Here is a 115,343-nt window from a genome sequence, read left to right on the forward strand (position 1 = left end):
ATGTCCCGACTCAATCCCCGGCAGCAAGAAGCCGTGAACTACGTCGGCGGCCCTCTATTGGTGCTCGCCGGTGCTGGCTCCGGCAAGACCAGCGTGATCACGCGCAAAATCGCGCACCTGATCCAGAACTGCGGCATCCGCGCCCAGTACATCGTCGCCATGACCTTTACCAACAAGGCCGCGCGCGAGATGAAAGAGCGGGTCGGCACCCTGCTGCGCGCCGGCGAAGGCCGCGGCCTGACCGTCTGCACCTTCCACAACCTCGGTCTGAACATCATCCGCAAGGAACACGTGCGGCTGGGCTACAAACCCGGTTTCTCGATCTTCGACGAGACCGACGTCAAGTCCCTGATGACCGACATCATGCAGAAGGAATACGCGGGCGAAGACGGCGTCGACGAGATCAAGAACATGATCGGCGCCTGGAAAAACGACCTGATCCTGCCGCCTCAGGCGCTGGAGAATGCGCGTAATCCCAAGGAACAGACCGCCGCCATCGTCTACACCCACTATCAGCGCACGCTGAAAGCGTTCAACGCAGTGGACTTCGACGACCTGATCCTGCTGCCGGTAAAACTCTTCGAAGAACACGCCGACATCCTCGAAAAGTGGCAGAACAAGGTGCGCTACCTGCTGGTCGACGAATACCAGGACACCAACGCCAGCCAATACCTGCTGGTAAAAATGCTCATCGGCAAGCGCAACCAGTTCACCGTGGTAGGCGACGACGACCAGTCGATCTACGCCTGGCGCGGCGCGCGGCCGGAAAACCTGATGCTGCTCAAGGACGACTATCCATCGCTGAAAGTGGTGATGCTCGAGCAGAACTACCGCTCGACGAGTCGCATCCTGCGCTGCGCCAACGTGCTGATTTCGAACAACCCGCACGAATTCGAAAAGCAGCTGTGGAGTGAGATGGGCCACGGCGACGAGATCCGCGTGATCCGCTGCCGCAACGAGGACGCCGAAGCCGAGCGCGTGGCCATGGAAATCCTCAGCCTGCACTTGCGCACCGACCGCCCGTACAGCGATTTCGCGATCCTCTATCGCGGTAACTATCAGGCCAAACTGATCGAGCTGAAGTTGCAGCACCACCAGGTGCCGTACCGTCTGAGCGGCGGCAACAGCTTCTTCGGACGTCAGGAAGTGAAAGACCTGATGGCCTACTTCCGCCTGATCGTGAACCCGGATGATGACAACGCCTTCCTGCGCGTGATCAACGTGCCGCGCCGTGAAATCGGCTCGACCACCCTGGAAAAACTCGGCAACTACGCCACCGAGCGCAAGATCTCGATGTACGCCGCCACCGACGAAATCGGTCTGGGCGAACATCTGGACAGCCGCTTCACCGATCGCCTGTCGCGCTTCAAGCGTTTCATGGACAAAGTCCGCGAGCAGTGCGCCGGGGAAGACCCGATCTCGGCGCTGCGCAGCATGGTCATGGACATCGACTACGAGAACTGGCTGCGCACCAACAGCTCCAGCGACAAGGCTGCCGACTACCGGATGAGCAACGTCTGGTTCCTGATCGAGGCGTTGAAAAACACCCTCGAGAAGGACGAAGAAGGCGAAATGACCGTCGAGGACGCCATCGGCAAACTGGTCCTGCGCGACATGCTCGAACGTCAGCAGGAAGAAGAGGACGGCGCCGAAGGCGTGCAGATGATGACCTTGCACGCCTCCAAAGGTCTGGAATTCCCCTACGTGTTCATCATGGGCATGGAAGAGGAAATCCTCCCGCACCGCTCCAGCATCGAAGCCGACACCATCGAAGAAGAACGCCGCCTGGCCTACGTGGGCATCACCCGCGCCCGTCAGACCCTGGCGTTCACCTTCGCCGCCAAGCGCAAGCAGTACGGCGAGATCATCGACTGCGCGCCGAGTCGCTTCCTCGATGAGCTGCCGCCGGACGATCTGGCCTGGGAAGGCAACGACGACACCCCGACCGAAGTCAAAGTCGTGCGCGGCAACAGCGCATTGGCTGATATACGCGCGATGTTAAAGCGCTAGAATTGACCACTTTTTTTACTAGACCTTCGGCGCACCAAGCGCCAAAAGAGGACAGCTTCATGGAAGCATTGCACCAGAAAATCCGCGAACAAGGCATTGTGCTTTCCGACCAGGTCCTGAAGGTCGACGCCTTCCTGAACCACCAGATCGACCCGGCCCTGATGAAGCTGATCGGCGACGAATTCGCCGCGCTGTTCAAGGATTCGGGCATCACCAAGATCGTCACCATCGAAGCCTCGGGCATCGCCCCGGCGATCATGACCGGTCTGAACCTCGGCGTGCCGGTGATCTTCGCCCGCAAGCAACAGTCCCTGACCCTGACGGAAAACCTGCTGTCGGCGACCGTTTACTCGTTCACCAAAAAGACCGAAAGCACCGTGGCCATTTCCCCGCGCCACCTGACCAGCAGCGACCGCGTGCTGATCATCGACGACTTCCTGGCCAACGGTAAGGCCTCGCAAGCGCTGATCTCGATCATCAAACAGGCCGGCGCCACCGTTGCCGGTCTCGGCATCGTCATCGAGAAGTCGTTCCAGGGCGGCCGCGCCGAGCTGGATTCGCAGGGCTATCGCGTTGAATCGCTGGCCCGCGTGAAATCGCTGACAGGTGGCGTGGTCACCTTCATCGAATAAAGCCACACCACAGCGCCCCTGTAGGAGTGAGCCTGCTCGCGATAGCGTAGTGTCAGTCGATAAATTCGTCAGCTGAAACACCGCCATCCCGAGCAGGCTCACTCCTACAGTTGTTTTGGGTCCGGCAGTTATTGGGTGGTGGCTTTGAGGCCGGTGAGGAGCAGGCGTTGGAAGAGGTCTTCTTTCAGGCCTTCCGGATTTGTGAGTTGCATGCGTTCGAGGTGTTCGGGATATAGCGATGCTTCGGGGGCGTCGAGGGCTGCTTTGCCGAGTTCAAGGATTTCGGTGAGTTTGAATTTGCTTTTTAACCAGTTCAGCGCCCGCAATAAATCCCGTTCGATCGCGGTGAAATCACAGCCCAGCGGGTACTCCGGAAACAGGTTTGGATGCCGTGCGGCGATCGCTTGCAAACGCTGTGGTGTGTTGTCGGCGAAGCGTGGATCGAGGCGGAAATCCTTTGGCAGTTTGCCGACCTTTTGCGCTTGCTCGATCAGCCCCTGCTGGAAGCGCGAGTCGCTGATGTTCAGCAGCGACTCGATCACCACTGCGTCGGATTTACCGCGCAGATCGGCGATGCCGTATTCGGTCACGACGATGTCGCGCAAATGCCTTGGGATCGTGCAGTGGCCGTATTCCCAGACGATGTTGGAGCTGACGTCGCCACCGGATTCACGCCAGCTGCGCAGGATCAGAATCGAGCGCGCATCGTGCAATGCGTGACCCTGCGCCACGAAGTTGTACTGCCCGCCGACACCGCTGAGCACCCGTCCGTCTTCCAGTTGATCCGCCACGCCAGCGCCAAGCAGGGTCATGGTGAACACGGTGTTGATGAACCGCGCATGAAGGCGCTGCAGACGCTTGAGCTCTTCCTGCCCATACAACTCGTTGATGTAGCTGATGCGGGTCATGTTGAATTCGAGGCGTTTGCTCTGCGGCAACTCACGCAGGCGCTCGTAGAAACTGCGCGGGCCGAGGAAGAAACCGCCGTGCACCGAGATGCCGTCAGTTTGCGCCGCCTCGTCGAGGGTGCCGGCGTTGGCCTGTTCCTGAGTCTGTATGTCTGGATAGACCTTGCGACGGATTATCCCGGCATCTGCCAGCACCAGCAGACCGTTGACGAACATTTCGCTGCAGCCATACAGGCCCTTGGCAAACGGCGCGGTGCCCCCTTCGCGTTCGATCAACTGCGTCCATTGGCTGAGGTTGATGTCGTCGAGCAACGCTTGATAACCGGCATTATCGGCTTGGCGTGCGAGTAGCGCGGCAGTCAGTGCATCGCCCATCGAACCGATGCCGATCTGCAACGTACCGCCGTCGCGCACCAGCGTACTCGCGTGCAAGCCAATGAAATGATCCTGAAATCCCACCGGCATGTTCGGCGTGGAGAACAGCGTGCTGCTGTCCTTCGCGTCGATCAGCAGGTCGAAGGTGTCGATATCGACTTCGGCGTCGCCGGGCATGTACGGCAGATCGGTGTGCACCTGGCCGACCAGCAAAATAGTCTCCCCGGCTTCGCGACGTTTGGCGATCATCGGCAACAGGTCGAGGGTGATGTCGGGATTGCAACTCAGGCTCAGGCGATCCGGGTGTTCGCTGCTGCTGGCCAGTAATTGCGCCACCAGATTGAGCCCGGCGGCGTTGATGTCGCGGGCGGCGTGGCTGTAATTGCTGCTGACGTAATCCTGCTGGGCCGGCGCGCTGTTGAGCAGGCTGCCGGGTTGCATGAAGAACTGTTCGATGCGGATGTTGGCGGGCAGGCTGTCGCGGTGCAGGTCGGCGAGGAAATCGAATTCCGGATAGTCACCGAAGACGCGCTCGACGAAAGGTTCGATAAAGCGCTTCTGCAAACCATCGCCCAACGCCGGGCGGCCGAGGCACAGGGCGGTGTAGATCGTCAGTTGCCGCTCGGGCAGGTCTTTGATCCGTCGGTACAGCGCGTTGACGAAGTGATTGGGTTTGCCCAGGCCCAGCGGCATGCCCATGTGGATATGCGCCGGCAAGCGCGCCAGCACGTCGTCCACTGCCTGTTCGATCGAACACAACTGCACCATCTGAAGCCTCCTGCCCGTTCCGTGAATAGGGGTAGACCGAGCTTGCCTTGAGTTTGCTGCAAAGGACAGCCCAAAGTCCTGGACGATTGTCGGCCACAGGAGTTTTTTATGGCTGGAGATCGCTTGCCCTCACCCTAGCCCTCTCCCAGAGGTAGAGGGGACAGATTGGGGGATATTGGGGAGATACGCCGACTTGAAATAGCTTTGCTGAATCCATAATCGCTAAGGTCTTTCAGGTCGATGGATAGCGAAAGACACCTCGGTCGGCTCCCTCTCCCTCTGGGAGAGGGCTGGGGTGAGGGCTCTTGAATCACAGGCACAAAAAAACCGTCCGAAGACGGTTTTTTTCATCAGAAGCGCGCCTTATTTCAGGCCGGACATCTTCTGGATCGCGCCCTTCAACTCATCATCCGAGCAATCGGCGCAGGTGCCTTTCGGCGGCATCGAATTGATACCGGTGATGGCTTTGGCGAGGATGCCATCAAGACCACCCTGATGATCAGCACGCTCTTTCCACGCTGCGGTGTCACCGATCTTCGGCGCGCCCAACAACCCGGTACCGTGGCAAGCGTTGCAGTGCTTGGCAATCACTTCATCCGGGGTTTTCGCCCCGCCACCGCCGCCTGCGGAAGCGGCAACTTCCATCCCCTTGCACTCCTTGCCTTGAACACACACCTGGCCGACTGGCTCGAGGCGTTTGGCAATGTCGTCATTCGTCGCAGCTTGAGCGCTGACAGCCCAGAGGGCCAATACAGTTGCTGGTGCAGCCAGCATTTTCATAATTAGATTCACGCGTTCACCCTCAATGGTGGCTATTCACGCCTGCGGCCACGGTTCGCAGGCGGGCGGAAGTATAGCGGGTAGCCCGTCACACTGAAACAACCCCATAGTCGAAGGGGTTATACCGCACGGTAGAAAAACGGTCCGGATGCCTTTGCCATCATGGCTTGGCACCTCTTTGTTAAAAATTCGCCGGCGTGGCTGCGCTGATTAGTCGCGCAGGCGCGTCGAACGGATTACGGAAACGATGCGGCTTGGTACTTTCAAAGTAGTAGCTGTCGCCGGCTTCGAGAATAAAAGTTTCCAGACCCACCACCAGTTCCAGACGACCTTCCACCAGAATCCCGGTTTCCTCGCCTTCATGGGTGAGCATTTCTTCGCCGGTATCGGCGCCCGGCGGGTAGATTTCATTGAGGAAGGCGATGGCGCGGCTGGGGTGCGCGCGGCCGACCAGTTTCATGGTCACGGCGCCGTCGGAAATGTCGATCAGCTCGTTGGCCTTGTAGACAATCTGGGTCGGGACTTCCTGCAGGATTTCTTCGGAAAAGAACTCGACCATCGACATGGGAATGCCGCCCAACACCTTTCTCAGCGAACTGATCGAAGGGCTGACGCTGTTCTTTTCGATCATCGAAATGGTGCTGTTGGTGACACCCGCGCGTTTGGCGAGTTCACGCTGGGAAAGCCCTTTGAGCTTGCGGATCGATTGCAGTCGTTCACCGACGTCCAAGGCGCGAGCCTCCTGATGTTGTAAGAATATTGAGCGTTATCATGGCGACAGCGTTCAGTATTTACAACACTTGGCCCCCGCAGTGGCGTCAACCCTCGGAATAGAGCCTTGGCACTCGACGCAGGTTGCAGAAGATCTGGTACGGAATGGTGTCCGCCCACTGCGCCACCTCGCTGGCGAGGATGTTTTTGCCCCACAGTTCGACGCTCGAACCGAGGCCTGATTCCGGCACATCGGTGAGATCGATGCAGAGCATGTCCATCGACACGCGACCGAGAATGCGACTGCGTTTACCCGCCACCAAAACCGGCGTACCGGTCGGCGCCTGACGCGGGTAGCCGTCGGCGTAACCCATGGCGACCACGCCGATGCGCATTGGCTTGTCAGTGACGAATTTGGCGCCGTAGCCGATCGGCTCGCCAGCGGGCAGCTCACGGACGCAGATGACTCTCGATTCCAGGGTCATCACCGGTTGCAGGCGATCAGCCACGGCGTTGGCTTCTTCGAACGGCGTGGCGCCGTAGAGCATGATGCCCGGACGCACCCAGTCGCTGTGAATCTGCGGCCAACCGAGCACCGCCGGCGAGTTACGCAGGCTGACTTCCGCCGCCAAGCCCTGACGCGCCGCTTCAAACACCGCGACCTGCTCGGTGCTGCTCTGCGCGTGCAACTCATCGGCGCGGGCGAAATGGCTCATCAAGACGATCTTTGCCACTTTGCCGCTGGCCAGCAGACGCTGGTAAGCCGCCGGATAATCCTTTGGATGCAAACCGACGCGGTGCATGCCGGAATCGAGCTTCAGCCACACGGTAATCGGTTTGCTCAGTGTTGCCTGCTCGATCGCTTCGAGCTGCCACAGCGAATGCACCACCGTCCAGAAATCATGCTCGACGATCAGCGCCAGCTCATCGGCCTCGAAAATCCCTTCCAGCAACAACACCGGCGCACGAATGCCAGCGGCGCGCAGCTCCAGCGCCTCCTCGATGCAGGCCACGGCAAAACCGTCAGCCTCGGCCTCCAGCGCTTGGGCGCAACGCACCGCGCCATGCCCATAGGCATCGGCCTTGATCACCGCAAGCGCCTTGGCGCCGGTGACCTCGCGGGCAATTCGGTAGTTGTGGCGCAGGGCTTCTAGGTCGATCAGGGCACGGGCAGGACGCATGGCGGCAGACTTCTAGGCGGTCATGGGAAGAAAAACCGGCGCCGACTGACGACGTGAACCGCCAACAGCGCCGGGAGAGGGATCTTTAAAACAGTTACGGCAGCGCGGCGACGATGGAGATCTCCACCAGAATGCTCGGCTTGGCCATCTTCGCCTCGACGGTGGCGCGGGCCGGGGCAGCACCTTTTGGCAGCCACTGGTCCCACACCGAGTTCATTCCGGCAAAATGCGCCTCGATGTCGTTCAGGTAAATCGTCGCCGACAACAGGTGCTGTTTGTCAGTCCCGGCCAGATCAAGCAAACGCTCGATATTGGCCAGTACGTCGCGGGTCTGCTGTTCAATTCCGGCGTCGAAGTCGTCGCCGACCTGCCCGGCCAGATACACGGTGCCGTTGTGGCTGACGATCTGACTCATGCGCTCATTGGTGAGCTGGCGCTGGATTGACATGTTTTGCGGACTCCTGGGTTTTGTTGCCGTAACGGGAAATATCGAGGCCTTCGGCGCTGATCTGTGGCTTTTTCTTCGCCATCAGGTCGGCCAGCAAACGACCGGAACCGCACGCCATGGTCCAACCGAGCGTGCCGTGACCGGTGTTGAGGAACAGGTTCTTGAACGGCGTGGCGCCTACGATTGGCGTGCCGTCCGGGGTGGTCGGACGCAGACCGGTCCAGAAACTCGCCTCGGCCAGATTGCCGCCCTGAGGATAAAGGTCGTTGACGATCATCTCCAGGGTTTCGCGGCGGCGCGGGTTCAGCGACAAGTCAAAACCGGCGATCTCGGCCATGCCGCCGACGCGGATGCGGTTGTCGAAACGGGTGATCGCGACCTTGTACGTCTCGTCGAGAATAGTCGAGGTTGGGGCCATGGCCGGATTGGTGATCGGCACAGTCAGCGAGTAACCCTTGAGCGGATACACCGGGGCTTTGATGCCCAGTGGCTTGAGCAGTTGCGGCGAATAACTGCCGAGGGCCAGCACGTAACGGTCGGCGGTTTCCAGCTTGCCATCGATCCATACGCCGTTGATGCGATCACCGGCGTAGTCGAGTTTCTGGATGTCCTGGCCGAAGCGGAATTCGACACCGAGCTTCACGGCCATTTCGGCGAGGCGCGTGGTGAACATCTGACAGTCGCCAGTCTGGTCGTTCGGCAGGCGCAGGGCACCGGCGAGGATGTCAGTCACGCCCGCCAGCGCCGGTTCAACCCGGGCAATGCCGGCGCGGTCGAGGACTTCAAACGGCACGCCGGATTCTTTCAGCACGGCGATGTCTTTGGCGGCGCCATCGAGTTGCGCCTGGGTGCGGAACAGCTGAGTGGTGCCGAGGCTGCGGCCTTCATAGGCAATGCCGGTTTCGGCACGCAGTTCATCGAGGCAGTCGCGGCTGTACTCGGACAGACGCACCATGCGCTCTTTGTTGACCGCGTAACGGTTGGCAGTGCAGTTGCGCAGCATCTGCGCCATCCACAGGTACTGGTCGATGTCGGCGGTGGCTTTGATCGCGAGAGGGGCGTGGCGCTGCAGCAGCCACTTGATCGCCTTGAGCGGCACGCCCGGCGCGGCCCACGGCGAAGCGTAGCCCGGCGACACCTGGCCGGCGTTGGCGAAACTGGTCTCCATGGCCGCAGCGGGCTGCCGGTCGACCACCACCACTTCAAACCCGGCACGGGCCAGATAGTAAGCACTGGCGGTACCGATGACGCCGCTACCCAAGACCATTACGCGCATTTTTGTATCCCTCATCGCGGCAGGGCCGCGTACGTCTGTTGTTAGAGCAATGATGCGCGCAGTGTAAAAAAGAAATGCCAGTGCTTTTCACTATATAAGCGCCTATATTTGGCGACAATTCTCGGCAAAAACCCTTTTCACGGAGGCGCATCCCCTATGCGTACCAACACTCAGACCAAACGTGAGCTGGACAAGATCGACCGCAACATCTTGCGGATCCTGCAGGCGGACGGACGGATTTCATTTACCGAACTCGGCGAAAAGGTTGGGCTCTCGACCACGCCGTGCACCGAGCGCGTGCGGCGTCTGGAGCGCGAAGGAATCATCATGGGCTACAACGCCCGGCTGAATCCGCAGCACTTGAAGGGTAGCTTGCTGGTGTTCGTCGAGATCAGTCTCGACTACAAATCCGGCGACACGTTCGAGGAGTTCCGCCGCGCGGTGCTGAAGTTGCCGCACGTGCTGGAGTGTCATCTGGTGTCGGGGGATTTCGACTATCTGGTGAAGGCGCGGATTTCCGAGATGGCCTCATACCGCAAGCTGCTGGGCGACATTCTGTTGAAACTGCCGCATGTGCGCGAGTCGAAGAGTTATATCGTGATGGAAGAGGTGAAGGAGAGCTTGAGCCTGCCGATTCCAGACTGAAGATTGCCGGGCCTGACCCGGCCCTATCGCGAGCAGGCTCACTCCTACATTTGGAATGCGTTTCCCTGTAGGAGTGAGCCTGCTCGCGATGGCGTCGCTTCGGTCCGGAGTGAACGCAACGGCTTAAACCAACACCTGCCGATTCGCCGCCATGTACTCGAATATCTGCTTCTCGACACGTGGATGAATCAGCTCCACCGGCCGCCGCTCATTCGGGCAAGGCAAGGTTTTGGTCGTGCCGAACAACCGGCAAATCAGCGGCCGCTCTTCATACACCGTGCAGCCATTCGGCCCTAGATGCACACAGTTCAGTTCTTCCATTGCCGCATCTTGCTCGGCGCGGGTCTTGCGCGGCAGGCGGGACATTTCTTCCGGCGAAGTGGTCACCGGCCCGCAGCAGTCGTGGCAGCCAGGCACGCACTCGAACGAGGGGATCTGCTGACGCAAGGTGCGGACTGTCTGGCTGTTGCAGCTCATCGAAACGGTAACCAAGGTGGAATAGACGGCAATTGTGCCGCAAAAGCCGTGATCCAGACACCGCAGGCCGACCAGTGTTGCCCACGTTCAGGCGTGCGGCTTATGCTCCGTCAAATTTTCTCGACACTTAGCCGTTGGATGACGCCCATGACTGCCCGCGCCTTCACCTCCGCGAGCCAACCCCACGTTGCCTCTTACTACGCCGCCGGCAGCCTGCCGCAACCCGACCATCCTGCTCTGCAAGGTGAAGTCGTGGCCGATGTCTGCGTGGTTGGTGGCGGTTTTTCCGGGTTGAACACGGCACTGGAACTGGCTGAACGCGGCCTCAGTGTGGTGTTGCTCGAGGCGCACAAGATCGGCTGGGGCGCCAGCGGCCGCAACGGCGGGCAGTTGATTCGCGGCGTCGGTCACGGTCTCGATCAGTTCACCAATGTCATCGGCAGCGACGGCGTGCGCGAGATGAAACTCATGGGCCTGGAAGCGGTGGAAATCGTTCGCCAGCGGGTCGAGCGCTTTCAGATTGCCTGCGACCTGACCTGGGGCTACTGCGATCTCGCCAACAAGCCCGCCGACCTCGAAGGTTTTGCCGAAGACGCCGAAGAACTGCGCAGCCTCGGCTATCGCTACGAAACCCGTCTGCTGCAAGCCAACGAAATGCACACGGTGGTCGGCTCCAAGCGCTATGTCGGCGGTTTGATCGACATGGGTTCAGGACATCTGCATCCGCTGAATCTCGCGCTGGGTGAAGCCGAAGCGGCGCAGCAGTTGGGCGTCAAACTGTTTGAACACTCCGCAGCGACGCGTATCGCTTACGGCCCCGAAGTCAAAGTCCATACAGCCCAAGGTTCGGTGCGCGCCAAAACGCTAGTGCTTGGCTGCAACGCTTATCTGAATGATCTGAATCCGCAACTCAGCGGCAAGGTTCTGCCCGCCGGCAGCTACATCATTGCCACCGAACCGTTGAGCGAAGAACAGGCGCACAACCTGCTGCCGCAGAACATGGCGGTCTGCGACCAGCGTGTCGCGCTGGATTACTACCGGCTCTCGGCGGATCGTCGTTTGCTGTTCGGCGGTGCCTGCCATTATTCGGGGCGCGATCCGAAGGATATCGCCGCGTACATGCAGCCGAAGATGCTCGAGGTATTTCCGCAACTGGCCGGGGTGAAGATCGATTATCAGTGGGGCGGCATGATCGGCATCGGCGCGAACCGCTTGCCGCAGATCGGCCGGCTCAATGATCAGCCGAATGTGTATTACGCCCAGGCCTATTCAGGCCACGGGGTGAACGCCACGCACCTGGCGGGCAGGCTGCTCGCCGAAGCGATCAGCGGGCAGCACAGCGGTGGCTTTGATCTGTTTGCCAAGGTGCCGCACATCACCTTCCCGGGCGGCAAGCATTTGCGCTCGCCGTTGTTGGCGCTGGGGATGTTGTGGCATCGCCTCAAAGAGTTGGTCTGACAACTTTTCAGCGACCCTACGAACGCCTTCGCGAGCAAGCTCGCTCCCACATTAATCTTCAGTGGACACAAGTTTCCCATCCACCATAGATCCCCTGTGGGAGCGAGCTTGCTCGCGAAAGGGCCGGCAAGAACAATACAGATCTCAGATCTGCCAAAACGGCTTCAACCCCTCCTCCTGCGCCTGCTCACGCGTCAACCCGATGTCCTTGAGCTGATCCGCCGTCAGTGCCAGCAACGCCCTGCGCGTGTGCAGACGATGCCAGAACAGGTCCCAGCGGCTCAGGCCGGACGGCGCATTACGCAGGGTTTCATTGCGCGCACGATCCTTCTGCCCTGCCTCCAGTTCCTGACTGTGTAACGTCAGCCGCACATCGCTCAAGCCGTTCATTTTCATTGCTCCTGTTTACTTGGGTAGCCAGAGATTCCATGATGCGCGGGTGAGCAAAACCATTACAGATTCAAAGTATCTGTATTAACTCCATACAGATTTGCCGCTTTGAGGACTGAATTGTCGATTTCCGCCGTATCTGTACTGGTTTATCGAATCATTTGCACCGAGGCAGCGCCATGACCCTTTACGTAAACCTCGCCGAACTGCTCGGCACGCGCATAGAGCAAGGCTTCTATCGCCCCGGCGATCGGCTGCCGTCGGTGCGCGCCTTGAGCGTCGAGCACGGGGTCAGCCTGAGCACAGTGCAGCAGGCCTATCGCATGCTCGAAGACAGCGGCCTGGCCACGCCGAAACCCAAGTCCGGCTACTTCGTGCCGGTCGGCCGCGAGTTGCCGGAGCTGCCCGCCGTCGGCCGTCCGGCGCAACGGCCGGTGGAAATTTCGCAGTGGGATCAGGTGCTGGAGTTGATTCGCGCGGTGCCGCGCAAGGATGTCGTGCAACTGGGTCGCGGGATGCCGGACATCAGCTCGCCGACGATGAAGCCACTGCTGCGTGGATTGGCGCAGATCAGCCGCCGCCAGGATATGCCCGGCCTCTATTACGACAACATCCACGGTACCCTCGAACTGCGCGAGCAGATCGCCCGGTTGATGCTCGACTCCGGCTGCCAGTTGAGCGCCAGCGATCTGGTGATCACCACCGGCTGCCACGAAGCGCTGTCCACCAGCATTCACGCAATCTGCGAGCCGGGCGACATCGTCGCGGTGGATTCGCCGAGCTTCCACGGCGCCATGCAAACGCTCAAAGGCCTCGGCATGAAAGCCCTGGAAATTCCCACAGACCCACTTACCGGCATCAGCCTTGAAGCGCTGGAACTGGCACTGGAACAATGGCCGATCAAGGTCATCCAGCTCACGCCCAACTGCAATAACCCGCTCGGTTACATCATGCCGGAGGCACGAAAACGCGCCCTGCTCAACCTTGCGCAGCGCTTCGACGTGGCGATCATCGAGGACGATGTGTATGGCGAGCTGGCCTACACCTACCCGCGCCCACGCACGATCAAATCCTTCGACGAAGATGGCCGCGTGTTGCTCTGCAGTTCGTTTTCCAAGACCCTGGCGCCGGGACTGCGCATTGGCTGGGTCGCGCCGGGTCGATATCTGGAGCGGCTGCTGCACATGAAATACATCAGCACCGGATCCACAGCACCGCAGCCGCAGATTGCCATCGCCGAATTTCTCAAGGCCGGCCATTTCGAACCGCATTTGCGACGGATGCGCACGCAATACCAGCGCAATCGCGACATGATGATCGACTGGGTTGCACGCTATTTTCCGGCCGGAACTCGTGCCAGCCGTCCGCAGGGCAGTTTCCTGCTGTGGGTCGAACTGCCGGAGGGTTTCGATACCCTGAAACTCAATCGTGAGCTGCACGAGCAAGGCGTACAGATTGCCGTCGGCAGCATCTTTTCCGCCTCGGGCAAGTACCGCAATTGCCTGCGAATGAACTACGCTGCCAAACCGACACCGCAGATCGAAGAGGCGGTGCGCAAGGTCGGTGCCACGGCCATCAAACTGCTCGCCGAAGCCGACTGACCTTTTTCCAGAGACCAGCGTCCATATGCCGACCCCTGCCGCCAACCGGAACGATCCTACGTGAGCTTCAGACAGCCCCTACTCGCTTTGCTGTTACTCGCCTCGTTCCTGAGCGGTTGTGCCAGTTTCGATGTGCCGCGCGAGCCAAGTCAGGCCTTGCCAGCGGCCGATTCCAGCTTCGGCCGTTCGATTCAGGCGCAAGCGGCGCCCTATCAAGGCCGCTCGGGGTTTCGCCTGCTGTCCAACAGCAGCGAGGCGTTCACCGCCCGCGCCGAGCTGATCCGTAACGCCCAGACCAGTCTCGATCTGCAGTACTACATCGTCCATGACGGTATCAGCACGCGAATGCTGGTGGAGGAACTGCTCAAGGCTGCCGACCGCGGCGTGCGCGTGCGCATTCTGCTCGACGACACCACCAGCGACGGTCTGGACCAGATCATCGCCACACTCGCAGCGCATCCGCAGATTCAGATTCGCCTGTTCAACCCGCTGCATCTGGGGCGCAGCACCGGCGTAACGCGCGCAGCCGGACGCCTGTTCAACCTGTCGCTGCAGCATCGACGCATGCATAACAAGCTCTGGCTGGCGGACAACAGTGCGGCCATCGTCGGCGGACGAAATCTGGGCGATGAATATTTCGACGCCGAGCCAAACCTGAATTTCACCGACATCGACATGCTCAGTGTCGGGCCGGTGGCCGAGCAGCTCGGGCACAGTTTCGACCAATACTGGAACAGCGCGCTGAGCAAACCGATCGACGAATTCCTTACCAGCCAACCGACCGCCAAGGACCTGGAGAACACCCGCACACGCCTGGAAGAATCGCTGGAAGAAACGCGCAAACAGAATCACGCGCTGTATCAGCAGCTGATGACGTTCAAGACCGAGCCGCGCATGGACATCTGGCGCAAAGAGCTGATCTGGGCGTGGAATCAGGCATTGTGGGACGCGCCGAGCAAGGTCTTGGCCAAGGGTGAGCCGGATCCGCAATTGCTGCTGACCACGCAACTGGCACCCGAGCTCAGAGGCGTGAGCAAAGAGCTGATCATGATTTCGGCGTACTTCGTGCCGGGCCAGCCAGGGCTGGTGTACCTGACCGGTCGCGCCGATGCCGGCGTCTCGGTGAGCCTGCTGACCAACGCGCTGGAGGCCACCGATGTACCGGCGGTGCATGGCGGCTATGCACCGTATCGCAAGGCGTTGCTGGAGCATGGCGTGAAGTTGTATGAACTGCGCCGTCAGCCTGGGGATAACTATGGCAGCGGCCCGCATGTGTTTTACAGCAAGTCGTTTCGTGGTTCGGACTCAAGCCTGCACAGCAAGGCGATGATCTTCGATCGGCAGAAGTCGTTTATCGGCTCGTTCAACTTCGACCCGCGCTCGGTGCTGTGGAATACCGAAGTCGGGGTGTTGGTCGACAGCCCCGAACTGGCCGAACATGTTCGCGAACTGGCCTTGCAGGGCATGGCGCCAGCACTGAGCTATGAGGCGAAATTGCAGGATGGCCAGATTGTCTGGGTCACCGAAGACAACGGCCAGATGCATACCCTGACCAAGGAACCGGGGAGTTGGTGGCGACGCTTCAATGCGTGGTTCAGCACCACTGTCGGTCTGGAACGCATGCTTTAAAAAGCAAAAGATCGCAGCCTTCGGCAGCTCCTACAGTTGAAATGCATTCCTCCTGTAGGAGCTGCCGAAGGCTGCGATCTTTTGACTTCAAGCCGTCTGAGCTGTGCCAAACGCCCCTTGGCGCAAGAGCAGAATCACCAAACCAAAGGCCCCAATCGCCATCAACAAAGGCAACGCATGGCCGCTGATCCACTGGCTGCCCGCCCCGGCCGCAAGCGGCCCGACCAGACAACCTACACCCCACAACTGCGCAATGTGCGCGTTCGCCCGCACAAGCGCATCGTCACGATAACGCTCGCCAATCAGAATCAGCGACAGGGTGAACAGTCCGCCAGCACTCGCCCCGAACAATACCCAAAGCGGCCAGATCAGCAGCGTATCGAGCAACAGCGGAATCGCCAGACTCGACACCATCAACACCACCGCACAGCCGGCAAACAACGTACGCCGCGACAGGTAGTCAGCCAACGCGCCGATCGGCAATTGCAGCAGCGCATCACCGACCACCACGGTGCTGACCATCGCCAGGGCGATCTCAGCGGTGAAGCCCTGTTGCAGGCAATACACCGGCAGCAACGTCAGGATCATTGCCTCGAACGCGGCAAACAACGACACCGCCCAGGCAATTGCCGGCAGCTCGCGCGCGAATCCCCAAAGATCGCGGAACGTCACGCTGCTGGCCTCACTGCTCGGCGCGCCGCTGCGACCGAGTAACAGCAACGGTGAAACCAGCAGCAAACCGACACCGACCCAAAAGCCGTAATCATGCTCGGTGCCCAGCGCGCCCAACAGCAACGGCCCCGACAGCTGGCTCAACGCATAGCTGCTGCCATACAGCGCCACCAGGCGACCGCGCCAGTGTTCTACCACCAGTTGATTGATCCAGCTCTCACCGAGGATGAACACGATGGTCAGGATCACCCCGATCATCAGGCGCAGCACCAACCAGATCGGGTAACTCGGCAACAGCGCCAGCAAGCCGATCGACAGCGCCCCGGCCCACAAGCACAGACGCATCAGATTAGCGGTGCCGAAGCGTGCCGCCAGATGACTGGAAATCTTCGCGCCCAACAACACGCCTATCGCCGGCATCGCCGCCATCACACCGATGGCGAAAGAGCCGTAACCCCAGCCTTCCAAGCGCAACGACACCAACGGCATGCTGACCCCCAGGGCCAGACCGACACTCAAGACAGACGCCAACACGGCGAAATACGTCGCCCAACGCATGTTCCACGCTCCTGTGGATTATTTTTATGTGCACCACAAAACCACTGTGGGAGCGAGCTTGCTCGCGAATACGGTTTCACATTCAGCAGATTTGCTGACTGATACACCGCATTCGCGAGCAAGCTCGCTCCCACAGGGGATCTCTGTCTGGTTTGGGAGCCTGATTGAATCAGGCTCCCCTCAGCGGCTTACAGCTTGATCCACGTCGCCTTCAGCTCGGTGTACTTGTCGAACGCGTGCAGCGACTTGTCGCGGCCGTTGCCCGACTGCTTGAAGCCGCCGAACGGTGCGGTCATGTCACCACCATCGTACTGGTTGACCCACACGCTACCGGCACGCAGAGCCTTGGCGGTCAGGTGCGCCTTGGAGATGTCCTGGGTCCAGACCGCAGCGGCCAAACCGTAAGGCGTGTCGTTTGCAATCTGGATCGCTTCTTCAGCGGTATCGAAAGCGATGACCGACAGCACCGGGCCGAAGATCTCTTCCTGAGCGATCTTCATCGCGTTGCTCACGCCGTCGAAAATCGTTGGCTCAACGTAGGTGCCACCGGTTTCCTGCAAAATGCGTTTGCCGCCGGCGACCAGTTTGGCGCCATCGGTATGACCGGATTCGATGTACGACAGCACGGTGTTCATCTGCTGCGTGTCGACCAGCGCACCGACGTTGGTCGCCGGGTCCAGCGGATTGCCCGGTTTCCAGGTTTTCAGCGCCTCGATCACCATCGGCAGGAATGTGTCCTTGATCGAACGCTCGACCAGCAGACGCGAACCGGCGGTGCAGACTTCGCCCTGATTGAAGGCGATAGCGCTGGCGGCGGATTCGGCAGCCGCTTGCAGGTCCGGCGCATCGGCAAAGACGATGTTCGGGCTCTTGCCGCCGGCTTCCAGCCAGACGCGCTTCATGTTCGATTCGCCGGAGTAGATCATCAGTTGCTTGGCGATCTTGGTCGAACCGGTGAACACCAGCGTGTCGACATCGTTGTGCAGGGCCAACGCCTTGCCGACGGTGTGACCGTAGCCGGGCAGCACGTTGAGCACGCCTTTCGGGATCCCGGCTTCAACCGCCAGCGCGGCGATGCGGATGGCGGTCAGCGGGGATTTTTCCGATGGTTTGAGGATCACCGAGTTACCGGTCGACAGCGCCGGGCCGAGTTTCCAGCAGGCCATCATCAGCGGGAAATTCCACGGCACGATGGCGCCGACCACGCCTACCGGCTCGCGGGTCACCAGACCGAGCTGGTCGTGCGGAGTCGCCGCCACTTCGTCGTAAATCTTGTCGATCGCTTCACCGCTCCAGCTCAGCGCTTGCGCCGCGCCCGGAACGTCGATGTACAGCGAATCGCTGATCGGCTTGCCCATGTCGAGGGTTTCGAGCAGGGCCAACTCTTCGGCGTGCTGTTTCAGCAGGCCGGCGAAACGGATCATGGTGGCTTTGCGCTTGGTCGGTGCCAGGCGCGACCAGACGCCGGAATTGAAAGTAGCGCGGGCGTTTTCCACAGCGCGCTGGGCATCGGCGGCGTCACAGCTGGCAATCTTGCCGAGCAGACGGCCATCGACCGGGCTGATGCACTCGAAGGTTTCGCCGGAGACGGCGTCGGTGTATTCGCCATTAAGGTAAGCGCGGCCTTCGATTTTCAGGTCGCGGGCGCGTTGTTCCCAGTCGGCACGAGTCAGGGTGGTCATTTCGAGTGTCCTCCGCTTGTTGAATACGAGCGCCGCGCGATCTTCGCCAGCGTCCTCAAGAATTCTGCCCGGCCGGCCGTTTTTTCGGCCAGAGGCACCCGCCACCCTAAACCAGCGGCCGGGGTTGTTTCAATATATTTGACATAAGGCGGCCATACGGCCTTGCGGTGTTGATTTTAATCAACATAGACTTTGGCCCTTTCCAGCCAATCGCGCCGTATTCACGGGGGATAACAACAATGAACATCCAGAACGTCGTCGACATCAGCCTGACCAGCAGCGAAGCCGAACGCTATCGTCCGGATCCAGCGAAAGTGCTCAAGGGTGACCCGGAGCAAGCCGTGTTCCATCAATACGACAGTCCGTGTGGGCAAATGGGCGTTGGCGTGTGGGAAGGTGCGGTTGGGCAATGGACAGTGAATTACACCGAGCATGAGTACTGCGAGATTTTGCAGGGCGTTTCGGTGCTGCGTGATGGTGAGGGCAATGCCAAGACGTTGCGCGTTGGTGACCGGTTTGTGATTCCGGCGGGGTTTCGTGGCACTTGGGAAGTGCTGGAGGCTTGCCGCAAGGTCTATGTGATCTTTGAACAGAAAAGCTGATCCGACACACACGGTGACGAGCAGGGTAAGGCATATCCAGCAGATTTGAGTGAAACTTCGGCTGGGCGCTTAGGAATCGAGAAAAGATCAGTCAAACCAGGAGGTTAGTCTGATTCGATGAATAGGGGCCTTAACTCAAACCAAAGCAAGGAGGCACAATGTCCAGCCAATGCAATCTCTACAACGCGCAATTTTTCCTCGGTGATGTTGCTACTACTGACAATCTGCTCGCTGTGCGCAACGCAGCCGGAGTAACAAAGCATCGCCTCGAAGTGCCGGACGGCATGTACAACCTGCACACTGATGCGGACCGCATCAGAGTCCTGGTCAACGAGAAAAACGAGATCATTGAACTGATCTGTGGTTGATCGATCAGGCTTCAAGGCAACAAAAAAGGCCCGCATCGTGAGATACGGGCCTTTTTCGTAAGTCGGGAAAAATCAATTACTTGATTTTGCCTTCCTTGTAGATCACGTGCTTGCGAACAACCGGATCAAATTTCTTGATCTCGATTTTGTCCGGGGTAGTACGCTTGTTCTTGTCGGTAGTGTAGAAGTGACCAGTACCGGCGCTCGAGATCAAACGAATCAATTCACGCATGATTAGCTCCCTTAAATCTTGCCATCGCGGCGAAGTTCGGCGAGCACGACAGTGATGCCACGCTTGTCGATGATACGCATGCCTTTGGCAGATACGCGCAGACGCACAAAACGTTTCTCTTCTTCAACCCAGAAGCGGTGATGCTGCAGGTTCGGCAGGAAACGACGACGGGTTTTGTTGTTTGCGTGGGAAATGTTATTCCCAGTCACCGGACCCTTACCGGTAACTTGACATACTCTCGACATGCCTCAGCCCTCTAAAACCACATGCCCAACCCGGCATGGGTTGGCCGCTTAATCTCTCAGTCATTTGGCGCCAGGCGCCGCGTTTCTTTAGAGGTCTTACCGGCTACACCTACAGTGAAGGAACCGGGCCCCTAGAAAAGAGCGCTGCTTTATACCAGAAAGACTGGGGTGCAACAACATTCGGTGTGCAATCAATCCACAAAAAGGCGCTTTTTTGGCCTGCGGACGCCTTGGATAAAGGCTGGCAGCGGATTTTACCACTCGTCGCAGAAAACCATCCTTGCGTGCGATTCAGACTTCAAGCTGCGCCACGTGGTCTGAAAAACCGCCATCACTGTGCCCCGAAAATACAAAAAGGGGATAGTCATTTGTAATCCAGCCCTCTAGGGTAGGCCTTTTCCAGACTGCACTTGCAGATGGGCCTTCGATCTGTAAAAGGAAACCGACCATGCGCCTCGCTGCCCTACCCCTGTTGCTCGCCCCGCTCCTGCTGAGCCCTCTGGCCCAGGCCGCCGCGCTGAGCGTCTGTACCGAGGCCAGCCCGGAAGGGTTCGACGTGGTGCAATACAACTCGCTGACCACCACCAACGCCTCGGCCGATGTGCTGATGAATCGCCTGGTGGATTTCGACACCGCCAGTGGCAAGGTCGTGCCGAGCCTGGCCGACAGTTGGGAAGTCAGTACCGATGGCCTGACGTATGTGTTCAAGCTTCATCCGCAAGTGAAGTTTCATACGACCGACTACTTCAAGCCGAGCCGCGAGCTGACTGCCGAAGACGTCAAATTCAGCTTCGACCGCATGCTCGACCCGGCCAACCCGTGGCACAAGGTCGCGCAGAGCGGCTTCCCCCATGCCCAGTCGATGCAGTTGCCCGCGCTGATCAAGAAGATTGACGCACTCGATCCGCTGACCGTGCGCTTCACCCTCGATCACCCGGACTCTACGTTCCTGGCGACCTTGAGCATGGGCTTCGCCTCGATCTACTCCGCCGAATACGCCGACAAACTGATGAAGGCCGGGGCGACGGACAAGCTCAACAGCCAGCCGATCGGCACCGGCCCGTTCGTGTTCAACCGTTTCCAGAAAGACGCGGCGATCCGCTACAAGGCCAACCCGGACTACTTCGGCGGCAAGCCTGCGGTCGATCCGTTGATCTTCGCCATCACGCCGGACGCCAACGTGCGCCTGCAAAAGCTACGGCGCAACGAATGCCAGATCGCCCTCTCGCCGAAACCACTCGACGTACAGGCCGCGCTGAAGGAGCCGACGCTAAAAGTCGAAAAAACTGACGCGTTCATGACCGCTTTCGTTGGCATCAACAGCCAGCATCCGCCGCTGGACAAGCCGGAAGTGCGTCAGGCGATCAACCTCGCCTTCGACAAGGCCAACTACATCAAAGCAGTGTTTGAAGGCACCGCCGAAGCGGCCAATGGCCCTTACCCACCGAACACCTGGAGCTACGCGAAAAATCTGCCGGGGTATCCTCACGATGTCGCCAAAGCCAAGGCGCTGTTGGCCAAGGCCGGACTGAAGGACGGCTTCCAGACCACCATCTGGACGCGTCCGTCGGGCAGCCTGCTCAACCCGAATCCAAGCCTCGGTGCGCAGATGCTTCAGTCGGATCTGGCGGAAATCGGTATTCAGGCGGAAATCCGCGTGATCGAGTGGGGTGAATTGATTCGCCGCGCCAAGGCCGGCGAGCATGATCTGCTGTTCATGGGCTGGGCCGGCGATAACGGCGACCCGGACAACTTCCTCACGCCGCAGTTTTCCTGCGCCGCGGTCAAGTCGGGCACCAACTTCGCCCGTTACTGCAATGCCGATCTGGACAAGCTGATCAGCGCCGGCAAGACCACCAGCGAACAAGGTGTGCGCACCAAGTTGTACGAGCAGGCGCAAGCGCAGATTCAGCAGCAGGCGTTGTGGCTGCCGCTGGCGCACCCGACGGCGTATGCGCTTACGCGTAAGGATGTGCAGGGTTACTCCGTGAGCCCGTTCGGCCGGCAGGACTATTCCAAGGTCAACCTCAAATAAACTGCCCAGCACATCACCTGGGGATGCAATCAAACCTGTGGGAGCGAGCTTGCTCGCGAAAGCGGTCTGTCAGTAAAAAAGATGCTGACTGACACTGCGCCTTCGCGAGCAAGCTCGCTCCCACAGGGGACTTGCATTGCCCCTGAGAACTACATCCAGCCACACTCCGCCATCGACAGCGGCTCACCATCGCCGACGATGAAGTGATCCAGAACCCGCACATCAATCAGCTCCAGCGCCTTCTGCAGACGCTTGGTCAGCAGCCGATCTGCCTGACTGGGGTCGGTATTCCCCGATGGATGGTTGTGGCACAGGATCAACGCCGCCGCGTTATTGGCCAAACATCGCTTCACAACCTCGCGTGGATGCACGCTGGTGTTGTCGATGGAGCCGCGAAACAGTATCTCGAAGGTCAATACCTGATGTTTGGAGTCGAGAAACAGGCAACCAAACACCTCATGCGGCTCGTGACGCAGCATCGATTTCAGATAATCGCGAACAACCTGAGGGTTTTCCAGGGCGGGTTTCTGCCGTGATTTCTCAGCCAGATGCCGCCTGTTCATTTCCTGAGCGGCTTGCAGTTGCGCAAACTTCGCCGGCCCGAGCCCCAATTGTTTGCTGAATGCGTCCTGATCGGCCTCAAGCAGCAAACGCAGGCTGCCGAATTGAGTCAACAGATTGCGCGCCAGGTCCACGGCGCTGATTCCGGGCAATCCGGTGCGCAGAAAAATGGCCAATAACTCAGCGTCCGAAAGGCTCGCTGCCCCGTGCTCCAATAACCTTTCCCGCGGGCGTTCCGCCGCAGGCCAATCGCGAATACTCATACACATTCCCTGTCTGTGGGCGCCGCTGTTCCGTAGCGGTCGCTGTGATATCGTAGCCCATCTTTTTTGCGGGCGAATTCACCCTGGGGAGGGGGTTTCGCCACGTATGTCACCCACGAAATGAAAGGCAGACCTATGCAGCGGCTGTATCGGAAACGCATCGTTCTGGGCGTCGGCGGCGGTATCGCTGCCTACAAGAGCGCCGATCTGGTTCGTCGCCTGATCGACCAGGGCGCCGAAGTGCGCGTGGTCATGACCCATGGCGGCGCCGAGTTCATCACCCCGCTGACCATGCAGGCCTTGTCCGGGCACCCGGTGCACCTCGACTTGCTCGACCCGGCCGCAGAAGCCGCGATGGGCCACATCGAGCTGGCGAAATGGGCCGATCTGGTGCTGATCGCCCCGGCCACCGCCGACCTGATCGCGCGTCTGGCGCAAGGCATTGCCAACGATTTGCTGACCACGCTGGTGCTGGCCACCGACGCTGTTGTCGCTGTCGCGCCGGCGATGAATCAGGCGATGTGGCGCGATCCGGCGACCCAGGCCAACCTGCAACTCCTGGAAAGCCGTGGCCTGAAGACCTTCGGCCCGGCGTCTGGCAGTCAGGCCTGCGGCGACGTTGGCATGGGCCGGATGATGGAAGCCACCGACCTCGCACAATGCGCGGCGGACTGCTTTCAGCGTCAGGCATTGACCGGCAAGCACGTGGTGATCACCGCCGGTCCGACCCAGGAAAACATCGACCCGGTGCGCTACATCACCAACCACAGCTCCGGCAAAATGGGCTTTGCCCTCGCCGAAGCTGCGGTTGAGGCCGGCGCCCGCGTGACCCTGATCAGCGGCCCGGTGCACCTGCCAACGCCAGATCGCGTCACGCGCATCGACGTAGTCAGTGCCCGCGACATGCTCGCGGCTTGCGAATCGGCGATCCCGTGCGACGTGTTCATCGCCTCGGCAGCCGTAGCGGACTACCGCCCGGAAGTCGTTGCCCCGCAGAAATTGAAGAAAGACCCTACGAGCGGCGACGGCTTCGTCCTGCAAATGGTGCGCAACCCGGACATCCTGGCCACCATCGCGACCCGTCCCGACCGTCCGTTCAGTGTCGGCTTCGCCGCCGAGACCGAACATCTGCTCGACTACGCTGCACGCAAGCTGAAGGACAAGAATCTCGATTTGATCGTCGCCAACGACGTCGCCAATCCGAGCATCGGTTTCAACAGCGAAGAAAACGCCTGCAGCGTGATTGACCGTGCGCTGCACGCCACGGTTTTCGCCCAGACCAGCAAGAGCAAGATCGCTCGCCAACTGGTCACTTTTATCGCCGAACGTCTGAACCAGGTTTAATTTACATGCACGCTTTGCAAGCCAAGATCCTCGACCCACGCATCGGTACCGAATTCCCGCTGCCGCAATACGCCACCCCGGGCTCCGCCGGCCTCGACCTGCGCGCCATGCTGGAACAGGACATCGTGATCAAACCGGGTGAAACCGTGCTGATCCCCACCGGTCTGTCGGTCTACATCGGCGACCCGAACCTTGCCGCGCTGATCCTGCCACGCTCGGGCATGGGCCATAAGCACGGCATCGTGCTGGGCAATCTCGTCGGCCTGATCGACTCCGATTACCAGGGCCCACTGATGGTGTCGTGCTGGAACCGTGGCCAGACCGATTTCACCATGACCGTCGGCGAACGCCTGGCGCAACTGGTGCTGGTACCGGTGGTGCAGGCGCACTTCGAAATGGTTGAAGAGTTCGTCGAAACCGAACGCGGCACCGGCGGCTTTGGCCACACCGGCACCAAGTAACCGCTGTCATCTCCTGCAGGAGCTGCCGCAGGCTGCTTCTACAGGGGAAAATTTCAGACAGATCAGCTGAAAGGTTTAACACCGTAAATCAAGGTTTTGCCGGCCCAGAGCCACGCCAGCCGAGGTGTCATGGCCCTTTCACACCACGAACTCTCTGTGAAAAACGCCGTCATACCCTTCAGTTTGAGCCTGCCGTCGAACGATTCGTCGGTCTGTCCCGCCCCTTTCTAGATGGAGCATTTGTGCAGATGAGCACCCCAGCCAAGATTGCCCCGAAGCTGCCCGACAGCATTTTCCGCGCCTATGACATTCGCGGCACCGTGCCGGAATTCCTCAATGCCGAGACCGCTTACTGGATCGGCCGTGCCATCGGTTCGCAGAGCCTGGCCCAAGGCGAGCCGAATGTGTCCGTCGGTCGCGACGGTCGCCTGTCCGGCCCGGAGCTGGTTGCAGAACTGATTCGCGGTATCGCCGAGAGCGGCTGCCACGTCAGCGATGTCGGCCTGGTGCCGACGCCGGCGCTGTACTACGCCACCAACGTGCTGGCCGGTAAATCCGGCGTAATGCTCACCGGTAGCCACAACCCGTCGAACTACAACGGTTTCAAGATCGTCATCGCCGGCGACACCCTCGCCAACGAACAGATTCAGGCCCTGCATGAACGCCTCAAGACCAACAACTTGAGCAGCGGCACGGGCAGTGTCACCCAGGTCGAAATCCTCGACCGCTACAACACCGAAATCGTCCAGGACATCAAACTGGCCCGACGCATGAAAGTCGTGGTTGACTGCGGCAATGGCGCGGCCGGCGTGATCGCCCCGCAATTGATCGAGGCGCTGAACTGCGAAGTCATCCCGCTGTTCTGCGAAGTCGACGGTAACTTCCCGAACCACCACCCGGATCCGGGCAAGCCTGAAAACCTCGTTGACCTGATCGCCAAGGTCAAGGAAACCAACGCCGACATCGGTTTGGCCTTCGATGGCGACGGCGACCGCGTCGGTGTGGTGACCAACACCGGCAGCATCGTCTACCCGGATCGTCTGCTGATGCTGTTTGCCCGTGACGTAGTCGCACGCAACCCGGACGCGGAAATCATCTTCGACGTCAAATGCACCCGTCGTCTGGTGCCGCTGATCAAGGAATACGGTGGTCGGCCGCTAATGTGGAAGACGGGCCATTCGTTGATCAAAAAGAAAATGAAACAATCCGGCGCGCTGTTGGCCGGTGAAATGAGCGGGCACATCTTCTTCAAGGAGCGCTGGTTCGGTTTCGACGACGGCATCTACAGCGCCGCACGTCTGCTGGAGATCCTCAGCAAGGAAAAATCCACCGCGGAAGAGCTGTTTGCGACCTTCCCGAACGATATTTCTACGCCGGAAATCAATATCCATGTGACCGAAGAGAGCAAATTCAGCATCATTGATGCACTGCACGACGCACAGTGGGGCGCAGGCGCTGACCTGACCACCATCGACGGCGTGCGAGTCGATTACGCCAAAGGCTGGGGCCTGGTGCGCGCGTCCAACACCACTCCGGTGCTGGTGCTGCGCTTCGAGGCCGATGACGAGGCTGAACTACAGCGCATCAAGGACGTGTTCCACGCCCAATTGAAACGCGTTGCCCCTGATCTCCAACTACCGTTCTGATCCACCCGGAGCCCTGAATGACCCTCGAACGCGATGCCGCCGCCAACACTGCCAAGGTCCTGTCCGAAGCGCTGCCTTACATCCGACGCTATGTCGGCAAGACTCTGGTGATCAAATACGGCGGCAACGCGATGGAAAGCGAGGAGCTGAAAACCGGCTTCGCCCGCGACATCGTGCTGATGAAAGCCGTGGGCATCAACCCGGTGGTCGTGCACGGCGGCGGCCCGCAGATCGGTGATCTGCTCAAGCGCCTGTCGATCGAAAGCCACTTCGTCGATGGCATGCGCGTCACGGACGCGGCGACCATGGACGTGGTGGAAATGGTCTTGGGCGGTCAGGTCAACAAAAGCATTGTCAACCTGATCAACCGTCACGGTGGCAGTGCCATCGGCCTGACCGGTAAAGATGCCGGGCTGATTCGCGCGAAGAAGCTCACCGTCACCCGTCAGACCCCGGAGATGACTCAGCCGGAAATCATCGACATCGGTCATGTCGGCGAAGTGGTCGGCATCAACACCGAGTTGCTGAACCTGCTGGTCAAAGGCAACTTCATCCCGGTGATTGCACCGATCGGCGTGGGTGAGAACGGCGAGTCGTACAACATCAACGCCGATCTGGTGGCCGGTAAAGTCGCCGAGGCGCTGAAAGCCGAGAAGCTGATGCTGCTGACCAACATTGCCGGCCTGATGGACAAGTCGGGCACCGTGCTGACTGGCCTGAGCACGCAGCAGGTCGATGATCTGATCGCCGACGGCACTATTTACGGCGGCATGCTGCCGAAGATCCGTTGCGCACTGGAAGCGGTTCAGGGCGGCGTAGGTAGCTCGTTGATCATCGATGGTCGCGTACCGAATGCGATCCTGCTGGAAATCTTCACCGACACGGGTGTGGGCACGCTGATCAGCAATCGCAAGCGTCCGTAAGCTTTAGCGCAAACAAAAAGACCCCGCTCAGCCTGGCTGAGCGGGGTCTTTTTTTTGCACTGCAATCCCTGTGGGAGCGAGCTTGCTCGCGAAAGCGGTCTCTGCATCACATCAATATTGAATGTGAAGGCCTCTTCGCGAGCAGGCTCGCTCCCACTCCGTGCTCCGCCGCTAGACGCCGAACTGCGCGCGATAAGCTTCCACGGCTGGCAGGTGTTGCTTGAGCTGCGGATCATCGGCGAGGAATTCCAGCACCTGATTCAGCGACACAATGCTGATCACCGGGATGCCAAAGTCGCGCTCGACTTCCTGGATCGCCGACAACTCACCGTTGCCACGCTCCTGACGGTTCAGGGCAATCAGCACGCCCGCAGCCTTGGCGCCATCCTGAGATGCGATGATTTGCATCACTTCGCGGATTGCCGTACCAGCGGTGATCACGTCGTCGATGATCAACACGTCGCCAGTCAACGGAGCACCGACCAGACTACCGCCCTCGCCGTGGGCCTTGGCTTCCTTGCGGTTGAAGCACCACGGCAGATCGCGGTCGTGATGTTCGGCCAGCGCGACAGCAGTAGTCGCCGCCAACGGAATGCCTTTGTAGGCCGGGCCAAACAGAACGTCGAAGGGAATGCCGCTCTCGGCAATGGCTGCAGCGTAGAAACGCCCCAACTGCGCCAGGGCCGAACCCGAGTTGAACAGGCCGGCGTTGAAGAAGTAAGGACTGGTGCGCCCGGACTTCAGGGTGAACTCACCGAAGCGCAAAACGCCGCGATCGATGGCAAAACGAATGAAATCGCGCTGATACGCTTGCATGAAAAAAACCCCAAATACCACGGATTTAGCTAATTAGCTTGACGCCGTGTATCATACACGCACGCGATTTTTGGGGCCATTTATGCGGATCATCAGTGTGAACGTCAATGGTATTCAGGCGGCAGTCGAGCGTGGTTTGCTCAGTTGGCTGCAAGCACAGAATGCCGACGTCATCTGCCTGCAGGACACCCGTGCCTCCGCCTTTGAACTGGATGACCCAGCCTTCCAACTGGATGGCTACTTCCTTTATGCCTGCGATGCTGAAGTCCCTGCCCAAGGCGGCGTGGCTTTGTATTCGCGGTTGCAACCGAAGGCTGTCATCAGCGGTCTCGGTTTCGAGACGGCCGACCGCTACGGGCGCTACCTGCAAGCAGATTTCGACAAAGTCAGTATTGCCACCTTGCTGCTCCCTTCGGGGATGAACGGCGATGAGGACTTGAACCAGAAGTTCAAGCTCATGGACGACTTCGGCAAGTACCTGGACAAACAGCGGCGCAAACGTCGCGAGTACATTTATTGTGGCTCGCTGTACGTGGCGCAGCAGAAGCTCGACATCAAGAACTGGCGCGACAGCCAGCAATCCCCGGGCTTCCTGGCGCCAGAACGCGCCTGGATGGACGAGATTGTCGGCAACATGGGCTATGTCGATGCCCTGCGCGAAGTCAGCCGTGAAGGCGACCAGTACAGCTGGTGGCCGGATAACGAACAGGCCGAGATGCTCAATCTGGGCTGGCGCTTCGACTATCAGATCCTGACCCCAGGGCTGCGGCGCTTCGTGCGCAGCGCACGCCTGCCGCGTCAGCCACGGTTCTCGCAACACGCGCCGCTGATCGTCGACTACGATTGGACGCTGACCATCTAAGCGTTGGTTCGAAGTTGAAAAAATGCCCGTATCGCAAGATACGGGCATTTTTTTGCGCATCCGTTCGAGTCAGGTTCAAACAGCGGCGAAGAACGGCAAGGCCAGGTAGAGCTTGATCACGATGACATTAATAATGTCGATGAAGAACGCGCCAACCATCGGCACCACCAGAAACGCGATCTGCGAGGGACCGTAGCGCTGCGTGACCGCTTGCATATTGGCAATCGCGGTCGGCGTGGCGCCCAGGCCAAAACCGCAATGCCCCGCCGCCAACACTGCCGCATCGTAATTGCGGCCCATCACCCGGAACGTCACGAAGATCGCGAACAGCGCCATGACCAGCGCCTGCACCGCCAGGATGATGAAAATCGGCAACGCCAGTGCAGCCAGATCCCACAACTTGAGCGACATCAGGGCGATCGCCAGAAACAGCGACAGGCTGACATTGCCCAGTACCGAGACTTCCCGCTCAAACACCTGATACAAGCCCAGCGCTGAAAGACCATTGCGCAGCACCACGCCTACAAACAGCACACAAACGAACGTCGGCAATTCGAGCGCAGTCCCTTGCAGCCAACCATTGATCAGGTTACCGGCCAACAGGCTGATGGCGATCAGTGCCAGGGTCTCGATAAACGAGAAGGGCGTGATTGAGCGCTCCTTGTTCGGCTGTTCAAAACCCTTTGGCAGTCGCGGCGCTTCCTGCTGATTGCAGCCAGGGACCTCCACACGCTTGATGAGCAGGCGCGCAACCGGTCCACCAATCAGGCCGCCCAGCACCAGACCAAACGTCGCGGAGGCTATTGCCAGCTCGGAAGCGGAGGCCAGACCGTACTTCTCGCTAAATACCGTACCCCACGCAGCACCCGTGCCATGGCCGCCCGCCAAGGTAATGGATCCTGTCAGCAGCCCCATCAACGGGTCGAGCCCGAGTATTTTTGCCAGCCCGATCCCCATCGCATTCTGCACCACCAACAGCCCAGTGACCGCCAGCAGAAATATCCCGACGATCCGGCCACCTTTCTTCAGACTGGCAAAGTCTGCGCTCAGACCGATGGTGGCAAAAAAGGCCAGCATCAGCGGTGTCTGCAGAGAAGTATCAAAACGAACTTCAATATCGAATGTTCGCAGCAGCAATAAAGTCAGGGCAACTACCAGGCCGCCCGCTACAGGCTCAGGAATATTATAACTGCGCATGAAACCAACACGCCTGACTAGCCCGCGCCCTAGTAGAAGCACTAGAGAAGCGGCCACAAGTGTTCCGTAAAAATCGAGCTGAATCATTGGAATTATTCTTGATTATATATTCAGAGGCGAACTTTTTACCTGTGCTCGCCTCATGAACCGGCTGATTGTCTCAACACTGATTACTGTGAAATTCAAGAGCCTTCGATGGCTTGAATATATCTTAATATTTCAGGAGAAATATTAGCCCGGCAACTTTAACAATCGCCATCTGTGATTCCAAGGATATGAACCAGAACCAAGGCACTACAGTTGTGACCAAAAGTGTAATTACGCCATTGATATAAAATATTACTTGCCACTCATCGCAACAAGATTATTCCTACACACCAAAGAGATTACTTTAGTTGCGCAAATAAAAATGCCCTGACATGTCAGGGCATTTTTAAACTGGGCGAGCTTTTATTTGATCAACCGCCAGGTAAACGGATATCGGTACGGGAAGCCTTCATTAGCCTTCACCCCCGCAATGATCGTCAAAACCAGTGCGCCGATAGCCAGTATTCCCAGCAGAAAGAACCCGATGATCAGCACCATCAGCAGGAAGCAGATCAACGATGCGATGGCGACGGTGATCTGAAAATTCAGCGCCTCTTTACCTTGAGCATCGATGAACGGGTCCGTTTCGCGCTTCATCTGCCAGAGGATCAACGGTCCGATCAGATTGCCGAACGGAATCCAGATCCCCAGCAAGGCGGACAAGTGACAAAACATCGCCCATTGGCGAACCTCCTGGCTCGGTTTGGGCAGCAGCTCTTGCTCATCACTCATCGCGTCCTCCTTGCGGTTATCAACCTGCTCAGTCGGCCAATGCAGCCTTTTGCAGTTCGAAGATTTCGTTCATGCCCTGCTTGGCCAACTCCAGCATGGCGTTCAAGTCTTCAGGCTGGAACGGCGCGCCTTCAGCGGTGCCCTGTACTTCGATGAAGCCACCGGTGCTGGTCATCACGACGTTGAGGTCGGTCTCGGCAGCGGAATCTTCAAGATAGTCCAGATCCAGCACGGCCTCGCCCTGATACATACCGACCGACACGGCACCAATCATCTGCTTGAGCGGATCGCCACCCTTCAGGCCACCACGCTTCTTGATCACTTTCAGCGCATCAACCAGCGCAACCATGGCACCGGTGATCGAAGCCGTGCGAGTACCACCGTCGGCCTGGATCACGTCGCAGTCGACGTACAGGGTCACGTCGCCCAGCTTGGACATGTCCAGCGCAGCGCGCAGGGAACGGCCGATCAGACGCTGGATTTCCAGGGTGCGACCGCCCTGCTTGCCACGGCTCGCTTCACGCTGGTTACGCTCACCGGTGGCGCGCGGCAGCATGCCGTATTCGGCAGTCAACCAACCCTGCCCCTGGCCCTTGAGGAAACGCGGCACGCCGTTTTCGACGCTGACGGTGCAGATGACTTTGGTATCACCGAATTCGACCAGTACGGATCCCTCGGCGTGTTTGGTGTAGTTGCGGGTAATGCGGATCGAGCGGAGCTGATCGGCAGCGCGACCACTTGGACGTTTCATAGGGAATACCTGTACTGGGGACGGAAAACTGCCGAGCATTATAGAGCCCTGCACCGCGACTGGGCACTCGTTAAAAACCCGGGCGACGACCGAAGGCCCTGAAACACCCATTACCGACGGGCTGCAGCCCTTTGTCACACCGTGTGTTTGGGCGCATTCGCCGCACTGCGCTACAATCCTGCGCCTTTGTTGCCAGTCGGCTTAAATTCATTCATATCGCGCTCGCGAAATTCACGTTTCGCGCCGATCTGCATTGCGAGGTCACCGCCATGGTGCACAGCATGACCGCCTTCGCCCGCGTCGAAAAAGCCGGCGCACAGGGCACCCTGAGCTGGGAGCTGCGCTCGGTCAACAGCCGCTATCTGGAGCCCCACCTGCGCCTGCCGGAGTCGTTTCGCGACCTCGAAGGCGCGGTACGTGAAGCGCTGCGTCAGGGCCTGTCGCGAGGCAAACTCGAATGCACCCTGCGTTTCACCGAAGAAAGCACCGGCAAAACACTGCAAATCGATCGCGAGCGCGCCGCGCAGTTGGTCGCCGCCGCTGAGACGGTCGCTGGTCTGATCAAGAATCCTGCCGCATTGAATCCGCTGGAAGTGCTGGCCTGGCCCGGCGTGCTGGTAGGCGATGCGACCGACCCGCAGGCGCTGAATGCCGACGCGCTGACCCTGTTCAATCAAGGCCTGAAAGAGCTGAAGGCTGGCCGCGAGCGCGAAGGCGCGGAGCTGGCACGCCTGATCAACGAACGCCTGACCTCCATTGAAGAAGACGTGGTGACCCTGCGTGAACTGGTGCCGCAAATGCTTGCGACCCAGCGCCAGAAAGTCCTCGATCGCTTCGCCGACATGAAGGCCGAACTGGATCCGCAGCGGCTCGAACAGGAAATGGTCATCCTCGCGCAAAAGAGCGACGTGGCCGAAGAACTGGATCGCTTGAGCACCCACATCATCGAAGTGCGCCGGGTGCTCAAAACCGGTGGTGCCGCCGGTCGGCGCCTGGACTTCCTGATGCAGGAACTCAACCGCGAAGCCAACACACTGGGCTCCAAGGCCTTCGACCCGCGCAGCACCCAAGCCGCCGTCAACCTCAAGGTGTTGATCGAGCAGATGCGCGAACAAGTGCAGAATATTGAGTAAGGCTACCCCGACATGACCCACAGCACCGGCACCCTGTACATCATTTCCGCGCCATCGGGCGCGGGCAAGAGCAGCCTGGTCAAGGCCTTGACCGACGCCATACCGGAAATTCGCGTTTCGGTTTCCCACACCACCCGCGCCATGCGCCCGGGTGAAGTGGACGGCGTGAACTATCACTTCGTGACCCGCGAAGAGTTCGTGAAGATGGGCGAGCATGGCGACTTCCTCGAACGCGCCGAAGTCTTCGGCAACTTCTACGGCACCTCGCAAAGCCGCCTGCAGCAGACGCTGGACGAAGGTCACGACCTGATTCTGGAAATCGACTGGCAAGGCGCCGAGCAAGTACGCAAGCTGATGCCGCAAGCACGCTCGATCTTTATCCTGCCGCCGTCGCTTCAGGCCCTGCACCAGCGCCTGACCAACCGCGGCCAGGACAGCGATGAGATCATCGACGGCCGGATGCGCGAAGCGGTCAGCGAGATGAGTCACTATGTCGAGTACGACTACCTGATCATCAACGACGATTTTGCTCACGCACTGGACGATCTGAAGGCTATTTTCCGCGCCAATCAACTCCAGCAGAAACGCCAGCAGGTACGTTTCGGCAAATTGCTGGCCGAATTGCTCGGTTAATCAGCACTTCCCAAAACCGCTGCAAGCGCTTTACATTGGTACTTGCAGCGCGTCGAAGGGTCTGGTCAAAAAATCAGCGCTTCCCTAATCGCTGGTGATTTTTTAAACTGCTCAGTCCGCTCGCCCACCCGGGCAGCGCGCATATTGCATTCGCTCCGAGGAATACCATGGCCCGCGTAACCGTTGAAGACTGCCTGAACCACGTGGAAAACCGTTTTGAACTGGTCATGCTGTCCACCAAGCGTGCCCGTCAACTGGCCACCGGCGGCAAAGAGCCACTGGTCCAGTGGGAAAACGACAAGCCGACTGTTGTCGCCCTGCGTGAAATCGCTGAAGGCCTGATGAGCTACGAGTTCATCGCCGAGCAGGAAATCGTCCAGGATGAGCCGCTGTTCGCAGCGTTCGAGGACGAGTCCAACGAGGCCGTCTAAGCCTATGCCTGGTCGACGTAGCACGGCGCAGGATCACAGCTTACGGCAGGAGTCATCATGCCGAGCATAGACGCCCTCGCCGATCGCTTATCGACCTACCTCGGCAATGACCAGGTCAACCTGGTCCGCCGAGCGTATTTCTACGCCGAACAAGCCCATGACGGTCAACGCCGTCGCAGTGGCGAGGCGTACGTCACGCATCCTCTTGCCGTGGCCAATATTCTTGCCGACATGCACATGGACCATCAGAGCCTGATGGCCGCGATGCTGCATGACGTGATCGAAGACACCGGTATCGCCAAAGAAGCGCTGCAAGCGCAGTTCGGTGAAACCGTGGCCGAACTGGTCGACGGGGTCAGCAAACTGACCCAGATGAATTTCGAGACCAAGGCCGAAGCCCAGGCTGAAAACTTCCAGAAAATGGCCATGGCCATGGCGCGCGACATTCGTGTGATCCTGGTCAAGCTTGCCGACCGCCTGCACAACATGCGCACGCTGGAAGTGCTGTCCGGCGAAAAACGCCGCCGGATCGCCAAGGAAACCCTCGAAATCTACGCGCCCATCGCCAACCGGCTGGGCATGCATGCGATCCGCATCGAATTCGAAGACCTCGGCTTCAAGGCCATGCACCCGATGCGTTCCGCGCGGATCTACCAGGCGGTCAAGCGCGCCCGGGGCAACCGCAAGGAAATCGTCAACAAGATCGAAGAATCCCTTGGCCATTGCCTCGCTATCGACGGCATCCAGGGCGAAGTCAGCGGCCGCCAGAAACACCTCTACGGCATCTACAAGAAAATGCGCGGCAAGCGTCGGGCCTTTAACGAGATCATGGACGTCTATGCGTTCCGGATCATCGTCGACAAGGTCGATACCTGCTACCGCGTACTGGGTGCTGTACATAATTTGTACAAACCGTTGCCGGGACGCTTCAAGGATTACATCGCGATCCCCAAGGCCAACGGCTATCAGTCGCTGCACACCACGCTGTTCGGCATGCACGGCGTACCGATCGAGATCCAGATCCGCACCCGCGAAATGGAAGAGATGGCCAACAACGGCATCGCCGCCCATTGGCTGTACAAATCCAGCGGTGACGAGCAGCCGAAAGGCACTCACGCCCGTGCCCGCCAGTGGGTCAAAGGCGTGCTGGAAATGCAGCAGCGTGCCGGCAACTCGCTGGAATTCATCGAAAGCGTGAAGATCGACCTGTTCCCGGACGAGGTCTACGTGTTCACGCCCAAAGGCCGGATCATGGAGCTGCCGAAAGGCTCTACGGCGGTCGACTTTGCCTACGCGGTGCACACCGACGTCGGCAACAGCTGCATCGCCTGCCGGATCAACCGTCGTCTCGCGCCGCTGTCCGAACCGCTGCAAAGCGGCTCCACGGTCGAAATCGTCAGCGCTCCGGGCGCACGACCGAATCCGGCATGGCTTAATTTCGTGGTCACCGGCAAGGCGCGCACGCACATCCGCCACGCGCTGAAACTGCAACGCCGCTCCGAATCCATCAGCCTCGGCGAACGCCTGCTGAACAAAGTCCTCAACGGTTTCGACAGTTCGCTGGAGAAGATCCCGGCTGAACGCGTCAAAGCAATGCTCACCGAGTACCGCCTCGAACTGATCGAAGATTTGCTCGAAGACATTGGCCTCGGCAACCGCATGGCTTACGTCGTTGCCCGCCGCCTGCTCGGCGAAGGCGAACAACTGCCAAGCCCGGAAGGCCCTCTGGCGATTCGCGGCACCGAAGGTCTGGTGCTGAGCTACGCCAAATGCTGCACGCCGATCCCGGGCGACCCGATCGTCGGGCACCTGTCGGCGGGCAAAGGCATGGTCGTGCACCTCGACAACTGCCGCAACATCAGCGAAATCCGGCACAACCCGGAAAAATGCATCCAGCTCTCGTGGGCCAAGGATGTCACCGGCGAATTCAACGTCGAACTGCGCGTCGAGCTGGAACACCAGCGCGGCCTGATCGCCCTGCTGGCCAGCAGCGTCAACGCAGCCGACGGCAATATCGAAAAAATCAGCATGGACGAACGCGATGGTCGCATCAGCGTGGTCCAGTTGGTGGTCAGCGTCCACGATCGTGTGCACCTGGCCCGCGTGATCAAGAAGCTGCGCGCCCTGACCGGGGTGATCCGCATCACCCGCATGCGTGCATAACTCAACCATTACAAGGAGTCATACATGACCAAGACTGTTATCACCAGCGACAAGGCCCCGGCCGCCATCGGTACTTACTCCCAGGCGATCAAGGCCGGCAACACCGTTTACATGTCGGGCCAGATTCCTCTGGACCCAAAAACCATGGAACTGGTTGAAGGCTTCGAAGCCCAGACCGTCCAGGTGTTCGAGAACCTCAAAGCCGTGGCCGAAGCCGCTGGCGGTTCGTTCAAGGACATCGTCAAACTGAACATCTTCCTCACCGACCTGAGCCACTTCGCCAAGGTCAACGAGATCATGGGCAAGTACTTCGACCAGCCATACCCGGCCCGCGCCGCCATCGGCGTAGCTGCCCTGCCGAAGGGTTCGCAGGTTGAAATGGATGCCATTCTGGTCATCGAGTGATGCGCACGGCGCGGCCTTCAAACGCCGCGCCGACTGCTGCAAGAAAAGGTTTTGAAAGGATTCCACCATGCGCAAAGCGCTAGCTCTCCCGCTGCTCGCCATTTTCCTCGGCGGCTGCGCCAGCAACCCTGCCGACCGTGACATCAGCGGCACCTGGATCAACCAGGTGGCGATCGATGCCGCAGCCAAGGGCGGCCCCCTGCGCGAAGCGCTTCAGGCTTACGGCCCGAACCTTGAGTGGGACGTCAACACCAAGGCCAGCCAGGCCCGCTACACCAACGGTTTTGAGAACGTCGAAGGGCGGCTGCTGGGTGAAAAATCCGGCGCCTGGAAAGTCGACTTCTATGGCAGCTCCGCCAGTGAGCTGAAACGCGACGGCGGGCAACTGCAGCAAGCCGCCAGCGACAACGAACCCGAGCAGGTGTTCGACCGCGCACAGATTCCGGTGCCGGAAGGCGCGCCGATCGGCGCCAGTTTCGAACGCGCGCTGTATTCCGCCTACATGGGCGGTAGCTGGACAATCGCCAGCGGTCAGGGCGAAGGCAGCACCGTGCAGTTCCAGGCTGATGGCCAGGTTTCCGGTTTGCCGGGGGCCGACCGTTATGCCCTGTGCCTGGCGGGCGATTGCGCGTCGATGAGCAACGGTAACGACAGCATGTGGTTGCAGCAGAACGGCCAGGGCAATAACTGGATCTTTGTGCGCAAGGGCAAAGAGCTGGAAATCCTGCAAGCAGTGAACTCCGCTCAAGCGGACGAACAACCGCAGTTCACCGCAGGTGAGCGCAAGTGGTTGCTGGAAAAACAGTAACCCGCTTCTGAAACCGCTGAAGATCAAATGTGGGAGCGAGCTTGCTCGCGAATGCGGTGCAACAGCCAACAGAGATGTTGGATGTTAAGCCCTCTTCGCGAGCAAGCTCGCTCCCACATTCGTTTTGTGGTGTTTGGAAGTCAGCAGCGCCCTTCTAAAATGGCGGCATAACCTTCGCGGTAACTTGGGTACGTCGGCGTCCAGCCCAAGGCTTTCGCCCGCGCATTGCTGCAACGCTTGCTGCCGGTTCGCCGAACGCTGGCGTCGTCCGCCCACTCGGTAACGCCCAGATACTCGCGTAACCAGCCCACGACTTCCGCCAATGGCGCCGGTGCATCGTCGACACCGATGTAGAAATCCTCAAGCTTCACGCCCTGCCGAGCCTTCTCCAACAGGAATGCCAACAACCCTGCTGCGTCATCGGCATGAATCCGGTTGCCGTACAACGGAGGTTCGACCGCCACGCGATAACCGCGACGCACTTGGGTCAGCAGCCATTCGCGGCCCGGCCCGTAGATCCCGGTCAAACGCAGGATGCTCGCAGGAATACCACTCTTAAGCGCGACCTGCTCAGCCTCAAGCATCAATCGCCCGGAGTAACCGGCAGCGATGGTCTCTGAGCTCTCATCGACCCACTCACCCTCCTGCTGTCCATACACACTGCTGCTGGAAACGAAGATCAGTCGCTCAGGCACCTGCCCATAGTCATCCAGCCAACTCAACACATTCTGCAAACCCTGCACATAAGCCGCGCGATAACCGGCTTCGTCGTGATCGGTGGCCGCAGCGCAATACACCAGATAGTCCACCGCCCCCACCGGCCAAGTGGCCGGGCAGTCCTCATTGAACAGGTCACCGGCGACGCCGATCACGCCGTCAGGCAGCTTCGAAACGTCCCGGCGCAGGCCATGAACTTCCCAGCCAGCCGCCAGCAATTGCTTGGCCAGACGACTGCCGACATCACCACAACCGGCAATCAAAACAGAAGGCGCGGACATCAAAAACTCCTATCGGAAAGACACAGACTAGCCTCGGGACAGGACGAGCGGCTAGCAATGCAGGAAAAAAAGATACTCTATTACTTTTGTTAACAAGAATTACTTGCAATAATGCACGTCACTTTTGTTCTCGGCCTCACGAGGCCTGGTAGAGCATCACCGTTTTTCTATCTCAGGTCCGGCCAGCATGACACGTAATCAAATCCCCGCTTCGCCAACCAATCGACCTCGCGCCTGGAGCGCAGTGGCGGCTCTGCTGCTCAGCCTGATGCTGGCGCCGACTGCCGCTTTCGCCGACGCCCAGGCACCTGCAACGCCAGCCACCACCGAGCAAAGCGCACCAGCCGCTGCTACGGCTGCCCCGGCCGCTACCGATCCGGTGCAAGCGGTTGACGCTGCCGACGTCCCTGAAGTTCTTGAAGCCGACAACAGCCTGGGCATGGCTCACGACCTGTCGCCGTGGGGCATGTACCAGAACGCCGACATCATCGTGAAAATCGTGATGATCGGTCTGGCCATCGCTTCGATCATCACCTGGACAATCTGGATCGCCAAAGGCTTCGAGCTGATGGGCGCCAAGCGTCGCCTGCGTGGCGAGATCGCCGCCCTGAAGAAAGCCACCACCCTTAAAGAAGCCAGCACCACTGCCGGCAAGGAAGGCACCCTCGCCAACCTGCTGGTGCACGACGCCCTCGAAGAGATGCGCCTGTCGGTCAACAGCCGCGAGAAGGAAGGCATCAAGGAACGCGTCAGCTTCCGCCTCGAGCGTCTGGTAGCAGCCTGCGGTCGCAACATGAGCAGCGGCACCGGCGTCCTCGCCACCATCGGTTCCACCGCGCCGTTCGTGGGCCTGTTCGGTACCGTGTGGGGCATCATGAACTCCTTTATCGGCATCGCCAAAACCCAGACCACCAACCTTGCTGTCGTAGCGCCCGGTATTGCTGAAGCACTGCTGGCTACCGCACTGGGTCTGGTTGCCGCGATCCCGGCCGTAGTGATCTACAACGTCTTCGCCCGCTCCATCGCCGGTTATAAGGCGCAGGTTTCCGATGCGTCGGCAGAAGTGCTGCTGCTGGTCAGCCGCGACCTCGACCACCAGCCTGAGCGCAGCTCGCAGCCGCACATGGTCAAAGTGGGGTAATCGGCCATGGGCCTGCATTTGAAAGAAGGCGCAGACGACGATCTGGCCGAGAACCACGAAATCAACGTCACGCCGTTCATCGACGTGATGCTGGTGCTGTTGATCATCTTCATGGTGGCCGCTCCGTTGGCCACCGTGGACATCAAAGTCGACCTGCCTGCCTCGACCGCCAAACCGGCGCCGCGGCCAGAGAAACCGGTGTTCCTCAGCGTAAAGGCCGACCAACGCCTGTTCCTCGGTGAAGACGAAGTGAAGCCCGAAGCACTGGGCGCAACCCTCGACGCCAGAACCAAGGGCAAGAAAGACACCACCATCTTCTTCCAGGCCGATAAAGGCGTGGATTACGGCGATCTCATGAGCGTGATGGATAACCTGCGCTCTGCCGGTTACCTGAAGGTCGGTCTGGTCGGACTTGAGACGGCAGCCAAGAAATGATCACGACGCGCCATAAGCTGACGCGTTACAGCGGTAGCCTGGCCGTGGTGCTGGGCGTTCATGCGCTGGCCATCGCGCTGGCGCTGAACTGGACCGCCCGCCCGCCCATCGAATTGCCGCCTCAGGCAATGATGGTCGAGCTGGCACCGGTTCCGGCCCCGCCACCGCCTGCTCCGCCGAAAGTCGTCACACCGCCGCAGCCACCGGCTCCGGTTGAAGAGTTGCCGATTCCGAAGCTGGCCGAAGCACCGAAAGCTGAAATCGCGGTGCAGAAACCCAAGCCGAAGCCCAAGCCTAAACCGCCGAAGCCGGTCGAGAAGAAGCTGCCCGATCCACCGAAGGAAAAACCTTCCGAGGAGAAGCCGGCCGATACACCACCGACCCCGGCACCGACGGAGAAATCCGCTGCACCGGCGCCCGGCCCGTCGCCGGCACAGTTGGCCGCCAAGGCCAGTTGGCAGGGCACCCTGCTTGCGCATTTGGCCAAGTACAAAAAGTACCCGGCCAGTGCTCAGGCACGGGGCAAGGAAGGCTTGAACCGTCTGCGTTTCGTGGTGGATGCCGAAGGTAATGTGCTGTCGTTCGAACTGGTGGGCCGCTCTGGCAACGCTGATCTGGACCGGGCCACCCTGGAAATGATCCGCCGCGCACAACCGTTGCCCAAGCCACCGGCCGACATGTTGACCAACGGCTCGATCGAAATTGTTGCGCCGTTTGTTTACTCGCTGGAACGCCGCCGCTAAGGCAACGCAAAACCTGTAGGAGTGAGCCTGCTCGCGATAGCGTTGTGTCAGACGATGATTTTCTGACTGACACCCCGCAATCGCGAGCAGGCTCACTCCTACAAGGGCTCTCCGTTAGCTGGAAGATCCAGCCAAAAAGGCACCGAAAGGTGCCTTTTGCGTATCTGCGCGCGGCAAACCGACATTGCCCGGTGTCGCATTCCACACTCAGTCTGATAACGTGCGTCTATCGATTGCAGCCGGTATGCTTGGCCCGCATCTTCATGGACGCTTGCTATGACCCTCACAGAATTACGCTACATCGTTACCCTCGCCCAAGAGCAGCATTTCGGCCACGCCGCCGAACGTTGCCACGTCAGCCAGCCGACCCTGTCGGTGGGCGTGAAAAAGCTTGAAGACGAACTCGGTGTGCTGATTTTCGAGCGCAGCAAAAGCGCCGTGCGCCTGACCCCGGTCGGCGAAGGCATCGTCGCCCAGGCGCAGAAAGTCCTTGAGCAGGCCCAAGGCATCCGCGAACTGGCCCAGGCCGGCAAGAACCAGCTGACTGCGCCGCTGAAAGTCGGCGCGATCTACACCGTCGGCCCGTACCTGTTCCCGCACCTGATTCCGCAACTGCACCGGGTCGCCCCGCAGATGCCGTTGTACATCGAAGAAAACTTCACCCACGTGCTGCGCGACAAACTGCGCAACGGCGAGCTCGACGCGATCATCATCGCCCTGCCGTTCAACGAAGCCGACGTGCTGACCCTGCCGCTGTACGACGAGCCGTTCTACGTGCTCATGCCGGCCCAGCACCCGTGGACGCAAAAAGAAACCATCGACGCCGGCCTGCTCAACGACAAGAGCCTGCTGCTGCTCGGTGAGGGCCACTGCTTCCGCGATCAAGTGCTGGAAGCCTGCCCGACCCTGACCAAGGGCAACGACGGCGCCAAGCACACCACGGTCGAATCCAGCTCGCTGGAAACCATCCGCCACATGGTCGCCTCCGGTCTGGGCATCTCGATCCTGCCGTTGTCGGCGGTCGACAGCCATCACTACGCCCCGGGCGTGATCGAAGTGCGCCCACTGTCGCCGCCGGTGCCGTTCCGCACCGTGGCCATTGCCTGGCGCGCGAGCTTCCCACGGCCGAAAGCCATCGAGATCCTCGCCGACTCCATTCGCCTGTGTTCGGTGGCCAAGCCAGCGGCACCGGTTACAGCCGGTTAAGCGAGCGTCATGACTGAGCTGTCGCAAGTGTCGGTGACGGCACTCAAGGGTGTCGGCGAAGCCATGGCCGAGAAACTGGCCAAGGTCGGTCTTGAGAACCTTCAGGACGTGCTGTTTCACCTGCCGCTGCGCTATCAGGATCGCACCCGTGTGGTGCCGATCGGCGCGTTGCGACCGGGACAGGACGCCGTGGTCGAAGGCACCGTCAGCGGTGCCGACGTGGTCATGGGCCGTCGTCGCAGCCTCGTTGTGCGTTTGCAGGACGGCACCGGTGGTCTCAGCCTGCGCTTCTACCATTTCAGCAACGCGCAGAAAGAAGGCCTCAAGCGCGGCACGCGGGTTCGCTGCTACGGCGAAGCCCGGCCCGGTGCGTCCGGCCTGGAAATCTACCACCCGGAATACCGCGCCATCACCGGTGACGAACCGCCGCCAGTCGATGAAACCCTGACCCCGGTCTATCCGCTCACCGAAGGCCTGACCCAAGCGCGTCTGCGCCAGCTGTGTCTGCAAACACTGACCATGCTCAAGCCAGACACCCTGCCCGACTGGCTGCCGACCGAACTGGCCCGCGACTACCAACTGGCGCCACTGGCCGATGCGATTCGCTACCTGCACAACCCGCCCGCCGATGCCGACGTCGATGAACTCGCCCTCGGTCATCACTGGGCCCAGCATCGCCTCGCCTTCGAAGAGCTGCTGACCCATCAACTGTCGCAACAGCGTCTGCGCGAAAGCATGCGCTCCTTACGCGCGCCGGCGATGCCGAAAGCGACGAAGCTGCCGCCGAAATACCTGGCCAACCTTGGCTTTAACCCTACCGGTGCCCAGCAGCGCGTCGGCAACGAAATCGCCTACGACCTCAGCCAGCACGAACCGATGCTGCGCCTGATTCAAGGCGACGTGGGCGCGGGCAAAACCGTGGTCGCCGCCCTCGCTGCGCTGCAAGCATTAGAGGCTGGCTATCAAGTCGCGCTGATGGCGCCAACCGAGATTCTCGCCGAACAACACTTCATCACCTTCAAGCGCTGGCTCGAGCCGCTGGGCATTGAAGTCGCATGGCTGGCCGGCAAGCTCAAGGGCAAGAACCGCGTTACCGCGCTGGAACAGATCGCCAGCGGCGCGCCGATGGTGGTCGGCACCCACGCGCTGTTCCAGGACGAAGTGCAGTTCAAGAACCTCGCGCTGGTGATCATCGACGAACAGCATCGTTTCGGTGTGCAGCAGCGTCTGGCGCTGCGGCAGAAAGGCGTCGGCGGACGCATGTGCCCGCACCAGCTGATCATGACCGCCACGCCGATTCCACGGACATTGGCGATGAGTGCCTACGCCGACCTCGACACCTCGATCCTCGACGAACTGCCACCCGGACGAACGCCGGTTAACACCGTGCTGGTCACCGACTCCCGCCGCGTCGAAGTCATCGAACGCGTGCGTGGTGCCTGCGCCGAGGGCCGTCAGGCCTATTGGGTGTGCACGCTGATTGAAGAATCCGAAGAGCTGACCTGCCAGGCCGCCGAAACCACCTTCGAAGACCTCACTCTTGCCCTCGGCGAATTGAAAGTCGGGCTGATTCACGGGCGCATGAAGCCCGTCGAGAAGGCCGCCGTCATGGCCGAATTCAAGGCCGGCAACCTGCAACTGCTGGTCGCGACCACGGTGATCGAAGTCGGCGTCGACGTGCCCAACGCCAGCCTGATGATCATCGAAAACCCCGAGCGCCTCGGTCTCGCGCAATTGCACCAGTTGCGCGGCCGCGTTGGCCGGGGCAGCGCCGCCAGCCATTGCGTGCTGCTCTACCATCCGCCACTGTCGCAGATCGGTCGCCAGCGCCTGGGCATCATGCGCGAGACCAACGACGGTTTCGTCATCGCCGAAAAAGACCTCGAACTGCGCGGCCCCGGCGAAATGCTCGGCACTCGCCAGACCGGCCTGCTGCAATTCAAAGTCGCCGACCTGATGCGCGACGCCGACCTGCTGCCCGCCGTCCGCGACGCGGCCCAAGCCCTGCTGGAACGCTGGCCAACCCACGTCAGCCCATTACTCGATCGCTGGTTGCGCCACGGGCAGCAATACGGCCAAGTGTGAGCACCGTCGCAGTTTCTGACAGATCGTTCCGACCAAGCTGGTTATACTCCTGCCATTGTTTCAAAAACGGATACAGACCATGACCGAAGCCGCTCTCGCCCCCGAATCCCCGCACGCGCCGTCTGTCATTCGGCTGCTGCTAGGCAAGTTGGGCATCGCCTACGAAGAAGTGCTCGACCACCACGGCCTCAATGCATCGCGCAAGGTACAAGCCGTGTTGCTGGACGACGCCGTCGGCGCGCTGATGGTGCTGTTTCCGCAGAGCCAATTGCTCGACCTCAACCGCCTCGCCGAACTGACTGGCCGGCGCCTCACCGCCGTGTCCACCGAGCGCCTGGAAAAGATGCTCGGCAAACACAGCCTGAGCCTGCTGCCAGGCCTGCCGGCGCTGACCAGCTCGCCGTGCCTCTACGAAGAAAGCCTGCTGCGTGAACCGAAGCTGCTGATCAACTCCGGCGAGCCGGGCCTGCTGCTGGAAATCGCCAGCGAAGACTTCAAGACCATGCTGACCAAGGCCAGCGCCGCCAACTTCGGCGAAGCCCTGAGCAGCATCCGCCCGAACCTCGACCGCCCGGACGATGACCGCGAGGAAATCACCCAGGCCGTGCAAGCGTTCACCGCGCGGCGCATTCAGCAGCGTCTGGAAGCGACCATCGAGATTCCGCCGCTGGCCGAAACCGCGCAAAAAATCATCAAGCTGCGTGTTGACCCCAACGCCACCATCGACGACATCACCGGCGTGGTTGAAACCGACCCGGCACTGGCCGCACAAGTGGTGAGCTGGGCGGCGTCGCCGTACTACGCCTCGCCGGGCAAGATCCGTTCGGTGGAAGACGCGATCGTTCGCGTGCTCGGCTTCGATCTGGTGATCAACCTCGCGCTGGGCCTTGCTCTCGGCAAGACCCTGAGCCTGCCCAAAGACCACCCGCAACACACCACGCCGTACTGGCAGCAGTCGATCTACACCGCCGCCGTCATCGAAGGCCTGACCCGCGCCATGCCGCGCGCCCAGCGCCCGGAAGCCGGCCTGACCTACTTGGCTGGCTTGCTGCACAACTTCGGTTACCTGCTGCTGGCCCACGTGTTCCCGCCGCACTTCTCGCTGATCTGCCGCCACCTGGAGGTCAACCCGCACCTGTGCCACAGCTACATCGAGCAACACCTGCTCGGTATCAGCCGCGAACAGATCGGCTCGTGGCTGATGCGCTACTGGGACATGCCGGATGAGCTGGCCACCGCCCTGCGCTTCCAGCACGACCCAAGCTACGACGGCGCTTATGCCGAATACCCGAACCTCGTCTGCCTGGCCGTGCGCCTGCTGCGTAGCCGCGGGATCGGCTCTGGGCCGGATGAAGATATTCCGGATGCGTTGCTTGAACGTGTGGGCCTGACCCGCGACAAAGCCAACGACGTCGTCAGCAAAGTGCTTGAAGCCGAAGTCCTGCTGCGCGAACTGGCCTCGCAGTTCAGCCAGGCCTAAAAGCTTCGCGAGCAAGCTCGCTCCCACAAGGTTTCGGTGACCTCCTGTGGGAGCGAGCTTGCTCGCGAAGAATCCAACTCGGTCTAACTGACCACCTCAAGCCTTAGGCTTAGCCTTCCTCGGCACCAAATACTTCATCAACCCCTGAAACCACATCACCAGCGCCGGGTTGCCCTTGAGCTGGATCGACTTGTCCTGAATCCCCTGCATAAACGCCAACTGCTTGTTCTTCGCCTGCATCGTGGCAAAGCCATAACCGGCATCTTTAAACGCAATCGCAAACGCCGGCTCTGCGACAACGCCAGACTTGCTGGTGATGCGCTGATCCTTGACCACAAAATGCCGCGCCACTTTCCCATCCAGCGTCTGCAACTGAAACACCAGATCCTTGTCACCCAACTGCTGCTGGAACGCAGGATTTGTCCGGCTGGCCTTACCCATCAACAAACCCATCATCCACAGAAGAAAACGAAATTTCATGCGCACAGCCTCAAAAGGAAAATGAACGGCCGGGGCAGTGTAAGGGATTCGGACGATAACGCCAGTATCTGACTCTGTTGGAAGAGGATGCGGACCATTTCCCGCACGATGACCACCAAGTCACGGTTCAGCGCTCGCCCACTGATCGTTCCCCGCTCCGCATGGGAATGCATCCCGAGACGCTCCGCGTCTCACCACTCACCTTTCCTACACCTGTTGAAACACATCCCTGTAGGAGCCGGCGAAGCCTGCGATCTTTTGATCTTCCGGCCCGCGAATCTATGGGAAATTTCCTGCAAAGTGCGGTGCTGTCCATGAACTAGGCGAGTTGGTGCGGTGGGGATAGGCTCTGTGGGTCGCCGCAAAATCGGTGATACGGACGTGCAAGTCCGGTTCAGGTGCACAATCGTTAGTGGCGTTTCGCCGAGCGTTTTCCTATGCTCCCGATCGTTATGGCGGCTGTGCGTCGGAGACCTTCGGGTCTGCCGGGTTCCTGAACCGGTCTTGCACACCAACGCACAGCTGCCACCTATTCGAAGTGCAAAGCGAACTGGTGTCGGCCTCATAACTTCAGGAAGCTGCACCATGATCAAACCAACACCCAATCCCCCAGAAAACCCAGACGTTTCGCCCTACGAAACCCTGGAATCAAAGAAATTCCACGAAGCCGCCGAGCGCGCCCTCGACCACCATTTCAAACCAGCCGTCGAACCACATCCCAAACGCGAGAACGGCCTCTTCAAACTCTCCCCCGGCACCGACGCCGAAGCCCTCATGGCCAACGCCTCCGAAGACCTCCTGTCCATCAGCGTCATCGCCTGCGACCTCGCCGACGACCTCCACGGCTCCCGCCGCTCGGTGGCACTGGCCCTAAGCAGAATGGCGGACGGGGTGAGATTGATGGTGGAAGGGACGCTCGACCAGATCGAAGTGCGAAGCGTGGCGGCCAAGCCGTAGCGAGGTTTGTGGATGAAAAAAGGGGACGTTAAATCCCCTTTCTGCAGTCGTCTTCGCTATCTAAAGTCTTCAGCGCTTTTAGGCAGTGCCTCTATACCCTGACGGGCAACCCGACTAACAAATGAATAACCACCCGCGCTGCAAGACTGCCGGAACACCACCTTGTCATCTTTGAGCACCGTCAGAAAACTCACAAACGCCTGATTAACGAGGTAGGTATACGGGCCCTTTTTGAATTTGATGTTGTTCAGGTTAACGCTGCCTTCCGACGCATCCACTACGAAGAACTTGCCCTTGGGAGGCACGTTTTTCTGCGGATAGAGCATTTCTATCTTTCCCGGAACGCCGTAACGGTATTGAACATATCCGGCAGTGGGCTTGTTGTTCCCTTGCGCGCAAACAGAAACCGTTTTACCCCCCGTCAAAGGACAGCTGAAGTAGATGTCTTCTTCGGCGGAGCACAACGTTCCATCCTGCCCGCCCTGCAATGACGCTGTTTCTTGCGAGACGCGTTCTGGTATTTGAGTGACATCGGCGCAATTGGACAAACACACTAGCTTCGAAAGATCCGGAACATCGCTTTCAGTAAACAGGTACGTCGCTGAACCGTCACGGTTGCGGGCGTGATAAACGGGAACACTGACGGCCAGCCCCTTGGCAGACACCGGCACCTCGGTGTCCCGACCCGAGACGACCCAGCCTTCGGCGTCCCCGCACAACGCCTCTAAAGCAGTTTCACTGAATGAGTCTTTCGTTGGCACTGCAAACGGATTGGCATCACCTCGGCATTCATAGCCATGCCAATACGCCTCCATTTCGGCAATGTGAATAGAAAAAATATATGCGCCGTGGAGCACCACTTTGCCGCTGTCATAGGTAAAAACCAGCCAACGACGCGACTTCGCCCGGGAGTAGTTTTCATTCTCCAGGATGTACCGGTCTCCATCTCGATACAGCCAGAAACCACTCATCACCCCTGCCGGCTCCGCCTCCTCGGAGAGACTTCGGCCGGACTTTGCGTCCACCAGAAAGTTGTCTTTCAGCGCCAACGCGCAACCGCTGTCGGCCTCCATGCAGGACTTGAGGGACGGAAACATTGGCGCCGCAGCCACAGAAAAAGAACACAGCAATAACGCGATCAAGACTATTTTTTCAACTTGCCTCCCTGCATATGATTTACGGGCCTGATTGAATGTGAAAAAAGGGACGTTAAGTTCCCCCTTCCTGAGTATTCTCTGCCTCACCATTGGCAACCTGTTTCAGGTTTCGAATCCACGTTGTAATCGTTTTCAAAAGAATACTTCTTTGCAGATTTGTAATTCGTATACGACATCGCATCAACCCGGCCACCCTGAGTGACCATCTGATACTCACCTGTCAGTGCGCCATCAACTACTTCAACCCAAGTTGTCGTGTACTGGTAGGGCCGGCCATACACGAGTTCCTCTTGTTCAGTACTGCGATGAACCAGCCCAATAGCCTTTTTCGACTTGCTGTACTTGACGCCAGCACCGCTCCATTTGGCGACAGAGTCGTAATAGGTTCTGAATTCAAAATTTATGGGGTTGCCTTCGTAGGAGCGGAAGCAAAAAACCTCGGTCGTGACCTCGCTATGAGCCGCCAGAGGAACGAAAGCGAGCAATGCGAAAAACAATACAGACGAAAATTTCAAACCGAACATTCCTTTAGCGGTTCATGGGTAATAAAAAACATGCTTTCAGCAACTCAACGAGCGCTGGTCACTCCTCTGGCGCCACAGCGCTGCGCTCACCCACCCTCGCCGGGATTTTCGAAGCTTTTCCCGCTTCAGACATTCGCGATGCGTATTGCTTGTACGCCGCCACCGCCCGCTCTTTATCGTTCACGGCCCAATAACTGTCAGCGAGATTCAGGTAAGCAACCGTCCTGTCTGGGTGGTTGGCAATCACTGCATTGAGCAACTCAATCGACTCAGCGTAGTAACCCGCCTCGCCGAGCAGAAAACCGAGGTCATTGGACCAGCCGGGACGCTGTGGGTAGTAGTACTTTGCGACGATATAGCTATCCGGGGGACAAGTGTCATGCGAGCCACCGCCCATCAACGCGTAGCTCATCGTATCCTTGAAGGAAGAGTCATCACCCTTTCGGTAGGCTGCCAGCGCCATATTCAGCAAATCAGTCGAATCGACGGTCATCAATTTCTTTCTCACGCCCTCAATACTGCCAGTATGAGCAACCTGCAGCTTCTGCAGCGCCTCACGCCCATCGAAAGAGGCCAGAGTGATTGGGCCCAATGTCTGCACCGGCAACTGCACTACGCTGACAAGCGACCGGTCACAGGAGTCGTTGTTCGCCACTTCCAGCAGAGCTTTCAGCTCAAACTGGTTTGAGCCTCTATTGAAGGCGAACAACAGGTTGAAGTTGTAAACCGCGTTATCTTCTTCGCTAGTTACCAGCGCGATGTAATCCCCTGCTTCAACAAACGGCTGCTTGACCACAGCTTCCTCAGCCTGTGGATCAATGACGGTCATGACGCCAGGGCGACCTTTGAGTACATGGACGCTGAAGACACCCTGAAGAGCGGACGAGTACTGACTCTTGATCAGAGGCAGCGCCTTCGACGTATCGAGCAAGATGTCCTCGTCACGCGCTTGTTCCGGCGCAATCAGCAACCGGTTGGAGGCTTCGTCCGCATCCCCTGCCAGAACAAATACCTTTTGCCGTGATGCATCACCCAGCAAGTTAGCCGGGATTTCCTGGAGGACCTGGGGAGCAGCAAACGTGTATGAAGTGGTTAGCAGCCCAAGGCTCAACACGATAAAGCGGACAAATGTATTCACTGTTTCAGTCCCTGAATTTCAGATCGCTCAACGACGCGTTGCGGAATCTTCTGCGCTTTACCGGCGGCACTCATCGCGACGCGGTACTCGCGGTAATAACGCTGCGCTTCTTCTTGCCGATCAAGTCGCCACAGCGAATCAGCCATGTTCAGCTTCAGCACCGTGCGTTTGCCGACTGCTTCAACGCCTCGATAAAACTTCAACGCCAACTCATCGTTGCCGCCCTCGGCCAAGTAGAAACCGAGGTCGTTGTAAGTCTGAACATTTTGCGCCGGGGGATGACACGCCATGTAGGATTCCGGGCTTAAAAAGCTCAGGCTCCATTCGATGGACTCTGCTCGGGACTGCGCAGGCTGGATACTCGAAGCATTTTTCAGCAGGTCCTTGGGTGACTTAGTCTCCAAGACAGGATTGAGCACCCCGCCCTCATCGGAAACCCATTGCTTGCCTACCCATTTACCCTCACAAAACCGCTCGTAACTCTCAGCAAGCACGCAACCGGTTTCCATCGAGATCACATCGCAATGCCCTTGTGATGTCGCTATTTCCTCACCGTTCTCACCTATGACTACGCCGTACTCCACCGCAGTCGCCAGTAGAACTTTTTTGTCTGGGCTGAGCCATTCGGGGTAAGCCTGGGCAGCAATGCCGGCATGGAACAACGGGATCGTTTTTCCATTCGCAGTGAACCAGGCAGTGGTAGATTCCACGACGGGTGACGTCCATTTTTTAGCCTGGAACGTCACTGTGTTTCCGGCGGCTCCCACTATTGGCGGGTCAACGGCAAAGACATTGGTAGCGCTGAACAAACCGCCGATCATCAACACCCACTTAAGGCTGGCCATAGACGATCCTTTTCACCGCTGGGCTTTCTGACATTAGCTGTCTCTTCGTAACGCCATAGGCCTTGATCAGCTCGTCCCGAGATCCCTTCGAGCCAAACGAGCGCTGGTTATTATCGAAGCTGTATTGCTCCAATCGCCCTGCTGTCGAGTAATACCCATGCCACTCCGCGCAGGCACCACAACCGCCATATCCGCCTATCGAAACAAGACTGCCCTTGGTGCCTTCCACGCAATCCATCGCCACAACAACATTGCTCAACATTTTCGTCTTCGCACCGTCGGAAATGAGTTGTGAAACTTTACTGATATCGCGTCGAAGCACTTTGCTACCGATGTTGATGGTCTGGTCGGAGCAGACCGGGATGACGTGGGTTTGCGCACCATCCACCGTCACCGATCGGCAGGACGACACCAACACCACTTCAACACCGCCGCACTGCATGACATCGCGCTGGGTAAAGGCGTCCGAAGGCGCGGCGAAGGCTGGCAGAGAGAGCAGCAGCGAAAGGCTGCCCGCGAGCCGACGGCTCATCCACTCACTCCTCATCCATCGGCGACGATTCAACGTCGATCATGCTCAGCAGTCGAAATTCATTGTTCACAAACTCGTAGTAACGGTCCCGGTTACCACTTTCCAAAGCATTCCCCTGCGCATCTTCTTCACCGTCGAGCGTGATGCCGGACACGATGATCAAACGACTATCGGGCTGGTAGACCATGCCGAAGGTGCTGCCGTCGTAAGCATTCGGCAGACCGCCAACCACTTCACCGGTCTGAGCGTCCAGCACTTCGCCGCAAATGGCGCTGCCGCCACAACCGAGCCTGTGCAGGATGTAATGGCCGGCGAAGTTGACCTTGCCTTTCAGGGCTTGCACCCGTGCCTGATCCATCGTTGGGCTGCTGTTCTCTTGCGGCACCAGCTTATGGTTGGGGCCGGTGAAAACGGGCGTGACGGTGTAATCCTTGAAGACTGGATCGGCTGCGAATGCCATGGACGCGGCAGCCAATATCAAGCTGCCGAGAAGAACCGAAAATCCTTTCACGCTGTAGCTCCGTCGACGTAATGCATTTTGGGGATGTTCATTCGAAGGCAATGCCGCGCACCGCTTTCTTGATTTGCTCGAACCCTTCGTTGCTGATCGCCAGCGGGGCGGATGAACCTGATTCCGCCGAGCCGATCAGCACGTCTTTGCCCCTCAGCAGGCAAAAAGCGATGCGGGTAATGTGCCGTCGTGATTTGTCGTGGAAACCGAAGATAAAACCCGAAGAATTCTCCCCTCCCCATTGTTCGAAGGTGTAGGTATTCGCACGACCCGCCAGAGAGTTGGGCACCCAGCCCTGATCGGTACGAGTCGCCGGACACCTGCGGTCGTTGTCGTCACGCAGGATTTGCACCGCAAACGCATCGTCTGCTGGGGGTTTCCAGTCGGTGAGAAGCGAAAAGTTCTCCGAGTTTTCACATATCAAACCAAACCACGGCTGGCTCAGGTCACCGTGTTTCTCGAAGTGCCAGTCGGCACCACTAGACGTCTGCGCTTGCCACAAGGTGGGGGCGCTGGACGGTTTGGGCAGTTGTTTGGCTGCGATAAATACCGAATAGAAATCGTCGAACTTCAGCCATTGGTTCTGCAGCAGCGGCATGGAGAACCGACACGAACCCATGTCTACGACTGTCTCGGTCGGGCCTTGCGCAACCGGCGACTGGCCGGGCTCGTTACCGACCAATACAGGACCTGCGGCAGTCACATATTCCACCTGTAAAAACGCGACCAGACCAAAGATCAATTCGCGGAGGTATCGTAGTTTCACTTCGCATCCTTCGAATTAATCAATTCCAACTCACCATCCCGATACAACACCTCACACCCCACCCACGCCGGATCTACCTGCGGCATCACCGCCGACGGCTTGCGCAATTCGCGCAACAACGTCGAGCCATGCGACAAGCGCCCACCCATCCGCGCAATCACCGCCCGCGCTGTTTGATAGTGCGCATGTCGCCCGGGATCAAGGGTGTCTTCGAGCAGGATGTCGGCGCCGAGGATGCCTTGCACCTGCCCCGGATAAATCATGAACCCGGTGGCCTGCTCCGCACCTTCGCGACCGTCCTGCCAGAAGCTGCCATCGCGAGTGCGCACATCCGGATGCGGTGCGAACCAGTGCTCGCGATCCGCCAGCGGCATGGCGTGGTGCAGACGAAAGAAGATGCGCATCAGGTTGTCGCGATACCACTCGCGCACTTGCAGGTAGTAGCCGCGCAGGCCCGGCAGGCCGGTCGAATGCGCGAGGCGGATCAGCCCTGACCATTGCGGGAATGGCTGTAGCGGCAGTTCGCTCGACGCGGGTCGAGGGGTGGCCGGATCAGTTTCCCACGGCAATCGATGCGGACTGTTTTCAAGATTGTCGTAAGCGGTCGGCGGGCGGCCCAGCCAATCACCGCCGCTGCTGGCCAGCGCCGTGGCGATGCACAGATTGCCTTGCACCACGAACACGTAAAACCGGGTGAACCAGTCCGCGAGTTGTTGGCCATCGGCAATTTGGGCGACGAGTTCGGCCAGTTCCCGATCGAAGCGCTGCAAGCCGATTTCAAGATTCAGCAAATGGCTGCGAGCCCTTCGTTGCATACGCAAAAACAGCGGCAACGAACGCAGCATCTTCAGCGGTTGCCACGGCAGATGCGGCGTCGCGCCGCCGACTTCACCGGCGTAGTTAGCGGCGCAGATGCCCCAGTCGGTCAGCCGGGCGAGGAACAAATCATTGTTGATATAGGACGCGCCGCCGAACACGGCGGTGAACGGCTCGTTGTCCTGCAGCACCCTCGCATCCCAACGCGCCATGATTGCCGGGATACTCGCGGCTGCGCGGCGCTGGGCGTATTCCACCAGAACGCTCGGTTGCGGCGGCAGGATCTCGGCGATGTTGGCGGCGGTCAGGTGCCGGCGCCAGCCGTAGTCGCTGATCGGCCGGTATTGCAGCAGCCACAGTTGCGCGCCGTCCCAGGCCCATTCGACGTCGCCGGGCACGTAGTGGAACACGCGCAGCACGTCTTGCAGAAAGTGCCAGAGCAGGTCTTCGGTCAAGCCGTGGGACGGCGTGAACGTGCCGCTGCGCCACGCATCGCCGAGCTGCGAAAGCGTTGCCCGAGAGGGGCTGACATGACCGTCGGCAAGCGATTCGAGATGGCCTTCCACCCATTCAAGTTCTACCGAGAGATGGCGCACGAAAGCGATGCCGGACACTACCGGGGTGATGAAGCGTTGCACCACCACTTCCTCGACGCCTTCGGCCGTGAGTTCGGCGATACGTTTCGGCACATTGGCGGTTGGCTCGCGCAGATAGGTTGTGCTCAAACCGGCGTTGGCCGAGTCGGCCTGATCTTCGCCATAACTGGAGGAGCGCACCGCCCAGGTCACGTCAGGTTGGGCGGCGAGAAACGCAGGCAGACGCGGATCAGCGCAATCGTTGAGCGTCAGTGCCGCCGGCACCGGTTGCCGGGCCAGCTCAGCCAAGCGCAAACGCCCGCCCTTGGTGTGCGCAACAAACCCGCGCTCGCCCGACTCCAGCCACTGCGCGAACTGCGCGGGCGAGTCGATCCACGGGTAATGACCCCAACCGGGTTTGAGGCTGATGGTCAGATCGGCGCGGGCAAGAATCGCCGACCATGCCGCCGCTTGCTCGATGCCGAGTACGGCGTCCTGATCGCCCCAAACCAACTCGACCGGATCGCTGATCCACTCCAGCAGCGGCAACGCGGTGTCGGCGCGAATCAGATCCCAATGCGGCACGAACGCACGGCAGCGCGCATAACCGGCGCCCATGCGCTGGTACTGCGGGGGCGTCCAGGTCTGGGTGGAAAACTTGCGCGCGAACAGCGTGGGTTTGTTCGACAGCAGCCAGTGAATGGTCTTGCGGATTGGCAGTGGTGACATCAGCGCCGGAAGCCGCCGCTGCCACAAAAACGCCCCGACCGGCGCCAGCAAAACACTGCGCGAAAAGTGCCCGGGCCGACGTTGCAACGCATGCAACACCAGCAACGCATTGACCCCGACCGCCATGATCGCGCTGCCCTTTTGCGTCATCGCCAGCAAGGTCTCGGCGTAGGCCGCGAGATCCTCGCAGGGTGGCTGCGGATTGGCGCCGAAGCCCGGCAATTCCAGCGGCACGACTTCGTAGCGCTGAAAGTGCGGCAACGCATCGTCCCACCAATCGGCGGCGCTGCCGTTGCCGGCCAGCAGGTACATCAAGGGCTTGCTCATGAGCGATCCTCAGGTCAGATCGCGCAGAGCGGCGTCGAGGGTTGGATAGCGGAATGTGTAACCTGCCTCGGTCAGCCGTTGTGGCACCACGCGCTGACCGTCAAAGAACAGCTCCGCCATTTCCCCGGCCAGCGCGCGCACTGGCGCAGCAGGAATGTGGAACCACACCGGGCGCTTGAGGACCTTGCCGGCCTGCTCGGCGAACGCGGCCTGAGTGACCGTTTCGGGCGCGACCATGTTGTAAGTGCCGCGCAAACTTTCATCGTCGAAGGCCCGGGCGATTACCTGAAGCACATCGTCGCGATGCACCCAGCTCATGATCTGCCGACCGTCGCCCATGCGACCGCCGAAGCCCATTCGGAACGGCATCAGCAACGGAGTCAGCGCACCGCCCGGGCCGAACACCACACCGAGACGCAGCACCACCTGACGCACGCCGAAGTCGGTGGTCGGTTGCGCGGCGGCCTCCCAACGTGCGCAGAGTTCGGCCATGAAACCGTCGCCCTTGCTGGCGTGTTCGTCGAGGCTTTCGCTGGCATCTCGCACGCCGTAGAAACCGATGGCTGAGGCTTGAATCCAAAGCGCGGGTTTGTGCTTGGTGTTCTTCAGCCAGGTCATCAGCGCTTCGGTGGTGCCGACTCGGCTGGCGAGCAGTTGCGCCTGACGCTTGGGAGTCCAGCGTGGGCCGGCGACAGGGGCGCCGGCGAGATTGGTCACTACGTCGAAGGCTTCGTCGTGGCTGAGTTCGTTGAGTGAATGCATGCAGCGGACGCGGCCGTTGAACAGGTTGGCCGCGTTCAACGGATCGCGTGTCAGGACGCTGACGGAGTGGCCGGCGTCGAGCAGTTGGTTGACCAAGGCCTCACCGATAAAACCGGTGCCGCCAGTGATCAGCACGCGCTTGAAAGCGCCGCCGGCAAACGGGTTGGATTGGCTCGGAGTCTTTACTGAAGGGGATTTTCGGCGGTCATGCCGATACAGCCAGAACAACGGCGGCAACAACACCAGCAATGCAAAGCCGTCGAGCCACAGGTGCGACCAGACCTGCTGTTGCGCTGAAAGCCACATGTCCTGCGGCGCCCATAACAGGATGCCGGCGATCAACCAGCCCCACACTGCCGGGGTTTTCAAGCGATTGCCCAAGTGCACCAGCGCGAGCATGTACAACGAATAGCTTTGCAACGTTGCGCCGAACAGCGCGAGCCACCAGACCTGTTGTTCGTGGCCGGCGACGGGTACTGCGTCGTCGCCCCAGAATGCCAGTTCGAGAACTTGCAGATAGCCGTCGAGTAATCCGGAATGCCCGGCCCAGGTCAGGGTGAGACCGGCGAGAATGTGCACGATTGCGGCGGCGTAAAGCCAGAGCACTAACGCGGGGCGAAGGGAGGTAGAGGGGGCTGGCATTCCGTGTCCTGAGCGCATTCCTTGGGGGTGGGGAGTTTAAAGGAAAATCGCGGTCGTCAGATGCTCAAAAACTAAACGTTTTACCGGACGGATTCAGACTCAACGACTGCGAAAACGCATCAGACATGACCCGGCATTTCAGATGCAGTGACTGGCCTTGATCGGTTCAGCGCCTGACGATCCCAATCGCCCCACGTTGAAGATGCCCAACTGATTGCCTTTGTCAGCCGCCATTTGATAACAGGCTAGCGCCCGCGACATATCCTTCGTTCCAAGCTCGCCACCTTCAAAGGTCGAGGCCAGATAATTCATCGCGTCAGTGGAGCCCATGGAAATAGCACGAACAACCTGCTCTTTCGCCTGCTCGGGATGGAGGCAAGGGCCGCTATAGTCGGTGGAGTTTCCGACACAAAAAAACGTGGCATAGGCCAACGCGCCACTCGGTATTTTCGAGGCTGCTTTGAACAGCGCCTCAACCTTAGTGGTTTCCAACTGAGACGCCATCTGCGAAAGGCTCAGGCTTGCTGCCGAGAGGCTCGCCTGTGCGTCACCCGACTCTGCAGCACACACAAAATTTTCCAGCGACGCTTCAATCAACTCCACCGTCAGCGGGTATTGTTCAAGAAACCCCAGCCCACCCAACGCTTCGGCACGCTGATAACAGAAGTTCTCGGCGCGGCTCATTCCCGGGTTCTCTGTTGCGACAAGATCCTTCTCACTGATCGACCAATCCTCAATCCCCTCAAGCACCCAGCACGCCTGACGAGAGAAGTTGAAGATTTTCACATTGCTGTTACCCGCCCGTTTATCCACAACGTTGACGTGACTGTCATCGACCTCTTCGATCTCGACTCCAGGTGTCTTGCCGGGTGTAATGGCGGCCATCAGCGGGTAGGTGAACGTTGTTCCACTAACACCGGAGGTCGAAGGCTCAAAGGTACTTCGATCCTTTCCTGCTACCGGTTTCAAAACCAGCGACTTGACCGTCATCGCCGTGAGACGGCGCTGTGATTCGCTGTTGGCGGAAAACGCAGTCAGGAAAGGCGCGAACTCCTCCGAGGGGCAAGCGTCGCTGGTGGGAGCCGTCGAAGCGCTCTTATCGGATGCAAGCGCAGGGACAATCTTGTCCAGATACGCCGAGCGCTCGCGACTCATTCTGGCGATGCACGAGTTAACGGCGAACACATGCGCCGGCATCCCCGCCTCGATATCGAACGCCTCCAAGGGGCAGTTCGCATCGCGCAATTTCAACCAAGCACGTTGCGACTCTTTAACCTTCGCCGCGTACTCCGCGCCCAACGCCGGATCTGCTCGATAGTCAGACTCAAGCCGCGACATCAACTGCTTGTAGCTGACATTCAACTGCGTATCGGCAGCCTTCTTCGCCGCCTCCGAGCAGGGCACCATTTCCAGGCTTGAGGTGACATTGCGGCAGTCGTCCTGCGCGTAGGCGGCTGAAGCCGGCAGCAGTACGGCCAGAAGGGTTAAAACAAAACGGTTCACTGTGTTCATCCTTGAGTCATTCAGGTTTTGCGTTTGGTGAATCGGGTGATGCATTGCTTGGGCATGTTCATTTCCCAGTAGGTGCTGAGCAACGCTTTACGCTTTTTGTCGACGCGCAGGTTAACGAAGCCATCGCCGCAGTCCGGCTGCAACTCTTCAAACGTGCCGGATTTGGGGCTGATTTCGTGTCGACACCGTTGACGGGACTCAATGTGGTGGTTTCAGCTAAGGCAGGCATCGTCCAAGTCAGACCGATTAGTGATGCCGCTAAAGGGTTGAACTGAATTTACCCGCCCTACTCCCACCTGCGCCCGGAATCCCAGGAGTGCAAACGGGTCGTTGCAACATCAGGGATAGTCGATGGCGACAAGGCAGGAAATGAACACGCTGGAGAAAGGGGAGGTGCGGACTTAGCCAGAGGCACATCCGTCACCTTTCCCCTTGGAATAAACCAAATTTACTGATCGACAAGTTCGATCAGAGTGAGCTTCTTGCCATCGAACTCGTAGAAGCGCTGCCGGTTACCCTCCTCGAGGTCGTTACCCTCTACATCCACTTCCGGATCGGCCGCTACACCCATAATCTCGAGCAATTTGCTGTCTGGCTTGTAGACGGCCGCGTAGGGTGCGGTACCGTCATTTCCGATGATGTAGTAGGCATTAGGAAAGGACGTAACAACCTGCCCCGTTTTCACGTCAAGAATTTCGCCACAGATAGACCCGCCGCCACAGCCGTTTGCGTAAACAACATAATGGCCTGCAAAATTTACCGGTTGCTTGATGGCTTTTTTACGCCCCTCAGCCCAGCTTTTATTTTCTTCACTGGCAACAGCATCGTGATGTTGGCCCTTAAAAATTTCGTCGACTTTATAGTTTTCGAACCGCGGCACATCGGCCTTGGCGAAACACGAGAAGAGAAAAAGCGCGCCCAGCCAAAACAAGCGGGACGCTGATAACTTACTTGCCATTGTTTTTTGACTCCTCGAGAACACGAACCATGTCAGCCGGCAAAATGTGAGCGGTATTGAGACCGTCGCCCGCATAATACGACTGTCCCTCAAAGCTGGCGACCCTCGCCAGCATCACCGGTTTGCCGTCTTTCATTTCGATGTTTCCGTGCTCATCTTTCTTCGGCACCGGGCTAATGGTCTTACCCTTTCTTACACCTGCCGAGGCGAATTCCAAGGCCCAGGCATAGGCAGCTTTTTCGACGTCGCCATCGCCCTCCAGATACTGGATGAATGCCTTGCGCTTAACTTTTATCAAGTATTCCTCAAAAATCTTATCCTGAGTCTCTTCGTCAAATTTAAGCGTGGAAGCAAGTTCGAGCTTTTTCACAGCACCATTGATCGTATCAGGAACCATTTGATAGCGACCCGCCGCAAAAATATCCCGGTCCTTCTGTTTCTGCTGTAGTTCAGCGATGGTCAACGTAGTCAAATCAGTTTTATAAAACGCTTTCAGTCCACCCTTGGTCCTGTTGTAAGCCGTGTAATCATTATTCGACTCAACGCTCGCGAGCAAATTGGCAAACGCACTGTGCGCCCAACCTTTTCCAGGCACCGCAAACTTCATGAAATTATTGACGAACGCAATCGGGTGAAAATGATAGACCTGTTTCGGAAGAGGCATCTGTAACGCACCCGCCAGCTCATCCCAAAAAACAAGCTTGTCAATCCGCTCTTTTTCATGTTCCAGTAACTTTGGCGACTCAGCGAGCAGTTGATCAAGACGACTCCACTTGGGCTCGGAAGACTTCGCCTGCCACTCGGTGGGGTGGTAAGCAATCAACTTTGTCCATTTATCCCGGAACTCCACATTCTTCAATGCCGAGTTCAAGTCCGCGGAGGTAACTTCACCATCTTTGTCACCCAAAGCGTCGAGTTTCGCATGGAGCTCCTTGAAAAAAGGCGGCATCGAGTCCGGATCAAGAAAACCATCTGAATTCTCATCGCCCTCTTTGACAACTGCATATCCCAACTTTGCCCAATCATGTTGAGATATCAACTGAGCACCTGAAGACGTAAAGGTAACATCTGCCTTTTTGATCAGGCCCGTCAGCTTTTTATCTTTCTCTGTAACGGTCGGCTCATACCACTCAACCCCTTTTGAGTCTTTGAACACAGAAACCGATCCCATAGGAACTATATGTTTGGACTCAAGGGTCGCGGGCTGTCCCGTGGACGCCTTACTGGCAAGTACCGTGCCCGCCGGCAGATTCAGGTAACTCATGCCAATTTTCAGGGCTGCTTCATTCTGCAAGAATTTATCGAGACCCGTATCACTGGTGAATATCTCAATATGAGCGTGATATTTGCTAGAGATTGAACCCTCAACTTTCCCGAGGTTCTCCTGCAAGCCTAAAAACCCTATTGGATGGCCTGCTTTTATCGCTGCTTCGCAAGCAATTACCTTATCGAATTCGGCAGGTGTGACTTCGGCCCACGTTACCATCCGAGCGTTACCGATATCTTCGACGCTCGCCCAGAATGTTGACGGAGCCGTCCCTGCGCCTCTCAAACCGCCAGACAGGCAGGTGCACTCAGCCATCCGAACCAGAGAACTTCCAACCTTCAGATTAAATACTTTGGTACCGTCGAATTTAATTTCACTGTTCAAACAGAGGGCCATTTCTCCCAGCGGTTCACCAGCACTTTCACCGTTAGCAACAGCTTTGGGCGCTGCGAACAACGGCAATCCGTTCGGGGCGCTGACACGAGCCTTAACCAGCCCTTTCCAATAGCCTGGCCGGGTTCGTTCCGGCGGTAATATTGCGCTCCAGATCGCGGTGTCTTTTTTATTCTTGACTGCTACACCGTCTTTCTTATAAGCAAACCAAGATTCTTCCCCTAACTTCCTGTTAGGCACCTTGCCACTTAACAACTTACCTCGGGCATAAGTGATACCGTTGCTGGCAAGCTTTTCTTCTAGAACTTCAAAGACAGAGCCCGCAGAAATCAGCCCATACTTCACGCATTCCGGACCTTCCTCAGAATCACTGCGGGCAGTAAAATCTCCCACCGTGAACTTTATCTTCGGCTTACCCAACTCCTCCTCTGTAGGCAAATAGCCTTTATAGGGCATCAAGTGCATATAAAGACTGAAAAATACCAGCTTATTTTGTTTCTCTTTGTTCGGGCCTTCTTCCGGGTTAGCGGGCGACTTGTAGTCATGCCGAACCAGGCAGAAAGAATTAGAGTATTTAAGCTTGGCCGGTTTATCTCCAGCGTACTCCGACTGTAAATAATCTTCGTTGAGGCGATAGGCTACAACCACACCATCCGCCATGCATCGTACGGGCTCGTCTTTCACACAGTAGGATGCACTGGCATTGCTAATATGAATGCCACCGTGCCAAAAGTTATAGCTACCCAAAAGGTATTGACCTGAGGTCTCATTTTCGATGGCGGTATACAGTTCATTGGCACTGTCGAACTGTTTCCCATCAGCCTTTCTTATGGGGAATTGAAAGTTTAGAACAGGCTCCGGTCCAGCAGGCGTCGGTGCAGGAGCGGGGGCAGGGGTAGGTTGTTCCGCTGCGCCGGTTCTATACTCTTCTTTAGCCCTGAGAAACTTTGTAGGAATCGGCCAGTAGAAGGCCGGATCTTTAGTGCCAAAATAAGTAAATGATGGCCCTTTCCTCGTCTGCGCGCCGAAGAACTTGCCTGCAGTACCGGTGGGATTAACGTCAACAACAATACCGGTATGAAATAACTTATCCCCACCACCCAGCGGATCTTCATTAATCCAAAGAGCGATATCACCTTTCTTGACGTCGGGTGGCACCACGGTTGTGTAGTAAGTGGAATCCACCATTACACGGGTATCTTGATACGGGATTTTGTAGCCAGCCCCCGTCAGCAACAAATTAACCATGTGCGAGCAGTCGATTAATTTATTACCGGCCGCATTTGTTTTTATGCCATCGCCACCCATCTTGTACACGTAGCCACGGTTTTCGTAATTACCCGTTAAATCTAATGGTTCTGTCATTTCTGCATCCTGCAAATCAATAGCAATGGCTGGTTTCTGTGGCGTCAGCGGTTTGCGATTTCAATCTGGTTAAATTACTCAGGGCGATGGCATTTCCTTTACTGGCGGCCAAGCGATAGCAATCCAGTGCTCTGGAGGCATCCTTGGTTACCAATCTTCCGGTCTCGAACGTATCACCCAGTTTATTTTGAGCATCGGAAGAGCCCATCGATGCGGCGCGAATCAATTCCCTTTCTGCTTCTTCAGGATGCTGACAAGGGCCCTCGGGGTCTGTGTCATTGCCATAGCAATAGAATGTGGACAATGCAGAAGCTCCGCTTGCCAGAGTAGTAGCGGCGGCCTTGAACAGGGCTTCGACCTTCTCTGTTTCCAATTGAGAAGCCATTCCGGAAAGACTCAGACTGGCAGCACTGAGACTTGCCTGAGGATCGCCGGAAGCTGCTGCACACAGGTAGTTTTCCAATGCTGCTTCAAAGAGTTCTCCGGTCAGGGAGTATTTGTCCAGGCCACCAAGGCGCCCGTAAGTTCGCGCACGCTGATAGCAAAAGTTCTCGGCGGTACTCAGGGTCGGCGTGGTCGCTTCAACAAGGTCTTTATCATTGATCGACCAGTTCTCGACGCCCTCGAGTACCCAGCATGCCTGACGAGAAAAATTGAAAATCTTGATGTTGCTGTTACCCGCTCGCTTGTCCACAACGTTGACGTGACTGTCGTCGATTGTTTCGACTTCAACCCCGTCTGTCTTGTCTGTGGCTAAAGGTGCCATCAGCGGAAACACCAATGTGGAACTGTTGATCTCCGTCGTTTGCGGCTCAAGAGTCCGCCCCTCTCCTTCGGGTTTCAACACCAGCGACTTCACCGTCATCGCAGTCAACCGCTGCTGAGTTTCAGCATTCGCAGAAAACGCCGGAAGGAACTGAGAAAAATCCTCGGACGGACATTCATCCGCATAAGCGTTGCCATGAAACAGGCTCAACAACGACGCGGTGAAAACCGCCATCGCGATGCCATTGCTCTTCTTCAAAACACCATTCATGTCGATCACTCAGAAAACACAAAAAAAGCCTTCGGCTTAACCTTCTCAGGCACCGCATTCCCCAACGCCTGATCCATCAAACTCCCCGCCTTATCCTTATCCGCCGCCCCCGGCAGCACCGGCGGTTTAATCCCGATCCCCGTGCCTGAGCCAGCCGAGCCACCCGCATTGATCTTGATCACCGGCCCAACCACCGTCACACCACCGCCATCGAGCTTAATAAAACTCCCACCCCCAAGAATGGTCAGCTCCGTCCCCGCCTCAATAACAATCTTGTCCCCAGCCTTGAGATGAATCTCTTTCCCCACACTGGTCAGCTGCGCCGTGCCGAGTTTGACGTGTTGGTTCTGTCCAATCGTCAGGTGATCATCCAGCTTCGCTTCAATCTTGCGATCGGAAATCGTGGTGCGGTGTTCTTCAGCCTTGAGCTCGGTGTAAGTGTTCTTAACCACCGTATCGTGACGTTCATTCCCGACCCGAATCTTCTGGTCATGCTCAACGTTCTCATCCCAGTCGCGCTGCGCATGAATGTAGATCTGCTCCGCACCTTTCTTGTCTTCGATGCGCAGTTCGTTGTACCCACCGCCACCCGGTGAGCTGAGGGTTTTGAACACGCTGCGCGTCTTGTTCGCCGGTAAGGCGTACGGCACAGGGTTTTCCTTGTGGTACAGGCAGCCGGTGACGAGGGGCTGGTCGGGGTCGCCTTCGAGGAAGGTGACGAGGACTTCCATGCCGATGCGCGGGATGCTGATGGCGCCGTAGCGGTCGCCGGCCCAGGAGCTGGAGACGCGCAGCCAGCAGCTGGTTTTGTCGTCGGCGAGGCCTTCGCGGTCCCAGTGGAACTGGACTTTGATGCGGCCGTATTGGTCGCAGTGGATTTCTTCGCCTTTGGGGCCGGTGACCATGGCGGTCTGGCTGCCGAGCACGCGCGGTTTCGGGTGTTCGAGGGCCGGGCGGTAGAACACGTCCCACGGGGTGGCGAGGAAGGTGTTGCGGTAGCCTTGGTGGAAGTCGTCCTTGTTGTCGGTGGTGTCGCTGGTCACGCCTTCTTCGAGGACTTGCGGCTGTTTGCCTTCATGGAAAATTTCGGTGAGCAGCCACAGGTCGTTCCACTCGCTGCGCGGGTGGTCGGACATGGCCATGAAGTGGCCGCTGACCAGTTTGGTCTGGTCGCCGCGACCTTCGGCCTGGCGGTAGTCGGCGCGGTGGCGTTCGAGGGCGCGCTGGCTGAGGAACTTGCCACGGGCGCGATCGATGAAGCGGCCGGGGTAGTCGTAGTCTTCGAGATCTGGCTCGGTGCTCTCGCCTTCGGGTTTGTAGGCGGCTTCCATTTGCAGGCGCGGTTTTTCGAAGTCGTAGTCGCGGCGCGTGGTGCGGCTGGTGCGGGTTTCCAGGCGCAGTTTGAAGCCTTTGATTACCGGTTCTTCGGCGACCATGCCGCTGCCTTGCACGTACGCAGTTGGCTGGCCGAGATCGGGGAACACGGTCTGGTCGTCGCCGAACACCAGCAGGTGGCCTTTGTCGCTGTGCTGGAAGTGGTAGTGAATGCCTTCCTCTTCGCACAGGCGCTGGACGAAATGCAGGTCGGTTTCGTCGTACTGCACGCAGTAGTCGCGATCCGGGCACGGCTGGCTGAGCTGGAAGCTGTAGGCGTTGCCCTTGATGCCGTGCTCTTCGAGGATCAGCGCGATGATTTTCGGCGCTGACATCTGCTGGTAGATGCGCTGGTTGGTGCGGTGATGCAGGTATTGCAGTTGCGGCACCATCGACACTTTGTAGCGGGTCAGGCGCTTGCCGGCATCGCCTTGGGCAACACGGTAGATCTGGCCGTGGATGCCCGAGCCTTGTGGATCGAACGCGAGAAACGCTTGCTTGTGCAGCAGTTGTTCGAGGTCCAGATCCGGGTTTTCGCTGACCAATTCCAAGTCGAAACGATACGGCTGGCTGATACCTTCGGTGCCGGTGAACGACAGCACTTGCAGGTCGCCGACGTAGTCTTCCACTTTGAGGCTGAAGTGGGTTTCGTTAGCTGGGTTGAACATAAAGTGCTCCCTGTTCGAATGTCATCCGTTAGGCCCGAAGTCGCAACCGTTGCAGCCAGGACGAAGTGGCGCCCAAGGCGTCACGCAATTGTTGAGCAGTGATGGTGCGTTCTGCCGGGTCGAAGCTCAGCGCGGTTCGCAGCGCTGGCCAGCCGTGTTTCGGTAAATTTGCCGGTGCTTGCAGTTCGCGCTCCAGGTGCTCGTCGCGGGCCTGGGTCGAGGGCAAGCGGCGGAACGGGTGTTTACCGCCCGCCAGTTCATAGATCACACAAGCCACGCCGTACACGTCCGCGCTGGCCGACAACGGTTGGCCCTCAAGCAGTTCGGGGGCGGCGTAGCCCGGGGTCCAGGCGTTGAAGCGTTCGCGGCTCAGGTGCGGCAGGCCGGGCATCACGCCCTCCTCTGCCTGACCGAGGCCGAAGTCAAAGAGGCGCAAGCCGTCTTCGCTGAGCATGACGTTGCTCGGTTTCATGTCACCGTGCAGCACGCCGCGACCGTGGGCGTAGGCCAGCGTGTCGAGCAGCGGCAGGACGATGTCGCGCAGTTCTTGCCACGGCAGGCCGAGGGGCCGCTCGCAGAGCAATTTGTCCAGGGTCAGGCCACGCATGTATTCCATGGTGATGAAGGCCCGCTGGCAGTCGGTGTCGACTTCAAAAGTGTGTGCACGCACAACGTTGTCGTGGCGCAGGCGTCGGGTCAGGGCGAACTCGCTGTAGAGCAAGGCACTGGCATCCGGCGATTCGGCAAATTCTTCGCTGAGGATTTTCAGCGCAATGTAAGGGTCGGGATCACCGAACTGTTCGTGCAGCAGATCCCGCGCCCGGTAAACGGCGCCCATGCCACCGGCCCCGAGCAGACGCTCGAGGTGGTAGCGACCGGCGAGTACGTCCGGCAGTGCACCGATGCTGGCTTTGGTCGGCGCCAGCAACGGTTCTGCTTTGTTTTCCTTGGCGAAGGCGAAGTAGGTCAGGTTGTTGGCCTGCTCTTCGCTCATCAGCAAGTCATCGACTGAGGATTCGATTTCAGTCATTGGCGGATCACCACGGCTGTCAGGTTGTCGCGCGCGGCGCCACGCAGGGCACCGTCGAACAAACGTTCCAGCGCCACGTGCGGCGCGCTGAGGCTGAGGGCGTTGCCGAGGGCATCGCTGCTCAGGCCCTGATACAAACCATCGCTGCAGAGCAAAAACGCATCGCCCGGATAAACCTCGAGTTCGAGGACATCCAGGGTCAGTTGTTCAGCGGCGCCGACGGCTCGGGTCAAGGCCTGAGCCGCCGGGTGCGCCGCCGCTTGTTCGACGCTCATTTGTTGCTCGTCGATCAATTGCTGTTGCAGCGAATGGTCCTTGGACAGCTGATACAAACGCTGCCCGCGCCACATGTAGCAACGGCTATCGCCGGCCCAGATGCAGGCCGCGCGATTGCCTTCCACCAACAGCGCGACGACGGTGCTGCCCATGATGCTGTCGTGACGCCCGGCAGTGACCGTTAACTCCTGCCCCAAACGCCGGTTCAACCAGTGCAGGCACTGGCGGATGGCTTTGAGGCGTTCGTCGAAGTCCTCGTGTTGCGGCAGTTCAGCCAGGCTGGCGACGATCAACTGGCTGGCGATGTCGCCACCCTGATGACCGCCCATGCCGTCCGCGACCACCCACAGCCCCTGCTGTGGCGAGTCGAGGAAGGCATCTTCGTTGCGCGCCCGCACCTTGCCCGGGTCGGTCCGCGCCGCGCTGCGCCAGGCACTGGCCACCAGCATCAGAGCTGCACCGGCATACGGAAGGTGCGCAGTACGCCCATGTCGAACGGGTTCGGCGTGCGCTGACTGGTCAGCAGGTAGTTGGCGCGCAGGCCACCCACATCAGCTTTCAGCACCAGCACATCGCGACCGGTCAGATACTCGGTCTGCATCAGGTCGAACAGACGGAACAGCGACCATGGGCCGGAGTTCTTCTCGATGCCGATCGGACGACCCGCCATCTTGTCCATGACCAGACTGGTACGACCATCTTCAGCATCGGTCGGCCACTTGAACGACATTGGCAGGATCGGACCGTGACGGTATTCCATGGTCTTGTCGCCGAACTTGAACTCGGAACGGCTGACCGCCGGATCGAGGGTGTACGGCTCCAGTTTGAACTGCACGGTCGGCTCGGCCGGGTTGATCGAGAAGAAGCTCTGACGAATCGTCAGCGCTGCGGCCATTTGGTCCAGGTACATCTTCGATACCGGCAGGCTGTGACCATCGACGCTGCGCATGCGGTAGTTGCCCGGATCGCCGCTGACGAACGGACGCAGGTAGCTGTCGAAGAAGCGGTCGACGGTGCCTTGCGCGCGGAAGAACTCGCGGAAGTCGCTGATCGCCACGTCGCTGGTGCTGCTGGCGCTGAACGGATAACGCTTGCTGATGGTTTTGCCATACACGCTGTACAGCTCGTTCTGATAGCGGCCGTTCAGGTACTGGTAAGCATCGTTGAGCACCAGACGCCACGAGTCTTCGGCCAGCACGTTGAACCACACGCTGAGCGGACGCGGCAGACGGCTGGACGCATTGCGCAGGTTGGTCAGCGCATCACGCTGGCCGCTCATGCGGGTTTTCGCCATTTCGAACGCGGCTTGTTCCGGCGTGCTGGAACGGGCCAGACCGGCCAGTTGCAGTTGCAGGTCGTTGAGCGCGCTCAGTGCAGGCGTCAGGTCCGCCGCCGGGCCGTTGTTGTCATCGAGCAAACGATGCAGCGGTTCGAAGCGGCGTTGCAGCGACTTCTTCGCGGTATCCGGCAGGTTCTTCGCCACGTTCATCGCCGAAGCTTTGTCCGCGACAGCCGAGGCCAGTTTGCCGACTTTACCCAGTTTGCCTTTTTGCCCGGCCAACGCATCGGCCGCATCACCGGCTTCATCCACCGGGTCAGCAGCGGCCTGGAAGCGGGTGTTCTCGCGCACTTCGGTCAACAGTGCCAGCACCGGCGAATTCGCCGAAGTCAGGCCCGCCAGTTGCTCGGCGCCTTCACCGGCGTCGCTGATCGGCGGCAGTGCCACCTGGCCAACGGCTTCGCTCCAGTAATTGGCGTAGTCGCGGAAGTACAGTTGCTCCAGCTCGACCATCAGGCGACGCAAGTCCATGTCGCTGATGCCCGCACCTTCGCCCAACACCCAGTTGTCACGCAGGATGTCGGTGACCAGCGCCGAACCCTGTACCGAGAAGTACTGCTGATAACCGGTTTGCGTGTAGAAGCCCGGGATCACGTATTCGGTGCCGATAAACAGCGAGCCTTGTGGGCCGAGGTGTTGGCTGAAACGGTAGTCCGGCAGGTTGCGCGCCTGCTCGCGGAGCATGCGGTAAACCACCGTGGCCAGCGATTCGCTGCGCAAGACCTGACGCGCCTGGGTCACCAACTGATCGTTCAGCGGGTAGATAAACGGCTGCTTCAGCAGACGTTCCAGATGCGCACTCAAACCGTTCTGCACCGCGGTGTTGCCGGTGTAGCGCGTCGACCAGTCAGTGGCGACCCAGTCCTTGAGCCATGCGGCATCGCGACGGTCCTTCATGTTCAACATCAGGTACGCGCGCAGGCTGTTGAGCAGGCGGTCGCGGTCCTTCATGTTGGCGCGGATCTGCCCTTCGAGCATGGTTGCAACCCGTGGCAGCAGTTGCTTTTCAAGCTCGCGCTCGTAAGCCTCTTTGACCACTGGATTGACGTCTTCACCCTGATACAGACCACCACGTTCGTGGTACGAAACGTCGCCCTTCTTCGGGAACACCTGGGTTGCGGCGTAGCTGCTGTCGAGGGTTTTCAGTACGCCCATGGCGTCATCACGCGGCGACAATGCCGTGCGTTGCTGCGTCCAGTTCTGCGCCAGATTGCGCAGGTTTTCCAGGCGCTCGTAGTTGGCTGAGAAACCGCCCGCCCAGAGCATGCCGAACAGTGCCAGTGCCGCCAGTGCGCCGACGTACAACGCACGTTGGCCCCAATGAATGCGGCTACGTTCGCGCTTGTCCAGACCGGCCAAGTCGGATTCCGGGAAAATCACCTGGCTGAACAAATGATGGATGAACCGCGAGCGACCGCTGCGCAGGGTCGGCAGCACGCCGGCGCTCATGCCGAGGCTGGCGCCGATGCCGGCGGTGGTCGCATCCATCTCTTGGGTCAGGTGCGGCGCGCTGGTCAGGTAGAAACCACGCAGCTGCGTGGCACGCTGATAACGGTTGCCGGTGAACGCCATGTCGACGAACAGGCACAGGCGCTCGCCGATCTGCCCCAGTTGATGCGGGAAGTCGAGGATGCGGCCACGGCGCTGAGTGTCGCGCTCGGAGTGCATGCGCATGATCACTTGGCTGTTGAGACGACGCAGCAGTTCTTCGAACTCGTTGCGCAGCACAGCGACATCGGTGCCGACCTGATCCTTGCGGAAACTGGTGCCGAGCACTTGATCGCTTTCTTCGCGAGTCAGTTGATCGAAGAACTCGTCGAAGCCGAGCAGCTTGTCAGCCTTGCTCAGGACCAGATAGACCGGCACGTCGACGTGCAGTTTCTGATGCACGTCTTGCAGACGGCCGCGAATCTGGCGCGCGAGGGTGTCGATGTCCTGCTCACTGCCACCGAGCAGGGTTTCCACCGGAATGGTCACCAGCACGCCGTTCAACGGACGACCGCGACGACGCTTGCGCAGCAGTTCCAGCAACGTCGTCCAGGCGCCGCCGTCGACTTCCACATCCGGTTGCGTGGTGTAACGCCCGGCGGTGTCGATCAGCACACCGTGGTCGGCGAAGTACCAGTCGCAATGACGGGTGCCGAGGGTGTCGCGGGTCAGCTTGCGGTCGATCTTGTTGATCGGGAATTCCAGACCGGAAAAGTCCAGCAGACTGGTTTTGCCCGAGGCCTGCGGACCGATCAGCAGGTACCACGGCAAGTCACTGCGCCAGCGTTCGCTGCGGCCGCGATACAGACTCGACGTCTTCAGGGTTTTCAGCGCGTCTTTGAAGCGCGCCTTCAACTCCTTCTGTTCTTCGTCGATCAGCTCTTCGCGGCGGATACGATCCTGACCGTCCTCGCTTTCTTCCTCGGCTTTCTTGCGAATACCGCTGCGCCAGCTGACGAAGACCATGGTCAGGCCCCAGATCAGGAACAGCACAGCGATGGTCAGCAAGCGAGAGGTCGAGCTCTCCCAGAACTTGTAGTCATCAACCGCCAACAACGGGCCGACGAACCACACCAGCAGCGCCACGAACAGCACCAGCAGCAAGGTCCAGACCCAGGTCTGGCGCAGGAAGGCGCCGACTTTCTTGAAAAACTTTTTCATCACACGTCCCTGTTTACGGCTGCGACTGCGGTTGCACCGCGGCCGGATCAAGCGGCTGATAAGGTTGCAGAACGGTGTCGCGCTGCTCGCCCAAGACCCAGGCGAAGCCCGAATACATCACCACCAGACAGACGAAAGTGAACAACACCACCATCCACGCCGGCACGATGCGCACCAGGTTGCGGCGCTGATCGTTCAAGCCTTCCCAGTGTGGCGACAACTCGCGCGGCACGTCGCCACGCAACTGACGGATCTGCCGGTAAAGGGCGTCACGGATGCCTTCGAGTTCGAGCATGCCGCGTGCCTGTACGCGGTACTTGCCCTCGAAACCGAGGGACAGGCACAGGTACATCAGCTCGAGCATCGGCAGGTGCTTGACCGGGTTCTTCGACAACCGATCGAGCAACTGGAAGAACTTCTCGCCACCGAAGGTTTCGTTGTGGAAGCTGCTCAGCAGGCTCATCTGCGACCACTCGCTTTCGTTGCCCCACGGTGTGGTCACGACTGCTTCGTCGACAACGGTGCAGAGCACGTAACGCGCGGCCATCACCTGGCTGCTTTCGGCGCCATTGTGCAGGGCGCGTACTTCAAACAGTTTCAGGCCCGCAGTCAGACGCTCGTTGAGTGCGTACAAGTCTTCGCGGGTTTCGCTGTGCTTGAGGCGCACCACTTCCGAAAGCAACTCGGACGAAGCGGCGACCAGCGAATTGAGGCTGATGTTGAACGCTTCTGCCGGGCGCAGGCGCGCGGCGTAGATCATGCGTTCTTCCAGTTGCTCGAAACGCGGCGGCGCGGCGAAGTCGGTCAGCGGACTCGATGCCGGTCCGTGGCCTTGACGATCGAGCAGGACGGTTTTGTCGTCCTGGTTGTAATCCGTTTCCTTGATCATGTCGGTCAGTTCCTGATGGCCCAGAATTTCAGTTCAAGCTCGGCAAATTCGCCGGACACGTGGAACGCGAAACCGCCGGAGCGCTCGAGTTGTGCCAGGTCTTCGGAACTGAGTTCGAGGATGAAATAGGTTTTGTTCGAGTGGAACGCGATCTGCCGCGGGGCCACCGGCAACGGTTTGACCTTGATCCCCGGCAAGTGCAGGTTGACGAGTTGGCGAATACGCTCCACCGGGCCGACCTTGAGGTGCGCCGGCAAGCGGTGGCGCAGTTCTTCGGAGTCGCAGTTGGCACTGGCCGCCAGCACGAACGACGCCGAGCCGAGCAGTTTGTGGTCGTGCAACGGCGAGACGATGATGCCGTACTGACGCGCTTGCAGGATCAGTTCGATGGCGTGCTGTTCGAGCACCATCGACAGCACCTGACGAATCGCTTCCATCAGTTTGCGGAAGCTGCCGCCTTGGTCGGCGTGGGAATAGCGGCTGTCCAGACGCGGGCGTTTGCTCTCGCCGGAGAAGGTCGCCAGATCGCCGAGCATGGTCAGCAGCGTGCGGTACAACTCTTCCGGGTGCACCTGCTCCAGGCCGAGGTAGTGGCGCAGCAGCAGTTCGGTACGGTTGATCAGTTGCAGCATCATGAAGTCGCCGACTTCGGCACCGCCGACCTTGCCGTTGGAGCGGATGCGCTCGGCAATCGTGTCACCACGGTGGTTGAGCATGCTGATGACTTCTTTCAGACACGACAGCAGATAGCTGGAGGCGTGGGCCTGAATGTAGGTCGGCACGAAATCCGGGTCGAGGCTGATCACACCGTCCGGCGTGGTGTCGAGCACGTCGCAGATCTTCAGCTTCACGTAGGCCTGATCGCTCTGCTGCTCGCCGAGCAACAGTTTGAAGTCCGGGCGACCGCAGCTGACCTGGCTGGCGGAATCGTCGCCGGCGTTGGAGTCGGCCACTTCGGCGTCGTACGCGGTGTAACGCGCGAGCACGTCGGACTGCTCCGGACGGCGCGACTCGATGTGGTTACCGGTGACCAGCGGCAGCGCCAGGTAGATCGGCGTGTTACCAGTGTTCGGCGGTACGTCCAGCGCCAGCGGCTCGGTGTTGCCACCGAGTTCGAACAGGCTGCCGTCCGGCAGAATCCCCGAGGCTTCACTGATCACCAGTTTGCCCATGTTGAGGAACTGCAAGTCGATCTCCAGATTGAGGAAACCCCAGGTGTAACCACCCAACAATTGCGTGCGGGTTTTCATCTGGTGATCGTAATAACGATCGTTGTGCTGGAAGTGCTGCGGACGCAGCAGCATGCCTTCCTGCCAAATGACTTTATGGGTATTCATGATCAGTCATCCGCCTTGGCGAGCACTTGATTGGTGTTGCGGATGCCGGTCTGGTCCAGAGTCAGATCGACTTCGGTAACTTCCAGCGGAGTGATCTGAACGGTGTGGCGCCATTGGGTGTCGGGCAAGTCGCGGTAAGCGGCGAGAACGCCAACATAAAGGCTGCCCTCTTCCACTTTGAGCTTCATCTCCACGGTTTCACCCGGGCGCAGTTCGAGTTCTTCGCTGGCCACCAGATCCGGGTTGAGGGATTCCTTGGCGCGCTCGTAGAGGCTGAAGAAGTCAGCGTTCTCGAAGGTCACCGGGTGCTTGAGTTCGAACAGGCGCACGACGATCGGCGACGGCCGACCATTGAGGTCCGGGTTGAGCTGATCGCTGCCGGTCAGCTTCAGGTTGATCTTGGTCACTTTCGAGTACGGCGACAGCGACGAGCAACCGGCGAGCAACACCAGCACGGTGAGCGCAGTCAGCGTCTTGAAAAAAGCGGTCGAGCGGCGAGACATGCGCATCATCCTTGGTGGTCGGTGTGGAGGGTGGAGATCAGGCGGATCTGTTCTTCGTAAGCCTGGGCAAAGTCGCGGGCCAGCAGACGCTCGCTCCAGTCATCGTCCTGACGCAGCGCCTGGTGATAGCGACCGAACGCTCTCCAGCGTCCGCCCGAAGTGGCGATCAACGGCTTGTTGTCGCGCTCGAAACGCAGGGTCAGTTGCTCCGGCGAGAAGTGCTCCAGCGTGCCGCGCACGGCGGCGCGGCTGGCGGTCAGCAGCGCCACTTGATGCGCCTGCAGGTCGCGGAACGCGCGGGAAATGGCTTGCTCGGCCGGCAGATGGCCGGGCTTGCTTGGTTGCAACAGAATCTGCAGCGCTTCGCTCGGATCGACGGCGAATTTCAGCGGATTCTTGTTGGTGCCTTGCACGGTGGTCTGGGCCAGACGCAGCTCGTTTTTCAGCTCCGAACGGGTGCGCAGGCTCTGCTGCAAACCGCCGATGCTTTGGCGCAGCAAACGCGCGGCGTTCAGCGCCAAAGCTTCACGTTCGTCGTGGCTGAGACCTTTGACGTCGACACCCAGCGCCGCACCGAAATGCTCCCAGAAACCTTCGCTTTGACGCTCAACGGCTTTCGGTGCCGGAGCAGGCTCAGGTTCGACAGGGGCGGCGATCAGCTCCGGCACCATCAGGCTTTCCATGTCGATGCGCGCGTAGTCGGCACGCTGACGGGAATCCTCAGGCTTGGTGTTCGGCGCCAGCAGCTCGTCAATTTCCGAATACACACGCTCTTGCTGCTCAAGGGCATTGAGCGGATCGAGATCGAGGAACGCGTCGTCCGGGATGATGCTGCCAGCGGCACGTGGACGGCCGACTTCACCGTCGAAGGTCGCCGGGTCGCGCACCAGCCGCGCGCGGATCTCGAAGTCACCCAGCACGTAGGTGCTGCCGTGCTCGATACGCACCGGTTCGCCTTTGTGCAGACGTGCGCCGCTCTCGCCGTCCTGAACACCGTTGCTGCTGGTGTCGGTGAGGAAGAACGTGCCCTCGCGGTAGCTGACAATCGCGTGGTGGTTGGACAGGTGACGCTTGCGGTCAGGGATGATCCAGTCGCAGTCCTCGCCCCGCCCGATCACGCCGCCGGCCTGTTTAAAGGTCTTCTGGCACAACTCGGTGGGCACGAACTGCTTGGTGTTCAGCATTTCGAAAACCAATTCCATGTTTGATGCTCCTTGCGGTCACTTGCCGCGATTGACCGCTTGCGGATCACCCAACGGGCGATAGTCGTTGTCGTTGAATTTGTAATTGCCGCTACAGCCGCCAAGGCCGCATAGAACGACGAGGGTCAGCAGGGCAGCTTGCCAGTGACGAACAGACATCAGAGGGTCTCCAGGTGTAGACAAAGCACAAAGCGCCGACCCTTGCGGGCGGCGCTGAAATTGGTTTTTGCGAGGATTTCGATGACGTTTTGCCTACCCATCGAAATCTCCCAGATTGATGTTCAGACGGCCAAGCCGGTACAGCAGCGTGCGTCGCGGCAAGCCCAATTCGCGGGCGGCGAGGGTCTGGTTGCCGTCGTTCTTGCGCAGGCAATCGAGCAATAAAGTACGTTCGACCTGCTCGAGGCGTTCGCGCAAATTCAGGTGGCTGTTGTCTTCCGGCATTGCCTCCATGCGCAGGGAGAAATGCTCGGCGAGCAACTCGCCGCCTTCGCACAACAGCACCGCGCGCTCAACGAGTGCCTTGAGTTCACGCACGTTGCCGGGGAAGTTGTAGCCGGACAGATGTTCCAGCGCCGCACTCGACCAGCGCACCGGATCGCGCTGCAAGTACGTGCAGGTCTTCTCGGCAAAGTGCTGGGCCAGTTCGAGGATGTCGCCTTCGCGCTGACGCAGCGCCGGCAGTTCGATCGGGAATTGCGCGAGGCGGTAATACAAGTCCTCGCGGAATTTGCCTTCGCTGACCAGCGTCGACAGATCGCGGTGGGTCGCGGCGATGATGCGTACGTCGATCTTGTGGGTGTCGTTGGAACCCAGCGGACGAATCTCGCCTTCCTGCAACACGCGCAGAATCTTCGCTTGCAACGACAGCGGCATGTCGCCGATCTCGTCGAGCAGCAGCGTGCCGCCATTGGCCGCATCAAACAGACCCGCACGGTCGCGGTCGGCGCCGGTGAACGCGCCTTTGCGATAGCCGAACAGCTCGCTTTCCAGCAGGTTTTCCGGGACCGCCGCGCAGTTCTGCACGATGAACGCCTGGGAACGGCGTGGGCCGCAATCGTGAATCGCTCGCGCAACGACTTCCTTGCCGGTGCCGGTTTCGCCGCGCAACAACACGGTGTACGGGCTGTGCAGGACTTTGCTGATCAGCGAATGGGTCTGGCGCATCGCCGCGCTTTTACCGATCAAGCCATAGCCACTGATGCTCGGCACGCTGCGCGCAACCGTTGCCGACTCTGCCAACGGCTGACGCAAGCGCTGCAACAAATGCAACTGGCCCAGCACGAACGAGCCGAGCTGGCCGAGAGAATCGGCGAAGCCTTGCAGGTGGGTACGACGACGGCTGGCGCACAGCAGCAGACCTTCAACAGCCTTGTGCTGATTGACCAGCGGCACGCACAACAGCGACTGCCACGGCGAAACCGCCGCCGGCAGAAAACTGGTTTCGTGCAGGCTGCCGCTCAAGTCGTCGAGGCACACCACGCGGTTCTGGCACAGGGCAAATTGCAGCAGTTGTTCACCGTTGTAATCCGCCGGCAGGCTCGCCGCTTCGCGCGGTTGCAGGGCACCGTCGAGGCATTCGGCGTTCATCCCCAGACACGTGTGGGTGGCGTCGAGCAAATACAGCTGCGTCAATTCGCAACCGCTCAGCTCGGCCAGACCGCGCACGAAGTCACCCAGCAACGCAGCACCGTCCGCCGCCCGCGACAGACTGGCGAACTGCGCCAGCAACGCTTCGGCATAGACCAGTGGCTGCGGCACCTGAGTGAACATCACACCCACCTCAGGCGAACTCGCAGGTCACGCTGGCATCGCCGTCGAGCGTGGCGTGCACGCGTTTGAGGCTTTCACCGGTGGCCATGGCGTCAAGCAAACGATCTGCCACCAGCGGCAACACGTGCTGATCGAGCAGATGGTCGATCAGGCGCGCGCCGCTGTCGCTTTGCGTGCAGCGCTCGGACAGGTGATCGACGAGGTTCTGGCACCAGCTGAAATCCAGCTGACGACGATTCAAGCGCTCGCCGAGACGACCGAGTTTGATCTCGATCAGCTCGCGCAGCACCGGGCCGCCAACCGGGTAATACGGCACCACTTTCATCCGCGCCAGCAGCGCCGGTTTGAAGTGTTTGCTCAGCACTGGGCGAATGGTTTCTTCGAGGACTTCGGCGGTCGGGCGTGCGCCGTTCTCGCAAAGGTCGCTGATCTTGTCGCTGCCGAGGTTCGAGGTCATCAGGATCAACGTGTTGCGGAAGTCGATCTCGCGACCCTCGCCGTCGTTGGCCACGCCTTTGTCGAAGATTTGGTAGAACAGATTAAGCACGTCCGGATCAGCCTTTTCGACTTCATCGAGCAGCACCACCGAGTACGGCTTCTGGCGTACGGCTTCGGTGAGCATGCCGCCCTCGCCGTAACCGACGTAGCCCGGTGGCGCGCCGATCAGACGAGAAACGGTGTGTTTCTCCTGGAACTCGGACATGTTGATGGTGGTGATGAAACGGTCGCCGCCGTACAGCAGATCGGCGAGGGCCAGGGCGGTTTCGGTCTTGCCGACGCCGCTCGGGCCGACCAGCAGGAACACGCCCACTGGTGCGTCAGGCTTGTTCAGGCCGGCAGCGGTGGCGCGCATCGAGCGATCCAGGGCGTGTACGGCTTGTTCCTGACCACGGATGCGCGTGCGCAGGTCGGTGGCGAAACTGGCGACCTTGGCATTGTGCTCGCGGGCCAGTTGCGCCAATGGCACGCCGGTCCAGGCGCTGATCACTTCGGCGACCAGACGCGGGCACACTTCGAAGCTGACCAGACGCTCTTTGACTTGGGCGGCGGTCAGGGCGCTGTGGGTTTCGTTGAGCTGGGCTTCCAGCGCTTCGACACTCTGGCCTTCTTCGACTTCGGCGGCAACGGTTTCGATCACGGTGCCTTCGGCGTCTTCTTCAACGGTCACCACTGGCTCAACGGCTGCCGCTTCACGAGCCTTGGCCAGTTGCTGACGCAGTTCCAGCAGGCGTTCGGCCAGTTGCTTCTGCTCAGTCCACAGGGTTTCCAGCGCGACCATTTCGTCTTCGGCTTCGTCGAGACGAGCTTCCAGAGCCTCCAGCGCTTCGTGGTCGATCAGCAGACCGGCTTCGGCATCGCGGCGCAGGGCCTGACGCTGGCGGCCACCTTCAGCCAGTTCGCCACGTAGACGCTCAAGGCTTTCCGGGGCGGCGGCGAGGCTGATGCGCACACGGGCGCAAGCGGTGTCGAGAACGTCGACGGCTTTGTCCGGCAGTTGCCGACCGGCCAGATAACGTGCGGACAGTTCAGCAGCCGAGACCACCGCGTCATCACGCAGGTAGATGCCGTGGCTTTTCTCGTAAACCTGGGCCAGACCACGGAGGATGGTCACCGCTTCGCTGACGGTCGGTTCGTGCAGTTGCACCGGTTGGAAGCGACGGGCCAGCGCCGGGTCTTTCTCGAAGTATTTCTTGTACTCGGCCCAGGTGGTCGCGGCGATGGTGCGCAGTTCGCCACGGGCCAGCGCCGGTTTCAGCAGGTTGGCCGCGTCGGAACCGCCGGCATTGCCGCCTGCGCCGATCAGGGTGTGGGCTTCGTCGATGAACAGAATGATCGGTTTCGGCGAGGCTTTGACTTCGTCGATCACGCCTTTGAGACGACGCTCGAACTCACCTTTGACGCTGGCGCCGGCCTGCAGCAGGCCCATGTCCAGCGACAGCAGCTCAACGCCTTTGAGCACTTGCGGTACTTCACCGGCGGCGATGCGCGAGGCCAGACCTTCGACGATGGCGGTCTTGCCGACACCGGCCTCACCGACGACGATCGGGTTGTTCTTGCGGCGACGGGCGAGGATGTCGACCATCTGCCGGATCGCGCCGTCACGGCACAGCACCGGGTCCAGTTTGCCGTCGCGGGCCTGCTGGGTCAGGTTGTGGGTGAAGCGCTGCAACAGCGATTCGCCCTGGGCGGCCGGCTTGCCATTGGCCGCTGGTTGCTCTTTTTGCGACAGGGCAAATTCCTTCAGGCGATCGATGTTCAGCTTGGCGAGCAGCGGCTGATAACGGCTGCCGGCGTAGCGCATCGGATTGCGTAGCAGGGCGAGGATCAACGCGGCGTCTTCAACCTGGGTCTGGCCCAGTTCGAGGTTGGCTACCAGCAGCGCATCTTGCAGCCACTGCACCAGTTCCGGGGCGAACACCGGGTTACGCGAAGCGCTGTGTTCGACGCGCGATTGCAGCGCGGCGCTGAGTTCACCGGCGTCGACGTCTGCGTCCTGCAGTGCGCGCGACAACAAGCCATTCGGACGCTCGAGAAGGCCGAGCATCAAATCTTCGACGAGGATCTTGCTGCCACCTCGGGCCACGCAACGCTCGGCGGAACGTTCCAGATCACGACGGGTTTCGGCGTCCAGCGCCTGGATAAGTTGTTGCAGGTCTACGTTGATCATGGCTCACGTCCTTAATGAATTTTGCTGCCCAGGGTCACCACGCCGTCCGCTTTTTCGCGGCCCAGCCAACTGGTCCAACCGAGGCGACAGGCGTTCTGCTCACCGATGCGCAGTTCGCGGATTTCTTCCTGGCGCAACACCAGGCGGATGTCGTAATCGAGCGGGTCACGCAAGGTGAACCGCACCAGCGCGCAGAGCGGCTGGTAACCAAAACCGATCGGCAGGAATTCATGGAATCGCTGCCAGTCGAGTTCAGTGATGTGAATGCGGAATTTGCCGCTGCGGTCGCGCACGTGTTCGCCGAGCACGAGGTCTTCGCCGAGCAGGCTGTTGGCGCGGCCCAAACGATTGCGCTGCTCTTCGAGAATTTCCACGCGGCGCTCGATGCACTGCTCGATGACCAGGTCTTCGTGCTTGAAGTAGTAACGCAGCACGGCTTCGATCAACGCCGCCGAGTGCGCACGCAAGCTGAGCAAGCCGAGGTACGGCAGCAGACGTTTCCAGTTGAGTTCCTTGGCCTTGCGGATCTCTTCGCCACCGAGGCCGATCAGGGCAAACAGCTGCGAGGAGAACGGGTCAATCGCCCCGCTCTGGAAGCTCGCGCGGTAGCGGTACTTGCGCCAGATCGGCAGCATCAGCCGTTGCAGGCGATGGTGGAACAGGTCGAGGAAATTGCGCGTCGGGTTGCCGTCTTCGCTGTCGCCCAGGGCCTGTTCGCCATAGAACGCTGGCAACGGCGAACCCGAGCCGACCAGGCCGATCAGGTTGAAACGCATGCGCGCGCGCATCTGCCCGTGCTCTTCGAAAAACTCGACGCGATCGACGTCGCTGCGCGGAAAACCGAGGCTCGGGTTGGCCTGGAACTCCACGTGGTCGTACAGATCGTCTTCGCTCAGGTGCGGGTGTGCTTCGCGCAGCCGGTCGATCACCAGCAGCACGGCCTGAAACAGCGAGTACTCGCGTATTACCTTGGTCAGCCCGCTTAAAGCAGGGGCTGCAGGCCCATACGTGGTGTCCATTGGTACACCTCTCCCTGTGTGCTTTTTACGCGCAGTTCATGGAATGAATTGAGACTGGCGTAAAGCGCGAAAAACTCGTTAAGAACCGAAGCGAAAACGAACAGGTCGCCTTCGCCGATGTACCCTTCCGGGTCGATGGTCAGTTCGGTGCGCAAACCGCGCACCGGCAGCCCACGGTGCAAGCGGTCAACGTGGTGATGCTTGATGTGCTTGAGGCCGCCGAGCAGGCGTTTGCTGACCTTCTCCGCGTGCTGGTCGTAGTAGCGCGGCAGGTCATAGGTTTCGAGAATCACCTTCAACGCATTGACGTCGGCCAGCGACAGATAGTTAAGCGACATGTTGCTGATCAGCTTCCACAGGAAGTCTCGGTTCAGCGGCGGCGCGAAGCTGGAAGTGGCCGGGGTAATGTTGCGGAAGCTCAAGAACTCCGGCGTCTCTTCACTGGCCATGCAGATGTCGCCGAGCTTGAGCTTGCGCGGCAGGTTCTGGTTGGTGCACATCAGCTCGATCGACAGGGTTTCGTGGGCTTCGGTATGGCGAATACCGAAGCTCAGGTAGGTGTCGAGGCCGTCGTGCAGCAAGGACGAACGCTGGCGGATGCTGTAGTGCGGACGGCTGTTGGGCACGTCGAAACTCGGGTCATGCTCGAAGGATTCGAACGGCACGTATTCCTGATAACCGAGACCGCCGGGCTTCCAGCCAGTCACGGTTTCCACCGAGAACACGCCGCAGTTTTCCAGATCGTATTCCGCCGGCAGCAACAGGTATTCGTCCTGCTTGCCGTCGAGGCGGATCGGCAGCGCGTCGTGGGCGAACAGGTTGGCAATCGGCGTGCAGAACAGCTTGACGTTATCCAGGGTCGGCCGCATGCGCATGATGCCGCTCTTGCGGATATCGAAGCGCAGTTCGAGGCCACGCATCTGCTTGAGGGTGTCTTCCGGCAGCGCGTTGATGATGTCCAGACCGTTGACGTCGACGAACAGGAACTTGTCCTGGAAGGCGAAATATTCCTGCAGGTAGCGATAGCCGCGGAAGGTGTTCAGCGGATACGGGATCAACGCCTCTTCTTCGGCAAAGCCCACCGGTTTGACCCGATCACCGGGAATCTTGAACGCCATCGGCTTGCCGCTGACGCCATCAATCGGTTTGCCGGCACCGTCGAGCGGGATCAGCTCGATGCCTTCAAGGTTGCGCAGCAGACTCAGGTAGAGCATCTGGCTGATGTAGCGCTCACCGGCAAAATGCAGACGCAGTTTGCTCAGTTCCAGTTCACCGAGGTGGCCGTCGGCACTCATTTCCAGACGCAGGCTGAGCAGCGAGCCGTCGCCCTTCACCGAGTAATTCAGCGCGGCCAGATCCAGCGGCAAGACTTCGGTCGGATAGCAAGTACGGAAGCGACAACGCACGTCTTCGATCGGTTTGCTTTCGATCGGCGTATCGCGCTCGACGCGCAACGCAGGCCCGGAACGCTTGAGCGGATCGAACTGCAAAATGCTGAACGCCGGCAGCGGGCGCATGTAGTTCGGCCACAGCAACTGCATCAGCGAATGGCTGAGTTCCGGCAGCTCGTCATCGAGCTTCTGGCGCAGCCGCCCGGTCAGAAACGCAAAGCCTTCGAGCAACCGCTCCACGTCCGGATCCCGCCCGGCCTGCCCCAGATACGGCGCCAACGCCGGACTACGCTCGGCGAAACGGCGACCGAGTTGGCGCAGTGCGGTGAGTTCGCTTTGGTAGTAGTGGTTAAACGACACGGGTTACCTGCCTGCTAGTGGAACGCATCAAAAAAATATCCTGTAGAGCGCGACCGTTACGCCGGCGCAGACATAACCGCCAATCAGCAGGAACGGCACAATCGAGATCCAGCCGTACGCCATGTAGGCATCACTGAGCTGACCGACGACCAGACTGAGCAGGCCATACAGCATCCATGGCACGGCGTAGAACGGGATGAACTTCACCGGCGCCCACCAAACCATCCGCAATGCCTGCTGCTCGTTGCGGCGCTGCGCCGATCGGGACATCCACAGCGAGAAACCCAGAAGCCCGGGAATTCCCCACCACAACAGGTACTGCCAATAAATCCCGGACGACTCGGGTGTTGAATACTCGCCACTCCACAGGTCATAGGAACTGATCGCCAACACCGCCAGCAATGGCCACCACAATGCAGCCATGAAGAAGCTCAGTTGCGCACGACTGAGCATGAGCATCTCGCTTGATGAGTCGGTCATCGGCGAACCTCCACAGCGTGATCCATGCACCATGTGCGGACATCGCGCTTGTCGAAGCCTGCGCACCCATTGTCTTTCGCGATCACGCGATATGAATGTTCAGGGACGTACGCAAAAAAGTAATAGTTGTCCCTGTCCTCACCGTAGAGCCAGTAAGACGAAGAACCTTGATTGATTTCGTAAGGTTCGAATGTCCAGATGGACGACTGCGCAGGGATAAAATTTTCGCGGTCCATCAGCAACATAAAAGCGTTGGAAAGCGCGTGCGCAGCAAAATAGAGCATGCAAGCGAACGCTCCCACCACGAGTAGCAAGCGCTGCAGCCAAATCATTGCGAAGCGACCTGAGTCGGTCATGCGTCCGTCTCCTGCCCCGGGGTCGCTGGCACGTATTTATTCATCGCTGCGCAACTCCCTGTTTTTGCGGCGTGATCGCGACACCCGTATAGACATAGAGCTCTTCACCGCCGTAGCCACCAATTGCCGCAGCGCTGAGTGGATGGCTGTCCCTGGTGCCATATCGAACCCAGCCTTCAGTCCACATCCCACCATTGTCGTGACGAATTTCCACGTAATAGTCCGGCGCTTCGTGCTTGGTAATCTCGACGAATACCCCACCATCCTCGGCGCCAATCCACAACGCGTGGGGATGAGCGAACAGCTTTGGTTCGGTCGAGCTTTCCATCCGCAACAGCAGCGCGAAGCCGACCAGAATCGCCAGCAAACCGACCGAGCTGAGAAAAGCGATGAGACATTGCCAGGCTCTGAGTTTCATCGAGCCGACCCGAACATGTGCGTCATGGACAGAACGCCCCGCTATCGACTGTCCATGAACGAACAACGCCACTCAGGTGTTTCTTAGTCATCAGCTCGACCCTGGCGAATTGCCGATAATCACCGTCCCGGAACCTGCCGTGACCTTGTTGCCGTGAATACCAACCGAACCCACGGTCGCGGCCGCTTTGCCGTTGATCAACACGGTCGTCGCAAGATCGCCGACCATCGCACCACCACACGCCGAGGCATCGCCTTGGCGGGCGGCCGCGAGGCCGTCGAAGAACACGTCGCCGGAACCGGCGGCGATCGGGTTGGTACCGTGGCCTGGAAGTGGGCAAGCGGTGGGGTCGGATACGCGTGCTGCTGGTTTGCCAGACATCGGGGATCTCCTTAGGTGACCTTCACTTGTCCGCTGCCATCCAGGCGCGCGGAAAAACTGACCTGACGCTTGAACCCTTCAACTTCCAGCAGGCCTTCGATGCTGAAGGCGAGGCGAAGCTGATCGTGGTCACGCGGCAGGGAAATGACACGCACATTGCTCAGGCGCGGCTCGTAGGCTTCGATGAAGTTTTCGATGGCCAGACGGGCCTGACTCAGGGAGTCGTGCAGGCTCAGACGCATGTCATTGAGATCGGGCAACCCGTAGTCGGCCAGCGTTTGCACGCTGCCGGCCCGGGTGCTGAGCATTTTGGCCAGATGGGCAGCCACTGACGCCATGGCACAAGCCTCAAGGCTGTTGCCCTTGCGTAGTTGCGCGTCGCCGTTGAGGCGTTCGAACAGGCTGCCGTATCCGTCCATGAGTCGCTCTTACTCTTTGTCCAGCTTGCCAACCAGCGACAGGGTGAAATCGGCACCCATGTACTTGAAGTGCGGACGCACGTTCAAGCTCACGCGGTACCAGCCCGGCTCGCCTTCAACGTCGCTGACGATCACTTGCGCAGCGCGCAGCGGACGACGGCCACGCACTTCGGCGCTCGGGTTTTCCTGGTCGGCAACGTACTGACGGATCCACTTGTTCAGTTCCAGCTCGAGGTCGGTACGCTCTTTCCACGAACCGAGTTGCTCGCGCTGCAACACTTTCAAGTAGTGAGCCAGGCGATTGACGATCATCATGTACGGCAGTTGGGTGCCGAGCTTGTAGTTCAGCTCTGCAGCCTTGCCTTCTGCGCTGATGCCGAAGAACTTCGGCTTCTGCACCGAGCTGGCGGAGAAGAACGCCGCGTTGTCGGAGCCTTTACGCATGGTCAGGGAGATGAAGCCTTCCTCGGCCAGTTCGTATTCACGACGGTCGGAAACCAGAACTTCAGTAGGAATCTTGGTTTCGATTTCGCCCATGCTTTCGAAGTGGTGCAACGGCAGGTCTTCAACCGCGCCACCGCTCTGCGGGCCGATGATGTTCGGGCACCAGCGGAATTTGGCGAAGCTGTCGGTCAGCTTGGTGCCGAATGCGTAAGCGGTGTTGCCCCACAGGTAGTGCTCGTGGCTGTTGGCAACGGTTTCCTTGTACACGAACGATTTGACCGGGTTTTCTTCCGGATCGTACGGGTTACGCAGCAGGAAACGCGGCACGGTCAGACCAACGTAGCGGGAGTCTTCCGAGGTACGGAAGCTCTGCCATTTGGCGAATTGCGGGCCTTCGAAGTGGTCTTTCAGATCTTTCAGATCCGGCAGGCCGGTGAAGCTTTCCAGACCGAAGAATTTCGGGCCGGCAGCAGCGATGAACGGCGCGTGCGACATGCACGAAACGCTGGCCACGTACTGCATCAGCTTCACGTCTGGCGAGCTTGGCGACATGTAGTAGTTAGCGATGATCGCGCCCACAGGCTGACCACCGAACTGGCCGTATTCAGCGGTGTAGATGTGCTTGTACAGGCCCGACTGCATGACTTCCGGCGAATCTTCGAAATCGTCCAGCAGGTCTTCTTTCGAGACGTTGAGGATTTCGATCTTGATGTTTTCGCGGAAGTTGGTGCGGTCGACCAGCAACTGCAGACCACGCCACGACGATTCCAGAGCCTGGAAGTCCGGGTGGTGCAGGATTTCGTCCATCTGACGGCTGAGCTTGGCATCGATCTCGGCGATCATGCGATCAACCATGGCCTTCTTGACCGGCTCACCGTTGTTCTGCGGCTTGAGCAGTTCTTCGATGAACGCCGACACACCGCGCTTGGCGATGTCGTAGGCTTCGTCGTCCGGAGTCAGACGGGTTTCGGCGATGATGCTGTCGAGAATGCTGTACTCGCCGTTGCCGGCGCTCTTCTCTTGTGCTGCGCTAGTGCTCATTGTGTTGGCTTCCTTGGCTGGAGTCTCAGGCGTCCGGGGCTGCGGCGTTCAGGCCCAGCTCACCGAGTACGCGACCGCGGGATTCGTCGTCGGCGAGCACGCCTTCGATCGCTTTACGGAACGCAGGTGCGTTACCCAGCGGGCCTTTGAGGGCCACCAGCGCATCGCGCAGTTCCATCAGTTTTTTCAGCTCAGGCACTTGCTCGACCAGGCTGGCCGGGTTGAAGTCCTTCATCGAATTGACGCGCAGTTGCACAGCCAGCTCGTCGGCCTCGCCATCTTCCTGCAGACGGTTCGGCACGCTCAGCGTCAGACCCAGTTCTTGCTTGGCCAACACTTCGTCGAAGGTCATCTTGTCGATGCTGATCGGCTTGCGATCTTCGATTTTGCGATCGTCCTTGCGGTGGGTGTAGTCACCGATTGCCAGCAGCTTCAGCGGCAGTTCAATCTCTTCCTGAGCACCGCCGGTGGCGGGTTTGAAGGTGACGTTGATGCGTTCCTTGGGGGCTACCGAGCCTTCTTTGGCCATGGCTTTTCTCCTTGCGGTTGTGGCCCTGGGGCCTATTCGAGTACCACTTCGAGGTCGAGGTGGCACAGCCTGCGATAAATCTCTTCCTTGCGTTCACGTACGGCATGGTTCTGCGGCAACAACTCGCAGCAGCTATGCAGTAAATGCAGCACTTCCAATGCAAGATCGGGCTCCCAGGCGTGCAGGCCTGAGTCCTGTAATGTCTGATCGAGGGTTTCCAGCTGGTTCTTGGCCAGTTCGTATTTCTTGGCCATGAAGCACAGGCGCGCGAGGGCGAACTGCCAGAAGAAACGTTCGCGTCCGCCGTGGGCCGACTGCAAACCTTGCTTGAGCGTCTGCACGGCCGGCTTCAGGCCTTCCTTGCGCAGCAGCGGCAGGACTTCTTCGAGGGCCTTTTCCCAGGCCGGCTGGGTTTCGACGTTTTCGCTTTCGACCTTGCGCGGCGCGCTGGCGCTTTGCAGGTGCGGCATGACGTTGGCGGCGATCCACGCCCGGGTGGACGGATCGGCAAACGGCGCGCCGTCATGGAAGCGCAACTCGACAATGCCGGGCAGCCGTTGAACCAAAAGCGCGAAGTGGATTTCCACTTCGCGCATTGCCAGCTCGGCGTTGAGGTTCTGGAGACACTCCCAGACCATCCTCTGGCCATCGAACCAGAACGGCGCCTTCGCCAGGCTCGCCTCCAGCTCCACCAGCAGGTCAGCGTATTTACCCTGATCGAAACGGTCCTGATAGAGCTTGAGCTTTTCCAGCGGCAAACCGCGCAGCACGGTGATCTGCTCGGCGTTGCGCTCCGGCACCGCGTCGATGGTCATCCACAACAACGTGCGGTTCAGGCGCAGGGCACGCAGGTCGGTGGCTTTCTGCTTGAGCCACCAGGCGCACAACGGGCGGGCACTTTCCTGCTGGGCGCGCAGAGCTTTGTGCGCGTCTCGTTCGTTATCGATCGGAGCGCCGGGTGTGAGCAACTGGCTCGCCGCCTGCTTGACCTGCGCCACCGCCGCGCCGACCACACCGGGGGCCGGCTGATTGTCGGCCGCGCGCTGGATCATGGTTTTCAGGCGACGAGAGATCGGCAGCAACAGCGGCGAATCATCGCCCAGATGCTCAGCACACGCCGCCTCGAGCCCGGACAGGTGCTCGGAGAGCTGCCGGAACATCGGCAACTGCTCTTTGATCGCAATGTTTTCGGTGATGACCTGCTCGAGACGCGGCACCAGCCAGCCGATGGCGGCGGCACGGGTGCGGGGTTTGAGCGGGTGAACGTCGGCCCAGTTGTTTTCCGACAGATGGTGCAGCAGACCGAGGCCGGCAAGCAGGCCGGGGAAGGATTCGCGCTGGTACAGCGACCAGGTCAGCCAAGCGCCGACACGCAGATCCTTGGATTGGGTACGCAGCAGATTTTCGCTGTTTTCGCGAATTTTCAGCCAGTCGATCTGCCCGCTTTCATGCATCGACGAGGCTTTGGCCAGCTCACTTTCCAGCGCCTCGAATTCGCTCGAAAAACGAACGTCTTCGCCCGCGAAATTCTCTTTGGAAACAGAGACTTTAGCGAGTTCGAGGTAATGGGCGGAAAGTTTGCTTGAGTAGGACATCCATGGCCTTTATTAAGGATTACAGTCAGGCGCCTGTTGGAGTTACCGCGGCGCGGGACAGTATCGAAGAGCGGTGAAGCGACTCATCCAATTGAGATGTGCTCTTTCAAGTGGGCGCATCGTAATCACTATGATGGCCACTAGCAAGCATCTGATTAAACAACAAGACGAAGTGTTCATTGAGGCCTGTAGGAGATCGCCCTATATGTTGCAAGGGAATCCCTGATAGTCATTTATATTCGCCACATTTCCCTGCCTCCTGCCAAAACCCTGAGCTAGAGCGCTCAGACCCACTGAGTGGGCATCCTGCCTTGCGCCCGTCCCAATACACGGCGGCAAGCATGACAACTCTTGAAAAAAATAGAAGTAGGACTCTTCCTAAAATGTATCGGCCTCTTTGAACAATTTAGCGCGGACAATGACGAAAAGAAAAAGTGCCATCAATTTGATGGCAAAGTATTTTTGTGAAACTTTCACAGCCCCGAAACACTGCACATTCGTGCTAACTCAATAAATACCGAAGTAGTCTCCTACAGCCCTTTCCTTCAATTCATACAACGTTTTACAACCCAGAAGTCTCCGACAGATGACAGAGACACTTCTTACATCAATTCATTTCCCACGCCGCTAGCGTGCCTTGGCAAATTTTTTATGCGTGGCGATCAGGGACGATCGAACACCGCGCATCGACTCACTTTGCTTAAGGACAAGCGTATGTTCAGCACGGGCAGTTGCGCGCCTTTTACCCTGCAGATTCCTGCTTTTCGTCACGACTTCAAGGTGCTTTCGTTTAACGGCGCTGAAGCCATCAGTCAGCTGTATGCCATCCGTGTCGCACTGGTGAGCGAGCGGACTGATGTCGATCTCGAAGCGTTGCTAAGCCGACCTGCATTCCTGCAATTCGGCGCCAATCAGGAAGGCATTCACGGGCGCATCGAAAACGTAATGCTGGCGGAGTCCGGCAAACGCCTGACTCGCTATGAGCTCACACTGGTGCCCGCGCTGCACTATCTGCGATTCAGTCGCGACCAACGGATTTTTCAGAACCTGACGGTGCCACAAATTGTTGCGCAGGTTCTGCAACGGCAGGGCATTCAGCCCGATGACTTCACCTTCAATGTCACCACCAGTCCGGTGCGTGAGTACTGTACGCAATACGGCGAGGACGACTTCCGTTTTATCCAGCGCCTGTGCGCCGAGGACGGCATCGCGTGGCATCACCAGCACTCGGTCGACAGGCATTTGCTGGTGTTCAGCGACAGTCAGGTGTTTTTCCCAAAATTGGGAGCGACCGCTTTTCAGCCTGACAGCGGCATGGTTGCAGAACATCCGGTGGTCAATCACCTCACCATGGGCTTCAACACTCGCACCAGCACGGTCACCCGCCGCGACTATGACCTGAAACGCCCGAGCCTGTTGCTGGAGAGTCGCTTCACCGCCGAATTCACGCCCGAACTTGAAGACTATCGTTATCCGCTGCTCATGACGTCCGAGAAACACGGCAAGCAGCAGGCGCGCCAAGCACTGGAGCGGCACCGCAGCGACTATCAATGGATTGAGGGCAAGAGCAATCAAGCGATATTGCGCAGCGGTCACCTTTTCGACCTGACCGAACATCCGCGACCGGACTGCAACGAGATGTGGTTGCTGCTGAACATCACTCATGAAGGCAAGCAGCCCCAAGTGCTGGAAGAGGCTTTCAGCAGCGATGACAAAACGGCTGATGGCTTCACTCAAGGTTATCGCAATACCTTCAAGGCCATCCCGGCCGATGTGCTTTACCGCCCGCCACTGCCAGCGCCAAGACCTGTGCTGGTTTGCCAGACCGCGCGAGTCACCGGGCCTCCCGGAAGAGAGACGTTCTGCGACGAATACGGCAGGGTTCGCGTCGAGTTTCCATGGGACCGGGCAGAACTCAATAGCGAGAAAAGCAGTTGCTGGATACGCGTTGCCTCCAGCTGGGCCGGGGAAGGTTTCGGGGCGATGACCATTCCGCGCATCGGCATGGAAGTGGTAGTGACCTTTCAGGAGGGTGACCCGGATCAACCGCTGATCACCGGGTGCGTGCCCAACAAGGTCACATCCGCCGCCTATGCATTGCCAGCCAACGAGACCAGAACGGTCTTGCGCACTCAAAGCTCACCGCGCAATGGCGGTTACAACGAGTTGTCGATCGAAGACCGTGCTGGCCAGGAAAAAATCTACCTGCGGGCTCAGCGCGATCTGGAACAACTGATCCTTAACGACAGCTACAGCCTGATTACCCGCGACCGCTTCGAGCAAATTGGCAATGACAGTACCAGCCTGATCGAGGGCAAGACGTTGCGCACCCACCAAGGTGTGCGCAGTACGCAGGTCAACGCCGATGACCTGCTCACGGTTAGCGGCATCAGCAGTCAATCGGTGGGAGCGTTGGTAATTCAGGCCGGCCAGCAGGCGCATGTCACCGCAAGCAACGTGGTGATCGACGCTGGCATGAGCCTGACGCTGTCGGCGGGCGGACACCACATTGTCATCAACGCCGGCGGGATTTTCAGCAGCGTGCCCATCGTCGAGGGCGGTGCGCCGTTGGCGGGCATCGAGCCACTCCAGCCGCTGCAGGCAGTGGGCGGCATCGCCCCTCCTGTCAGTGCCACACCGCTGTCGATCGTCAACAGTGCTCGCCAGCAAGCGGCGGATTATTGCCCGCTGTGCGAAGCCTGTGCGGCTGGGCAGTGCGGCCTGGGAGAAGTCGCATGAACCGGGTCGAACTATGGCTGCACGAGCAGTCCCGCAGCGGACGTGATCTGTTTCTGATGCTCGACTCCGACGGTCAGAGCGAAGCACGCACGGCGCTGGCCGCCGACCTCGGCACTGAGCGATTTCGTCATTTGTACGCGGGCACGGCGGCTGAGTCATTGGCGCAAACCGGCCCGCTGCTTTTGCAGATCGACACGGCGCGCCACCCCGTCATCCTGTCATTGCTCGACACACCCGATCGCCATTGGGGTTGGCTGGCCAGCGCCGAGCATGTCGCTCTGGATGATCTGGCAAGCCATTGGCGCGAGCGCGTGGTGACCGGTGAACGCCCCAACCTGGCGGTGTATCGCGTGCATGACAACCGCGTGCTCGGACGCGCGCTGGCGCATCTGCAACCCGAGCAATACGCAGCGTTGCTCGGGCCGGTCAGCAGCATCTGTTACTGGCATGCCGGGCAATGGAACGTCGCCGACAACCCGGACCCCGGCGAACACCCGCTGCCCATCGACCCGCCATGGCTGCAGACGCCCATACCGGAGCTGATTTACGCAAACGTGCTGTTCGACAACGCCCGACGCTATCTGGTGGGTGAGCACACTGAAGCGATGGCCCAGCTAGCGGAGCAACTCGACATCGATGACTGGCTGTGGGGAGAGATTCAGCTGACGCACCTGTGGGGCTGGCAGCAACCGGAGCAAGTGCACTTTTTGCTGACCCAAAGTCTTCAGCTACCGGGGTATGTGCCGCCCAAGTCATGGTTGCCCAAACCCGGAGAAGACTCGGCGGTGCACTTTGAGCGGGTGTATCAGCAGGTACTGTATTGGCAGGAGAGCGGCCCCCTATGAGACGTGCATTTCAATATCTGGCACTTGGCAGTTGCACTGCATTGACCCTGGGTTGCTCTACGGTTGGTACGCCGAACACGTTTACCTTTGTCCCCGACTTTCCACCCAACTTCAAGTACGACCTGACGGCCACCTATGTTCCCGCGAAGGGACAAACGTGTTCCGTACCGGGTGGAAGAGACACTCAACTTGGGTTCAACAAAACCAACATGAAATACGAAGGCACCTCCGTAGTCCCGCTTTACAGAACCGTAAGCGACTGCCCGCTGGCGCTGAACCATGTGGAGATCAAGGTCATCGGTGTTTTTGGCCCCGGACGAAGTAACAGCAGCTATGACTACGCCTCATTTGCAGTGCGTCCAGAGTTGCTGGAGCGACAAATGGGTAGTTTCAGAGATGACGAGACAGCTGAGTTCTTCGGTGAGTGCATGTGGTCTTTTCGCACGGTGGGCCCGAAGCGTTACCTGATCAAACTGCTGACCTGCAAAAAAATGGATGCGCAGGGCAATGTCGGGCGAAGCCGTCCTTCCACGGCGTACACGCTGACTCAGCTAGCGGGAATAACCGTAAGGCTGAAGATCAAGTTGTCCGACGAGGAAGAGCCCTACATGGGTGATACATGGGTAAAGCAGCCAAATGGATGGAAGCGTTGCATGGGGAAAGGCTTCGAAGATCAACATGCTTTTTGTTATGGCAATCACAAGGACTTCAGCACCTTCAGGATGGTGGACGAGCGCGTCTGCACCATTTACCCCGGCTGCACGGAAAACAAGGATGAGACCCCATGACGGATCAAAAAACACCGCATTCGCAGGTGTATTTCCCCCACTTCAAACGAGTCTTTCAGTGCCTGACATTGAGCACTTGCCTTGTTTTGACCTTGGGTTGTTCAGCTGTCAGCAAGCCAAACACATTCACCTTTGTTCCTGACTTTCCGCGTGACTTCAAATACGAACTGACTGCCACCTATGTTCCCGCGAAGGGACAAACGTGTTCCGTACCGGGTGGAAGAGACACTCAACTTGGGTTCAACAAAACCAACATGAAATACGAAGGCACCTCCGTAGTCCCCCTTTACAGAACCGTAAGCGACTGCCCGCTGGCGCTGAACCATGTGGAGATCAAGATCATTGGCGTCATTGGCAGAGACAAAAAACGCGACTATTTGGGCTATGACTACGCCTCGTTTGCCGTGCGTCCCGAGCTGTTGGAGCGACAAATGGGTAGTTTCAGCGATGACAACACCGGAGAGTTTTTCGGTGAGTGCCAGTGGCTGTTCCGCACGGTTGGCCGAAAGCGCTACATCACAAAAATACTCACCTGCAAAAAAATGGATGCACAAGGCAAAGTCGGTAGAGGTCGGCCTTCCACGGCGTACACGCTGACTCAGCTATCGGGCAAAACGGTAAGGCTGAAGATCAAGTTGTCCGAACAGGAAAAACCCGCCATTGAAGATACCTGGAGCAAAGTGCCCGGTGGATGGAAGCGCTGCATGGGCGACAACTTTGAAGACCAGTACGCGTTTTGCTACGGCAATCACAAGGACTTCAGCACCTTCAGGATGGTGGATGAGCGGATCTGCACTATTTATCCGGGCTGCACTGAAAACAAGGACGAAACCCCATGACGGATCAAAAAACACCGCATTCGCGGGTGTATTTCCCCCACTTCAAACGAGTCTTTCAGTGCCTGACATTGAGCACTTGCCTTGTTTTGACCTTGGGTTGTTCAGCTGTCAGCAAGCCAAACACATTCACCTTTGTTCCTGACTTTCCGCGTGACTTCAAATACGAACTGAAAGCCATCTACCTGCCCCTCGAAGGAGAAACGTGCAGAGTCGCGGGAAAGCCGGATTTCTGGGTCAGCTTCAATAAACCCGATATGGAATACGTCAGCACTGCGGAAATTGAGCTGTACAAAACAGCGAGCAACTGCCCGCTGGTGCTGAATCAAGTGGAGATCAAGATCATTGGCGTCATTGGCAGAGATAAAAAGCGCGACTATTTGGGCTATGACTACGCCTCGTTTGCCGTGCGCCCCGAGCTGTTGGAGCGCCAGATGGGTACATTCGGGAACGACAACACCGGAGAGTTTTTCGGTGAGTGCCAGTGGCTGTTCCGCACGGTTGGCCCAAAGCGCTACATCACAAAAATACTCACCTGCAAAAAAATGGACGCACAAGGCAAAGTCGGTAGAGGTCGGCCTTCCACGGCGTACACGCTGACTCAGCTATCGGGCAAAACGGTAAGGCTGAAGATCAAGTTGTCCGACGAGGAAGAGCCCTACATGGGTGATACATGGGTAAAGCAGCCAAATGGATGGAAGCGTTGCATGGGGAAAGGCTTCGAAGATCAACATGCTTTTTGTTATGGCAATCACAAGGACTTCAGCACCTTCAGGATGGTGGACGAGCGCGTCTGCACCATTTACCCCGGCTGCACGGAAAACAAGGATGAGACCCCATGAGCATTGAACCGTTAGATCCGAACGTCGCAGAGTTTATGCAAGGCAGCATCCACGCCTGCCCAAGGCGCGGGCATTCGACGAGTTTTCAATTAGTGGACGAATTTGGTGATGGCAAACCCTACGCCGGGTTGACCTACGAAATCATTGATCACGAGGACACCGTTTACACGGGCAAACTGGACGCTAAGGGATCCGGAGATGTGAAAAACCATTTTTGTGGGCCGGTGTTACTTAAGCTCACTCATTCATATCAAGGAAGAGACGATGATTACAGCGAGTTGATTCGCAGGAAACACTACCCCCTCCCCATCACCGAACTCCAGGTGCGCGCCGAAAAAACCCGTTTCTTCAACAAATCAGGTGTACGCACCCAAGCCAATCCTGCAAAAGACCTTGCCGCAAACGCTGCCTATTACCAGGTTGAAGTGAGCGAACTGGTCAAGCATGTAGCGCACTTGCCGCCCATGGCAAAGCGAAGTGATCCGCCAAATATGGTGGTTCACAAACTCATGCGATCCGCACACAAAACCAGATCCTTTGCGCAGGTTGATGCAAGTGTCCCGGATAAAGGGGCAAGCGCGATCTTCAGTCAGGAAGACCGGGGTATGGTGGAGTTGGGTTTTTCCCCGCCCCCACCCAAACTTAAAGGCATTGCCTTGCTGCCTAACAAACATCATGTGCTCGAGGTGCGCCCCATGAGGGCGTTGCGCCCGATGTTGTCGACGAGCAATGAGTTCTGCGCACTCAACCTCTATCAACTGTCGCTGATGGCGACCCTGAGTTACACCGACTTCGGACAGGAGCCCAACACACAACCGGTCAAGACCGACAGTGTGAGCTTCCCCTTGCAGCCCAGCAGCGGCAACTGGTTTGGCCATGCCCTGCCGCAGTTTGATGAGTTATGGCAAGTCGATGCTGCGCAAACGCAAAAGTACTACCCGCTGTACGAAGAAGTGCCTTATTCGAAACGCCTGGAACTGGTTCCGTTCGACCCGCAACTCTACCCCGAAGTGAATGACCCGGCGTTGGGTGATGAGCAAGAAAATCCGGCCAAACTGCACTTTCTTGATGACCGCAACAAAGACAACAGTACCGACACCCAAGCCTTCATCTGCCACCACGACGAGCTGATCCTCATCAGCGTGCGCGGCACCAGTGAAATGTGGCCCGACGGCCTGCGTGATGGCGATGCCTATCAGGTTCCGTTTGAAGAGGGTGAAGGCAAAGTACACCGAGGTTTCTACGGTGGGGCTCTGGCGGCATACCCCTTTATCGTGACCTATCTGGATAAGTTCTACAGCGGGCAAAAGCTGCTGATCACCGGGCATAGCCTGGGCGGTGCAGTGGCTTTGATACTGTCCGAAATGCTGCGCCGTGATAAGCGTTTCGACCCCGACATCGTGCTCTACACCTACGGCGCCCCTCGCGCCGGCGACACCGCTTTCATCGATAGCGCCCAACCGCTGATCCACCACCGCATCGTCAATCAGAACGACCCGGTTCCGAGCGTACCCGCCACATGGATGAACACTTTCGCCAATCCAAAGCCAATGTATATCGCCAACGGCGCAGTGCTGGTTATTACTCCGGCCGCCGGTTTTGCCTTGCTTGTCTGGGGAATGACCAACTTCTTCGGTGACGATTATGGCCATCACGGCGCGCTGCGCCATTTCATGCCAGTGGTGTTTGGCAAGGAACACCAGTCATCCATTCTCTGGCAGCCGGGCTGCAGCATCATCAACGATCACGGCTGTGCCGAAGCCTTGCGAAATATCAATGGCCTGCCCAAGCGCGGCTCTTTTCTAAAGCAGCTCTTCGCGGCAGGCGATCACTCGATGGTCGGCAGCTACATCCCCGGCTGCTGGGCAAGCCTGCGCCGCTGGCAAGAGGCGCAGCAGCTCAAACGCTCGTTGGTCACGCCACGGGAGTTCGAATGGGTCAGCGGCGCATTGGAAAATATCAGAAAGCAACTGCGTGCCGTTGAGCGCGAGATCCAGGCTCACCCCAGCGCCTATGTCCGCCACGAGGAAAGAAACCACAAGGTCACGGTTCTCAACAATGAAATAGACAAAATCAAAATGACCCATGACCGCCTGGTCGCCCTGCGCAGCCAGCGAGTCACCGAAGCCGACGTTTACGGCAGCTACGCCGACCAGCCCGAGTGGGTGCAGGAAAACCTGCTGCGCTGGAACGCTCACCCGGAAAACCTCGTTCAGGAACAACTGGCAGTGATTCCGCCAGCCGCCGAGGACCACGATGCCACTATCGCCGCAATGACCGGTGGGCATGCCGTTGGCGCGCCGTTTCAGCTGGATATTGATTCGTTCGTATGACTCAGTTTAGTCAACAAGGAAGCACTGATGCTCTCGCTAACTTCTAATCTGCACTTCGCCACTGCATCTCATCTGGTTCGTGCCTTGTTACTCACCAGCTTCATAATATTAACAACTGCATGCAGTTCGTTTTCCAAATCTGCAGTACTGAAAATTGATGTCCCTGCAAATTTTAGCGTTAACGCCGAGGCGTACTACCAACCAATTTCCCCGCATTACTGTTATGCACCCGACTACTACACACGCTACCCCAACCTTGGAGTCAAGAAATTTAGCCAATCCTCACAGTCCACTGCACAGGTCTCCAAATTCGACGTGAAACTACTCCCAAGCATTGGAGGCTGTCTCTCGCTGCTGAGCGGAATTAAGTTCTGGATCATGGATATGACCGAGGATCCAGAAAAGCTTGGCCTGAGCTCAGTATGGATACACCTTGATGACTTGGCCGATGAAGAAATGGAAAAGGTTGGAGCAGACGAAAGCTTGCTGTCAGTCGACTGTAAGTACGCAGACTCTCGATTAAGCAAAGTCTTTAAACAGGAACTTGAATGCAAAGGTCTGGCTACAAACGACGAAGTTTTGGGCACGCTAGGACTCGAACAACTCATGGATAAGACGTTGCGTTTAAGAGTTCGCATGACCGAATAGTCGACGTCTGCCCAGCACTTCGGCAGCAATGACTGCCGCACGCTGGACAACTGCTAATTCACCAGTCAAAGGCCTCAGACCTCCGTTGTCATGCCTTATTTCCTGGGGCTGCGCCTGCCCAAGGCCAGAGCATCATCTGAAAACCGTGGGCAAACAAAAGATAGTCAGGCGCTAAACCCCGTCGACGGTCACAATACAAACAACGCTATTCAGCACTGATACGGACATTGGCACATGGAAGAAAACAGAAGGCCCATCAAGACGCGTTCGGCGGGTTGGGCAAGGCGCATTACGGATGTGTTGGTCAAACGCGATATTTCCCCTAATCAAATCTCTGTCGTCAGCATGCTCTTCGCGCTGTTTGGCGCGATAACCCTGAACATCGACAACGGCGTGGCGGGTTCGATCTGCTGCATCATCGGCATTCAATTGCGCCTGTTGTGCAACCTGTTCGACGGCATGGTGGCCATCGAAGGCGGTAAGCAATCCGCCATCGGTAGCCTGTACAACGAGTTTCCCGATCGTGTTGCGGACAGTCTGCTGATCGTTGGGCTGGGTTACGCCATTGGGCAATCCGATCTTGGCTGGTTTGCTGCACTGGCCGCCGCGCTGACGGCGTATGTCCGGGTATTCGGCGGCTCTCTCGGTCTGACGCAGAGCTTCATGGGGCCGATGGCCAAGCAGCACCGGATGGCAGTGATGACGGTCGCGCTGGTGTTGAACGCGTTAGAAGCCAGCTATTACGCAACCCACTACGCTTTGCTGATCGGTCTGGTGATTATTGCCATTGGCTCGGTTGTTACCTGCGGTACGCGAACACTCGCCATTGCCAGACAATTGAAGGGGAACGCTCATGTGGATCAGTAATGCGCTGATTTCGGTACTGCGCTTCTTGATCGGTGTGACCGCTCGCTGGGAAAGCCCGCCAGACCTCACGCGCCAGCGTATCTACTACGCCAACCACACTAGCCACATGGACACGCTGGCGATCATCGCCGCGTTGCCGCCGGAAGCTCGCCGGAACGTCAAACCGGTCGCCGCTGCCGATTACTGGGGCAAGAACCGCTTTCTCTCTTACATCTCGCAGAAGGGCCTGAATGCGGTATTGATCGAGCGTAATCCGACGCCTGGCACCAACGTGCTGGAGCCGATCTTCGATGTGGTGCGCGCCGGTCACTCGATCATCATTTTCCCCGAGGGTACGCGCTCCACTCAGGCGCTGCCGGGGGAGTTCAAATCCGGGATTTTTCGCTTGGCCGAAACCTTTCCCGATGTCGACCTGGTACCGATCTACCTGGAAAACCTGCATCGCTCGATGCCCAAAGGCAAGCATGTGCCGCTGCCGATCATTTGTACGATCCGGATCGGCGACCCACTGCAAAGGATTGCCGGCGAAGAGAAGCAGGTTTTTCTGGAACGGGCGCGTGAAGCCATCGTGAGGTTGTCGAAATGAGTCTGGAAACCAAATTCCTCTGGTTCTTTGCGGCCATCGCCGCACTGCTGGCGGTGGCTTCGCTTATTGGCCGAGTACTGGCCAAACGGGCCAAGAGCGAAAGCTCGATCTCGACTATCGAAAACCTCAATCAGCGTGTCAACGCGTGGTGGGGGATGGTCATTATCTTCTTCGTGTCCTGGCTGCTCGGCCCGAATGCGACGGTGGTGCTGTTCGGCTTCATCTCGTTATTTGCGCTGCGCGAGTTCATCACCCTGACGCCCACCGCGCGCGGTGACCACAACGCGTTGTTCTCGGCGTTTTTCATACTGATCCCGCTGCAATACCTGCTGATCGGCACCCATTGGTATTCGATGTTCACACTGCTGGTGCCGGTGTATGCCTTCCTCTTGCTGCCGGCCATTGCCGTGTTGAGCCAGGACACCGAGGGTTTTCTGGAGCGCACGGCAAAAATCCAGTGGGGCGTGATGATCTGCATCTACTGCATCAGTCATGCACCAGCCCTGTTGTTGCTCGATCTTCAGGGATTCAGTGGTCAGAACGCCCTGCTGCTGTTTTATCTGGTGTTCGTGGTGCAGATGAGCGACGTGCTGCAGTACGTGTTCGGCAAGCTCTTCGGCAAACACAAGGTCGCGCCGCTGGTGAGCCCGTCGAAGACCGTTGAGGGGCTGATTGGTGGCGGACTGTCGGCCACGCTGATCGGTGGCTGCATGTTCTGGATGACACCGTTCAGTTTTTGGCAATCGTTGCTGATGTCACTGGTGATTGTAGTGATGGGCTTTCTCGGTGGGCTGGTCATGTCGGCGATCAAACGCAGCCTGAGCGCCAAAGACTGGGGCACGATGATCAAGGGCCACGGTGGCATGCTCGACCGCATGGATTCGATCTGCTTCGCCGCACCGATCTTCTTTCACCTGACGCGGTATTTCTTCTCGGCCTGAGCCGGAATTCACCAGCCACAAAAAATGGGCACCCGACCGCAATCGGTGTACCCATTTTTTATTACGGTGCTCCCCCGCTATTCAGGGGTTCCGCCGCAATTAAGGATTAACGCTGTCTTTCAACGATTTGCCTGGCTTGAACGCAACGGTGTTGCTGGCCTTGATTTTGACCGGTTCGCCGGTCTGCGGGTTTTTGCCGGTGCGGGCGCCGCGGTGGCGTTGCAGGAAGGTGCCGAAGCCGACCAGCGTCACGCTGTCCTTGCGGTGCAGAGCGCCGGTGATTTCTTCGAGAACGGCGTTGAGTACGCGGTTGGCCTGTTCTTTGGTCAGATCTGCTTTTTCAGCGATTGCAGCGGCGAGTTCTGGTTTACGCATTAGTGAAGCCCCTTTGACGGTTTTTTGTTGTTATGTCCGTGCTGTTCTCGTTGGAACAGCGCCCAAGGCGCCGCAGGCTCTACTCTGCGGCAGACGGGAGTGAGAATGGCACGCGGATACCGGCGGCGCCAGTCTCCCCGCGACCTTTGTAGGGGCAAAAGCGGGGTGATTCCGACAGAACGACCGGTATTTACGCCAGCAGGGCCGGAAGCTGTTTGTTCAGGGCGAGTTTTTCCATCACCGCCGCGCCGGTCAGCGCGTAGCCGAGCAATTGGCCGTCGGCGCTGTGACACAGGGCCTTGATGTCGGCGCCCTGCCCTTCAACGGTCCAAACGCCCTCGCTACCGCGTGGCGGCGGCGAAACCACCAGCGGGCACACCGGGGTTTTCACAGTGATCGGCATCGGCCCGTAGCTCACGGCAGTGGGGTTACCGGCGAGGGTTTGTGCCAGCGCACGCGCACAACTCATGAGGGGCATCACGTACAGCAGATTCAGCCCATCGACTTCGGCACAGTCGCCCAAGGCGTAGATGTTAGCGTGGGAGGTTTTCAGATGGCGATCCACCACCACACCGCGATTGACCTGCACGCCGGCAGCCGCCGCCAGATCGATGCGTGGGCGCAAGCCGATGGCCGACACCACCACGTCGCAAGGAATGACCTGGCCGTCGGACAGATGCGCTTCGAGGCCGTCGGCAACTTTCTGCAATCGGGTCAGTACCGGGCCGAGATGAAATTTCGCACCGAGGCTTTCCAGTCCGGCCTGCACGGCTGCCGCTGCGGCCGGGTGCAGCAACATCGGCATGACCTGTTCGCACGGCGCCACCAGTTGCACTTCGTAGCCGCCGAGGATCAGGTCATTGGCGAATTCGCAGCCAATCAGACCGGCACCCAGCAGCAAGACGCGGCGCTTACCGGCCGCTGCCGCACGGAAACGTGCGTAGTCTTCAAGATCATTGATCGGGAACACCAGATCCGCTCCGTCGCCTTCGATTGGCACACGCACGGTTTCCGCGCCCCAGGCGAGGATCAGATCACGGTAATAAACCGTTTCTTCGCCGATCCACAGGCGTTTATGGCCGGCATCGATGCCGCTGATACGCGTGTGGGTGCGCACCTCGGCTTTCAACTGCTCGGCCATGGCGCCCGGTTCGGCCATGCTCAGGCCATCGGCGTCTTTGTTCTTGCCAAAACCGGTGGAGAGCATCGGTTTGGAGTAAGAGCGGCCGTCATCAGCCGTGATCAGCAGCAGCGGAGTTTCGCTGTCGAGCTTGCGAAACTCGCGGGCCAGGTTATAGCCCGCAAGGCCGGTGCCGATGATGACGACAGGTGCGCTCATGCCTTACTCCTTTGTTTTGCTTAGTTGATTTCGATCATTTCGAAGTCCATCTTGCCGACGCCGCAGTCCGGGCACAGCCAGTCTTCCGGCACGTCCTGCCACAGGGTGCCCGGCGCAATGCCGTCATCCGGCCAGCCGTCGGCTTCGTTGTAGATCAGGCCACAGACGATGCATTGCCACTTTTTCATACAGGTACTTCCTCAGAGTTCAGGCTCATTGCAGGCGCGGACGGTCGATGGTTATTGCGCTGCCATCCGGCTCAGGGCGTTTTGTACTGATGGAGCCGGGCAGATGCAAGCCTGTTCGGCGCAACGGCGACCCGGATCAATCAATATCGCAGCTCGCCATGGTAAGCTCGCCGCCTCATTTGCGGCCAATAATGACTCATTGTGCGACATTCAAATGCCTGCCCGGCCCCGCTCTGGCTGACCCAAAGCCAACTGACGCCCCTCCCCGATTCGTTGACCCTCGACTGGTTGTTCGACGAAGGCTCCCTCACCCGCCGACTGACCCGGCTATCCAATGACGGCTTCAGCGTCACGCCCCTGTTTGAAGGCTGGGACACCCTGCGCGCTGACGAATGCGCCGCGCTGGATCTGGCCGAGGGCAGCGAAGGCTGGGTGCGCGAGGTGTATTTGCGCGGCCACGGCGAGGCCTGGGTGTTTGCCCGCAGCGTCGCTTCGCGCACCGCTTTGCAGGGCGACGGTTTGCACATGGACGAACTGGGCAGCCGCTCGCTCGGCGAACTGCTGTTTTGCGATCAAGCGTTCCAGCGTCGCGCCCTCGAAGTGTGCCACTACCCTGAACAATGGCTGCCACCAGCGGCCAAAGCGCCGGAATTGTGGGGGCGCCGGTCGCGCTTCGACCGTGGCGCGCTGAGCGTACTGGTCGCGGAAATCTTCCTGCCGAGCCTGTGGAGCGCCGCCCGCGCCCATCCGGAGAACTGCTGATGTATCAGAGCCTGCTCAAGTCCCTGAATCGCTTGAACCCGCGTGCCTGGGATTTCATTCAGTTGACCCGGATGGACAAGCCGATCGGCATTTACCTGCTGCTATGGCCGACGCTGTGGGCGCTGTGGATTGCCGGCAAAGGCTCGCCGTCGCTGGCCAACGTGGTGATTTTCGTCCTCGGCGTGATCCTGACCCGCGCCGGTGGCTGCGTGATCAACGACTGGGCCGATCGCAAGGTCGACGGCCACGTCAAACGCACCGCACAACGACCGTTGGCGGCCGGCAGGATCAGTTCGAAAGAGGCGCTGGTGTTCTTCGCCCTGTTGATGGGCGTGAGTTTTCTGCTGGTGCTGTGCACCAATGCGCCGACAATCTGGCTGTCGCTGGGCGGTCTGGCGCTGGCCTTCACTTATCCGTTCATGAAGCGTTACACCTATTACCCGCAAGTGGTGCTGGGCGCAGCGTTCTCGTGGGGCATGCCGATGGCATTCACTGCCGAGACCGGCGAGTTGCCGGCGGCGGCGTGGCTGCTGTGGATCGCCAATCTGCTGTGGACAGTAGGTTACGACACCTATTACGCGATGACCGACCGTGACGACGACCTGAAGATTGGCGTGAAATCCACGGCGATTCTGTTCGGCGAAGCGGACCGGGTGATCATCCTGAGCTTGCAGGGACTGTCGCTGGGCTGCTTGTTGCTGGCGGGGTCGAAGTTCGAGCTGGGGGTATGGTTCCATCTTGGCTTGATGATGGCTGCCGGGTGTTATGCGTGGGAGTTCTGGTACACCCGCGATCGCGACCGCATGCGTTGTTTCAAGGCGTTCTTGCATAACCATTGGGCCGGGTTGGCGATTTTCGTCGGGATCGTGCTGGATTACGCATTGCGCTAAACGCAAATCAATGCAGGAGTGAGCCTGCTCGCGATAGCGGTGTATCAGTCGGCATTTTCGCTAGCTGATACACCGCTATCGCGAGCAGGCTCACTCCTACAGGGTGGCCAGATTATTTCTGCGATTCGTGGACGACGTGCCAGACGTCTTTCATACCATCGCCCTTCATTTCTCCAGGCTTCTCATCCTTCATGAAGGTGTACAGCGGTTTGCCGTCGTAGGCGTACTGCATCATGCCGTCATCACGCTTGATGACTGTCCATTTACCTTCTGCCTTGGCCCCCGCCGGCGCCATCATTGGCGGCCAGTTTTTCGCGCAATCGCCGTTGCACATCGACTTGCCGCCAGCGTCCTTGTCGAACGTGTAAACGGTCATGCCTTTGTGGTCGACCATCATGCCGTCCTTCATCATGGCTGGCTCGGCAGCCAGTGCAAATCCAGGCAGAGTCAGAGCCGCAGCCATCAGCAGTGCTTTGAAAGAAACAGTCATTTGAGTCATGGAAACCTTCTTTTGTGGTTGTCAGGATTCGGACTTAGAGCTTAGTTCAGGATTTGCACAATCGCTGCCGGACTAAAATACTGTCACACGACTGCAATAATTCCGTTATCTAATGCGGCGCAAGACAGTTAAATGACAAGAGGATTAAGGCATGGTTGGCAGGAGCATTCTGATCGTCGACGACGAAGCGCCCATTCGCGAAATGATCGCCGTTGCGTTGGAAATGGCCGGCTATGACTGCCTCGAGGCAGAGAACTCGCAGCAGGCGCACGCCATCATCGTCGACCGCAAGCCGGACCTGATCCTGCTCGACTGGATGCTGCCGGGCACCTCCGGCATCGAGCTGGCCCGCCGCCTCAAGCGTGACGAGCTGACCGGGGACATCCCGATCATCATGCTCACCGCCAAGGGCGAAGAGGACAACAAGATCCAGGGCCTGGAAGTCGGCGCCGACGACTACATCACCAAACCGTTTTCCCCGCGCGAACTGGTCGCCCGTCTCAAAGCCGTGCTGCGCCGCGCCGGCCCGACCGACGGCGAAGCGCCGATCGAAGTCGGTGGCCTGCTGCTCGACCCGATCAGCCACCGCGTGACCATCGACGGCAAACCCGCCGAAATGGGCCCGACCGAATACCGTCTGCTGCAATTCTTCATGACCCACCAGGAGCGCGCCTACACCCGTGGCCAGTTGCTCGATCAGGTCTGGGGCGGCAACGTCTACGTTGAAGAACGTACCGTCGACGTGCACATCCGCCGCCTGCGCAAGGCCCTCGGCGACGCCTACGAAAATCTGGTACAAACCGTGCGCGGCACCGGCTACCGGTTTTCCACCAAGGCCTGAGCCGACCGCCAGACTCGCTGACAAGGACCGTATTTCCCGTGAATCAAAACTGGCATGGCACCCTGATTCGCCACATGCTGCTGCTGGTCACCGCTTGCCTGGTGATCGGCCTGATCACCGGCTATTACGGCTGGAGCCTCGCGGCAGGTCTGGGGATTTATCTGGGCTGGACGCTCAAGCAATTGCTTCGGCTGCACGAGTGGCTGCGCCAGCATCAACCCGACGAAGCACCGCCCGATGGCTATGGCCTGTGGGGTGAAGTGTTCGACAGCATCTATCACCTGCAACGCCGCGACCAACGTGTGCGCGGGCGTCTGCAAGCGGTGATCGACCGGGTGCAGGAATCCACCGCCGCGCTGAAAGACGCGGTGATCATGCTCGACAGCGACGGCAACCTGGAATGGTGGAACCGCGCCGCCGAAACCCTGCTCGGTCTCAAGACCCCGCAAGACAGTGGCCAACCGGTGACCAACCTGGTGCGCCATCCGCGCTTCAAGGAATATTTCGAGCAGGACAGCTACGCCGAGCCGCTGGAAATCCCCTCGCCAACCAACGATCGCGTGCGCATTCAGCTGTACCTGACCCGCTACGGTAACAATGAACACTTGATGCTGGTGCGCGACGTCACGCGCATCCATCAGCTGGAACAGATGCGCAAAGACTTCATCGCCAACGTCTCCCACGAGTTGCGCACGCCGCTGACGGTGATCTGCGGCTATCTGGAAACCCTGCTCGACAACGTCGAGGAAGTAAATCCGCGCTGGAGCCGCGCCCTGCAGCAAATGCAACAACAGGGCGGGCGCATGCAGACGCTGCTCAACGACTTGTTGTTGCTGGCGAAACTCGAAGCCACCGATTACCCGTCGGACAACCATCCGGTGCAGGTCGACACGCTGCTGCAATCGATCAAAAGCGATGCGCAGCAATTGTCCGGCGCGAAGAACCAGCGCATCACCCTCGAAGCCGACACCAGCCTGCTGCTCAAGGGCAGCGAGGCGGAATTGCGCAGTGCGTTTTCCAATTTGGTGTTCAACGCGGTGAAGTACACCCCGGCCGAGGGCAACATCCGCATTCGCTGGTGGGGCGACGATCAGGGCGCGCATCTGAGCGTGCAGGATTCCGGAATCGGCATCGACAGCAAACACCTGCCACGCCTGACCGAACGTTTCTACCGCGTCGACTCCAGCCGCAACTCCAACACCGGTGGCACCGGCCTGGGCCTGGCCATCGTCAAGCACGTGTTGCTGCGCCACCGCGCACGCATGGAGATCAGCAGCGTGCCCGGACACGGCAGCACGTTCACCTGCCATTTTGCTCCGGCGCAAGTGGCCAGCGCACGGGCGATCAGCGCCGCTGAGTAATGTCGCACTAGGCAATCGCCATGTCAGCCGCTACATTGGCTGACTTGTGCCTGCCTTTCAGGCGCGACTTTTACCTCTTTTGAATCACACGGAACCCGCAAAACTCCATCATGGACCCTTCCCCTGGCTTGTCCCTCGCAACAATATTCGCCGATTTCGGCATGATCCTTTTTGCTCTGATCCTGGTTTTGCTCAACGGCTTTTTCGTTGCGGCGGAATTCGCCATGGTCAAACTGCGCTCGACTCGGGTCGAGGCCATCGCTGATCAGAACGGCTGGCGCGGACACATCCTGCGCACCGTACACAGTCAGCTCGATGCGTACCTCTCGGCGTGTCAGCTCGGTATCACCCTCGCCTCCCTCGGCCTCGGCTGGGTCGGTGAGCCGGCCTTTGCGCATATTCTTGAACCGCTGCTGAGCGCGGTCGGCGTGCAGTCGCCAGAGATCGTCAAGGGCGTATCGTTCTTCACTGCGTTCTTCATCATTTCGTACCTGCACATCGTGGTCGGCGAACTGGCCCCGAAATCCTGGGCGATCCGCAAACCCGAGCTGCTGTCGCTGTGGACGGCCGTGCCGCTGTACCTGTTCTACTGGGCGATGTACCCGGCGATCTACCTGCTCAACGCCAGCGCCAACGCGATTCTGCGTATCGCCGGCCAGGGCGAACCCGGCCCGCACCATGAGCACCATTACAGCCGTGAAGAACTGAAACTGATTCTGCACTCCAGCCGTGGCCAGGATCCGAGCGATCAGGGTATGCGTGTTCTGGCCTCGGCGGTGGAAATGGGCGAGCTGGAGGTGGTCGACTGGGCCAACTCCCGCGAAGACCTGATCACCCTCGAGTTCAACGCGCCGCTGAAAGAAATCCTCGCGATGTTCCGTCGCCACAAGTTCAGCCGTTATCCGGTGTACGACAGCGAGCGCCAAGAGTTCGTCGGCCTGCTGCACATCAAGGATCTGCTGCTGGAACTGGCGGCGCTGGACCACATCCCCGAGTCGTTCAACCTCGCTGAACTGACCCGTCCGCTGGAGCGCGTGTCGCGCCATATGCCGCTGTCGCAGTTGCTGGAGCAGTTCCGCAAGGGTGGCTCGCACTTCGCCGTGGTCGAGGAGGCTGACGGCAACATCATCGGCTACCTGACCATGGAAGACGTGCTGGAGGTGCTGGTCGGCGACATTCAGGACGAACACCGCAAGGCTGAGCGCGGCATCCTCGCCTATCAGCCGGGCAAACTCTTGGTGCGTGGCGACACACCGCTGTTCAAGGTTGAACGCCTGCTGGGTATCGACCTTGACCACATTGAAGCGGAAACCCTTGCCGGACTGGTTTATGAAACCCTGAAACGGGTGCCGGAAGAGGAAGAAGTGCTGGAAGTCGAAGGCCTGCGCATCATCATCAAGAAGATGAAAGGGCCGAAGATTGTGCTGGCGAAGGTGTTGATGCTGGATTGATGGGCTGATCCGGCACCGCGCCGCGCCCTTCGCGAGCAGGCTCGCTCCCACAGTTGAAATGCATTCCAGGGTGGGAGCGAGCCTGCTCGCGAAGGGGCCCGCAGGTGCAGCACATCATTGCTTGCCCAACGCAAAGTTGGGCAACGCCCCCAGCGGCTGGTTGAACTGATACGGGATCGACACCAGCCCCTCACCGGTATTGCGCTGCACCACAAAGTGCAGGTGCGGACCGCTGCTGTTGCCGGTGTTGCCTGACAACGCCAGCGGACTGCCCACGGTCACCCTTTGTCCTTCGCGCACGCTTACCGAGCCTTGCTTGAGGTGCAGGTACACGCCCATGGTGCCGTCGTCGTGCAGCACCCGCACGAAATTGCCGGACGCATCCGAGCCACGCCCGGTTTGTGAGTTCTCGGTCTTCACCACTACCCCCGCCCGCGCCGCAATGATCGGCGTGCCCACCGGCATGGCGATGTCCATCGCATAGCGATTCTTCGGCCCGTAGTGGCTGTATTGGCCATTGGCGCCCTGACTCAGACGAAACGGTCCGCCGCGCCATGGCAGCGGATAGCGATAGCCCTGAGCGGTGCCGCCAGGGTCGCCGAGGGAATAGTGAAATTGCGGCGTATACACCAGCGGCTGTTTGCCCGACACCGCCGTCAGCAACGCCAACCGAGTATTGCTACGCGCCGGCAGCACCCGGCGGATGGTTTGCGCCGGCGCGCCACGCACATTGCTCAACCCGGTAAACGCCAGCGCCACCTCAACCGGGGCATACAGATCGTTGCGGACGAACACTACGTCGACGCCCTTCTGCTTCTTGATATCGAGGTACACCTGCCGCTCCAGGCGCTCGACCATCCGATCCTGAAAGACAAACACCTGCGCACCTTTGCTCGGGCGGTCACTGTACGAGACCACGCCGTTGGCATCGGTGGATTTGTAAATGGTCATGGCCACAGCCGAGGTGGAGGCCATGAAGAGACCACAGAAAAACAGCAGGCGCGCGAGCATGGGCAAAAGTCTGTCGAAGTGAGGCCTGGGAATGAGCCTAGCAGGTGAAGCAGACCAGGCTAGTCGACAGATGTTTCAATTTGCCCAGTGCACAAAGCAAAAGATCGCAGCCTTCGGCAGCTCCTACAGGGAAAATGCATTCCAATGTAGGAGCTGCCGAAGGCTGCGATCTTTTCACAGACGCCGATTACGCGCCCGGAACGAAGTGCTTCTGCGCCGTACCGCGAGCGATCAGCCGGGAGATGTAGTCGAGCTTCTGCGCGTCCTGGTCGACGAAGCGGAAGGTCAGTTGCAGCCATTCGCTGTCCGGTTTCGGCTCAAACGCGACGACGGCGTGCAGGTAGCCGTTGAGGCGGGCAATTTCGGCGTTGTCGCCCTGCTCCAGATCGAGCACAGCGCTGTCGAGGATCTGCGGCAGGGTCTCGGTGCGCTTAACCACCAGCAACGCTTCCTTGATGCTCAGGGCCTTGATCACGCATTGCTGAGTACCGCTTGGCAGGCGCAACTGACCCTGACCACGACCACTGGCCGGAGCCGACGCGGCGGCTGGCGCCTTGAGCGGTGGACTGTTGAGCAAACCACGCGATGGCGCAGCGGCGGGCGCTGGCGCGGCAGCAGCCGGTTTGGCAAACGGATTGACCGCAGCAGCGGCTGCCGGAGCACCGCCGACCACGGCAGGCTTGCCGCCGGTCAAGGCACTCAGGGAATCGTTGCCGAATGCCGAGTTCATCTTGGTCGGCGCGCTGTTCATCAAGGTGTCGAGCTTGCCGACCTTGTTCAGTGCCTGTTTGACCTTGGTCAGCAGTTGCTCGTTGGTGAACGGCTTGCTGACGTAGCCGGAAACGCCGGCCTGAATCGCCTGCACGACGTTTTCCTTGTCGCCACGGCTGGTCACCATAACGAACGGCATGGTCTTGAGGTTGTCTTGCTCGCGGCACCAGGTCAGCAGTTCGAGACCGGACATTTCCGGCATTTCCCAGTCGCACAGCACCAGGTCGAAGGCTTCCCTGGCCAGCATGGCCTGAGCCTTTTTACCGTTGACGGCGTCCTCGGTGCGGATCCCCGGGAAGTAATTACGCAGACACTTTTTCACCAGGTCACGAATGAACGAAGCATCGTCCACGACCAACACACTGATCTTGCTCATCCAACACCCCTATTAAAATCCCGGCAAGCATAACGCTGGCTGATGGCACATTGCCAAAACTCTTCAGTCACGCCGGGACTTTTCGTTCGCGGGTGCTGCTTTTTAATCGAATCTGTCTATGAAAAGCACAAACAAAAACGCCCGGCCAAAGGGCCGGGCGCTTTTCTCAGGCAATCTTACTTATCGTCAGCATTGCCCGGAACATTAGCGGTTTCGCCGCTTGTGCCTTCAACTTCTTCTTTCATGCGCTTGAGGCCCATGTGGCGCACGTCGGTGCCGCGCACCAGATAGATGACCAATTCGGAGATGTTGCGCGCGTGGTCGCCGATGCGTTCCAGCGAACGCAGCACCCAAATGATGCTCAAGACCCGCGAGATAGAGCGCGGGTCTTCCATCATGTAGGTGGCCAGCTCACGCAGGGCGGTCTTGTATTCGCGGTCGATGATCTTGTCGTACTGCGCCACCGACAACGCCAGATCGGCGTCGAAACGGGCAAATGCGTCCAGCGCATCACGGACCATGTTGCGTACCTGATCGCCGATGTGGCGAACCTCGACGTAACCGCGCGGCGCTTCGCCTTCTTCGCACAGCTGAATCGCGCGACGGGCGATCTTGGTCGCTTCGTCACCGATGCGCTCAAGGTCGATCACCGACTTGGAGATGCTGATGATCAAACGCAGGTCGGACGCCGCCGGCTGACGACGGGCGAGAATGCGCAGGCATTCTTCGTCGATGTTGCGTTCCATCTGGTTGATCTGGTCGTCGATCTCGCGCACCTGCTGAGCCAGACCGGAGTCGGCCTCGATCAGCGCGGTCACCGCGTCGTTGACCTGCTTCTCGACCAGCCCGCCCATGGCCAGGAGGTGGCTGCGCACTTCCTCGAGCTCGGCGTTGAACTGCGCGGAGATGTGGTGGGTAAGGCCTTCTTTACTAATCATGTTGGCGTCCTTGGAGCGTCCGGTAAGGTGCGGTGGGCCGCAGCGTCAATCTGTGAATAAACCGCAACTGTCAGCCATAACGACCGGTGATGTAGTCTTCGGTCTGCTTCTTCGCCGGATTGGTGAACAAGGTATCGGTGTCGCCGAATTCCACCAGTTTGCCCATGTACATGAACGCCGTGTAGTCGGACACCCGCGCGGCCTGTTGCATGTTGTGGGTCACGATGACGATGGTGAACTTGGATTTCAGCTCGTAGATCAGCTCTTCGACTTTCAGGGTCGAGATCGGGTCGAGGGCCGAGCACGGTTCGTCGAGCAGCAGCACTTCCGGCTCAACCGCGATGGTACGGGCGATCACCAGACGCTGTTGCTGACCACCGGACAGGCCGAGTGCCGATTCGTGCAGACGGTCTTTGACTTCGTCCCACAGTGCCGCGCCTTTCAACGCCCATTCGACCGCTTCGTCGAGGACGCGCTTCTTGTTGATGCCCTGGATGCGCAAGCCGTAGACCACGTTTTCGTAGATGGTCTTCGGGAACGGGTTGGGCTTCTGGAACACCATGCCGACGCGACGACGCAGCTCGGCAACGTCTTCGCCCTTGCGATAGATGTTGTTGCCGTACAGGTTGATCGCGCCTTCGACGCGGCAGCCGTCAACCAGGTCGTTCATGCGGTTGAAGGTGCGCAGCAACGTCGATTTACCGCAGCCGGACGGGCCGATGAACGCGGTCACGCGCTGCTTCGGGATGTTCATGCTGACGTCGAACAGCGCTTGTTTCTCGCCGTAATACAGGCTCAGGCCAGGTACTTCGATGGCCACGGTTTCCTGCTCGAGGCTGAGGCTTTGCTTGTCGCGACCCAGGGCCGACATGTTGATGCCGTGGGTGTGTGTTTCGTGCTGCATGGGAGGCTCCCTGTGCTAACAAAATTCGGTTCGGAACACTGCTCGGTGCAGCTTCCATCAATATTGCGGCGGTCGCGATTCAATGTGGGAGCGAGCTTGCTCGCGAAGGGGCCCTCACGGCCGCCAAAAGCTTCGCGAGCAAGCTCGCTCCCACAGGGTTCGCGTCGTCCTTAGCTATCCAGTGCTTTGTATTTTTCGCGCAGGTGGTTGCGGATATACACCGCCGACAGGTTCAACGTCGCGATCACCAGCACCAGCAACAGCGCCGTGGCGTACACCAGCGGTCGGGCCGCTTCGACGTTCGGGCTCTGGAAGCCGACGTCATAAATGTGGAAGCCCAAGTGCATGATCTTCTGGTCCAGGTGCAGGTACGGGTAGTTGCCGTCCACCGGCAGCGACGGCGCCAGTTTCACCACACCCACCAGCATCAGCGGCGCCACTTCACCAGCGGCGCGAGCCACGGCGAGGATCATGCCGGTCATCATTGCCGGGCTGGCCATCGGGATCACAATCTTCCACAAGGTTTCAGCCTTGGTCGCGCCGAGGGCCAACGAACCTTCACGCACGGTGCGCGGGATACGTGCCAGACCTTCTTCCGTCGCCACGATCACCACCGGCACCGCCAGCAGCGCCAGGGTCAACGAGGCCCAGAGCAAACCCGGCGTACCAAAGGTCGGTGCCGGCAGTGCTTCCGGGAAGAACAAGCGGTCGACCGAACCACCGAGTACGTAAACAAAGAAGCCCAGACCGAACACGCCGTAAACGATCGCCGGAACGCCGGCGAGGTTGTTCACCGCGATACGGATGATCCGCGTCAGGGTGTTTTGCTTGGCGTATTCACGCAGGTACACCGCCGCCAGTACGCCGAACGGGGTGACGATCATCGCCATGATCAGGGTCATCATCACGGTGCCGAAGATCGCCGGGAAAATCCCGCCTTCGGTGTTCGCTTCACGCGGGTCATCCGAAAGGAATTCCCAGATCTTGCTGAAGTAGAAACCGACCTTGGTGAAGGTGCTCATCGCGTTCGGCTGGTAGGCGTGAACCACTTTGCCCAGACCGATCTCAATCTCTTTGCCGTTGGCATCACGAGCGGTCAGCGCATCACGGTTGAACTGCGCATGCAGATCGGCCAGACGCGCTTCGATGTCCTGATAACGCGCATTCAGCTCGGCACGCTCGGACTCCATGTCCGCTTGCGCGGTGGCGTCGAGCTTGCCTTCCAGTTCCAGTTTGCGACCGTGCAGACGGATGCGTTCCAAGCCTGCGTTGATCGCACCGATGTCGGTTTTTTCCAGCGACTTCAGTTGTGCCGCCAGACCGTTTACACGGTTGATCCGCGCTTGCAGCTCAGGCCATGCAGCCTCGCCTTCGGCGATGACTTTGCCGTCCTGTTTGACGTTGACCAGGTAGCCGTAGAAGTTGCCCCACTCGCGACGTTCGATCGCCATCAGCTCCGGCGGCGTGGTCTGGTTGGTCAGCCACTCGCCGACGATCCAGGTGAAGTCGTTGCCGTTCAAATCACGGTTGCCGACCTTGATCAGCTCGCGGGTCATGAATTCCGGGCCGACGTCAGGCACCGGCAAACCGGCGCTCTTCAGACGGGCGCGGGGCACTTCTTCTTTCTGCACCACTTCGCCAACAACCAGATGCTGGGCCTGGCCCGGCACGTCGTAGCTGGCATGCACCAGATCCGCCGGCCAGAAGTGACCCAGACCGCGCACGGCAATCACTGCCAGCAGGCCAATGGTCATGATGACCGCGATGGACACCGCGCCACCGCTGATCCAGACGCCCGGGGCGCCGCTCTTGAACCATCCTTTCAGGGAGTTCTGTTTCACAGACTTCTACCTTTGCTTAAAGCGACGAGTATTTCTTGCGCAGACGCTGACGAATCAGTTCTGCCAGGGTGTTCATGACGAAGGTGAACAACAGCAACACCAGCGCCGAGAGGAACAGCACGCGGTAGTGGCTGCCGCCGACTTCCGACTCGGGCATTTCCACCGCGACGTTGGCGGCCAGGGTGCGCAGGCCTTCGAACAGATTCATTTCCATGACCGGGGTGTTACCGGTGGCCATCAGCACGATCATGGTTTCGCCGACCGCACGGCCCATGCCGATCATCAGCGCCGAGAAGATCCCCGGGCTGGCAGTCAGGATCACCACGCGAGTCATGGTCTGCCACGGCGTGGCACCGAGGGCCAGCGAGCCGAGGGTCAGGCCGCGAGGCACACTGAACACGGCGTCTTCAGCGATCGAGTAGATGTTCGGGATGACCGCGAAGCCCATGGCCAGACCCACCACCAAGGCGTTGCGCTGGTCGTAGGTGATGCCCAGGTCGTGAGAGATCCACATGCGCATGTCACCGCCGAAGAACCAGTTCTCCATGAACGGGCTCATGTACAGCGACAGCCAGCCCACAAACAGGATCACTGGAATCAGCAGCGCACTTTCCCAACCGTCCGGGACTTTCAGGCGGATCGATTCAGGCAGACGGCTGAAGGTGAAACCGGCGACCAAAATGCCGATCGGCAGCAACATCAACAGACTGAAGATGCCCGGCAGATGCCCTTCCACATACGGAGCGAGGAACAGACCGGCGAAGAAACCGAGGATCACCGTCGGCATCGCTTCCATCAGCTCGATCACCGGTTTGACCTTGCGGCGCATGCCCGGGGCCATGAAGTACGCGGTGTAGATCGCAGCGGCAACGGCCAGCGGTGCAGCCAGCAGCATCGCGTAGAACGCGGCTTTCAGGGTGCCGAAGGTCAGTGGCGAGAGGCTCAGTTTCGGTTCGAAATCGGTGTTGGCGGCGGTCGATTGCCAGACGTATTTAGGCTCGTCGTAGTTCTCGTACCAGACCTTGCTCCACAGTGCGCTCCAGGAAACTTCCGGGTGCGGGTTGTCGAGGAGCAACGGTTGCAGCTTGCCGCCGGCTTCGACGATGACACGGTTGGCGCGTGGCGACAGGCCGAATACGCCTTGACCATCGACCACTTGATCTACCAGCAGCGTGCGGTGCGCAGTGCTGTGGAACACGCCGAGCTTGCCGCTCGCATCGAGGGCGAGGAAGCCTTTGCGGCGTTCTTCGGCGGTGATTTCAACGATCGGCGTGGTGCCCATCTGGAAGGTACGAATCTGCTTCAGGCGCAGCTCACCGTCGGTGTCGCGGGCCATGAACCACTGGGCCAGACCACCCTTGGAGTCGCCGACGATCAGCGAGATACCACCAACCAGTTGCGTGGTCGCGGTGACTTCGGCGTCAGCGTTTTCCAGCAGTTTGTAGCGACCGTTGAGGCTCTTGTCGCGCAGGCTGAAGACGTCGGCCTGAGCACGACCGTTGACCACGTACAGCCACTGCTGGCGCGGGTCGACGAAGATGTTTTTCACCGGCTCAGTCATCTGCGGCAGATCGATGCGCTTCTGCTCGTTGGTGACTTCGCCGGTCATCATGTTTTCTTCGCTGGTCAGCGACAGGACGTTGAGTTGCGAACCGGTCGAACCTACCAGCATCAGTGTCGTGTCGGTGGCGTTCAGACTCACATGTTCAAGCGCACCACCGGCTTCGTTCAACGCGATCGGCGTCTCGCCGTACGGATATTCGATGGCCGGGCTGATGGTTTTCTTGCCATCGGGGTAGCTGACTTTGTAGGTGTGACGGAACACCAGCGCCTGACCGTTGGACAAGCCCACGGCCACCAGCGGATGGCCCGGCTGATCTTCACCAATGGAAGTCACGGTGGCACCGGCTGGCACTGGCAGATCGACGCGCTTCAGTTCAGCGCCACTGTCGATGTCAAAGAACAATGCCTGGCCCTTGTCGGAAACGCGCATCGCCACCTGATTCTGCTCTTCGAGCGAAATCATCAGCGGCTTGCCGGCGTCCTGCATCCAGGCCGGGGTGATCGAGTCTTTCGCGGTCAGGTCGGCACCCTGAAACAGCGGCGCAACCACGTAGGCGAGGAAGAAGAAGATCAGGGTGATGGCTGCCAGCACCGCGAGACCGCCAACGAGGACGTACCAGCGGGTGAAGCGATCCTTGAGCGCGCGAATGCGGCGCTTGCGTTGCAGCTCAGGCGTATTGAAATCAATGCGCTTGGGAGGATTAGTAGTCATGTGGGAATTGGCCAGATCATTCATGCGCTCACCCTAGCGATCCTGTATGACAGAAAGATGACAATGCAGTGACGCAGCAAATCCACCGCCAGCGGAACTGGCAGAGGATCAAAAATTTGAGGTGTGGAAAAGGCCGGTCTGCAAGCAGTTCCGGCCTTTTACCTGAGTCCGGCGGGGTTCACCCCGGACTCAATTTGTTACTTCTTTGCGACTTCAGCGCCGCCTTCCTGCAGACCCAGGTCAGCCAGTGCTTTTGCAGCAACTTTGGCTGGCAGTGGGATGTAGCCGTCTTTCACTACCACTTCCTGGCCCTGCTTCGACAGCACCAGTTTCACGAACTCAGCTTCCAGCGGAGCCAGAGGCTTGTTCGGGGCTTTGTTGACGTAAACGTAGAGGAAACGCGACAGCGGGTATTTGCCGTTCAGGGCGTTTTCTTCGCTGTCTTCGATGAACTCAGTGCTGCCCTTCTTCGACAGCGCAACGGTTTTCACGCTAGCGGTCTTGTAACCGATGCCCGAGTAACCGATGCCGTTCAGCGAGGAGCTGATCGACTGCACAACCGACGCCGAACCTGGTTGTTCGTTGACGTTTGGCTTGTAGTCGCCTTTGCACAGGGCTTCTTCTTTGAAGTAGCCGTAGGTGCCGGATACCGAGTTACGGCCGAACAGTTGCACTGGCTTGTTGGCCAGGTCGCCGGTCACGCCCAGGTCGCCCCAGGTTTTCACGTCGGCTTTGGCGCCGCACAGACGGGTCGACGAGAAGATCGCATCAACCTGTTCCATGGTCAGGTGCTGGATCGGGTTGTCCTTGTGCACGAATACCGCCAAGGCATCCACAGCCACCGGGATAGCGGTTGGCTTGTAGCCGTACTTCTGCTCGAAAGCAGCCAGTTCGGTGTCCTTCATCTTGCGGCTCATCGGGCCCAGGTTGGAGGTGCCTTCAGTCAGCGCAGGTGGCGCAGTGGCGGAGCCAGCGGCCTGAATCTGGATGTTTACGTTCGGGTATTCTTTTTTGTAGTTCTCAGCCCAGAGGGTCATGAGGTTGGCCAGGGTATCGGAGCCGACGCTGGACAGGTTGCCCGACACACCAGTGGTCTTGGTGTAGCTCGGGATAGCAGGGTCAACAGCGGCAACCGCGTTGGCAGTCGCAACGCCAGCAGCGACAAAAGTCATTGCCGCCATCAAACGCTTCAGTTTCATGCCTTACTCCTAGCAGATAGGGTGTGTTAAGTCGGGGCCAAGTATCAGCAGGCCGTGTGAACACTCTATGGCTGAAATATGACAATTGGATGAAAGGCCAGCATGGGAGCCGTGTTAAAAAAATGAAACTCCTCTTGGGTTGACAAATCATCACCTAAAGATAGTCTTGTCAACCACGAGAGGACCCCATGATAAACGACCGTATTCGCCGCGCACGCCTGCAAAAAGGCCTCACTCTTGAGGCTTTGGCGCTGGAGCTTGGCGACATAACCAAACAAGCCTTGAGCAAATATGAGAAGGGGTTGAGCACTCCGAACTCAACTCGTCTGCTGCAACTGGCCAAAGCGCTTCAGGTCAGTCCTGAGTACTTCTTCCGTGCGGATGCCATTGCGCTGGCGCCTCTGGAGTTTCGAAAGCTGGCCCGAATGCCCAAATATCGCCAGGCACAGGTGGAAGAAAAAATTCGCGAGCACCTTG

General features: G+C 59.1%; 106 protein-coding genes and 2 pseudogenes (1 of these 108 running past the window's edge). 44 read left to right on the forward strand and 64 right to left on the reverse strand.

Annotated features, from left to right (window positions below):
- Positions 1-2,010, forward strand: a complete 2,010-nt coding sequence (rep, locus tag HUW52_RS00005) for a DNA helicase Rep (RefSeq protein ID WP_053124992.1) — start codon at positions 1-3, stop codon at positions 2,008-2,010.
- Between the two features lie 59 nt (positions 2,011-2,069).
- Positions 2,070-2,642 carry a xanthine phosphoribosyltransferase gene (locus HUW52_RS00010; protein WP_016985833.1) on the forward strand — a complete coding sequence of 191 codons (573 nt, stop codon included), beginning with the start codon at positions 2,070-2,072 and terminating at the stop codon, positions 2,640-2,642.
- 128 nt (positions 2,643-2,770) lie between these two features.
- On the opposite strand, the gene HUW52_RS00015 is transcribed toward HUW52_RS00010, so the two are convergent.
- The 6 genes from HUW52_RS00015 to dadA all read right to left on the reverse strand — a co-directional run bounded on the left by HUW52_RS00015 (position 2,771) and on the right by dadA (position 9,089).
- A complete protein-coding gene (locus HUW52_RS00015) occupies positions 2,771-4,693 on the reverse strand; it encodes an acetyl-CoA hydrolase/transferase family protein (protein WP_175552662.1) in 1,923 nt (640 codons plus the stop codon).
- Between the two features lie 363 nt (positions 4,694-5,056).
- Complete coding sequence (locus tag HUW52_RS00020) at positions 5,057-5,473, reverse strand: cytochrome c5 family protein (protein WP_175555627.1); 417 nt, start codon at positions 5,471-5,473, stop codon at positions 5,057-5,059.
- A gap of 181 nt (positions 5,474-5,654) precedes the next feature.
- Positions 5,655-6,203 carry a cupin domain-containing protein gene (locus tag HUW52_RS00025; RefSeq protein WP_007920393.1) on the reverse strand — a complete coding sequence of 183 codons (549 nt, stop codon included), beginning with the start codon at positions 6,201-6,203 and terminating at the stop codon, positions 5,655-5,657.
- An 88-nt stretch (positions 6,204-6,291) separates the two neighbouring features.
- Entirely contained in the window at positions 6,292-7,365 is a 1,074-nt protein-coding gene (gene alr / locus HUW52_RS00030) for an alanine racemase (protein ID WP_175552663.1), read from the reverse strand.
- Positions 7,366-7,459: 94 nt separating this feature from the next.
- On the reverse strand, positions 7,460-7,813 hold the full coding sequence (locus HUW52_RS00035) for a RidA family protein (RefSeq protein WP_034152045.1): 354 nt from the start codon (positions 7,811-7,813) through the stop codon (positions 7,460-7,462).
- The gene (gene dadA, locus HUW52_RS00040) at positions 7,785-9,089 is read right to left on the reverse strand and encodes a D-amino acid dehydrogenase (RefSeq protein ID WP_016985828.1); all 1,305 of its coding nucleotides are present in this window, start codon (positions 9,087-9,089) and stop codon (positions 7,785-7,787) included. Before dadA ends, HUW52_RS00035 begins: the two co-directional genes overlap by 29 nt.
- Before the next feature lie 156 nt (positions 9,090-9,245).
- Here dadA and HUW52_RS00045 point away from each other — a divergent pair, with 156 nt between their 5' ends.
- Complete coding sequence (locus HUW52_RS00045) at positions 9,246-9,734, forward strand: Lrp/AsnC ligand binding domain-containing protein (RefSeq protein WP_003177284.1); 489 nt, start codon at positions 9,246-9,248, stop codon at positions 9,732-9,734.
- Between the two features lie 123 nt (positions 9,735-9,857).
- Here the strand turns inward: HUW52_RS00045 and HUW52_RS00050 are convergent, their stop codons facing one another.
- Positions 9,858-10,211: a YkgJ family cysteine cluster protein gene (locus tag HUW52_RS00050; RefSeq protein ID WP_016985827.1), complete on the reverse strand. Its 354-nt coding sequence runs from the start codon at positions 10,209-10,211 to the stop codon at positions 9,858-9,860.
- Positions 10,212-10,358: 147 nt separating this feature from the next.
- On the opposite strand from HUW52_RS00050, the gene HUW52_RS00055 reads away from it, so the two are divergent.
- Positions 10,359-11,669, forward strand: coding sequence for an FAD-binding oxidoreductase (locus HUW52_RS00055; RefSeq protein ID WP_175552664.1), 1,311 nt, complete (start codon positions 10,359-10,361; stop codon positions 11,667-11,669).
- Positions 11,670-11,813: 144 nt separating this feature from the next.
- Here the strand turns inward: HUW52_RS00055 and HUW52_RS00060 are convergent, their stop codons facing one another.
- Positions 11,814-12,059, reverse strand: coding sequence for a DUF1127 domain-containing protein (locus tag HUW52_RS00060; RefSeq protein WP_175552665.1), 246 nt, complete (start codon positions 12,057-12,059; stop codon positions 11,814-11,816).
- A gap of 179 nt (positions 12,060-12,238) precedes the next feature.
- Between HUW52_RS00060 and HUW52_RS00065 the strand changes: the two genes are divergently transcribed.
- Both HUW52_RS00065 and HUW52_RS00070 read left to right on the forward strand, forming a co-directional pair.
- Entirely contained in the window at positions 12,239-13,660 is a 1,422-nt protein-coding gene (locus HUW52_RS00065) for a PLP-dependent aminotransferase family protein (protein WP_016985824.1), read from the forward strand.
- Positions 13,661-13,720: 60 nt separating this feature from the next.
- Positions 13,721-15,289, forward strand: coding sequence for a phospholipase D family protein (locus HUW52_RS00070; protein WP_175552666.1), 1,569 nt, complete (start codon positions 13,721-13,723; stop codon positions 15,287-15,289).
- An 87-nt stretch (positions 15,290-15,376) separates the two neighbouring features.
- Here the strand turns inward: HUW52_RS00070 and HUW52_RS00075 are convergent, their stop codons facing one another.
- Both HUW52_RS00075 and HUW52_RS00080 read right to left on the reverse strand, forming a co-directional pair.
- A complete protein-coding gene (locus HUW52_RS00075; protein ID WP_016985822.1) occupies positions 15,377-16,519 on the reverse strand; it encodes an MFS transporter in 1,143 nt (380 codons plus the stop codon).
- A gap of 188 nt (positions 16,520-16,707) precedes the next feature.
- The gene (locus HUW52_RS00080) at positions 16,708-18,201 is read right to left on the reverse strand and encodes an aldehyde dehydrogenase (RefSeq protein ID WP_016985821.1); all 1,494 of its coding nucleotides are present in this window, start codon (positions 18,199-18,201) and stop codon (positions 16,708-16,710) included.
- A gap of 239 nt (positions 18,202-18,440) precedes the next feature.
- On the opposite strand from HUW52_RS00080, the gene HUW52_RS00085 reads away from it, so the two are divergent.
- Together HUW52_RS00085 and HUW52_RS00090 are read left to right on the forward strand one after the other, a co-directional pair.
- On the forward strand, positions 18,441-18,803 hold the full coding sequence (locus HUW52_RS00085; protein ID WP_016985820.1) for a cupin domain-containing protein: 363 nt from the start codon (positions 18,441-18,443) through the stop codon (positions 18,801-18,803).
- A 158-nt stretch (positions 18,804-18,961) separates the two neighbouring features.
- On the forward strand, positions 18,962-19,171 hold the full coding sequence (locus HUW52_RS00090) for a hypothetical protein (RefSeq protein ID WP_016985819.1): 210 nt from the start codon (positions 18,962-18,964) through the stop codon (positions 19,169-19,171).
- 76 nt (positions 19,172-19,247) lie between these two features.
- Here the strand turns inward: HUW52_RS00090 and rpmG are convergent, their stop codons facing one another.
- Entirely contained in the window at positions 19,248-19,403 is a 156-nt protein-coding gene (gene rpmG, locus HUW52_RS00095; RefSeq protein ID WP_007894709.1) for a 50S ribosomal protein L33, read from the reverse strand.
- Positions 19,404-19,414: 11 nt separating this feature from the next.
- Positions 19,415-19,648 carry a 50S ribosomal protein L28 gene (gene rpmB, locus HUW52_RS00100; protein ID WP_007920377.1) on the reverse strand — a complete coding sequence of 78 codons (234 nt, stop codon included), beginning with the start codon at positions 19,646-19,648 and terminating at the stop codon, positions 19,415-19,417.
- Between the two features lie 448 nt (positions 19,649-20,096).
- Between rpmB and HUW52_RS00105 the strand changes: the two genes are divergently transcribed.
- Complete coding sequence (locus HUW52_RS00105; RefSeq protein ID WP_175552667.1) at positions 20,097-21,683, forward strand: ABC transporter substrate-binding protein; 1,587 nt, start codon at positions 20,097-20,099, stop codon at positions 21,681-21,683.
- A 149-nt stretch (positions 21,684-21,832) separates the two neighbouring features.
- Here the strand turns inward: HUW52_RS00105 and radC are convergent, their stop codons facing one another.
- Positions 21,833-22,507, reverse strand: a complete 675-nt coding sequence (gene radC, locus HUW52_RS00110) for a DNA repair protein RadC (RefSeq protein WP_016985817.1) — start codon at positions 22,505-22,507, stop codon at positions 21,833-21,835.
- A 135-nt stretch (positions 22,508-22,642) separates the two neighbouring features.
- On the opposite strand from radC, the gene coaBC reads away from it, so the two are divergent.
- The 4 genes and pseudogenes from coaBC to argB all read left to right on the forward strand — a co-directional run bounded on the left by coaBC (position 22,643) and on the right by argB (position 26,881).
- Positions 22,643-23,851, forward strand: coding sequence for a bifunctional phosphopantothenoylcysteine decarboxylase/phosphopantothenate--cysteine ligase CoaBC (gene coaBC / locus HUW52_RS00115; RefSeq protein ID WP_007920365.1), 1,209 nt, complete (start codon positions 22,643-22,645; stop codon positions 23,849-23,851).
- A 5-nt stretch (positions 23,852-23,856) separates the two neighbouring features.
- Entirely contained in the window at positions 23,857-24,312 is a 456-nt protein-coding gene (gene dut, locus HUW52_RS00120; protein ID WP_016985816.1) for a dUTP diphosphatase, read from the forward strand.
- 269 nt (positions 24,313-24,581) lie between these two features.
- A pseudogene (locus HUW52_RS00125) lies at positions 24,582-25,958 on the forward strand (phosphomannomutase/phosphoglucomutase); the annotation flags it as partial.
- A gap of 17 nt (positions 25,959-25,975) precedes the next feature.
- Positions 25,976-26,881: an acetylglutamate kinase gene (gene argB / locus HUW52_RS00130; protein ID WP_007954443.1), complete on the forward strand. Its 906-nt coding sequence runs from the start codon at positions 25,976-25,978 to the stop codon at positions 26,879-26,881.
- Between the two features lie 171 nt (positions 26,882-27,052).
- On the opposite strand, the gene pyrE is transcribed toward argB, so the two are convergent.
- Entirely contained in the window at positions 27,053-27,697 is a 645-nt protein-coding gene (gene pyrE / locus HUW52_RS00135) for an orotate phosphoribosyltransferase (RefSeq protein WP_008078597.1), read from the reverse strand.
- 82 nt (positions 27,698-27,779) lie between these two features.
- Between pyrE and HUW52_RS00140 the strand changes: the two genes are divergently transcribed.
- A complete protein-coding gene (locus HUW52_RS00140; RefSeq protein WP_007920349.1) occupies positions 27,780-28,559 on the forward strand; it encodes an exodeoxyribonuclease III in 780 nt (259 codons plus the stop codon).
- A 75-nt stretch (positions 28,560-28,634) separates the two neighbouring features.
- Here the strand turns inward: HUW52_RS00140 and gltS are convergent, their stop codons facing one another.
- The 3 genes from gltS to rph all read right to left on the reverse strand — a co-directional run bounded on the left by gltS (position 28,635) and on the right by rph (position 31,326).
- The gene (gene gltS / locus HUW52_RS00145; protein WP_026000658.1) at positions 28,635-29,843 is read right to left on the reverse strand and encodes a sodium/glutamate symporter; all 1,209 of its coding nucleotides are present in this window, start codon (positions 29,841-29,843) and stop codon (positions 28,635-28,637) included.
- Between the two features lie 363 nt (positions 29,844-30,206).
- Positions 30,207-30,575, reverse strand: a complete 369-nt coding sequence (locus HUW52_RS00150; RefSeq protein WP_007920344.1) for a DUF4870 domain-containing protein — start codon at positions 30,573-30,575, stop codon at positions 30,207-30,209.
- 28 nt (positions 30,576-30,603) lie between these two features.
- On the reverse strand, positions 30,604-31,326 hold the full coding sequence (gene rph / locus HUW52_RS00155; RefSeq protein WP_016985814.1) for a ribonuclease PH: 723 nt from the start codon (positions 31,324-31,326) through the stop codon (positions 30,604-30,606).
- 269 nt (positions 31,327-31,595) lie between these two features.
- On the opposite strand from rph, the gene HUW52_RS00160 reads away from it, so the two are divergent.
- The 6 genes from HUW52_RS00160 to HUW52_RS00185 all read left to right on the forward strand — a co-directional run bounded on the left by HUW52_RS00160 (position 31,596) and on the right by HUW52_RS00185 (position 36,899).
- Positions 31,596-32,459, forward strand: coding sequence for a YicC/YloC family endoribonuclease (locus tag HUW52_RS00160; RefSeq protein WP_026000657.1), 864 nt, complete (start codon positions 31,596-31,598; stop codon positions 32,457-32,459).
- Positions 32,460-32,471: 12 nt separating this feature from the next.
- The gene (gene gmk, locus HUW52_RS00165; RefSeq protein WP_008078609.1) at positions 32,472-33,092 is read left to right on the forward strand and encodes a guanylate kinase; all 621 of its coding nucleotides are present in this window, start codon (positions 32,472-32,474) and stop codon (positions 33,090-33,092) included.
- A gap of 167 nt (positions 33,093-33,259) precedes the next feature.
- Complete coding sequence (rpoZ, locus tag HUW52_RS00170) at positions 33,260-33,523, forward strand: DNA-directed RNA polymerase subunit omega (RefSeq protein WP_016985812.1); 264 nt, start codon at positions 33,260-33,262, stop codon at positions 33,521-33,523.
- 57 nt (positions 33,524-33,580) lie between these two features.
- Positions 33,581-35,686 (forward strand): bifunctional GTP diphosphokinase/guanosine-3',5'-bis pyrophosphate 3'-pyrophosphohydrolase, encoded by a 2,106-nt coding sequence (gene spoT, locus HUW52_RS00175; RefSeq protein WP_007920338.1) that lies wholly within the window; start codon positions 33,581-33,583, stop codon positions 35,684-35,686.
- Positions 35,687-35,710: 24 nt separating this feature from the next.
- The gene (locus tag HUW52_RS00180) at positions 35,711-36,091 is read left to right on the forward strand and encodes a RidA family protein (RefSeq protein WP_003229509.1); all 381 of its coding nucleotides are present in this window, start codon (positions 35,711-35,713) and stop codon (positions 36,089-36,091) included.
- 67 nt (positions 36,092-36,158) lie between these two features.
- Complete coding sequence (locus HUW52_RS00185; protein WP_175552669.1) at positions 36,159-36,899, forward strand: hypothetical protein; 741 nt, start codon at positions 36,159-36,161, stop codon at positions 36,897-36,899.
- A gap of 140 nt (positions 36,900-37,039) precedes the next feature.
- Here the strand turns inward: HUW52_RS00185 and HUW52_RS00190 are convergent, their stop codons facing one another.
- Complete coding sequence (locus HUW52_RS00190) at positions 37,040-37,897, reverse strand: SDR family oxidoreductase (RefSeq protein WP_175552670.1); 858 nt, start codon at positions 37,895-37,897, stop codon at positions 37,040-37,042.
- A 187-nt stretch (positions 37,898-38,084) separates the two neighbouring features.
- Between HUW52_RS00190 and exbB the strand changes: the two genes are divergently transcribed.
- From exbB to HUW52_RS00220, 6 genes are all read left to right on the forward strand, one after another.
- Positions 38,085-39,038, forward strand: coding sequence for a tonB-system energizer ExbB (gene exbB, locus HUW52_RS00195; protein WP_175552671.1), 954 nt, complete (start codon positions 38,085-38,087; stop codon positions 39,036-39,038).
- Between the two features lie 6 nt (positions 39,039-39,044).
- Positions 39,045-39,473 carry a TonB system transport protein ExbD gene (gene exbD, locus HUW52_RS00200; protein ID WP_053125060.1) on the forward strand — a complete coding sequence of 143 codons (429 nt, stop codon included), beginning with the start codon at positions 39,045-39,047 and terminating at the stop codon, positions 39,471-39,473.
- On the forward strand, positions 39,470-40,216 hold the full coding sequence (locus tag HUW52_RS00205) for an energy transducer TonB (RefSeq protein ID WP_175552672.1): 747 nt from the start codon (positions 39,470-39,472) through the stop codon (positions 40,214-40,216). Before exbD ends, HUW52_RS00205 begins: the two co-directional genes overlap by 4 nt.
- Before the next feature lie 276 nt (positions 40,217-40,492).
- On the forward strand, positions 40,493-41,422 hold the full coding sequence (locus tag HUW52_RS00210) for a hydrogen peroxide-inducible genes activator (protein WP_007920331.1): 930 nt from the start codon (positions 40,493-40,495) through the stop codon (positions 41,420-41,422).
- Between the two features lie 9 nt (positions 41,423-41,431).
- A complete protein-coding gene (gene recG / locus HUW52_RS00215; protein WP_175552673.1) occupies positions 41,432-43,507 on the forward strand; it encodes an ATP-dependent DNA helicase RecG in 2,076 nt (691 codons plus the stop codon).
- Positions 43,508-43,586: 79 nt separating this feature from the next.
- Entirely contained in the window at positions 43,587-44,987 is a 1,401-nt protein-coding gene (locus HUW52_RS00220) for an aminoacyl-tRNA deacylase and HDOD domain-containing protein (RefSeq protein ID WP_016985804.1), read from the forward strand.
- A gap of 96 nt (positions 44,988-45,083) precedes the next feature.
- Here HUW52_RS00220 and HUW52_RS00225 read toward each other — a convergent pair whose 3' ends face one another.
- Entirely contained in the window at positions 45,084-45,467 is a 384-nt protein-coding gene (locus tag HUW52_RS00225) for a helicase (RefSeq protein ID WP_016985803.1), read from the reverse strand.
- Positions 45,468-46,052: 585 nt separating this feature from the next.
- On the opposite strand from HUW52_RS00225, the gene HUW52_RS00230 reads away from it, so the two are divergent.
- Positions 46,053-46,424, forward strand: coding sequence for a DUF6124 family protein (locus HUW52_RS00230; protein ID WP_034152070.1), 372 nt, complete (start codon positions 46,053-46,055; stop codon positions 46,422-46,424).
- 56 nt (positions 46,425-46,480) lie between these two features.
- On the opposite strand, the gene HUW52_RS00235 is transcribed toward HUW52_RS00230, so the two are convergent.
- The 10 genes from HUW52_RS00235 to HUW52_RS00280 all read right to left on the reverse strand — a co-directional run bounded on the left by HUW52_RS00235 (position 46,481) and on the right by HUW52_RS00280 (position 57,251).
- Positions 46,481-47,566 carry a hypothetical protein gene (locus tag HUW52_RS00235; RefSeq protein WP_256667894.1) on the reverse strand — a complete coding sequence of 362 codons (1,086 nt, stop codon included), beginning with the start codon at positions 47,564-47,566 and terminating at the stop codon, positions 46,481-46,483.
- Between the two features lie 98 nt (positions 47,567-47,664).
- A complete protein-coding gene (locus HUW52_RS00240; RefSeq protein WP_371929232.1) occupies positions 47,665-48,096 on the reverse strand; it encodes a hypothetical protein in 432 nt (143 codons plus the stop codon).
- 67 nt (positions 48,097-48,163) lie between these two features.
- Complete coding sequence (locus HUW52_RS00245) at positions 48,164-49,243, reverse strand: M48 family metallopeptidase (protein ID WP_175552675.1); 1,080 nt, start codon at positions 49,241-49,243, stop codon at positions 48,164-48,166.
- On the reverse strand, positions 49,240-50,088 hold the full coding sequence (locus HUW52_RS00250) for a type IV pilus biogenesis/stability protein PilW (RefSeq protein ID WP_175552676.1): 849 nt from the start codon (positions 50,086-50,088) through the stop codon (positions 49,240-49,242). Before HUW52_RS00250 ends, HUW52_RS00245 begins: the two co-directional genes overlap by 4 nt.
- Positions 50,075-50,620 (reverse strand): hypothetical protein, encoded by a 546-nt coding sequence (locus tag HUW52_RS00255; protein ID WP_123417719.1) that lies wholly within the window; start codon positions 50,618-50,620, stop codon positions 50,075-50,077. The genes HUW52_RS00250 and HUW52_RS00255 overlap by 14 nt, the downstream gene beginning before the upstream one ends.
- 4 nt (positions 50,621-50,624) lie before the next feature.
- A complete protein-coding gene (locus HUW52_RS00260) occupies positions 50,625-51,080 on the reverse strand; it encodes a hypothetical protein (RefSeq protein WP_175552677.1) in 456 nt (151 codons plus the stop codon).
- Positions 51,081-51,168: 88 nt separating this feature from the next.
- Entirely contained in the window at positions 51,169-51,897 is a 729-nt protein-coding gene (locus HUW52_RS00265) for a hypothetical protein (RefSeq protein ID WP_175552678.1), read from the reverse strand.
- Entirely contained in the window at positions 51,894-54,344 is a 2,451-nt protein-coding gene (locus HUW52_RS00270) for an alpha/beta fold hydrolase (RefSeq protein ID WP_175552679.1), read from the reverse strand. Before HUW52_RS00270 ends, HUW52_RS00265 begins: the two co-directional genes overlap by 4 nt.
- A gap of 9 nt (positions 54,345-54,353) precedes the next feature.
- Positions 54,354-55,748 (reverse strand): TIGR01777 family oxidoreductase, encoded by a 1,395-nt coding sequence (locus HUW52_RS00275; protein WP_175552680.1) that lies wholly within the window; start codon positions 55,746-55,748, stop codon positions 54,354-54,356.
- Positions 55,749-55,886: 138 nt separating this feature from the next.
- Positions 55,887-57,251 (reverse strand): lysozyme inhibitor LprI family protein, encoded by a 1,365-nt coding sequence (locus tag HUW52_RS00280; protein WP_175552681.1) that lies wholly within the window; start codon positions 57,249-57,251, stop codon positions 55,887-55,889.
- A gap of 11 nt (positions 57,252-57,262) precedes the next feature.
- Here HUW52_RS00280 and HUW52_RS00285 point away from each other — a divergent pair, with 11 nt between their 5' ends.
- A complete protein-coding gene (locus tag HUW52_RS00285) occupies positions 57,263-57,535 on the forward strand; it encodes a hypothetical protein (RefSeq protein WP_175552682.1) in 273 nt (90 codons plus the stop codon).
- Between the two features lie 173 nt (positions 57,536-57,708).
- Here HUW52_RS00285 and HUW52_RS00290 read toward each other — a convergent pair whose 3' ends face one another.
- From HUW52_RS00290 to tssA, 24 genes and pseudogenes are all read right to left on the reverse strand, one after another.
- Complete coding sequence (locus HUW52_RS00290; RefSeq protein WP_175552683.1) at positions 57,709-58,218, reverse strand: hypothetical protein; 510 nt, start codon at positions 58,216-58,218, stop codon at positions 57,709-57,711.
- A complete protein-coding gene (locus tag HUW52_RS00295; RefSeq protein WP_175552684.1) occupies positions 58,208-61,243 on the reverse strand; it encodes a hypothetical protein in 3,036 nt (1,011 codons plus the stop codon). The genes HUW52_RS00290 and HUW52_RS00295 overlap by 11 nt, the downstream gene beginning before the upstream one ends.
- Positions 61,244-61,259: 16 nt before the next feature.
- Positions 61,260-62,279, reverse strand: a complete 1,020-nt coding sequence (locus HUW52_RS00300) for a tetratricopeptide repeat protein (RefSeq protein WP_175552685.1) — start codon at positions 62,277-62,279, stop codon at positions 61,260-61,262.
- 5 nt (positions 62,280-62,284) lie between these two features.
- Complete coding sequence (locus HUW52_RS00305) at positions 62,285-64,321, reverse strand: type VI secretion system tip protein VgrG (protein WP_175552686.1); 2,037 nt, start codon at positions 64,319-64,321, stop codon at positions 62,285-62,287.
- A 28-nt stretch (positions 64,322-64,349) separates the two neighbouring features.
- The gene (locus HUW52_RS00310; RefSeq protein ID WP_034152081.1) at positions 64,350-65,351 is read right to left on the reverse strand and encodes a serine/threonine-protein kinase; all 1,002 of its coding nucleotides are present in this window, start codon (positions 65,349-65,351) and stop codon (positions 64,350-64,352) included.
- On the reverse strand, positions 65,348-66,076 hold the full coding sequence (locus tag HUW52_RS00315; RefSeq protein ID WP_038359322.1) for a PP2C family serine/threonine-protein phosphatase: 729 nt from the start codon (positions 66,074-66,076) through the stop codon (positions 65,348-65,350). The genes HUW52_RS00310 and HUW52_RS00315 overlap by 4 nt, the downstream gene beginning before the upstream one ends.
- Complete coding sequence (tssM, locus tag HUW52_RS00320; protein WP_175552687.1) at positions 66,076-69,615, reverse strand: type VI secretion system membrane subunit TssM; 3,540 nt, start codon at positions 69,613-69,615, stop codon at positions 66,076-66,078. The genes HUW52_RS00315 and tssM overlap by 1 nt, the downstream gene beginning before the upstream one ends.
- A 13-nt stretch (positions 69,616-69,628) precedes the next feature.
- Entirely contained in the window at positions 69,629-70,504 is an 876-nt protein-coding gene (gene icmH, locus HUW52_RS00325; RefSeq protein WP_016985783.1) for a type IVB secretion system protein IcmH/DotU, read from the reverse strand.
- 5 nt (positions 70,505-70,509) lie between these two features.
- Positions 70,510-71,841, reverse strand: coding sequence for a type VI secretion system baseplate subunit TssK (gene tssK, locus HUW52_RS00330; RefSeq protein WP_007920300.1), 1,332 nt, complete (start codon positions 71,839-71,841; stop codon positions 70,510-70,512).
- A 2-nt stretch (positions 71,842-71,843) separates the two neighbouring features.
- Complete coding sequence (gene tssJ / locus HUW52_RS00335) at positions 71,844-72,344, reverse strand: type VI secretion system lipoprotein TssJ (protein ID WP_007920299.1); 501 nt, start codon at positions 72,342-72,344, stop codon at positions 71,844-71,846.
- Positions 72,345-72,349: 5 nt separating this feature from the next.
- Positions 72,350-73,546 carry a type VI secretion system-associated FHA domain protein TagH gene (gene tagH / locus HUW52_RS00340; RefSeq protein ID WP_007920298.1) on the reverse strand — a complete coding sequence of 399 codons (1,197 nt, stop codon included), beginning with the start codon at positions 73,544-73,546 and terminating at the stop codon, positions 72,350-72,352.
- Between the two features lie 18 nt (positions 73,547-73,564).
- Entirely contained in the window at positions 73,565-73,705 is a 141-nt protein-coding gene (locus HUW52_RS00345) for a hypothetical protein (RefSeq protein WP_034152084.1), read from the reverse strand.
- Between the two features lie 93 nt (positions 73,706-73,798).
- On the reverse strand, positions 73,799-75,319 hold the full coding sequence (locus tag HUW52_RS00350; RefSeq protein WP_175552688.1) for a sigma-54-dependent Fis family transcriptional regulator: 1,521 nt from the start codon (positions 75,317-75,319) through the stop codon (positions 73,799-73,801).
- Between the two features lie 10 nt (positions 75,320-75,329).
- On the reverse strand, positions 75,330-77,987 hold the full coding sequence (gene tssH, locus HUW52_RS00355) for a type VI secretion system ATPase TssH (RefSeq protein ID WP_175552689.1): 2,658 nt from the start codon (positions 77,985-77,987) through the stop codon (positions 75,330-75,332).
- An 11-nt stretch (positions 77,988-77,998) separates the two neighbouring features.
- Positions 77,999-79,006 (reverse strand): type VI secretion system baseplate subunit TssG, encoded by a 1,008-nt coding sequence (tssG, locus tag HUW52_RS00360; protein WP_016985779.1) that lies wholly within the window; start codon positions 79,004-79,006, stop codon positions 77,999-78,001.
- Positions 78,970-80,757: a type VI secretion system baseplate subunit TssF gene (gene tssF / locus HUW52_RS00365; RefSeq protein ID WP_016985778.1), complete on the reverse strand. Its 1,788-nt coding sequence runs from the start codon at positions 80,755-80,757 to the stop codon at positions 78,970-78,972. The genes tssG and tssF overlap by 37 nt, the downstream gene beginning before the upstream one ends.
- A 27-nt stretch (positions 80,758-80,784) precedes the next feature.
- Positions 80,785-81,237, reverse strand: coding sequence for a hypothetical protein (locus HUW52_RS00370; RefSeq protein WP_175552690.1), 453 nt, complete (start codon positions 81,235-81,237; stop codon positions 80,785-80,787).
- Complete coding sequence (locus HUW52_RS00375) at positions 81,234-81,593, reverse strand: hypothetical protein (RefSeq protein WP_007920282.1); 360 nt, start codon at positions 81,591-81,593, stop codon at positions 81,234-81,236. The genes HUW52_RS00370 and HUW52_RS00375 overlap by 4 nt, the downstream gene beginning before the upstream one ends.
- 40 nt (positions 81,594-81,633) lie before the next feature.
- Positions 81,634-82,011: a hypothetical protein gene (locus tag HUW52_RS00380; protein ID WP_175552691.1), complete on the reverse strand. Its 378-nt coding sequence runs from the start codon at positions 82,009-82,011 to the stop codon at positions 81,634-81,636.
- A gap of 105 nt (positions 82,012-82,116) precedes the next feature.
- Positions 82,117-82,392: pseudogene (locus tag HUW52_RS00385) on the reverse strand (PAAR domain-containing protein); the annotation flags it as partial.
- Positions 82,393-82,403: 11 nt separating this feature from the next.
- Complete coding sequence (tssE, locus tag HUW52_RS00390) at positions 82,404-82,811, reverse strand: type VI secretion system baseplate subunit TssE (protein ID WP_007920274.1); 408 nt, start codon at positions 82,809-82,811, stop codon at positions 82,404-82,406.
- Positions 82,812-82,820: 9 nt separating this feature from the next.
- The gene (gene tssC / locus HUW52_RS00395; RefSeq protein ID WP_007920272.1) at positions 82,821-84,296 is read right to left on the reverse strand and encodes a type VI secretion system contractile sheath large subunit; all 1,476 of its coding nucleotides are present in this window, start codon (positions 84,294-84,296) and stop codon (positions 82,821-82,823) included.
- 25 nt (positions 84,297-84,321) lie between these two features.
- A complete protein-coding gene (gene tssB / locus HUW52_RS00400; RefSeq protein WP_003229587.1) occupies positions 84,322-84,825 on the reverse strand; it encodes a type VI secretion system contractile sheath small subunit in 504 nt (167 codons plus the stop codon).
- A 32-nt stretch (positions 84,826-84,857) separates the two neighbouring features.
- Positions 84,858-86,420 (reverse strand): type VI secretion system protein TssA, encoded by a 1,563-nt coding sequence (gene tssA, locus HUW52_RS00405; protein ID WP_007920270.1) that lies wholly within the window; start codon positions 86,418-86,420, stop codon positions 84,858-84,860.
- 714 nt (positions 86,421-87,134) lie between these two features.
- On the opposite strand from tssA, the gene HUW52_RS00410 reads away from it, so the two are divergent.
- From HUW52_RS00410 to HUW52_RS00455, 10 genes are all read left to right on the forward strand, one after another.
- On the forward strand, positions 87,135-89,159 hold the full coding sequence (locus HUW52_RS00410) for a type VI secretion system tip protein VgrG (protein ID WP_175552692.1): 2,025 nt from the start codon (positions 87,135-87,137) through the stop codon (positions 89,157-89,159).
- On the forward strand, positions 89,156-90,004 hold the full coding sequence (locus HUW52_RS00415) for a DUF4123 domain-containing protein (RefSeq protein WP_175552693.1): 849 nt from the start codon (positions 89,156-89,158) through the stop codon (positions 90,002-90,004). The genes HUW52_RS00410 and HUW52_RS00415 overlap by 4 nt, the downstream gene beginning before the upstream one ends.
- Positions 90,001-90,792, forward strand: a complete 792-nt coding sequence (locus HUW52_RS00420) for a hypothetical protein (RefSeq protein WP_175552694.1) — start codon at positions 90,001-90,003, stop codon at positions 90,790-90,792. The genes HUW52_RS00415 and HUW52_RS00420 overlap by 4 nt, the downstream gene beginning before the upstream one ends.
- Positions 90,789-91,631 (forward strand): hypothetical protein, encoded by an 843-nt coding sequence (locus HUW52_RS00425; protein ID WP_175552695.1) that lies wholly within the window; start codon positions 90,789-90,791, stop codon positions 91,629-91,631. The genes HUW52_RS00420 and HUW52_RS00425 overlap by 4 nt, the downstream gene beginning before the upstream one ends.
- Positions 91,628-92,470, forward strand: coding sequence for a hypothetical protein (locus HUW52_RS00430; protein ID WP_175552696.1), 843 nt, complete (start codon positions 91,628-91,630; stop codon positions 92,468-92,470). The genes HUW52_RS00425 and HUW52_RS00430 overlap by 4 nt, the downstream gene beginning before the upstream one ends.
- Positions 92,467-94,803 (forward strand): lipase family protein, encoded by a 2,337-nt coding sequence (locus HUW52_RS00435; RefSeq protein WP_175552697.1) that lies wholly within the window; start codon positions 92,467-92,469, stop codon positions 94,801-94,803. Before HUW52_RS00430 ends, HUW52_RS00435 begins: the two co-directional genes overlap by 4 nt.
- Before the next feature lie 27 nt (positions 94,804-94,830).
- A complete protein-coding gene (locus HUW52_RS00440; RefSeq protein WP_150707781.1) occupies positions 94,831-95,451 on the forward strand; it encodes a hypothetical protein in 621 nt (206 codons plus the stop codon).
- Between the two features lie 234 nt (positions 95,452-95,685).
- The gene (locus HUW52_RS00445; protein ID WP_175552698.1) at positions 95,686-96,318 is read left to right on the forward strand and encodes a CDP-alcohol phosphatidyltransferase family protein; all 633 of its coding nucleotides are present in this window, start codon (positions 95,686-95,688) and stop codon (positions 96,316-96,318) included.
- On the forward strand, positions 96,305-96,904 hold the full coding sequence (locus HUW52_RS00450) for a 1-acyl-sn-glycerol-3-phosphate acyltransferase (RefSeq protein ID WP_175552699.1): 600 nt from the start codon (positions 96,305-96,307) through the stop codon (positions 96,902-96,904). The genes HUW52_RS00445 and HUW52_RS00450 overlap by 14 nt, the downstream gene beginning before the upstream one ends.
- Positions 96,901-97,845, forward strand: a complete 945-nt coding sequence (locus HUW52_RS00455; protein ID WP_175552700.1) for a phosphatidate cytidylyltransferase — start codon at positions 96,901-96,903, stop codon at positions 97,843-97,845. Before HUW52_RS00450 ends, HUW52_RS00455 begins: the two co-directional genes overlap by 4 nt.
- 99 nt (positions 97,846-97,944) lie before the next feature.
- Here HUW52_RS00455 and HUW52_RS00460 read toward each other — a convergent pair whose 3' ends face one another.
- The 3 genes from HUW52_RS00460 to HUW52_RS00470 all read right to left on the reverse strand — a co-directional run bounded on the left by HUW52_RS00460 (position 97,945) and on the right by HUW52_RS00470 (position 99,747).
- The gene (locus HUW52_RS00460; RefSeq protein WP_003213368.1) at positions 97,945-98,220 is read right to left on the reverse strand and encodes an HU family DNA-binding protein; all 276 of its coding nucleotides are present in this window, start codon (positions 98,218-98,220) and stop codon (positions 97,945-97,947) included.
- 190 nt (positions 98,221-98,410) lie between these two features.
- On the reverse strand, positions 98,411-99,559 hold the full coding sequence (locus HUW52_RS00465) for an NAD(P)/FAD-dependent oxidoreductase (RefSeq protein ID WP_137218271.1): 1,149 nt from the start codon (positions 99,557-99,559) through the stop codon (positions 98,411-98,413).
- Between the two features lie 20 nt (positions 99,560-99,579).
- Positions 99,580-99,747, reverse strand: coding sequence for a rubredoxin (locus HUW52_RS00470; RefSeq protein ID WP_003437744.1), 168 nt, complete (start codon positions 99,745-99,747; stop codon positions 99,580-99,582).
- A 201-nt stretch (positions 99,748-99,948) separates the two neighbouring features.
- Here HUW52_RS00470 and HUW52_RS00475 point away from each other — a divergent pair, with 201 nt between their 5' ends.
- Both HUW52_RS00475 and ubiA read left to right on the forward strand, forming a co-directional pair.
- On the forward strand, positions 99,949-100,509 hold the full coding sequence (locus tag HUW52_RS00475) for a chorismate lyase (protein ID WP_016985773.1): 561 nt from the start codon (positions 99,949-99,951) through the stop codon (positions 100,507-100,509).
- Positions 100,509-101,399, forward strand: a complete 891-nt coding sequence (gene ubiA, locus HUW52_RS00480; RefSeq protein WP_016985772.1) for a 4-hydroxybenzoate octaprenyltransferase — start codon at positions 100,509-100,511, stop codon at positions 101,397-101,399. The genes HUW52_RS00475 and ubiA overlap by 1 nt, the downstream gene beginning before the upstream one ends.
- Before the next feature lie 112 nt (positions 101,400-101,511).
- On the opposite strand, the gene HUW52_RS00485 is transcribed toward ubiA, so the two are convergent.
- Positions 101,512-101,898, reverse strand: a complete 387-nt coding sequence (locus tag HUW52_RS00485; RefSeq protein WP_016985771.1) for a hypothetical protein — start codon at positions 101,896-101,898, stop codon at positions 101,512-101,514.
- A 151-nt stretch (positions 101,899-102,049) separates the two neighbouring features.
- Here HUW52_RS00485 and phoB point away from each other — a divergent pair, with 151 nt between their 5' ends.
- The 3 genes from phoB (at position 102,050) to HUW52_RS00500 (ending at position 105,551) form a co-directional block, all read left to right on the forward strand.
- Positions 102,050-102,739, forward strand: a complete 690-nt coding sequence (phoB, locus tag HUW52_RS00490) for a phosphate regulon transcriptional regulator PhoB (RefSeq protein ID WP_007896474.1) — start codon at positions 102,050-102,052, stop codon at positions 102,737-102,739.
- A gap of 74 nt (positions 102,740-102,813) precedes the next feature.
- Positions 102,814-104,100 (forward strand): phosphate regulon sensor histidine kinase PhoR, encoded by a 1,287-nt coding sequence (phoR, locus tag HUW52_RS00495; RefSeq protein ID WP_219342044.1) that lies wholly within the window; start codon positions 102,814-102,816, stop codon positions 104,098-104,100.
- Positions 104,101-104,210: 110 nt separating this feature from the next.
- Positions 104,211-105,551: a hemolysin family protein gene (locus tag HUW52_RS00500; protein ID WP_007920256.1), complete on the forward strand. Its 1,341-nt coding sequence runs from the start codon at positions 104,211-104,213 to the stop codon at positions 105,549-105,551.
- Positions 105,552-105,665: 114 nt separating this feature from the next.
- Here the strand turns inward: HUW52_RS00500 and HUW52_RS00505 are convergent, their stop codons facing one another.
- From HUW52_RS00505 to HUW52_RS00535, 7 genes are all read right to left on the reverse strand, one after another.
- Entirely contained in the window at positions 105,666-106,562 is an 897-nt protein-coding gene (locus tag HUW52_RS00505) for a M23 family metallopeptidase (protein WP_175552701.1), read from the reverse strand.
- Positions 106,563-106,749: 187 nt separating this feature from the next.
- Positions 106,750-107,709, reverse strand: coding sequence for a response regulator (locus HUW52_RS00510; RefSeq protein ID WP_016985767.1), 960 nt, complete (start codon positions 107,707-107,709; stop codon positions 106,750-106,752).
- Between the two features lie 176 nt (positions 107,710-107,885).
- The gene (gene phoU, locus HUW52_RS00515; RefSeq protein WP_016985766.1) at positions 107,886-108,647 is read right to left on the reverse strand and encodes a phosphate signaling complex protein PhoU; all 762 of its coding nucleotides are present in this window, start codon (positions 108,645-108,647) and stop codon (positions 107,886-107,888) included.
- 70 nt (positions 108,648-108,717) lie between these two features.
- Positions 108,718-109,551, reverse strand: a complete 834-nt coding sequence (gene pstB / locus HUW52_RS00520) for a phosphate ABC transporter ATP-binding protein PstB (RefSeq protein WP_034152104.1) — start codon at positions 109,549-109,551, stop codon at positions 108,718-108,720.
- A gap of 170 nt (positions 109,552-109,721) precedes the next feature.
- A complete protein-coding gene (pstA, locus tag HUW52_RS00525; protein ID WP_016985764.1) occupies positions 109,722-111,392 on the reverse strand; it encodes a phosphate ABC transporter permease PstA in 1,671 nt (556 codons plus the stop codon).
- 16 nt (positions 111,393-111,408) lie between these two features.
- The gene (locus HUW52_RS00530; RefSeq protein WP_175555629.1) at positions 111,409-113,442 is read right to left on the reverse strand and encodes an ABC transporter permease subunit; all 2,034 of its coding nucleotides are present in this window, start codon (positions 113,440-113,442) and stop codon (positions 111,409-111,411) included.
- 422 nt (positions 113,443-113,864) lie between these two features.
- Positions 113,865-114,866 (reverse strand): phosphate ABC transporter substrate-binding protein PstS, encoded by a 1,002-nt coding sequence (locus tag HUW52_RS00535; RefSeq protein ID WP_016985762.1) that lies wholly within the window; start codon positions 114,864-114,866, stop codon positions 113,865-113,867.
- Between the two features lie 188 nt (positions 114,867-115,054).
- Between HUW52_RS00535 and HUW52_RS00540 the strand changes: the two genes are divergently transcribed.
- Positions 115,055-115,343 carry the 5' end (the start) of a helix-turn-helix domain-containing protein gene (locus tag HUW52_RS00540; RefSeq protein WP_016985761.1) on the forward strand. Its footprint extends 770 nt past the window's final position, so the window shows 289 of its 1,059 coding nt (coding positions 1-289); the start codon lies at positions 115,055-115,057; the stop codon falls past the right edge of the window.

The sequence above is a fragment of the Pseudomonas sp. 43A genome (assembly GCF_013363935.1).
Lineage (GTDB): Bacteria > Pseudomonadota > Gammaproteobacteria > Pseudomonadales > Pseudomonadaceae > Aquipseudomonas > Aquipseudomonas crudilactis.

Coding starts and splice junctions, on each gene's coding strand:
- HUW52_RS00140 (WP_007920349.1), top strand. CDS start 27,780: ATGCGGATCATCAGTGTGAACGTCAATGGTATTCAGGCGGCAGTCGAG.
- HUW52_RS00020 (WP_175555627.1), bottom strand. CDS start 5,473: ATGAAAATGCTGGCTGCACCAGCAACTGTATTGGCCCTCTGGGCTGTC.
- HUW52_RS00275 (WP_175552680.1), bottom strand. CDS start 55,748: ATGCCAGCCCCCTCTACCTCCCTTCGCCCCGCGTTAGTGCTCTGGCTT.
- spoT (WP_007920338.1), top strand. CDS start 33,581: ATGCCGAGCATAGACGCCCTCGCCGATCGCTTATCGACCTACCTCGGC.
- HUW52_RS00205 (WP_175552672.1), top strand. CDS start 39,470: ATGATCACGACGCGCCATAAGCTGACGCGTTACAGCGGTAGCCTGGCC.
- tssK (WP_007920300.1), bottom strand. CDS start 71,841: ATGAATACCCATAAAGTCATTTGGCAGGAAGGCATGCTGCTGCGTCCG.
- HUW52_RS00220 (WP_016985804.1), top strand. CDS start 43,587: ATGACCGAAGCCGCTCTCGCCCCCGAATCCCCGCACGCGCCGTCTGTC.
- HUW52_RS00230 (WP_034152070.1), top strand. CDS start 46,053: ATGATCAAACCAACACCCAATCCCCCAGAAAACCCAGACGTTTCGCCC.
- HUW52_RS00535 (WP_016985762.1), bottom strand. CDS start 114,866: ATGAAACTGAAGCGTTTGATGGCGGCAATGACTTTTGTCGCTGCTGGC.
- dadA (WP_016985828.1), bottom strand. CDS start 9,089: ATGCGCGTAATGGTCTTGGGTAGCGGCGTCATCGGTACCGCCAGTGCT.
- HUW52_RS00160 (WP_026000657.1), top strand. CDS start 31,596: ATGGTGCACAGCATGACCGCCTTCGCCCGCGTCGAAAAAGCCGGCGCA.
- icmH (WP_016985783.1), bottom strand. CDS start 70,504: ATGATCAAGGAAACGGATTACAACCAGGACGACAAAACCGTCCTGCTC.
- recG (WP_175552673.1), top strand. CDS start 41,432: ATGACTGAGCTGTCGCAAGTGTCGGTGACGGCACTCAAGGGTGTCGGC.
- HUW52_RS00430 (WP_175552696.1), top strand. CDS start 91,628: ATGACGGATCAAAAAACACCGCATTCGCGGGTGTATTTCCCCCACTTC.
- pstB (WP_034152104.1), bottom strand. CDS start 109,551: ATGCAGCACGAAACACACACCCACGGCATCAACATGTCGGCCCTGGGT.
- HUW52_RS00085 (WP_016985820.1), top strand. CDS start 18,441: ATGAACATCCAGAACGTCGTCGACATCAGCCTGACCAGCAGCGAAGCC.
- HUW52_RS00465 (WP_137218271.1), bottom strand. CDS start 99,559: ATGAGCGCACCTGTCGTCATCATCGGCACCGGCCTTGCGGGCTATAAC.
- pyrE (WP_008078597.1), bottom strand. CDS start 27,697: ATGCAAGCGTATCAGCGCGATTTCATTCGTTTTGCCATCGATCGCGGC.
- HUW52_RS00415 (WP_175552693.1), top strand. CDS start 89,156: ATGAACCGGGTCGAACTATGGCTGCACGAGCAGTCCCGCAGCGGACGT.
- HUW52_RS00500 (WP_007920256.1), top strand. CDS start 104,211: ATGGACCCTTCCCCTGGCTTGTCCCTCGCAACAATATTCGCCGATTTC.
- HUW52_RS00425 (WP_175552695.1), top strand. CDS start 90,789: ATGACGGATCAAAAAACACCGCATTCGCAGGTGTATTTCCCCCACTTC.
- HUW52_RS00420 (WP_175552694.1), top strand. CDS start 90,001: ATGAGACGTGCATTTCAATATCTGGCACTTGGCAGTTGCACTGCATTG.
- HUW52_RS00010 (WP_016985833.1), top strand. CDS start 2,070: ATGGAAGCATTGCACCAGAAAATCCGCGAACAAGGCATTGTGCTTTCC.
- HUW52_RS00090 (WP_016985819.1), top strand. CDS start 18,962: ATGTCCAGCCAATGCAATCTCTACAACGCGCAATTTTTCCTCGGTGAT.
- HUW52_RS00305 (WP_175552686.1), bottom strand. CDS start 64,321: ATGTTCAACCCAGCTAACGAAACCCACTTCAGCCTCAAAGTGGAAGAC.
- HUW52_RS00250 (WP_175552676.1), bottom strand. CDS start 50,088: ATGGCCAGCCTTAAGTGGGTGTTGATGATCGGCGGTTTGTTCAGCGCT.
- HUW52_RS00035 (WP_034152045.1), bottom strand. CDS start 7,813: ATGTCAATCCAGCGCCAGCTCACCAATGAGCGCATGAGTCAGATCGTC.
- HUW52_RS00455 (WP_175552700.1), top strand. CDS start 96,901: ATGAGTCTGGAAACCAAATTCCTCTGGTTCTTTGCGGCCATCGCCGCA.
- tssE (WP_007920274.1), bottom strand. CDS start 82,811: ATGGACGGATACGGCAGCCTGTTCGAACGCCTCAACGGCGACGCGCAA.
- phoU (WP_016985766.1), bottom strand. CDS start 108,647: ATGATTAGTAAAGAAGGCCTTACCCACCACATCTCCGCGCAGTTCAAC.
- HUW52_RS00185 (WP_175552669.1), top strand. CDS start 36,159: ATGCGCAAAGCGCTAGCTCTCCCGCTGCTCGCCATTTTCCTCGGCGGC.
- HUW52_RS00190 (WP_175552670.1), bottom strand. CDS start 37,897: ATGTCCGCGCCTTCTGTTTTGATTGCCGGTTGTGGTGATGTCGGCAGT.
- HUW52_RS00065 (WP_016985824.1), top strand. CDS start 12,239: ATGACCCTTTACGTAAACCTCGCCGAACTGCTCGGCACGCGCATAGAG.
- HUW52_RS00060 (WP_175552665.1), bottom strand. CDS start 12,059: ATGAACGGCTTGAGCGATGTGCGGCTGACGTTACACAGTCAGGAACTG.
- rpoZ (WP_016985812.1), top strand. CDS start 33,260: ATGGCCCGCGTAACCGTTGAAGACTGCCTGAACCACGTGGAAAACCGT.
- rpmB (WP_007920377.1), bottom strand. CDS start 19,648: ATGTCGAGAGTATGTCAAGTTACCGGTAAGGGTCCGGTGACTGGGAAT.
- HUW52_RS00055 (WP_175552664.1), top strand. CDS start 10,359: ATGACTGCCCGCGCCTTCACCTCCGCGAGCCAACCCCACGTTGCCTCT.
- HUW52_RS00290 (WP_175552683.1), bottom strand. CDS start 58,218: ATGGCAAGTAAGTTATCAGCGTCCCGCTTGTTTTGGCTGGGCGCGCTT.
- HUW52_RS00350 (WP_175552688.1), bottom strand. CDS start 75,319: ATGTTCACTCAGGTGCCGCAGCCACTGGTCTATGCCGAAGCGTTGCTG.
- gltS (WP_026000658.1), bottom strand. CDS start 29,843: ATGATTCAGCTCGATTTTTACGGAACACTTGTGGCCGCTTCTCTAGTG.
- HUW52_RS00315 (WP_038359322.1), bottom strand. CDS start 66,076: ATGCTGGTGGCCAGTGCCTGGCGCAGCGCGGCGCGGACCGACCCGGGC.
- HUW52_RS00295 (WP_175552684.1), bottom strand. CDS start 61,243: ATGACAGAACCATTAGATTTAACGGGTAATTACGAAAACCGTGGCTAC.
- tssH (WP_175552689.1), bottom strand. CDS start 77,987: ATGATCAACGTAGACCTGCAACAACTTATCCAGGCGCTGGACGCCGAA.
- HUW52_RS00080 (WP_016985821.1), bottom strand. CDS start 18,201: ATGACCACCCTGACTCGTGCCGACTGGGAACAACGCGCCCGCGACCTG.
- dut (WP_016985816.1), top strand. CDS start 23,857: ATGCACGCTTTGCAAGCCAAGATCCTCGACCCACGCATCGGTACCGAA.
- phoR (WP_219342044.1), top strand. CDS start 102,814: ATGCTGCTGCTGGTCACCGCTTGCCTGGTGATCGGCCTGATCACCGGC.
- HUW52_RS00255 (WP_123417719.1), bottom strand. CDS start 50,620: ATGAGCCGTCGGCTCGCGGGCAGCCTTTCGCTGCTGCTCTCTCTGCCA.
- tssC (WP_007920272.1), bottom strand. CDS start 84,296: ATGAGCACTAGCGCAGCACAAGAGAAGAGCGCCGGCAACGGCGAGTAC.
- rph (WP_016985814.1), bottom strand. CDS start 31,326: ATGAAACGTCCAAGTGGTCGCGCTGCCGATCAGCTCCGCTCGATCCGC.
- rpmG (WP_007894709.1), bottom strand. CDS start 19,403: ATGCGTGAATTGATTCGTTTGATCTCGAGCGCCGGTACTGGTCACTTC.
- HUW52_RS00510 (WP_016985767.1), bottom strand. CDS start 107,709: ATGAGCAAGATCAGTGTGTTGGTCGTGGACGATGCTTCGTTCATTCGT.
- HUW52_RS00105 (WP_175552667.1), top strand. CDS start 20,097: ATGCGCCTCGCTGCCCTACCCCTGTTGCTCGCCCCGCTCCTGCTGAGC.
- alr (WP_175552663.1), bottom strand. CDS start 7,365: ATGCGTCCTGCCCGTGCCCTGATCGACCTAGAAGCCCTGCGCCACAAC.
- argB (WP_007954443.1), top strand. CDS start 25,976: ATGACCCTCGAACGCGATGCCGCCGCCAACACTGCCAAGGTCCTGTCC.
- HUW52_RS00460 (WP_003213368.1), bottom strand. CDS start 98,220: ATGCGTAAACCAGAACTCGCCGCTGCAATCGCTGAAAAAGCAGATCTG.
- HUW52_RS00210 (WP_007920331.1), top strand. CDS start 40,493: ATGACCCTCACAGAATTACGCTACATCGTTACCCTCGCCCAAGAGCAG.
- HUW52_RS00180 (WP_003229509.1), top strand. CDS start 35,711: ATGACCAAGACTGTTATCACCAGCGACAAGGCCCCGGCCGCCATCGGT.
- HUW52_RS00310 (WP_034152081.1), bottom strand. CDS start 65,351: ATGACTGAAATCGAATCCTCAGTCGATGACTTGCTGATGAGCGAAGAG.
- HUW52_RS00485 (WP_016985771.1), bottom strand. CDS start 101,898: ATGACTCAAATGACTGTTTCTTTCAAAGCACTGCTGATGGCTGCGGCT.
- HUW52_RS00150 (WP_007920344.1), bottom strand. CDS start 30,575: ATGAGTGATGAGCAAGAGCTGCTGCCCAAACCGAGCCAGGAGGTTCGC.
- tssA (WP_007920270.1), bottom strand. CDS start 86,420: ATGTCCTACTCAAGCAAACTTTCCGCCCATTACCTCGAACTCGCTAAA.
- HUW52_RS00445 (WP_175552698.1), top strand. CDS start 95,686: ATGGAAGAAAACAGAAGGCCCATCAAGACGCGTTCGGCGGGTTGGGCA.
- HUW52_RS00260 (WP_175552677.1), bottom strand. CDS start 51,080: ATGGCATTCGCAGCCGATCCAGTCTTCAAGGATTACACCGTCACGCCC.
- HUW52_RS00505 (WP_175552701.1), bottom strand. CDS start 106,562: ATGCTCGCGCGCCTGCTGTTTTTCTGTGGTCTCTTCATGGCCTCCACC.
- HUW52_RS00410 (WP_175552692.1), top strand. CDS start 87,135: ATGTTCAGCACGGGCAGTTGCGCGCCTTTTACCCTGCAGATTCCTGCT.
- exbB (WP_175552671.1), top strand. CDS start 38,085: ATGACACGTAATCAAATCCCCGCTTCGCCAACCAATCGACCTCGCGCC.
- HUW52_RS00050 (WP_016985827.1), bottom strand. CDS start 10,211: ATGAGCTGCAACAGCCAGACAGTCCGCACCTTGCGTCAGCAGATCCCC.
- HUW52_RS00270 (WP_175552679.1), bottom strand. CDS start 54,344: ATGAGCAAGCCCTTGATGTACCTGCTGGCCGGCAACGGCAGCGCCGCC.
- HUW52_RS00440 (WP_150707781.1), top strand. CDS start 94,831: ATGCTCTCGCTAACTTCTAATCTGCACTTCGCCACTGCATCTCATCTG.
- ubiA (WP_016985772.1), top strand. CDS start 100,509: ATGTATCAGAGCCTGCTCAAGTCCCTGAATCGCTTGAACCCGCGTGCC.
- tagH (WP_007920298.1), bottom strand. CDS start 73,546: ATGGAATTGGTTTTCGAAATGCTGAACACCAAGCAGTTCGTGCCCACC.
- HUW52_RS00380 (WP_175552691.1), bottom strand. CDS start 82,011: ATGAAACTCAGAGCCTGGCAATGTCTCATCGCTTTTCTCAGCTCGGTC.
- HUW52_RS00435 (WP_175552697.1), top strand. CDS start 92,467: ATGAGCATTGAACCGTTAGATCCGAACGTCGCAGAGTTTATGCAAGGC.
- radC (WP_016985817.1), bottom strand. CDS start 22,507: ATGAGTATTCGCGATTGGCCTGCGGCGGAACGCCCGCGGGAAAGGTTA.
- HUW52_RS00075 (WP_016985822.1), bottom strand. CDS start 16,519: ATGCGTTGGGCGACGTATTTCGCCGTGTTGGCGTCTGTCTTGAGTGTC.
- HUW52_RS00300 (WP_175552685.1), bottom strand. CDS start 62,279: ATGAATGGTGTTTTGAAGAAGAGCAATGGCATCGCGATGGCGGTTTTC.
- tssM (WP_175552687.1), bottom strand. CDS start 69,615: ATGAAAAAGTTTTTCAAGAAAGTCGGCGCCTTCCTGCGCCAGACCTGG.
- HUW52_RS00375 (WP_007920282.1), bottom strand. CDS start 81,593: ATGACCGACTCAGGTCGCTTCGCAATGATTTGGCTGCAGCGCTTGCTA.
- HUW52_RS00045 (WP_003177284.1), top strand. CDS start 9,246: ATGCGTACCAACACTCAGACCAAACGTGAGCTGGACAAGATCGACCGC.
- HUW52_RS00530 (WP_175555629.1), bottom strand. CDS start 113,442: ATGCAGGACGCCGGCAAGCCGCTGATGATTTCGCTCGAAGAGCAGAAT.
- tssJ (WP_007920299.1), bottom strand. CDS start 72,344: ATGTCTCGCCGCTCGACCGCTTTTTTCAAGACGCTGACTGCGCTCACC.
- HUW52_RS00015 (WP_175552662.1), bottom strand. CDS start 4,693: ATGGTGCAGTTGTGTTCGATCGAACAGGCAGTGGACGACGTGCTGGCG.
- HUW52_RS00470 (WP_003437744.1), bottom strand. CDS start 99,747: ATGAAAAAGTGGCAATGCATCGTCTGTGGCCTGATCTACAACGAAGCC.
- HUW52_RS00370 (WP_175552690.1), bottom strand. CDS start 81,237: ATGACCGACTCATCAAGCGAGATGCTCATGCTCAGTCGTGCGCAACTG.
- HUW52_RS00450 (WP_175552699.1), top strand. CDS start 96,305: ATGTGGATCAGTAATGCGCTGATTTCGGTACTGCGCTTCTTGATCGGT.
- tssG (WP_016985779.1), bottom strand. CDS start 79,006: ATGGACACCACGTATGGGCCTGCAGCCCCTGCTTTAAGCGGGCTGACC.
- HUW52_RS00345 (WP_034152084.1), bottom strand. CDS start 73,705: ATGTCTGTTCGTCACTGGCAAGCTGCCCTGCTGACCCTCGTCGTTCTA.
- HUW52_RS00225 (WP_016985803.1), bottom strand. CDS start 45,467: ATGAAATTTCGTTTTCTTCTGTGGATGATGGGTTTGTTGATGGGTAAG.
- rep (WP_053124992.1), top strand. CDS start 1: ATGTCCCGACTCAATCCCCGGCAGCAAGAAGCCGTGAACTACGTCGGC.
- coaBC (WP_007920365.1), top strand. CDS start 22,643: ATGCAGCGGCTGTATCGGAAACGCATCGTTCTGGGCGTCGGCGGCGGT.
- exbD (WP_053125060.1), top strand. CDS start 39,045: ATGGGCCTGCATTTGAAAGAAGGCGCAGACGACGATCTGGCCGAGAAC.
- gmk (WP_008078609.1), top strand. CDS start 32,472: ATGACCCACAGCACCGGCACCCTGTACATCATTTCCGCGCCATCGGGC.
- phoB (WP_007896474.1), top strand. CDS start 102,050: ATGGTTGGCAGGAGCATTCTGATCGTCGACGACGAAGCGCCCATTCGC.
- tssB (WP_003229587.1), bottom strand. CDS start 84,825: ATGGCCAAAGAAGGCTCGGTAGCCCCCAAGGAACGCATCAACGTCACC.